This is a genomic window from Corynebacterium nasorum (assembly GCF_030229765.1).
In the GTDB taxonomy this organism is placed as follows: Bacteria; Actinomycetota; Actinomycetes; order Mycobacteriales; family Mycobacteriaceae; genus Corynebacterium; species Corynebacterium kefirresidentii.
The window spans coordinates 173015-288357 of the sequence record NZ_JASPGY010000001.1 but is presented as its reverse complement, the minus strand read 5'-3'; the positions used below and the strand labels follow the sequence as shown (position 1 = coordinate 288357).

Sequence of the window (115343 nt, the reverse complement as noted above, 5' to 3'; positions counted from 1 at the left end):
ACTTCTGATGTTATCGACGCCATGGCGGAGACCCCGTCCGTGTGCCCGCAGTTGCACATGCCGCTGCAGTCTGGCTCCGACAAGGTTCTTAAGGACATGCGCCGTTCCTACCGCACGAAGAAATTCCTGCGGATTTTGGATGAGGTACGGGAGAAGATTCCGCACGCCGCGATTACCACGGATATCATCGTGGGTTTCCCAGGCGAGACCGAGGAAGACTTCCAAGACACGATGGAACTGGTGCGCCGCGCCCGCTTTGCCTCTGCCTTTACCTTCCAGTATTCGCCGCGCCCAGGCACCCCGGCCGCGGATATGGAGGACCAGATTCCTAAGGACGTCGTCCAAGATCGCTTCGAGCGCCTCATTGCTTTGCAAGATAGCATCCAGGCCGAGGAGAACAAGAAGCTCATCGGCACAGACGTTGAACTTTTGGTCCAGGCAGAGGGCGGCCGCAAGAACGATGAGACCCACCGCATGACTGGTCGCGCTCGTGATGGGCGCTTAGTGCACTTCACCCCGGTTGATTCTGACGGTGCGGACATCTCCACCGCGATTCGCCCGGGCGATGTGGTCCATACTCAGGTCACCGGTGCGGGTTCTTTCTTCTTGCTTGCCGACGCCGCCGTTACCTCCCACACCCGCACCAAGGCCGGCGACATGTCGGCCGCCGGTGAGACCCCGACGACGGCGCCCATCGGCGTGGGTCTGGGATTGCCGTCTATTGGAAAGCCAGCGGTCGCTGAATCCGGCGATTCTTGCGGTTGCTAAGAGGGGAGTAGGCTAGGGACCCATGACTGAGGAAAAGCCCACCACCGCCGCCCAGAAAGCAGCTACCGCGGAGCGCCGCGCAGCACAAACAATGGACCTCGGCGGCCACAAAGTCACACTGTGCATCGCGGTGGTGGCTTATATCCACTACCTGGTTTTGCCCTACGCCGGCCCCTCACACGGTTGGGAAGCGTTGACCTTCGGTACCACGTCCAGCGGAGTCAGAATATCCCTCATGGAAACCGTCTCCGCGTGGCTCGCTCTCCTTGGATTGGGCGTTCTCACCCCGGTGACACTGTTTACCCGCCGAGCTACGCCTGGACTTGTCGCTTGGATGCTGGTGACTGTGTCCTTCTTTGCCAACCTGTGGGGTTTCTGGTTCCGCGGGTCTACCGCTGACGGGGCATCGCTGGGAATGTGGGTAGGAATGCTGGCTACCTTCCTAGCATTTTTGGCCTATTGCTTAGTGGCGTTGCGCCGCAGCCCAGAGCAAAAGGCTGCCGAGGCTCAAGTGCGTGCCACCGCCGGACAGCTCGATGAGGTGGGCGAATTCCAACCTGCTATTAACGCGGCGCCGCGGCAGGTGCCAATTGTGGATAATCGCCGCAAGCAAGCTGCTGAGCGTCACCGCGCCCAACGCGGCGAGTAAAAAGCGCGCCGCCGCGCCTTTATCTGTGACGCCTGCGGCTCTAGTCTCGCAATCGCAACTCCCATGCACAAGAGCGGGAAAGCTCTCGGGCACCCAATCTACGGTAGATGGCATTCATCGCTTCGTCTTTGTCCGCCACGGAGCCGTAGCAACGACGTACTTGTGGCCAATGGCGTGCAACGGCGTGAAGCGCCGTGAGCTTGGCTAATTGCGCAAGTCCGCGGCGCCGGTGCGGACGATCGGTGACGGTCAAAGTCCACTCGGCTACCTCAGGATTCGCATCCTCGTGCCTGGCTACTTCTGCCAGCGCGAGGATTTTCCCCTCTTCGCTGGTGAGTGCGATAAGTAACGTATGTCCGCGGCGAGAACGCAGCCGGCTGTGGGCTTCGCGCAACCGCGTGCGAGTCCAGACGATGGGCTCCACCGTCAAATCCCCGGTCTCCGCGTCTTGGGAGGCTAGGGTAAGCAGCCGCATGACCTCGTCGAGGTAGCTTTCTGGGATGTCGTAATCAGCCCACGCTTGCGAGGTGATTCCCGCTGGAAGGAGTGCCGCCACGGGGCTTTCGGGGATGTCCATCACGAGTTGGTGTTCTGCATGCCGGTGCTTAAACCCCAGCTGGCGGTAGACGCTTCCCATGACATCGTAGTCTGGGTCCGTCCCCGGTGGATGCAGAAGACCGACGTGCGCAATGGTGCGGCCGAGCTTCCGGGCAAGCTCCAGCGCCTTTATGCCCATCCACTCGGCTACTTTCTGCCCTTCCTCCTCGAGTTCTTGCCCAGGGAGAGGCAGATCGCACAGCACGCATTCGATCTCGGCGGTTTCGCGCTCTTCTAAAAGCGGCAGGCTGAGGTGGATGAATCCGAGGTAGTCCAGCTCTGGGCTGGGCTCCACCGCAGGTATTAGCGGCAGCCCAAGCTCAGAGACCTCGCCCAGGGTGGAGTCGCCGTCCACTACGGCAAAGAGATGGGTCTGTGATTCGCTAGAACCCTGCAGGCGCTGGACCACGCGGCCCGGTGACGTCGATGCTGCGGCATCGCCGCTTGCTTCTTGGGCCGCCAAGTTGGCCCAAAAGACGAAGCTGCGAATGCAATCCGCTGGTTCGCTGGGCCGTGCGTCAACGGGAGATGCGTGCGGCGGCCGCGGTGGACGCGCAATGTGGACGAGGTGCACTACTTATCGTTGACGGCGTTAGCGGCGGCGTCGGCAAAAGCCTGCCATTGCTCGGCCTGAGCGCGCAGATCAGCGGCTTTCTTTGCATTGCCCTTGGCTTCAGCCGCCTCGGCCTGAGACTTAAACTCATCGACCTTGGCCTGGAATTGTGCCACACGTGCCTGCGCCTCTGGGTCGGTGCGGCGCCATTCGGACTTTTCCGCATCGGTAACGCGCTGCTCCAGCGCCGCGATCTTGGACTCGTATTCGCGCACCTGCTTGCGGGGAACGAAGCCGATCTCTTCCCACTTTTCCTGCAACTCGCGCAGCTTGGCCTTAGCTCCCTCGATTCCCTTAGCAGGATCGATTTGACCGTCGTATTCTGCAATCAAGGCGTCTTTGGCCTTGGCATTTTCTGCGAATTCGCGGTCGCGCTCGTCATTGACGGCATTGCGAGCATTGAAGAACTTGTCCTGGGCGGCGCGGAAGCGGGCCCAGAGTTTATCGTCCACCTCGCGTGGAGCGCGGCCGGCGGCCTTCCATTCGGTCATCAAATCGCGGTAGGCGCGGGCGGTGGGACCCCAATCGGTAGAATCCTGGATGGCCTCGGCTCGCTCGACGAGCTCCTCTTTCTTTTTGCGGGCAACCGCACGGGCGCGGTCCAGCTCAGCAAAGTGGGAGCCGCGGCGGCGGTTGAAGGAATCGCGGGCGCGAGAGTAGCGCTTCCACAGGGCATCATCGGTCTTACGGTCGATACCCTTAATCTGCTTCCACTCCTCCAAGATGGCGCGGATGCGGTCGCCAGCGGCCTTCCACTCGGTGGAGTTTTCAGCAATTTCTTCTGCTTCAGCCGCCAGCTTTTCCTTGGCAGCGATTGCTTCTTCGCGGCGACGCTCCTTATCGGCCTGCGCCTGCTCGCCGGCTTCTACCGAGTGTTCAATCACCGCGCTAAGGCGCCGATCCAAGGCAGCGATGTCTCCGATGACCGCAGCGGTAGCTAGGGTTTCGCGCAACTGCGCTGCGGTCTTTTTAATGCCGACGGCCTCATCAGGATTGGCGCGTAGGCGTGCCTCGAGCAGCTCGATTTCGGTAGATAGATCGTCATAACGCGCGCCGTAGTGCTTAAGGCCCTCCTCGGGGGTACCGGCTTTCCACTCGCCGATCTTGCGTTCGCCCTCTGGAGCAGAAACGAAGACGGAACCATCTGTGTCGATCCGGCCCCACTTGGCCGGGTCATTGTTGCGTGGGGCCTGAACGGGAACAGGCTTTGCGGTGGGGCGAGGGCCCTTTTTGGGCATGGAACCTGGGGTAGGGATGGGAGACATGACAAGCCCTCCTATGCATAGATCGCCGCGCGTCACGGCTGCCGGATAAAATCATTGGATACATTACCGCGAATATCTCGCGCGCGCCCAGATTCTATTTAATTACCTCCACTTGGGTAGATAGTATGGAGAAATAATGTTCAATCTCATGGTAATGCCAGCCTCACCAGCGCTGGCCGTGGAGCTTTCCGCTCATGACGCTGCCTCTCGTGCACTGCTCGCCGCTGCTCGCTCCCTTGCGGTGGAGGCTGCCGCGGCCGGTATCACAGCCGTGGATATCGTTGGCAGCCAAGACCAGCGCTGGTATACCGCCCATACCGGCAGTTTACAGGCCTGGGGAGCAGCCACGGACCTGGGCGGCGGCAATTTTTTGCCCGAGATAATGGCGCGCTACGTACTACGCAGCGTGCCGCAGCTTAGCGTCCGCGGTAGTCGGGAGGCTATCGGCCAGCCGGATCCAGCGGCGCTGACCATCGTCGTGGCAGATGGCAGTGCAGGCCTAACCGAGCGCGCCCCTTTGGCGCTTGTTCCAGACGCCCAGGCGGCGCACGAGTGGTGCGAGGAGGTGCTGATGGGGGCGTCGGCAAGCAGGGCAGGTGAGTGGCTTTCCCAGCGCGGCGTCATAGAACCCGCACTGTGGGAGGAATTGGCGGGCTTGCGGCCAAAGAAAGCGCAGCTTTTGGCCACCGATGCCACCTTGGGCGTTGGCCGCTATGTCGCAGGATGGGAGGTCTAATGCACCCGATTGCAGTCTTTGGTCCCACCGCCTCCGGAAAATCTGCCTTAGGTCTGGCGCTTGCGCATGAACTAGACGGAGAGGTGGTCAACGTCGATTCCATGCAGTTATATCGCGGCATGGATATTGGCACCGCCAAGCTCACCCCGGCCGAGCGCGAGGGGATCCCGCACCATCAGCTCGATGTGTGGGAGGTGACCGAAACCGCTTCCGTGGCGCGCTACCAGCGCGATGCTATCGCGGACGTGGAAGGCATCATGGACCGCGGCAAAACGCCCATTCTGGTTGGTGGCTCCATGCTCTATGCCCAAGCGCTTGTCGACGACTGGCAGTTCCCACCCACCGACCCCGCCGTTCGTGCCAAGTACGAGGCACGGCGCGTGGAAATCGGTACCGATGCCCTGCATGAGGAGCTGGCGCAGGTGGATCCGGCCGCAGCCGCCATTATCGAGGATAAGGATCCGCGCCGTACCGTCCGCGCGCTCGAGGTCATTGAACTAACCGGCAAGCCCTATAAAGCCAGCCAGCCGCCGAAGGATGCCCCGCCGCGGTGGGGAACCCGCCTCTTGGGGCTGCGCACCACCGCGGACTGGTTGAATCCGCGCATTGAGCTGCGCACGCGCCAGATGTTTGAGCGTGGGCTTATCGAGGAAGTGGAGAATCTCCAAGGACAAGGCTTGGTGGCTGATTCCACCGCTGGCCGCGCCATCGGCTATGCCCAGGTATTTCAAGCCCAGCGCGGCGAACTCACGTGGGATGAGGCGGTAGAGCGCACCGTTACCGGGACGCGGCGGTATGTGCGCCGTCAGCGCTCCTGGTTCAACCGCGATAAGCGCATTACATGGCTGGATGCTGCAGGCGATACGGCCGCCCAGGCGTTGCGCGCGCTAGGGTAGGGAACATGAAATTTGCCAAGGGTCATGGAACTGAAAATGACTTCGTCATCGTGGAAGACCACGCGGCTGCCACGCCGCTTAGTCCCGAGCGCGTAGCGGCGCTGTGCGATCGCCGCGCCGGTATCGGAGGCGATGGTTTGCTGCGCGTCGTGCGCGCCGATGCTTTGCTCGCAGCCGGTGAAATCGCCGAACTGGTCGAGGGCATTGCGCCCGATGATTGGTTCATGGATTACCGCAATGCCGATGGCTCCGTGGCCGAAATGTGCGGCAACGGAACCCGCGTATTCGCCCACTGGCTGCGCTCGCGCGGTCTGGTGGACGAAGATAAGTTCACCATCGGCACTCGGGCGGGTGCCAAGCTCGTTACTGTCCATTCGTGTGATGCACATGCGGCCGAGGTCACGGTGGAGATGGGCTCGGCCGAAGTAATTGGCGTGTCCACCGCATCCATGGCGGGGGAAAAATATGCCGGTTTGGGCGTAGACATGGGAAATCCCCACCTGGCGGCCGTGTTGCCGGGGCTGGAGGCTAAGGAGCTTGCGGCAAAGACTCTGGAAAAGCCCGTCATCGATGATGCTTTCTTCCCGGATGGCGTAAACGTCGAGCTGGTGACTCCACTGTGCGACGGCCACGTGCACATGCGTGTCTTCGAGCGCGGAGTAGGAGAGACTCGCTCCTGCGGCACCGGCACTGTGGCGGCAGCGACCGCCGCGCTTGCCGACGCCGCCGTTGACCACACCAGCACCCCCCACGGCACCGTGCACGTACACGTACCGGGCGGGGAAGTTATCGTCGATATTTACGAGGGCGGCTCGCGCTTGACCGGACCTTCCGCGATCGTCGCTACCGGCGAGACCTCGCTGTAGACCGCCTCGTGTCTGGCTAGTGTTTAGGCGCTGCGCCCTTCGCCTTCCTCGAAGGCTTGCTCTTCGAGTTCTTGGCGGCGCAGCGCGCGATTTTCTACTTCGTTCTTTTCATACTTCGGCCCGAGCGCGAAGGCAGCACGGCGGGCAGACAACCACGTTTCTTTCAGTTCGCGGGCGCGCTCATCGGTGACCCTGAGCAAAGATTCCAACTCGTTGGTGCTAATTTCTTCCGCATTAACGCGCAAGTTCAACCGACGCAGGAACCGCCGGGCGCCGGAAAGCTCGTAATGGAAGGCTTGGATGGTGGGGTCGGAACAATCCAAATCTAAAAGCGCCGGCCGGTAGAGCGTGCGGTCAGCCATTTTCTCTGCGTCCGCGGAGGAGCGGAAGTCCTCGTATTCCGCCACGACGTCTTCGATGTCTTCCGCCGAAAGGCGAATAGAACTGCGCAGGGCTGCCTGCTCTGAGGCATCCGGCCGGGTATGCAGCATAAGCAGCGCCGCCGCGATGAGCAGCGCTGCAATGAAAACCCCGGAGACTTTCAGGGTTGCCACAACCGCCACTGATCCCACCAGGATCAGCACGAGAACCATTACCCGCCGGTTCCTCGCATTTTCAGGGAAGGGCATCCACACAGTTATTTCACCAGGCCTTTATGTCCGTTCTAATGGCCGCCGCAGCCGCAGCCACCGGAGCCACAACCGCAGCCAGCGCCATCGCCGCAACCGCCGCTGGGCAGCTCAATAGACGCCGTAAGCATCGCGGTACCGGCCACGATAGAGTCCTTCGCCGGCAGCTCGCCGGCTCCCACTGGCAGGCAGAGGTCGAAGGGGAATAGTCCATCCATGACGAGGTGAGCGAATTTCTCCCCGGTCAGCTCGTTGGTGCGCCACTCAGATTCCATGACGCGTGCGGCAAAGGAGGCGGCAGGGGTCGGGACCTTGGCACCGGAGCCGGAGGAAATAACCTTGGCCCCCGCGGATTCGAAGAGCGCGGGGAACTCGCCCTCGGCCGCCTCATAGGCAGCGGCGGAATCGTAGGTGCGCACATCCAGCCCCATGGCGGTTAGGGAAATTTGCTGCCACTGCTGCAAGGGTTCGTCGACAAGCAAAGGCCCCTGCGCCAGGTTTGCGGTGGCCTGGGCGATGGTGGTGCCGAAAGGATCGATGATTTCCAGCAGGGCCAGGACATCGTTGACCATCTCCACGTGGGCAAACCCTTGCGTGACGGCATCGAAGCCGATGAAGGTGGCAAAAGGCTCTACCGCGAGGATATTAAGCTGCGCGCCCGACGGATCGGTGAACTGAATGAGCTGGCCACCGCGCACCTCACCGGTAACGGCTAAGCGGTCGCTGGCGATGGCCGCCTCGACCGCATCCTGCCAGCGCTCGAAATTGAGGCCAATGGCCTGCATCTCGGTATTCTGCTTCACCCCAGTGTCCTTAACGTTCATGCCCGCCATTGTATCGCCTTGTCCACCCAGCTAAGAATCCGAAATTCCCGCTTTCGGCCGCAACATGCAAAAATGAAAGGTAGTATGACCGAATTTTCCCAGCATAATAACGACGATCTCCTCGCCCGCGCCTTTCGCGATAACGACGCCCCGGCCACGCCGGAGGCGACGCCCACCACCGGTGACCTCGATCTGGCAGAGCGCAATGCCTTCCGCCGCGTTACCCGTGAGACCACCATCCGCGCCGAGGACACTACCGATGGCTACGAGGTGGAGTACCGAAAGCTGCGCCTCGAGCGAGTCATTTTGGTCGGCGTGTGGACCGAAGGCACCGTGGCCGAAGTGGAAGCCACCATGGACGAGCTGGCCGCGCTAACCGAAACCGCCGGCGCCGAAGTAGTGGGGATGATTTACCAAAAGCGCGATAAGCCGGACTCCGGCACCTACATCGGCTCCGGCAAGGTGAAGGAATTGCGCGATATCGTCGAGGCCACCGGTGCCGATACCGTGGTCTGCGATGGTGAGCTTAACCCCGGCCAGCTCACCGCACTCGAGCGTGCGCTTAACACCAAGGTCATTGACCGCACCATGCTCATCCTTGACATCTTTGCCCAGCATGCGAAATCAAAAGAGGGTAAGGCCCAAGTCTCATTGGCGCAGTTGGAATACTTGTATACGCATACCCGTGGTTGGGGTGGCAACCTCTCGCGCCAGGCAGGCGGCCGCGCCGGTTCCAATGGCGGCGTGGGCCTGCGTGGTCCCGGTGAGACCAAAATTGAGACAGACCGTCGCCGCATCCGCACGGAGATGGCCCGCCTGCGCAAGGAACTGCGCGCCATGAAGACCGCACGTGAGGTCAAGCGTTCCAAGCGCCAACGCTCAACCATTGCACAGATAGCTATTGCGGGCTACACCAATGCCGGAAAGTCCTCCTTCATTAACGCCATGACCGGCGCCGGGGTATTGGTGGAAGACGCGCTCTTTGCCACATTGGACCCCACCACTCGCCGTGCCACGCTTGCCGACGGCCGCCAGGTCGTCTTCACCGATACCGTCGGCTTCGTCCGCCACCTGCCTACGCAGCTAGTGGAGGCCTTTAAATCCACCCTGGAAGAGGTACTAGCCGCCGATATTATGCTGCACGTGGTCGATGGCTCAGACCCGTTCCCACTAAAACAGATTGAGGCGGTCAATCAGGTCATCTATGACATCGTCTCTGAGACAGGGGAGCAGGCCCCGCCCGAAATTATCGTGATCAATAAGATCGACCAGGCCGATCCGCTGGTGCTTGCTGAGCTGCGCCACGTTCTTGACCATGAGGACGTCGTCTACGTATCTGCCCGTACCGGTGAGGGAATCGACGAGCTTACCGCGCGTGTGGAACTCTTCCTCAACTCCCGCGATAGTCACGTTAAGCTGCAGGTTCCCTTCACGCGCGGGGATGTGGTGGCACGCGTGCATGCCGAGGGCACGGTGCGCCACGAGGAGTATACGGCCGATGGCACGCTTGTCGACGTCCGCCTTCCCTCACCCACCGCCCGTGAGCTCGCTGAATTCATCGTGGAGGAAGTTTCCTAAACCAGCTCCGGTGATCCATAATTAAGGCTCGTGAGCTTAAAAGGTTGGACCGTCCACGGAGACGGTAAAAAGATTGCCCCAGGCGCGGTGGTGGCGCCGGAAGAACGACTCAGCTGGGGCCGCACCATCGGCATCGGTATGCAGCACGTGGTGGCCATGTTCGGAGCTACGCTTTTGGTTCCCACCTTGACCGGATTCCCCGTCAATACGACGCTGCTCTTTTCCGGTCTCGGCACAATTTTGTTCCTGCTTATCACGCGCAACCGGTTGCCGTCCTACCTCGGCTCCTCGTTCGCGTTCATCGCACCTCTTTCGGCGTCGCAGCAGTACGGCATCGCCGCGCAGGCCGGCTCCATTTTGGTTACTGGCCTTGTCCTTGCCGCGGTGGGCGTCGCCGTAAAGTTCGCCGGTCGCCGCGTGTTGGACGCCGTCATGCCACCGGCCGTAACCGGTGCGATTGTGGCACTTATCGGCCTGAACTTGGCGCCGAATGCGGCCGAGAACTTCGCCTCTCAGCCGCTCGTGGCGGCAGTGACGCTGCTGGTAATCCTGCTGGCCACCGTCGCCGGCCGCGGCATGGTCTCGCGCCTGTCCATTCTCCTCGGCGTGGTCGTGGGCTGGATTTTCGCCGCTCTCACCGGCAACCTCGGCGATGACGCCGTCGCGGCCATTGATGCCGCCCCGTGGGTGGGCCTGCCGCAATTCCACGCACCTTCCTTCAACGTCTCCGCCATTGCCGTCGCGCTTCCCGTGCTGGTGGTCCTCATCGCGGAAAACGTCGGCCATGTCAAGGCCGTTTCCGAGATGACAAAGCGCGATCTCGATGACTTGGCCGGTGACGCCCTTATCGCCGATGGCCTCGCATCTACCCTCGCTGGCGGCTTCGGCGGCTCTGGCACCACGACCTATGCTGAAAATATTGGAGTGATGGCCGCTACCCGGGTCTATTCCACCGCCGCGTACTGGGTAGCAGCATTTACCGCCATCCTTCTGGCTTTCGTGCCGAAGTTTGGCGCGCTGATTTTCACCATTCCTACCGGCGTTCTTGGTGGGGCCTGCATCGTGCTTTACGGGCTCATCGGCATGTTGGGTGTGCGCATTTGGATGGACAATAAGGTCAATTTCAATAACCCGGTTAACCTGACCGCGGCCGCAGTGGCGCTCATCGCGGGTATCGGCAACCTGACTCTCAGCGTTGGTGGGGTTTCCCTGGAAGGCATCGCGTGGGGTTCAGTGGGCATTATCGTCGCCTATCCGATCATGAAGAAGCTATACGATTCCGTCGGCGAAGGCCACGCCGCCAAGTACTAATTTTTCTGCTGTGGATAGTTGCCCGCCGCGCGCCCGCGGCGGGCTATGTTGTTGACGGGGCAACGCGGGTTATCCACACCGCTCTTGTGCCTGGCTCGCATGGGCTTGCGCAGGCTGTTTAACTCAGCGGCATGACCGCATTGGACGCATACTTAGACGCCATGAGCGCCGGAATGGATATCGTCGCCGCCGCTCAAGGGCTCAGTGATCGCGAGCTCATCGCGCAAGGTGCTTCCGACATTGCCGCGCGTGACCTGCTACGACTGTGCGATACTTACTTTGGCAAGTGCGGCTTTTCTGCCAAACAGCGAGCAGCGCGACAGACTACTCATTCCCTCGACGTGCTGCTGCTCATTGAAAAATACGCCCTGCGCTTGCCGACGCAGCGAGATGCCTGGACCCTACGCTGCGAACTGTGTGCCTTTCGTGGCAGTGCTACAGCACTAGAAAAGCGTGCTCGGGCCTTGGTCCGCGAGCTGCGCCCGCGCCGCACACCGGAAAAAGGCGTGCGCATTACCCGTCGTTCCGGCGGCCCGTGGTCGCTGACCATTACTGGGGATTCAGCCGATGTAGCAGATATGCACGCCGCATTGGATGCCAATAAGCCGCTGGAATCTGCCAAAGACCTCTTTTTCGGGAAAGCGAATGCAGCACGCACGACGGTAACGACACAGGTAGTGCTCACCCTCGATGAGCTCGACCGAATAGTCGACGGTGGGGGCGAAGAAATTACCCTGCAGTTGACCAATGGCGCTCAAATGACGGGAGCGGAGCTCGTGGCGCGGACACTAAGCGATCACGGCTATGTCACACTCGTTCACCCGCACGAGGGGCCGGTAAACCTCTATCGAACCTCGCGGCTAGCCAACGACAAGCAGCGGCTGATGGCGGCTGCGCTAAACCCGGTGTGCCCGTGGGAGAGCTGTAATTTTCCCGCGGATGAATGCCAGGTCCACCACCTGAAGGCGTGGAAGCACGGCGGTGAGACTAACGCTGCGAACCTCGCGACTTGTTGTCCCTACCATAATGGAGTCAATGACGATGCCCCCAATGCCCCACCTCGCAGAGGACGGCTGGCCCGGATAAACGGGCAGGTGAGCTGGGTGCCACCGTGGGGATAGGTGGCGTCGGCAAGCGAAAAGCTCCCCACCACACAGGCGGGGAGCTTTAAAGCGAACCGTTTTAGGGCTTAGGAAGCGTCTAGGTCCTTTTCGATGAGGGCAGCAATCTTTTCTACCGCTTCTTCGTTGTCGGAAGTAACAGTAACCTCATCGCCCTGTTCTGCGCCAAGAGCCATAATCATCAAAGAAGAGGCCGCATCGGTCTCATCTTCATCGTCATCGCCAACGAGGTTGAGGAAGATGTCTTCGTCGAACTCGCCAGCTGCGTCCGCGATAATGGAGGCGGGACGTGCGTGCAGGCCTACAGAGGAACCTACCTTTACAGTCTTGGAAGCCATGGAAAAGATCCTTTCTTATGGGGATTGTTGCAATCCAGTGTACGAGTGTTTGGTTTATGCCGCCACGTTCTGAGCAGCTTCTTCGACGGCTTTACTAGGCCAGAACTGCTTCATTGCCAGCACCGCTGCGGTCGAGACAACCACACCGGCCGCGATAGCGACGAGATAGCCCCAGAACGGGTCGATGGCGAAGAGGACGAACACACCGCCGTGTGGAGCTCGGGAGCCGACCGACAAGGCCATCGAAACCGCGCCTGTCACCGCGCCGCCGGCCATCATCGAAGGGATAACGCGGAAGGGGTCGGCCGCGGCGAACGGGATGGCACCCTCCGAGACGAAGGACAGGCCCAGCAACCAAGCGGACTTGCCGTTTTCCTGCTCGGCCGGAGTAAACAGCGACTTGCGGATGAACGTGGCCAGGGAGAGCGCAATCGGTGCAACCATGCCGGAGGCCATAACCGCGGCCATGATCTGCATGGAGGACTCGTCGCCGGTAGAAAGTCCGGCCGTAGCGAAGAGATAAGCCGCCTTATTGACAGGGCCGCCCAAATCAAAGCACATCATCAAGCCGAGGATGATTCCTAGGAGCACGGCCGAGGAACCGGACATCGACGAAAGCCAATCCTGCAGGCCATCCATGATGGCTGCCAGCGGTGCGCCCAGCAGTAGGTACATCGCAAGGCCGACGACGAGCGAGGTCAGTAGTGGGATGATGACAACTGGCATGAGCGAGCCCAGCCAGCGTGGTACCTTCCAATTGCCAATCCACAAAGCGACGAAGCCCGCCAGAAGACCAGTTACCAGGCCACCGATAAAACCAGCACCTAGGGTAACCGCGATCGCGCCGCCCGCGAAGCCTGGGGCGATGCCTGGACGGCCGGCGAGCGCGTAGGCGATATAACCGGAAAGAGCAGCAACGATAAAGCCCATCGCTGCTTGGCCAATGGCGAAAAGAACAGCGCCGAGATACAGCAAGAACCCGGAGCGCTCGAAATGCATAAGTTCGCCGTCCACGGTTACGTCATGACCAGGAAGATTGCCTAGTGAAAAGTCCGTCGACAGTGCCTGCCAACCGTTTGCCATATCGGCGCCGCCAAAAAGGAAGCCAAGGGCAAGCAGAAGACCACCGGCCGCGACGAATGGAACCATATAGGATACGCCGGTCATGATGGCCTGCTGGATGCGCTTGCCCCAACCGAGAGACTTTCCCTCTTCTTCTGCATCGGCCCGGGTAGCGGTGCCGGATACCCTGTGCGCGTGGGGGTTTCGGGCGGCGGCGATGGCCTCGTCGAGCATGGTGCCAGGCTCGTTGATGGCGCGCTTGACGCCAGACTCAATTACCGGTTTGCCAGCGAATCGCTCCCGGTCGCGTACGCCAACGTCCGTGGCGAAGATGACCGCATCGGCCGCATCGATGGTGGCTTGGGAGACGGACTCATTATTCGACGAACCTTGCGTTTCTACGGTCAGCGCTACGTCATCGCGTTCGGCCGCGGTCTGTGTGAGGGCGTCGGCCGCCATGTAGGTGTGGGCGATGCCGGTAGGGCAGGCGGTGATGGCCACGATGCGGGTGACGTTGTCCGAAGAATCCGCGGTAGTTGGGGTCGCCGAGGACGAGCCGTTGGGGGCGGCGGAGGAGCCTGTACCGGCGGCACCAGCGGCGGGGGCAGCCGACTCGGCGGCCGGTTTCTTCTTTGGCTTTTCTGCGTTGACTACATCCAAGACAAGGCGAACAATTTCTTCCTTGGTGGGGGCGCTGCGCAGTGCCTCGAGGAAGTCTTTTCGGACAAGGGCGCGGGCTAGCTTGGACAAAATCTTTAGGTGAGCCTTGCCGCCACCGGCCGGAGCGGCGATGAGGAAGACCAACTGGGCGTCTCCATCAGGACCGGAGAAATCTACACCGCGGCCTAGGCGGGCGAATGCGAGGGTTGGTTCGGTGACAGCCTCGGAACGGCAGTGCGGGATGGCAACACCGCCGGGTACGCCGGTGCCGGCTTTAGCCTCGCGGTCGATGGCGGGTTGGGCCAATCCGGCGACGTCGGTGGCTCGGCCGGTGTCCTGGACTAGCGCGGCTAGGTTGGTAATGACGGAGTCAACACTGTCGCCAAAGTCGGCGTCAAGGGCGACAAGTTCCGTAGTAATGAGTTCGGAAGCCATTTTGGGGCGCTCCTTAGGCTAGCGAGTTAACGGTGGTATTAGCGATATCTATTTCTTCAGGACGAGGAAATTGCGTGCCTTGCTTGGATGCAGCCGCGGTCCCGTAGGCCACGGATCGGGCAAGGCTTGCGGCCGGAGATTTACCAGCGGTGCGGCCGAGAAGGTATCCGGCGAGCGCTGCGTCTCCAGCACCTACGGTGGATTTCACGGTGGCTGGAGGGGGAGTGGCAGCCCATGCTCCTTCAGCCGTAACCAGTACGGCACCGGCGCCACCGAGGGTGACGAGCACTTCTGCGATGCCTCGCTTGACGACGTCGCGTGCCGCGCTAACCACTCCCGAATAGTCACCGCGGGCGGCTTGTGCTTCCAGCTCGCGGCCGTCGGTGCCGGTGAGTTGGCCGAGCTCTAGACCATTGGGCTTTATGAGATCGGGTGCCGAAGACTCGAGATTTTTCCCGATGGCCAGCATCGGAGCATCGGAGGTATCTACCGCGATGCGGGCCTGTGGTGCGGCCGCACGGATAGCGGAGATGAGCTCGCAATACCAATCGGTGTCCACGCCGCGCGGCAAGGAACCGGCTAGCACCACCCAGTCGGCCGCGAGGGCGCGGGCGGTGAGGGTGGAGGTAATGGCTTGGGCATCGGCGTCGGAAAGCACGGGGCCTGGGCCGTTGACCTTGGTGGTGGTGCCGTCGGGCTCGGTGATGGTGGTGTTGACGCGAATGGAGCCGTCCATAGCAGTAGCCGAAGAAGGCAATCCGGCCGCGTAGATGAGATTCAGGAAGGAATCGGAGTCGTGGGACGGAAAAAGTGCCAGGGTTTGCTCGCCGGCTAGGTGCACGGCATGGGTGACGTTTACGCCCTTGCCGCCTGCAACCTGTGTGACCTCGCTGGCACGGTGGACATCACCGGAAGTTAAAGGCCCGCTGAGTACGAGGGTGGCGTCGATACTGGGATTGGGGGTCAGCGTGAGAATCAAGTTGTCCCTTTCGCAGGTTATATATTGGGGCCGAACGCCGCTGGAGAGAACCTTTGGGAATGGCCCGCCCTTAATGTTGATTCTTGTCCGAATGTGTCCGAAAGTCAACAGAAAACTGTGGTATACATTGCTTTTCTATCCGTTTTGTGGTGTTCTGGAAGTCAATAACCGCTATCTTCGAAGGAAGTACGCTCATGGAAAACGCGTCTGAGTCCACAATCAAAGGCACCGGTGTCGTTGCCGGAGTCGCCTACGCCGAAGCCGTGTGGGTCCGCCCTCGCCCGGCCCTGCCTACCGAGGGAAGCATTGACCCAGAGCAAGCGAGTGAATCCGAGTACAACCGCTTTCTTGCGGCCGTAGATACGGTTGCTAATCGATTGGAGAAGCGCGCGGCAGCCGCAGAGGGCCAAGCGGCCGAGGTTCTCACTGCAACCGCCGGTATGGTCAAAGACCGTGGCTGGCACAAAACAGTGCGCAAGAATATCCGCACCGGTAGGAATGCGGAATTTGCCACTGTTGGCGCGACTGACAAGTTTGTCACCATGTTCGAAGCCGCTGGTGGTGTGATGGCCGAGCGCACGACCGACTTGAAGGACGTACGCGACCGCGTCATCGCTGAGCTACGTGGTGAAGATGAGCCAGGCCTCCCTTTGGTAGATGGCGAGGCCGTCTTGTTTGCAGATGACTTGGCCCCGGCCGATACCGCAACGCTAGATACCAAACACATTAAAGCCCTTGTTACGGAGCTCGGTGGCCCCACTAGCCATACGGCCATCATCGCGCGCCAATTGGACATTCCGTGCATCGTGGCGGTGGGCGCTTCGCTTGGCGACATTGAAAGCGGCACGCTGGTATTTGTCGATGGCGCAGTAGGAACCGTGACTTGTGGTGCTGATGCGGAGACCTCCACCAAGGCCGTCGCTGAATACCGTGAGCGTGCAGCACGCGTTGCTCAGTGGCGCGGACCAGCTAAGACCAAGGACGGTCACAGCGTGCAGCTGCTGGCAAATGTTGCTGATGGCAATGCCGCCCGCATCGCTTCGGAGTCTCAGGCAGAAGGCATCGGCCTGTATCGCACGGAGTTGTCCTTCCTTTCGGCCAGCGAAGAGCCCAGCGTGGAGGAACAAGCAAAGATCTACGGAAAGGTTTTCAAGGCCTTCCCCGAATCCAAGGTTGTTGTGCGCACATTGGACGCAGGCTCCGATAAGCCAATTTCTTATGCCACGCTAAGCTCTGAGGAAAACCCGGCATTGGGCGTTCGCGGTCTGCGTATCGCGCGCGATAATGAAGCTTTGCTGACCCGCCAGCTTGATGCAATTGCGCAGGCTGCCGAAGCCCGTGATGATAAAGCCTCTACGTGGGTGATGGCTCCCATGGTTGCCACTTCTACCGAAGCGCAGTGGTTTGCCAACTTGTGTCGTGAACGCGGCCTGACTGCTGGCGCTATGATTGAGGTTCCCGCCGCAGCGCTTATGGCGGATAAAATCATGCCGCACCTCGACTTCGTATCCATCGGCACCAATGACCTGACTCAGTACACGATGGCTGCAGACCGTCTGTCCCCGCAGTTGGCCTACCTGACCGACCCGTGGCAGCCGGCCGTGCTGCGACTTATCCAGCACACCTGCATTGTGGGCCAGGCCAATAACGTTGCGGTAGGCGTATGCGGAGAAGCAGCGGCCGACCCCATGCTGGCCTGCGTGCTTACGGGCTTGGGCGTGAATTCGCTGTCCGCAGCGTCTACTGCAGTAGCAGGCGTAGGCGCACAGTTGGCAGAAATTACCTTGGAACAGTGCCAACAGCTCGCTGAGGTGGCATTGGATGCGGAAAGCCCTGATGCCGCCCGTACTGCAGTGGTAGAAACCATGGCATCCTTCGCCTAGCTTGAGGCGAAGGAGCGGGATTTATTCGCTGGCGAGTACGACTTCAATTTCGTGCTCGCGCAGCGCCTCCACAAAGGAATCGGGGGCTGCGGCGTCAGTGATGACGACATCGATATCAGCGGCGGGGGCGAAGCTTACCAAGTAGTCATTGCCCAGTTTGCTGGAATCGCACATCACTACGACCTTGTGGGCGTTGGTGACAAAGGCAGACTTGATGGCTGCTTCTTGGGGATCGGCCGTGGAAAGCCCGTGATCCAGGGTCAGGGCATTGGTTCCGATGAAGGCGACGTCGGCGCGCATGAGCGCTAGCGTGCGCAGGGCGGTGTCGCCGACGACAGCTTGGGTGATCGCGCGAACCGTGCCGCCAAGCAGCTGGACGTCCGGTACTCCGCTGCCTGCTAAGGACAAGGCGATGGGCAGACTATTGGAGACGATGTTGAACTGGCCTTGGGGGTATTGCTGTCCTATCAGCTCAGCAAATGCATTAATCGTAGTTCCCGCGTCGAGGAAAATGCTGCCGCCGCCGTGGGGAAGAAAATCCAGCGCAGCTCGGGCGATGGCGGCTTTCGCGCCGGAGGCGGAACGCTGCCGGGTGTCTAGGGTAAGTTCCGCAGTTTGAAAGGACTGGGATGCTACCGCGCCGCCATGCACGCGATGGACGACGCCCTCTCTATCCAGCACCGCTAGATCGCGTCGAATGGTTTCGGCCGTGACTTCGAAGCGCTCGGATAGCTCAGTGACGTTGACGCGACCTTCAACGGCGGTGAGAGACGCTATCTGGCGGCGCCGCTCTTCTGCGTACATTATTCCTCCTTGGACTTAAGCACACCGCGGGGAGTAGCGGGGGTAAAAATTCCCGGATTTTGTGGATAGGAAAGTCCCGCGATGTTGTTTTTCTTAGTCCATTGTCTCAAAAATCGGGAATAACCGGACTAAAGCAAAAATTTGCACAGCTATCACCGCGCTACGAAGTACGAAAATAGCTGGTCAGGGCAAAAAGTGGGAAAGTGGGATTTTCGTCTCCTTTGCTGTCTGGGTCCAAAATGGCGCCAAAATGGGGGTGGCTGGCGGAGAGGCTATATTAATGAGAAATGCGCACAAATAAGCCCCGCACGGCCTGGGGCGGCCGTTGCGGGGCGGAGTGAGGCTGGGTGAGTGTTTAAAGTTTGCGGAACACGGATACAACCTTGCCCATAATTTCTGCATCATCGCCATTAATGGGCGAGTAAGCATCGTTGTGGGGAAGTAGCCATACGCCCGAGGAATCGCGGTGGAATTCCTTAACGGTGGCCTCGGAACCGTCCAGCAGCGCTGCGACAAATTCGCCTTCCTCAGCAACTGACTGGGAGCGAATAATCACCCAGTCACCGTCGAGAATCCCTGCATCCTTCATTGAATCGCCGACTACCTGCAGCATATATAGGTCGCCGCTGCCGACAACCTCGTCAGGCATGGGGAAGTACGTGTCGACGTTTTCCTCAGCGGTAATGGGTGCTCCCGCAGCGATGCGACCGACCACAGGAATATAAGACACAGCGCCTGCGTCCTCGGGAACCTGCTGTTCGGGCTTAGCGGGCTTGCGGCCAGGCTTCTTGGTGCCTTCGTCTGTGTTGAGATGGCGAACATCTACGGCACGCGGCTTATTTGGGTCGCGCCGGAGAAATCCCTTTTCTTCCAATTGCTTCAGCTGATAGGCAACTGAGGATGTGGACTGCAGGCCTGCTGCATCGCCGATTTCGCGAATGCTTGGTGGGTAGCCACGCAGCATGACGGCGTCACTAATGACATTGAGGATTCGTCGTTGGCGGTCGGATAGGGATGCGTAATCGGTCTTCTCGGCGGACTTTTTTGGCTTGCGGCCCATTGCTGGCTCCTACGTAGGGTCGGGTGACTTCGTTGTCGGTCTATTAGTGGGCGGATTTAGAGTGCCACAAGTCATTTGTAGCACGAAAAGTACAGATGTTCGAGATTTGTGTCCACGGGTGGACAAGTATTCGAAGCGGTGCTATAAATCGAACGTACCAACTGAATCGAACATTATGGCGACTGTTTCAAATTAAGTGTCCAGTGGGATGCCTATGGTGAATTCGGTCGTCGAAAGGAGAAACATGTCTCTACTTATTAATTCTCGAAATGACCTGGCAAAGCGTAATTCTGCAGGCGCTCTAGTGGTTTCTCCCGCATCTGTATGGGACGTGGATCGATATGCCCCTCGCGCGGCGCGAGGGAGCGGTGATTCGCGGTATGTTCGAACTCTCCGCGTAGAAGATCGAACGACATATCGTTCGAATCGAGTGAAATCTGGCGGGGGCGACGGTCTTTCACAGAGAGCTCAACGTAGCGCGGTGAAGTCGAACACAGGTAACTACGTTTTAGGTGGCGTGTTTGGAATCGCGGTCTTTTTGGGCACGCTCCTAGGCGGATTGGCAGGGGCGGAAGGAAGTAGTGCACCGCAACCGCCGACCTCAGACATTCAACAGGTCGAGGCTGCTGTAGTGCATTAGTGAGGCGGTGGCCTTATGCTCGGTAGTTGGGCGGACTGCTGGGCGAGTAAACTACTGGGGTAACAACGTCAGTGAAAGGACCTCTGTGTATTGCCCCTTCTGCCATAATGAGCAATCCCGTGTCATTGACTCCCGCGTCGTCGATGCTGGAGCGTCGATTCGGCGCCGGCGTGAGTGTGCTTCGTGTAAGGGGCGTTTTACCACGGTCGAAAAGGCCGTGTTGTTGGTGGTCAAGCGGAACGGACTCGCGGAACCTTTTAGTCGAGATAAACTGATTCGCGGCGTACGGCGCGCCTGTCAGGGGCGAGATGTGGGTGACGATGCCCTGAAAAAACTGGCGCAAGAAGTGGAAGAGACCGTACGCGGGCATGGTTCCTCTCAGGTCAACGCGAATGAGATTGGCCTGGCCATCTTGGAACCGCTTCGCGATCTTGATGAGGTGGCTTATCTGCGCTTTGCCTCGGTCTACAAGTCCTTTGAAAGCGCTGATGATTTCGAATCTGAAATTCGTCTCATGCGTAGGCGCGACCGAGAGGATTTCTAGCGCAGTTTGTCAACGGCCTTCTGGATGCGGCGGAGCGACACGGCGTGAGCTGTGCCGAGGCGTTGGGCGAATAGTGAAACGCGAAGTTCCTCCACCATCCAGCGAATGTCCTTGACTTCGCGCGTCTTTTCGCGGCCAGGTGGTAGGCTGCGCAGCCGGTTGGCTAGGTAGGCCTTGGCGTTATCGACCTCGGCCTGGCGGTCCGCGTCGCGGTCAGGGTCAAGGTTCATGTCCTCTAAGCGAATGCGCATGGCTTGGATATAGCGCGGTAGATGACGCAGGTGGGACATGCCATGGATTGTGATGGCATTACGGGGTAGGAGGAACTCCAATTGCTCTCGCATGTCATCGATGGCCGCACCGTCCCAGTGGGCGAGTTCGGCTTGCAGGTTGGAATACTCGGCGAGTCCTGGGGCGATAGCCACCACCGCTTGACGCACACGGCCCGGAACCTGGGGCTTGATGGTGTCTTTGAGCTTCTGGAAAGCGGAAGGAGTGCGGACGGGTCCGCCGGCCTCTAGCATCAGGTCGCGTATGGCAGCGACGCGGGCGTCGTTGACCAGGCCATCGGCGCCGCCGTGGGGATAGGAGTCGACGGCGACGCGTTGTTGCAGCGGCAGGCCCTTGACCATTTGTGCAGTATTGACCGCAATGTCGCGCATAAGCAGGGTAAGGGTGGTGGTAACCATAGCGGCATCGGCTGCGGCCTTGGTGGGATGTACCTTGAGTTCAACGCCGTCCTTTGTGGCGACGAGGGCGGGGTAAGCCGTGACTTCGTGGCCGTCGACGTTGGTGGTAACCGTGTCATCGATGGCACCTAGAGTATCGTCGGTCCACTCGCTGACAGCGGTGGACTCAGCGGTGCGAGAGACACGGGACACAGAGGATTTGATATGCCCGGACTGGCGGCGGATAAGCGCTGCGAGGTCGCGGTCGGAGTCGACGATCTTGCCGCGCTTGTCGATGGCACCGTAGTTCATCCTCAGGTGCATCGGCAGCTTGCCGGGCTGGAAATCGGTGGCGTTGATGCCTTGGCCGCCGAGTTCATGGAGGACGTCGGCAAGCTGCTGGGTGATGGTGCCTTCATAAGGGACGAGGCGGTCGATGGCGCGCTCAGCGAATTCGGGTGCGGGAACAACAGTGCGGCGCAGGGCCTTGGGCAGGCTGCGGATGAGTTCGGTTACGAGCTCGAGACGCAGGCCAGGGACGAGCCAATCGAAGCCTTCGGTATCTAAGCCGGCGAGCATGGGGATGGGCACCATCACGGTAACGCCATCGAGTGGATCGCCGGGTTCAAATTTATAGGTTAGTTCGTAGTCGATGGAACCCTTTCTCCAGTGGTCGGGGAAGGATTCTTCGGTGACCTCGTGGGAGTCATCGATGAGCTTTGCCGGATCGAAATCCAGCAATTCAGGGTTGCGACGGCGTTCTTTTTTCCACCACGAGTCGAAATGACGGCCGGTTGTTACCTTTGCTGGGATGCGCTGGTCATAAAAGTCGAAGAGGGTGTCTTCGTCTACGATGAGGCCGCGGCGGCGGGCTTTTTCTTCGTATGCGGCGGCGTCGTCAAGCGCTTGGGCATTGGTTTTGAAGAAGGCGTGGTGGGTATTCCAGTCGCCGGCAACGAGCGCGTTGCGGATGAACATATCGCGCGCGGCGGTGGGATCGACGCGGTGGTAGGGCACGGTGCGGTCGGCCACAATGGGTACACCGTAGAGTGTGGACTTCTGGTGAGCGATGGCGGCGGCGCGTTTGCGGGACCAGGTGGGCTCGGAATAGTTGTGCTTGAGCAGGTCTGCGCCAAGCTTTTCTACCCAGGCGGGATCGATGGTGGCGACGTCGCGTGCCCAGAGGCGGGAAGTTTCCACCAGCTCGGCGGCCATGAGGAACTCCGGCGGCTTTTTGGCCAAGGCGGAGCCAGGAAATACCAGGAATCGGGTGTTGCGCGCGCCTTGGAATTCTTTGGAGTTGCCATCGCGGGCGCCGATATTGGATAGCAAGCCTGACAGGAGTGTCATGTGGATATCATCGGCGCGGCGCTCGGTACCTTCCTGGTATGTCCAGCCCAGCTGCTTGGCGACGTCCTTGAGCTGGCGTACCAGGTCAAACCACTCGCGAATGCGCATGTAATGGAGAAACTCCTGCTTCATGCGTTTGCGGAATTTATTGCCGGATTGCTCGTTGCGGGTTTGTTTAATGTAATCCCAGAGCTTAAGCATGGACAAGAAATCCGAGGACTTGTCCTTGAAGCGGGCGTGGGCTTGGTCGGCCTGGGCCTGGAAATCAAGGGGGCGTTCGCGAACGTCCTGGATGGTCATGGCGGCGACGATGACCATGACATCATCCAGGCATCCGTTGGTATTGGCCTCAATGAGCATGCGTGCCATACGCGGATCTAGCGGGATGCGCGCTAGGTCGCGGCCAGTAGCGGTCAGCGTGGGCTTATCCTGCTTGTCGTGGAGAGCGCCGAGCTCGTGCAGGAGGTTAAGGCCATCGCGGATGGCCTTGTGCTCGGGCGGTTGGATGAACGGGAATTGTTCGATGTCGCCTAGCTTGAGCGAGACCATCTGCAAGATGACGCTGGCGAGGTTGGTGCGCAGAATTTCTGGGTCGGTGAATTCGGAGCGGCTTTCAAAGTCCTGTTCGCTATAGAGGCGAATGGCGATGCCATCGGCAACGCGGCCGCAGCGGCCGGAGCGCTGGTTGGCGGAGGCCTGCGAGATAGGCTCGATAGGCAGGCGCTGGACTTTGGTGCGCGTGGAATAGCGCGAGATACGGGCGGTGCCGGTATCAACCACATAGCGGATGCCGGGCACAGTAAGCGAGGTTTCTGCAATATTCGTGGCCAGCACGATGCGGCGGCCACGGTGTTCGCTGAAAACGCGATGCTGTTCTTGATTAGATAAGCGGCCAAAGAGGGGAGTGACCTCGACGTTTTTCCACTTCTTGCCTTCGATGGCCTCCATGGCATCGCGGATATCGCGTTCGCCAGGGAAGAAGCAAAGGATATCGCCGTCGCCTTCGTGCATCAGCTCTTCGATTGCCTCGGTCAAACCGTCGAGCGGGTCTTGGTCCACCACCTTTCCGCCGGCCTCGAACTCGAGGGGCCGGTAACGGATTTCTACCGGGTAGGTGCGGCCGGAGACCTCGATAATGGGGGCAGGGTTTCCGTCGGCGTCGGCAAAATGGGCAGCGAAGCTTTCCGGATCGATGGTTGCGGAGGTAATGATGACCTTGAGATCGGGGCGCTTGGGCAAAAGACGCTTGAGATAGCCCAATAAAAAGTCGATGTTGAGGGAGCGCTCGTGGGCCTCATCGATGATGATGGTGTCGTACTTGTTGAGGAAGCGGTCACGCTGCATCTCGGCGAGTAGGATGCCATCGGTCATGAGTTTCACCGCGGTGGTCTCAGAGACGCGATCATCAAAGCGGATGGCGTAGCCGACGGATTCGCCAATCTTTTGGTCCAGTTCTGAGGCGATGCGTTCGGCCACGGTGCGTGCTGCAATGCGGCGTGGCTGGGTATGTCCGATTAGTCCGCGGCGGCCGCGGCCCAGATCAAGACAGATTTTTGGGATCTGTGTGGTCTTACCGGAGCCGGTCTCGCCGGCAATGATGACTACCTGGTTATCCCGGATGGCCTCGGCAATGTCGTCTCTACGGGCTGTGACGGGGAGGGCGTCGGGGTAGGTGATGGTGGGGACGGCGGCGTCGGTAAGCGCGACGCGCTCAGCCGCAGCGTGGATTTCAGCGCCGATTTCTTGGAGCGCTTTCGGGGCACGGGCCTTTTTCAGGCGGCGGCGGAAGGAGCGGGCTTCGGCCAAGGTGACATTTTCGAGTGCGGCGAAAAGCTCGTCGCGGGAAGGGGTTTCATTCATAGTCATGACTAGGCACAGAGTTTACCTGCCCGCCTGAAATGAGGAAAAGTTGTTAAAGTGAAAATACTTATCCATGCACTGATTCGCATTCCTTAAGGAGGAACCCCGGTTATGACGAACCCGTATTCGGGTGGAAATGATGATTTTCCGCGCTACGAACCGACCGATCACCCCGAGGACCGACCAAACTACGGACAGCTTCCGTCCTATGGCGGAAGCCATGAAGAAAACACCCAGGGCTATGTGGGCTACCAAGCAGGCCAGCGCCCATATACCGGCAAGGTCTCTGCCGTAGACGCCGTTTCTTGGGCGTTTAGGACCGTCTTTAGCAATTGGAAGCTGTGGATTTTGGGATCTCTAGCGCTTTTTGCGCTAGGCATTGTTTTTGTTGTTATTGCAGCTGGCATCAATGCTGCGGGCGACTCCGGCGCGGGTCAGGCAACCGCAGGCTCTTTGGTCTCTCAACTCATTTCGACTGTCCTAAGCCTTGTTTTGTCGCTGGTAGTTATGCGCCTGGCGCTTTTCCAGATTGATGACTCTCGCACCGGTTGGGGCTACCTGTTTAAGAACGTGCGTTGGTGGCAGCCGCTGGTCATCATGCTCGTCATCGGGGCGGTGTCGATGTTCATTGTATTCTCTGTAGTAGGTGGAACCGTCACTGGGCTGCTTGGTGACGCCGAGAATCTCACGGAGGAAGAAGCAGTTGCGGCAGTATTAAGCGTCATGGGCATCATGGGCGTACTTTTGGTGATTAGTTTCTTTATTCAACCACTTTTCTCACTGATGCAGTGGTTTGCGGCTGACGGCGATGGCGTTGGCGAAGCAGTAAAGAATGGCTTTAAGGCAGGCAAGGACAACTATGGCCAGATGTTGCTGCTTGCCATTTTGAACTTTTTCATCATTGTTGCCGGCTTCTTGCTTTTGGGCATCGGCCTTATCGTGGCGTATCCGGTTACGCTCTTGGCACAGGCGCACATGTTCCGCCAGTGCGCGGGGCGCAATACTCTCCCGCAGGCGTAGCGCACCACAGTTAAAGGCCACCGTTCCAGTTAGGGGCGGTGGCCTTTGGTGTGCTTGGCGACGCCCCCGTGGGGCTTGCCGTGAACGATTACTGCCGGGAGCGCTCAATCGCCTTGTTATAGGCGGCGGTGATGAGCGTGCCGAATTCGCGGAATTCCTCGGCGCGGGCAGCGGAGGAGCGGAAGACGAGGCCGACTTCGCGTTCGGCGGTGACATCGGAGGCGAAGTGAGCTATGGCTACATCCTTACCGTGGCATTCGGTGGCTAGGGCCGATTCTGGGACGAGGGTGCAACCCAAGCCGCCCATGACCAGCTGCATGATGGTAGTAAGAGAAGAGGCGCGAGTGACGGAGTTGGTGGCCTCGGCCGGGTTGACGTCGGCATGGCGGCAGAGATCGACGATTTGGTCGCGCAAGCAGTGGCCGTCGTCAAGCAGCAGCAAATCTAGGTCCTTGAGCTCGGAAAGCTGGACGTCCTCGCGGCCGGCGATGGGGTGATCGGGCGGGCAGACAATGGAGAATTTCTCGGTGTAGAGCGGGCTGTCGACCATGCCGGTGGTTTCGGACGGAATGGCCATGATGGCGAGATCCAAGTTGCCGTTGCGCAGGCGGGTGATGAGGTGCTGGGTTTGCTCTTCTACAAAACGCGGCTCGAGATCCGGGTAGACCTCGGCGAGCATGGAGAGTAAGTCAGGCAGGATATATGGCGCAATTGTGGGGATAACGCCGATGGTGAGCGGGCCTGCGAGGGTGCCGTTGGCACCGCGTGCGTGGGCCAGGAAAGTATCGGCTGCTTCAAGCGTTGCCTTGGCGTAGGGGAGGAGGGTCTCACCAGCCGAGGTGACGATGACCTTGCGGGTGGAGCGCTCAATAAGCTGCAGGCCCAAGCCCTGCTCGAGGGCAACGAGGCCCTGGGAGAGGGAGGGCTGGGAAATTTCGAGCTTGGCGGCTGCGGTACCAAAGTGCTTGTTTTCCGCAACGGTGACGAAGGTACGCAGCTGAGCAAGTGTAGGGCGATACTCTTTATTATGCATGCCTATCACTCTAACACTCACCTATAGGATTTGCTATTGACGCGAGCCGAAAAGATGGTATAACTGATCGTGTTGGGCCGGACACGGTCCGGCCCCGCTGCTTGTACGCCAAGCGGCAGGAAACTTAGAGGAAAAGCCTTTGCTAAAGGAGTTGAAGACTATGCCTATTTTGACCGTCGGCGAGAAGTTCCCAGAGTTCAACCTCACTGCCCTGACCGGTGGCGATCTGCACGACGTCAACGCTAACCAGCCGGAGGACTACTTCGAGCAGGTATCCCTGGACAAGTACGAGGGCAAGTGGAAGGTCGTCTTCTTCTACCCGAAGGACTTCACCTTCGTCTGCCCGACCGAGATCGCTGCCTTTGGCAAGCTGGACGAGGAGTTCCAGGACCGCGATACCCAGATCCTCGGCGGCTCCACCGATAACGAGTTCGCTCACTTCAACTGGCGCGCAACCCACCCGGAGCTGAAGGAAGTTCCATTCCCAATGTTCTCTGACGTGCGCCACGACCTCATCCGCGCACTGGGCGTAGAAAACGCTGATGGTGTTGCTGACCGCGCTACCTTCATCATCGACCCGGATGGTGTTATCCAGTTCGTCTCCGTTACCCCGGATGCTGTCGGCCGAAACGTAGACGAGGTTCTGCGCGTGCTCGACGCCCTGCAGTCCGAAGAGGTCTGCGCTTGCAACTGGGAGAAGAACGACCCCACCAAGAACATCAACAAGATGGACGTCGTTCAGTCCGCGCTCTAAATCTCACTGAGATGCAGGTTAACCCCGCTTTCGTGGCGGGGTTTCCTTTTAAATCCAGCGCAGTAAATTCCTATCAAAACCTAAAAGGAGAAAAGCTATGTCTATTGATAATCTGAAGTCTGCACTGCCGGAGTACGCCAAGGACCAGAAGCTCAACCTCGGTGCGCTGACCCGTTCCAAGGACTTGGACGAAGAGCAGCTGTGGGGCTGCCTGCTGGCATCGGCCGCAGCAACCCGCAATGACACCGTGCTGGCAGAAATCGCTGAGGAAGCAAAAGAGCACCTCTCCGAGGAGGCTATCGAGGCAGCCTACGGCGCAGCCACCGTCATGGCGATGAATAACGTTGCTTACCGCGCCAAGGGCTGGTTGGGCGATGACTACGCACAGGTAAAGTTTGGCCTGCGCATGAACATCATCTCCAAGCCAGGCGTGGACAAGGCCAACTTCGAGCTGTGGAATACCGCAGTCTCCGCCATCAATGGCTGCGAGCACTGCCTGGGTGCTCACGCTCACGAGCTCAACGAGGCTGGTCTGAGCAAGGAGCAGGTCTGGGAGGCCGTCAAGGTCGCTGCCGTGGTTCAGGCTGTGGCACAGGCTGTCCAGATTGAGGCCGCACGCTAAAATAGCCGGCCTTTAGCCGCCCTCGCGCTTGCCGACGTCCCCCTCACTCGGGGCGTGGCAGCTAGGGCGGCTTTGTCGTTTTGGCTGGCTAGTACTCCACGCGCAGGTCCGACAGTCGGACTTCGCCAGCCTCATCGGAGGCATCGAGATCTACCGTAGCGACGAACTGGTAGGCGTGGTCGCCGTCTGGGTCCTTGATGATCTGGCGCACGGACCACGCACGCGAGTCAGTATCGCCTAGGCGGAAAAACTCCGGGCCGCGGGCCTCGGGGCCGGAATCGATGTCATCATACTCATCGAAGTAATCATCTAGGATAGCGCCGAAGCCCGGCACCTCGTCCAGGTAATCGAGCAGCTCCGCCAAGCGGTCTTCTTTTTCTAGCGCGAAAAGCTGCACCAAACGGAACATGTAATTGCGCACCATAACGGTAAAGGCGCGGCGATTGGCCGTAAGAGCGGTGGGGTCCTCCACGCCGAAGGCAAGCTCGCGGTCCACGGTGTCTTGGTCGATGGGGGAGTCTTCGCCGGCCATCTGCGCCCATTCGTCGACAAGCGAGGAATCCACCTGGCGGATAAGCTCACCCAGCCAGATGACGATGTCCTCGAGCTCCGGGGTGTTGTACTCATCGGGGATGGATTGCTTGAGGGTACGCCAGGCATCGGTCAAGTAACGCAAAATCACGCCCTCGGAGCGGGCTAAGCCGTAGGTGGCCACCAAGTCCGAGAAGGTCATTGCATTTTCGAGCATGTCCCGGACTACGGACTTGGGTCGCAGCTCAAACTCCTTGACCCACGCATTGGTCTCAGCGAAAGTGTCGTAGGCCTGCTCCAATAGCTCCTCGAGCGGCTTCGGCCAAGTGATATCCTCCACGATATTCATGCGGTCGGTGTAGTCCACCCCGTCCGCCTTCAGCGCGGCAATTTCCTCACCACGGCGCTGTTTCTGCTGGGCGATGAGCACCTGGCGCGGGTCATCCAGGATGGACTCGAATACGGAAATAACGTCCAAGTTATAGTTTTCCGCCTCCGGATCCAGCAGTGAGAGCGCGGCTAGGGCGAATGGTCCCAGCGGTTGGTTAAGCGCGAAATCGCGGGGGAGTTCTCGCACTAAATGATAGGGTCGGCCGTAGATATCCAAGCCCTTGGTGGATTTTTGCACTACGCCAGAATCCACCAGCCCGCGGAAAAGGTCGAGGGCTGTGAGAATGTCCTTATTCTGCTTGCTGCGATTATCGTGATTGTCCCGCAGCAGATGGCGCATGTGTTCATAGCCATTGCCATGCCGCGCCAATACATTAAGCAGCATCGAGTTAGAGACGCGGAATTGAGACGTCAGCTGCTCAGGCTCAGCCTCAGTAAGGCGCGCAAAGGTCTTTTCGGACCACGAAACCTCGCCCTCTCGAGCGGACTTTTTCTTTAGCTTCTTCAAGCGTTTGGGGTCATCACCGATGCGGCGGCGTTCCTTAGCGTTTTCGATTTCATGCTCGGGGGCCTCAACCACCACGGTGCCCTCGGTGTCATAGCCGGCGCGGCCGGCACGCCCAGCAATCTGGTGAAATTCGCGCGATTTCAAAATGCGCTGGCGCTGTCCATCGAACTTAGCCAGCCCCGTCATGAGTACGGTACGGATAGGCACGTTAATGCCCACGCCCAAGGTATCGGTGCCGCAGATAACCTTGAGCAGGCCCTTTTGTGCCAAACGCTCTACTAGGCGGCGGTACTTGGGCAGCATACCCGCGTGGTGGATGCCAATACCCTTGCGCAGCAACTTAGATAGATCCTTGCCAAAGGCAGTGGTGAAACGGAAGCCGCCGATTTCCTGGGCAATGGCCTCTTTTTCTTCTTTGGTGATTATCCCCGAAAGCGAGGTGAGCGCCTGGGCGCGCTCGGCGGCCTCCCGCTGGGAAAAGTGCACCACGTAGATGGGGGCCTTCTTATCGGCCAAGAGCTCCTCGATGGTCTCGTGCACCGCGCTAAAGACATAGGAAAAATCTAGCGGCACGGGGCGCGTAGTACCAGCAACCAGGTCGGTAGCGCGGCCGGTACGACGGCTAAGGTCTTCTTCCAACCATGTGGTATCGCCCAGGGTGGCGGACATAAGCAAGAACTGCGCGTTGGACAATTCCAGCAGCGGCACCTGCCAGGCCCAGCCGCGGTCCGGTTCGGAGTAGTAGTGGAACTCGTCCATCACCACCTGGTCGATATTGGCCTCGGCGCCATCGCGAAGCGCAATATTAGCCACAATCTCAGCCGTAGCGGCGATGATGGGGGCATTGCCGTTGACGGTGGCGTCACCAGTCATCATGCCCACATTTTCCGCGCCAAAGATATCGCAGAGAGCAAAGAACTTCTCACTTACTAGAGCCTTGATGGGCGCCGTATAAAAACTGCGCTGGCCACGGGCCAAGGCGATAAAGTGTGCGGCATTGGCCACCATGGACTTTCCGGAGCCAGTCGGGGTAGCGAGGATGACATTATCGCCGGCCAAGATCCCCAGCGAGGCCTCCTCCTGCGCTGGATACAAATTAATGCCCCGGCCGGTGGTCCACGAGGTAAAGGTATCCCAGATCGCCTCATCTACGAGGGACTCGGGCACTTCCGATAAATCTGGCAGCAGCTGAGATAAGTTCACCCCCACCACCTTAGCGGTGATGAGGGTGGGTTAGTTAGATATCGTCACCTAAGTCGCCATCGCCCTGAGCGGAATCTGAATCATCCGTGCCGTTATCGGCTTGAGGGCCCTCGCCATCGGCGGAATCTTCGCGGTCATCTATGTCAGAGTTAATGATCTGCTGGCTTTCTTCCTTATCCAAAGAAGCCAAGAAGGCTTGGAACTCCTCGCTGATTTCCTCGCCGGTAGGCACAGCTTCCTCGCCGGGCATGATAGCCTGCGGGTGTTCCTTGCGGTAGCGCTCCATATAGGCGTCATACTGCTGCTCGAGTTGCTGAACCACGCTTTCTATCTCATCCGAGCCACCAACTTGTTCTTCCAGTTGGTTTTCTACGCGGGAAATATCAGCCTCGATGCTGCCCAAAGGAATATTGAGGTGCGCGGCCCGAGCTACCGAATCCAATAACTGGAACGTGGCTTGCGGGTAGGGCGAAGCCGCAAGATAATGCGGCACGTGGACGGTATATCCGGCTACGGTGCGCTGCTTATCCGCCAGTGCTTTTTCCAGATACAGTGCAGCAGAGCCTGGGACCATCATGGTGGAATCCATCGACAACATATGCTCAGTCAGACGGGAGGAAGTGCCATGCGCCGTGACCACCGTGGGGCGGGTGTGCGGAACCGGCATAGGTGCTGCATAGAGCATGATGGTGTCATTGATATTGAACTTTTCCACCAGCTTGACCACAGCAGTGGTAAAAGCCTCCCAGCGCATGTCGGGCTCTGGGCCAGACAGTAGTAGGAAGGTTTTGCCGGAATTATCGCGCAGGACCTTGATACCCAGGTCCATCGATTCAATTTCTAGCGCCCGATCCTTATCGATGGTGACGGCTGGCCGGCGCGAGCGGTAATCAATCAGCTCATCAGAGTTAAACGAGGCCAGTTGGCGGCCTTCCAAAGCTGCCTTCAAATGGTCCGCACTAGCCTCGATGGCCTGGCCGGCGTCTGCATAGCCGTGCATGGCAACAATCATGGTGGGGCCTTGTCCGTCACCGGAATCATCCCTAATCACCGGGGCTGGATACTCCAGCTCATACATGCGGCGATCTTCTTCGTGCATGTTGTGTTACCTCCTTGCTTTCTTACCTACCCCAACGCCGCAGGCGGGCTCAGTATTCCCGCGCGCACTGGGAGGTTAAATAACTGATTGTGCCCCAAATCGCCGCACATTGCCAGCGCAATCCCGGGCGGGGTGTGGACAAGCCGCCTGCCGACGCCCCCTCACCCCGCCTATCCCCAGATTCTTACCACTTCTCGATGCTTGTCCTATACATGGTTGCGCGCGTGGCTGAAGCTGGGGCCATGAACATCTCAACACCAACTCAGCCCATTCGTACGCCCGGCGATATCCTCGCCAATATCCCAGGAATTCTCGGATTCTTCCCCTCCGAATCAGTCATCCTCATCTCCATCCAGCCCAGCCCACGCGGATACAGTATGGGGCCGGTAGCCCGCCTCAATCTGAACGATGTCCCTGCCGCCTTGCAAGAAGTGATGGATGCATTTCACTGCGGCAACCCCGAAAGCATCTTTGGTTTCGTTCTCTCTCAACGCCAAGAAGAAGATTTATGGGATATCTTGCACTCCCTCTACCGCTTTCAGGATCGCTCTGGTGTGGGCATTGACGCTTGCTGGCTGGCCGAAGAGCTATCTACTGATACCGCCTACGACCTCATTTTTGGCCACGCGTCCGAGGACGGCGAGGGCCCGCTGCAGAATTGGATGGAAGGAACCATTCCCGCCATATCGACGAGCCACTCCATGCGTGCGTGCGTGAATAATGGCATGCTTCCTGAACTCAGCCGCAATGATTTGGTTCAGCGTTTTAAGGACCACAACCCATACTTTGGGAAAGAAGAAATTAGCGCAATGGAGCGATGCTGCAGAGAAATCGCCCGCCAACTGCGCGCCGGGCGCGGTTACCAAACTTCAGATCCAGTGCAGGTGGTCAAGCGCCTTATCGCTGATGTCCGCTTCGTGCTCAGTGAGGTGGAATCGCTGGAGGAGACTTTGGAAAATGAGGAATTGCTGTGTGCAGCAGCCATGTGGATGTCTACCACGTGGACCCGTGACCTAGTCATCACAGAGCTGGTGTCTGCGCCGTGGGAAGCAGGGGACCTCCTCCTAGCGGTGGCACGTACATTCCAGGGGTCCATCCGCTATAACGCCCTAGCCTTATACGCAGCTAGCCAGGTATCCCATGAATTCGGAATTTATGCGGGTCCGGCGCTTTCTGTACTAGTAGAAGAGGCGCCCCATCATAATTTGGGGCGCCTCATAGCGCAGGGGTATCGCAGCGGCATGGGAAGGCGGTTGGTCACGAGCCTCTGCCATGGCTGTGAGTTAGCCCGCGAAGCGGCGGGGCTTGGCGCTGATGCCCCGCAAAGTAGCTTCGGAGGCTAGGCCCGCTTCGCTGAATGTGCCTTATCACCTAGTTGGCGGGTGAAATTCCATGCATCGGTAACGATCGTTTCCAGATCCGTGCGGGTGGGGTTCCATCCGAGCTCCCGCTTGATCTTCTCTGAGGAAGCGATGAGGGTGGCGGGGTCGCCTGCGCGGCGCGGAGCCACCTCAGCAGGAATGTCGTGGCCGGTGACCTTGCGGCACATCTCAATGACCTGCTTGACGGAGTAGCCATCACCAGAACCCAGGTTGTAAATGCGGTGACTACCAGATTCATTGGATTCGAGAGCAAGCACATGGGCATCGGCCAGATCACGGATATGGATATAGTCACGCACTGGGGTGCCGTCTGCGGTATCCCAGTCATCACCGAACATGAAGATCTTATCGCGGTGGCCCAAGGCCACCTGCAACACGATGGGGATGAGGTGGGTTTCTACCTCGCGGTTCTCACCGATGTTTCCGTAGGCTCCAGCCACATTGAAGTAGCGCAGGGAGGTCGCCCCCAATCCATAGGCGTGGGCGAAAGAGGTGATCATGTAGTCGATGGCAAGCTTGGTTGCACCATAGGGATTGGTGGGCTGGGTTGGCATATCCTCTGTAATCGGCACTTGGTCCGGCTCACCGTAGGTTGCAGCGGTGGAGGAGAAGACGAGATTTTTGACCTCGTTATCCCGCATGGCATTGAGCAGCGTCAGGGTAGTAACGACATTGTGCTGCCAATACTCATCGGGCTTTTCCACGGATTCGCCCACCAACGAGCGCGCCGCGAAGTGGATGACACCCTCGAAACCACCTTCTCCCAGGACCTCGGCGGCCTTATCCGCCACGTCGCCCTCGACGACGCGGGCTGTTTCTGGAACGGCTTCGCGGTTTCCGGTGGAGAAATTGTCAATGATGGTTACATCATGGCCTTGTTCGACCAATACAGCGGCGCACACGCTGCCGACATAGCCGGCGCCACCGGTGACAAGAAGTTTCATGGTTATACCTCCACGCGCACTGCGTGCGCCAAGTCGTCGGAAAGCACGACGCTGCCGCCATCCGGTGTCGACAACGTAATCGTGCCGCTGTTATTGACTACCGATACCTTTGCTCCCACGCGGATTCCGGCAGCGGTGAGTTCCTGGAAGGTGCCATCATCAACCTGCAAAATCTCATTGACCTGGATGACGGTGGCGGAGACCTCATCACCATTGGGGAGATCGACTGCGCGGGTGCCCTGGTCCGGCTGCGGAGCATCGAAGCCCAGTGCAGACAGCGCCGGGATAGGGTTGCCGAATGGTGACCGGGTTGGATCATCGAGAACCGCGACCATGCGTTTTTCTACTTCTTCGCTCATCACATGCTCCCAACGGCAGGCCTCGTCGTGAACTTTTGCGATGTCGAGCCCGAGGACGTCGGTAAGCAAACGCTCTGCCAAACGGTGCTTGCGCATGACTGCGGTAGCCAGGTCGCGGCCCTTGTCCGTGAGATCCAAACTGCGGTCGGTACGCACGTGCAAAAGGCCGTCGCGTTCCATGCGAGCTACAGTTTGAGAAACCGTAGGCCCAGACTGCTCCAAACGCTCCGCGATGCGGGCGCGAAGGGGAGTAATACCTTCTTCCTCTAGCTCGTAGATGGTGCGTAGATACATCTCCGTTGTATCAACTAGGTCCCTCACGTGGGCATACCTTTCTGTGTGAATACAGTTTCGCGGCTAATCTCCCGACCAAGGACGGGAAAGCGCTTTCTAGACTCTGCAGTCCAGATTAGCCTACCTAAGCCCTTGCTCGCCGCGTCGAACTAAGCCGCTGCCTTTCTAACGCCAAACCCCGAGCCCGTGGCAGTATTGTGCCGAATGGACTCGGGGAGGGGGACTGGGCGCGGAGCGCTGCCAGCCCAGATTAAAGAGCGTACTCGCGCAGGCGATCGGCGCGGTTGCCATCGCGCAGCTTTGCCATAACTTCGCGCTCAATTTGGCGTACACGTTCGCGCGAAAGACCGAAGCGGCGGCCAATCTGATCCAAGGTGCGCGGAACACCATCATCGAGGCCGTAGCGCAGGCGAATTACGTCCTGCTCGCGCTTTTCCAAGGTGTCAATCACTCCGCGAATATCGGAATGACGCATGGAGGCTACGACCGCGGTTTCTGCATCGGTAGCTTCGGCGTCTTCAATGAAGTCACCCAAAGGAGCTTCTTCATCGGTACCTACCGGCATATCGAGAGAGACTGGGTCGCGTGACTGACGCAGCAGCATCTCAATCTTGTTTTCGTCAATGCCTGATTCTTCCGAAAGCTCTTCATTGGTAGCTTCACGGCCCAGGGATTGATACATCTCGCGCTTAATGCGGGACAGCTTGTTGACCTGTTCTACCAAGTGGACTGGGAGGCGAATGGTGCGAGACTGGTCAGCCATGCCGCGGGTAATTGCCTGGCGGATCCACCACGTGGCATAGGTGGAGAATTTAAAGCCCTTGGCGTAATCGAACTTTTCCATCGCGCGGATGAGGCCGAGGTTTCCCTCTTGGATGAGATCCAGCAATGGCATACCGCGGCCGGTGTAGCGCTTTGCAAGCGAAACCACGAGGCGCAGATTGGCTTCAAGCAGGTGGGAGCGTGCCTTTTTGCCTTCGCGGGCGAGGATTTTAAGATCACGCTTTTCTGCACGGGTGAGCTTTTCAGCGTTATTGAGCTTGTACTCCGCGTACAGTCCAACTTCGATGGCCTGAGCGAGTTCTACCTCATCTTCCGCGCTGAGCAGTGCGGTCTTGCCAATGCCGTTGAGATAAACACGAACGAGGTCGGCAGAGGGGTTGTCGTTGGTTTGGTTGCGGCGAGATCCGCGATCTACTTCCTGTTCTTCATTAGTAGTGGCAGCTGAAGCGCCCTTGGCGGTGGTGGCAGATGTCTTCGTCATAGTGAAGCCTCCTGAATTTGTCGCCGGTTTCACAAAGTACAACGGAGTCTTTAGAGATTTAGTTCCCAATGTGGAAAGAATTGATAAAACGCGGCGTTCCCCGTGGTACGACTCCACCTTTTCGGGGGAGATGTGCCACGGAGAACGCCGCGCTCTGCGATGGGGCAGGTACGTAGAAGTACTATCCGCGTACCTGTACGAGATAGCGGTAGATGGTGGGTTCGGAAACACCTAGCCGCTCTGCTGCTGCGGCAATTCCTCCCTTAAGAAGGAAGAATCCTGCATCCTCCAAATCTGAGACCACCTCGAGGCGCTCCTCGCGCTGCATGCGAGGGGCAGGGGTGTTTTGGTTAGAAATGGCGGAATCCAACATCGAGTCCAGAAGGTGTTCCACGTTGGAACGCAAAGACTCGCTGACTCCTTCCTTGTCCGCTTCTTCCTCTACCGGTTCCTTATCTGGAACTGGGTCTGGTACTGCAACGGGGCGGTTGGGTAGCTCAGTTTCACCTGGGTAGCCGCCGAAAGCCTTTGACTTATCGAATGCGGGATCATCGGCCTTGCCGATGAGTGCTGCGGCCGCATCGCGAATGTGTACCAATTCGGATACATCAACATTGATGCACAGCATGCCGCGCATATGCCCGGAGTCGTCTCGGATGAAGTAGCTAGAGGAGCGGCAAATCTTGCCTTCCGCATTGACGGCGCGGTAGCCGGTCATCATGGGGATTGCTGCGGCATCGCCCTGTTTCATAAACCATAGAGCGAAGTCGGTCACCGGGCCGCCAAGTTGCCGGCCGGAGATGTGCCCATTGGCGATGGCCATGATGGATTTATCGGGAACGTCGAGATCGTGGAGGACGATTTCGGTGTTGGGGCCCATTGCCTTACCGAGGAATTCGACGAGGGGAATATACTGCTCGAGGAAGTTTTCTTCGGAGGCACTGCCGCTAGGAAAATTCATTAGCTGAAGCATGTCCTTTAATTCCTGTCAGGTTATAGCGAAGGTACCACATGGAAGCGACTCGGTGGAAGAAAGGGAATAGTCCGAAGAAAGCCGGGTGAACACTAGCGGCTTAGCGCTGTGCTCACCCGGCTCATCGCTTCATTACAGGGTGTTCTTTATCCACACACCGGGACTGGTGGGTGAACTGCTAGGGCCAGACCACCTTGTGAGGTCTCCCTGTACTTGGCATTCATATCCTTACCAGTCTTGTACATGGTCCAGATGACTTCGTCCAAAGAAACACACGGCTTGCTCTCACGCTCTAGCGCCATGCGAGCACTGGTGATGGAGTCGACCGCAGCAACGGCGTTACGCTCAATGCAGGGTACCTGAACCTGTCCGAGGACTGGGTCACAGGTCAAGCCAAGCTTGTGTTCCATGCCAATCTCAGCTGCGATGCATACCTGCTCTGGGGTAGCGCCCATGAGCTGGGCGAGTCCGCCGGCAGCCATGGAGCACGCCACACCAACTTCACCTTGGCAGCCGACCTCAGCGCCAGAGATGGAAGCGTTCATCTTGTACAGGGAAGCAATCTGGTTGCAGGCGAAGATGTAGTCAGCAAACATCTCCGTGGTAACTGGCTCGACAAACTTGTCGTAGTAAGCCAGGACTGCGGGGACGACACCACAGGCGCCGTTCGTAGGAGCGGTAACAACGCGGCCGCAGGCTGCATTCTCTTCGGAGATAGCCAGTGCAAACATGTTTACCCAGCTGAGGATGTTCAAACCATCGTGCGGTTCGGACTGCTCAAGACGACGCTTAAGGGCAGCCGCGCGACGCGGAACGAGCAGGGAACCAGGCAGCGGACCATCGGTGGAGGAACCGCGCTTGATGCCGGTGTACATGACATCGCGAACCTTGCGCAGGTGCTCATTGACCTCATTTTCAGAGCGCAGTGCCAATTCGTTGGCCAAGCCCAGCTCGGGGAGGGTCATATCGTTCTTTTCGCACAGTTCGAGCATTTCTGCAGCGCTGGCATATGGGAAGGGGATATCAACCTTGACGTCCTGCCGCTTTGCAAAGTCTTCCTGCTTGACGATGAAACCGCCGCCGACCGAGTAGTAGGTCTTGTGCAGGATGTTTTCTTCGCCGGCGAAGGCGATAAGACACATACCATTTTCGTGCATCGGGAGGTATTCGTCGTGGAAGAAGAAGCCGCCGTCCTTGGGGAATTCTACCTCGTGGGTGCCGCCCAGCATGAGCTTCTCGCTGCTGCGGACGTTCTTCATGAATTCGGAGATGCCGTCGATATCAACGGTCTCTGGCTCTTCACCGGCCAAGCCGAGGAGGATGGCCTTGTCGGTGGAGTGGCCGATACCCGTGAGGGAGAGGGAACCGTAGACATTTGCCTGCACTCGAGTGACCTTGTCAAAGAGGTCTTTTTCCTTGAGCTCGTCTACGAAAGCCTTGCCGGCCTTCATTGGCCCTAGGGTGTGTGAGCTTGAGGGGCCGATACCAATCTTGAACATATCGAAGATGCTGATGAACATTGTTCTTTCCTTGAATCCTCTGCGAATTTCTCGTCTACGGCGGTGCTTAGAAGGCGTGGACGATGGAGTAGATGATGGTTGCTAGGGCGACGAGGCCCATGAAGAAGACGAAGTAGTTGGAAGCCTTGCCCTTGTAGCGCTGGAGAGCAGGAACCTTGTGGATAGCGACCATCGGGATGATGAAGAGCATGATGGCAATCGTTGGACCACACAGGGTTTCAATCATGCCCAGGATGGACGGGTCAGCCCAAGCGACGAGCCAAGCGGTAACCAGCATGAAGATGAGGGTGATGGTGTCGAGCTTGTGAGCCGACTGTGCGTCATCCTTGCTTGCGTTCTTGCTGCCCTTGACGATGAGACCCTCGAAGCCTTCGGCTGCGCCGAGGTAGTGGCCAAGGAAGGACTTAGCAACTGCAATCATGGCGATGATAGGAGCAATCCACTGGATAAGTGGGGTATCGAAGTGGTTGGCCAGGTAGGACAAGATGGTGATGTTTTGTGCCTTAGCTTCTGCCATATCAGCCGGGGAGAGGCTCAGGGCGCAGGAGAAGACGAAGAACATAACCACGACGACCATGAGGATCTCAGCGCGGAGCAGGGTCTTGCGGGACTTGGCTTCTGCGAACTTGCCATAGGTCTGGCGGCGGTCAACGGCGAAGGAAGAAATCATCGGGGAGTGGTTGAAGGAGAAGACCATAACCGGAACCAAGAGCATCAGGGTAACGCCCATGCCGTGACCAGAGGCTTCGCGAGCAACGTTTAGGTCAAAGGAATCGAAGAGTGCGGTGTTCCACTTCGGGATGAGGTAAAGGGAAAGGAGAACCAGGATGCCGATGAACGGGTATACCAGGTAAGACATGACGTGAACCACGACGTCCTTGCCCATGCGGACAATCAAGATGAGTCCACCAACGAGCAAGAGAGAGGTTAGCCAGCGGTGCGGCGGGGTAACGCCGAGCTGGTGCTCCAGGAAAGAGTTGACCGTGTTGGTGATGGTGACTGAGTAAACCAGCAGGATGGGGTAGACCGACAGGAAGTACAGGATGTTCATGAGAACACCGGCCTTCTTGCCAAAGTGCTCTTCGACGACGTCCGTGAGGTCACCGTCTGGCTTGGAGCTGGACAGTACCAAGCGGGTCATTCCGCGGTGAGCCCAGTAGGTCATAGGCAGTGCTACGACCGTCATGATGAGCAGCGGGATGATACCGCCGATACCGGCGTTGATGGGGAGGAAGAGGACGCCGGCGCCGATGGCGGTGCCGAACAGGGAGAGCATCCATACGGTGTCTTCCTTATTCCACTTCGGTGCGCCCTTCTGGCCATCGAAGGGGGTGTCGATGCCAGGAGCCGGTGCGGCTGTCTTGGGGGGTTCGGGCATTTCTGCCCTGTTTTCTGGGTGCTGGGCTGAATTGCGCCGCTTGAGTGAGTGGGACATTTTCTTTCCTACATCTAGTTGGTCGGCCGAAGCGTTTGGGCTTCTGCAACCGTGACTGAGAAAACGATTCTCATTCAACTTTGCGTTAGTAGGACCTTGAGAAAATTTCTCTCATCCTGCTTGTCCAGCCCTTTTGCTTCGCTGTGCCTTCAGTATAGAACAGAAACTTGCAGGATGATAATAAATTATTGCACTACAGGTAGGGCATTTATCACTCTCGAAAAATTTGCAATCTGCCGTTCTTTATGGCTTGTTCCATATAATTTCACCGAGAGTGGCACCAGTCACAAGTGCTCTAATGAAAGTACTGCTTAATACGTTTTGAGGATCGTTGGGGCGGGAGAGGGGCGCGCAAATTACGTCTCAACTAAAACGGTGAAAGGGCCTTCATTTACAGAGGAGACGCGCATTTTAGCCCCGAATTGGCCTGTTTCTACTGACACGCCGCGTTCCTTGAGGTGGTTGATAATCGTTGAAACAACCGGCTCAGCTTCCGGACCTGGCGCGGCATCCGCCCATGCAGGGCGTCGCCCCTTGGCAGTGCGACCATACAAAGTAAATTGGCTCACTACTAGTACCGGAGCTGCGGCATCGATCACCGAGACCTCGCCGTCAAGAATGCGCAGTTCTGCAATTTTGCGCGCCATTTTCTCTGCTCGAGGCTGCCAATCATCCATATCCTCGCGCGAGACGCCGACGAGCGCGAGAAGACCGCCGGTATCGGGACAATCAATGGCCCCGACGGTCTCTCCATCGACGGTTACTGTGGCCTCTGAAACTCGAGTCAAAACTGCGCGCACCGCTTACTTCTCCTTATCTATCCAGTGGGTTGAAAATGCGGTATCAGCTAAGGTTCGTTGAACCGGTGTCCAAGAGGAGATCTGCTGGGATAAGCAGACCGTGGCGGACCATATCGATGACTGCGGGGAGGGCAGCGGCGGTGAGTTCTTCCTCATCGAATCCGTGCGCCGCCGCATACAGCCCAATTGTCTCTTCTAGGTTCAGACCCTGTGGGTTGAGACCAGCGACAATTGCGGCAATGTGTTCATCTACCTCGTGGCTCCAACGCGGGCCGTCTGTGCGGGTTAGGCGCAAGGCGGCGCGGGTGAATCCCTGTCCCAAATCTTCATCTGGGGTGCCGATATCTTCGCGTGCCAAGCCGGGCCTTACTTGGAAGTGCTTTCCCTGCAGTTCTCCCGGCACAAGATCGCGCAGCCACGCCACACGGGCAAAGTATTCTTCTACTTCGGGGCCAAGCGGATCGCTGAAGGCCTGCGGCATTTCTTCGGCCAAGATATCTGCAGGCTCATCGTCACCGATGCGTTGAATAGCTACGAAACCAAAACCAATGCCGTTTACTTCGTGTTCCTGGAAATGTTCGAGCCAGGCGCGAGAGCGCTCTTGCCCCTCAGGGCAGCGAATATCGAGGGATTCATCTTCGAGCCAGGTGGACACATAAAGTGCGGGATCGGCAACGTCGCGCTGAATGACCCAGGCGGCGATCCCTTTATCCGGCAACCAGGAAGCAACGCGTTGCTGCCATGTTTCGCCACTGGTGTGTACCCATGCAGCCAGAAGGTGAGCGGTTCCGCCGGGCGTCAGGTGATCGGTGGCTTGAGAGACAACCAATTCACTGGCTCCGTCGAGGTTTAATCCGGAATCGCGGTAGACGTGGCCCACTTCGGGAAGGCCTACAACAAAAGGCGGGTTAGCTACTAGACGGTCAAAGCGGCGACCAGCTACGGGCTCAAACCATGACCCAGGGAGCAATTCCACTTTGTCGCCCTCACCAGCGGCCGCGATGGTGGCCGTGGCCAAATCCAAGGCACGCTCATGCACATCGGTCGCGGTGATTTTTTCTGCGCATTCGATTTGCCCCAGCAATTGAACACCCGAGCCGGTGCCCAGATCGAGAACGCTGCTGACTGGACTTACTGGCGTGGACTGCAGCAAAGAGAGACTCGCCGCGCCTACTCCCAGCACATGGTCAGGGCCGGGTACGTGATCCACGAGGGAGGCATCGACGTCGGAGAAGATGAGCCGGTTAGCGCCCACGATGGTGTGGGGGCGGATGTCGAGGGCAATGTAGGCCATGCCGTGGGCGTCGGCAAGCGCAACCTTGGCATCCAGCAACTGGGTAGCCAGGCGCGCTCCTACGGCCTCACCCAAAAGCGTGGCAGGCAGGTGCTCGTGCAGGAGGAAAAAGCGGATCAACAAGTCCATCTGAGATTCGCTTTGCGCGGCTAGCGAAACAGGTGCCGGCTCGCCGCGGAATAGGGCTTCAGTAACCTCCGGCCCTAGGTACCCGGCCACGCCATCGGTGGTAAAGCCTGCGGCGGTAAAGACGTCCGCAAGTTCAGGGGCCAACGTGGCCAGTGCCGCGGCATCGAAATCGGGTCCAAAAGTAGTCGTCATGTGGGCAGGATTCCTTTACTCTTCTTCGTGGTCGATGATGTCGTGTTTAGCCTCAATCGGCCGCGCCGTGCCGCTGGAGACCTGTGGTGCGCGTGTCTGGCCATAAAGCTGCCGATTTACGGCTGGCTTGTACACATTCTTTTCGCGCTTATCCTTCTTTTCTCCTCGGCCGTTCCCAATTACCACGGCGATCCACGGGAGGGGAAAAGTCACGCCCACAACGATTGCGGCTAGCAGCCACCAATGCATATAGAGGAAAAAGCCGGCGATGAGCAAGGAAGGAACGCGCAAGAACTGGAAGATTCCGTACTGAATTTCGCGGCGCTTACGGTCCTGGCCAGGCGTGAGCTTGGCATCTGTGATGAGGTAGCGCTCTTTTTTGCCAAACAACCTAAACTCGGCTCCCCTCGCGCGCGGTAGTCATCCCTCGATATGGGGAAAGGGGCGCAGTGGCTGGCGTGCATGAGGTGTCCATGTTCTCCAAGGGTAGACGCATGACTCGCAAAGTTCGATGCCGATGCGGCAAAATAGAGGGCGTGACTACGACTACGAAGACAATTGAACGGCCAGATATTCGTGAAGACACTTCGACGACGGATAATGACACGCCGAAGTTCTTCCATTACGTCAAAAAGGATCACATCCTCGATTCCGCGGTCAACGGCAAGTATGTCGTTGCCCTATGCGGCGAGACCTTCCCGGTGACCAAGCAGGCAAAGCCGGGTTCTCCGGTATGCCCCGATTGTGAGCGTGTGTATAAGGGTCTGCGCCGCAAGTGAGGACTTTTAAAAAGACTAACCTTCGCGCTTGGCAGCAATCCGCCCTTGATAAATTCCTCGCCACTAAGCCGCAGGATTTTATGGCGGTGGCGACTCCGGGCGCCGGCAAAACTACCTTCGCGCTGCGCATCGCAACCGAGCTTATGGAAGACCGCACGGTCGAACGCGTTATCGTGGTGGTGCCTACCGAACACCTCAAGACCCAGTGGTCTAGCGCTGCCGCGCGAGTAGGTTTAGCGTTGGATCCTGCGTTTAGCAATTCTTCTGCTGTCAATCCCTCGATGGATGGCATTGTGGTGACCTATGCGCAGGTAGGAATGCACCCCTTCAAGCACCGCGCGGTGGCCTCTGCCCGGCGCACTTTGGTGATCCTGGATGAGATTCACCACGCCGGTGATGCCAAGAGCTGGGGTGATGGTGTCAAGGAGGCCTACGATGACGTTAACCATCGCTTGGCGCTGACGGGTACGCCGTTTCGTTCCGATGACTCGCCCATTCCCTTTGTTCAGTATGTAGACGACGGGGAGGGACACAAGGTCTCTCGCTCGGACCATACCTATGGCTATGGCGATGCGCTTGCCGACGGCGTCGTGCGCCCCGTTGTTTTCCTCTCTTACTCCGGCGAGGCCCGCTGGCGGGATTCGGCTGGCGAGGAACATGCCGCGCGCTTGGGTGACATTATGAATGCGGAGCAAACCGCCCGTGCGTGGCGCACCGCGTTGGACCCCAAGGGCGAATGGATCCCTGCAGTGCTGCAGGCAGCGCATACCCGGCTCATGCAAATGCGGCGCAATATGCCGGATGCCGGTGGCCTCGTGTTGGCATCGGATACGACGACCGCACGCGCGTACGCCAAGATCCTCAAACAGCTGTCCAATACTCCGGTGTCGGTGATTTTGTCTGATGATCCCGGCTCCTCTGATCGCATTCAGGAGTTTTCTGAGTCCACCGATGAGTGGATGGTGGCTGTGCGCATGGTGTCCGAGGGAGTGGACGTCCCGCGCCTAGCAGTGGGCGTGTATGCGACGTCCGCATCGACCCCACTATTTTTCGCCCAAGCCATTGGCCGTTTCGTGCGCTCGCGCATGCCGGGTGAGACGGCGTCCGTTTTCCTTCCCTCGGTGCCTGTCTTGCTGGGCTTGGCCGAAAATATGGAAAAGTCCCGCGATCACGTTTTGGGTGAGGAAAAGCCGGACAAGGAGGGCTGGGACGATGAGCTGCTAGAGCAAGCGAATCAGAAGAAGACCGAACCGGACATGCTGGAGAAGTCTTATGAGTCGCTTGGTGCCGAGGCAGAGTTCTCAGGCCTGCTTTATAACGGTTCTCAGTTCAACACTGGGGACATGACCACGGATGAAGAAGCCGACTTCCTTGGTATTCCCGGATTGCTCGATGCGGAACAAGTCAAGGACCTGCTGCGCAAGAAGCAATCTGAGGAAATGGACCGCCGCGAGGCGGAGGAAAAGGCGCGGCGCGCGGCTGAGGCCGAGGAGGCTCACCGTCGCAAGCTCTATGGCATGGACTATGCCCCGGCCTCGCGGAAAAAGGCTGTGGAAGCTGAGTCAAGCGATACCGGAGTCGTCGATGAGCTAGGCCAGCTGCGCAAGGAGCTCAACACGGTGGTTTCTATCGCCGCCCAACGCTCTGGCCGCCCCCACGGTGCTATTCACACCGAGGTCCGCAAGGCCTGCGGTGGACCGCCCACCGCGCTGTGCAACGCTGAGCAGCTACGCGAGCGCATCGAATACCTGCGCAAGTGGTAGTTTGGCCACAACCGCCTGAGGGCAGCTACGCAAAAGCCCGCACCAGAAAGGTGCGGGCTTTGTTCTTGTCCACGTAAAACGATTAGTCGAGATAATCGCGCAATACCTGGGAGCGAGAGGGGTGGCGCAGCTTCGACATGGTCTTGGATTCGATCTGGCGAATGCGCTCGCGGGTAACGCCGTAGACTTGGCCGATTTCGTCTAAAGTGCGCGGCATGCCATCGGTCAAGCCGAAGCGCAGGCGCACCACACCGGCTTCGCGCTCGGAGAGGGTGGTCAGCACGTCTTGGAGCTGATCCTGCAGCAAAGTGAAGGAGACAGCGTCGACCGCAATAACGGCTTCGGAGTCCTCGATGAAGTCACCCAACTGGGAGTCGCCTTCGTCGCCAATGGTCTGATCCAAGGAAATGGGCTCGCGGGCGTACTGCTGGATTTCGAGCACCTTTTCCTCGGTGATATCCATCTCCTTTGCCAGCTCCTGCGGGGTAGGCTCGCGGCCCAGGTCCTGCAGCAACTCGCGCTGGATACGGCCCAGCTTGTTGATGACTTCCACCATGTGGACCGGGATGCGGATGGTACGAGCCTGATCAGCCATGGCGCGGGTAATAGCCTGGCGGATCCACCACGTGGCGTAAGTAGAGAACTTATAGCCCTTGGTGTAGTCGAACTTCTCCACAGCGCGGATAAGTCCCAAGTTGCCTTCTTGGATGAGGTCCAAGAAAGCCATGCCGCGGCCGGTGTAGCGCTTTGCCAAGGAAACCACCAGACGCAGGTTCGCCTCCAACAGGTGGTTTTTGGCCTTGCGGCCATCGCGGGCGATGCTACGCAGGTCGCGCTTTTCCATGGGGGAGAGCTTAGCGGCCTTATCGCCTTCGGCGCGGGCTTTTTCCATCTCATCCATGCGGTGCTGTGCGTAAAGACCAGCCTCGATGCGCTTGGCCAAGGAAACCTCTTGCTCGGCGTTGAGCAGGGCCACCTTACCAATCTGCTTGAGGTAGGCACGAACGGAGTCAGCAGAGGCAGTCAGCTGCGCATCCTTGCGTGCCTGACGCAGTGCAGCGGATTCTTCCTCGTCCCAGACGGAGGAGGAGTCCTCTTCTTCGTCATCGTCCTCATCGTCTTCGTCCAAGTCCTCTTCGAGGTCCTCGTCCTCGAGGTCTTCACCGCCTGCGAAGTCATCATCTTCCTCGATGTCCGCATTGGTGGGATCGAAGTCGACGTCTTCGTCGTGCTCGTCCTCGTCGAGCTCTTCATCTACCTCCGGCTGTGCTTGCTTTTCGGACTCAGCGGGGGATTCCTGCTTTTTCGCCGCGGACTTGCGGACCGTCTTCTTCGTGGCCTTCTTAGCAGACTTTTTAGTGGTCTTCTTGGCCGACTTCTTAGCGGTCTTTTTCGCAGTCTTTTTGGCTGTTTTCTTAGCGGTCTTCTTGGCCGTCTTTTTAGCCGTCTTCTTCGCGGTTTTCTTTGCCGTCTTCTTGGCGGTCTTCTTTGCAGGAGTAGATGCCCCGGCGGCGTTTTCGCCCTCGCCGAGTGCCTGGTCTGAAGATTCAGTGGCTGCCACGTACGCCCTTTCGACTTACTTCTTGATTAAAACAGCTCAGTGCGCCCTAGCTGGGCGCTCGTCCATCACTGTGATGTTAACGCGCTGTGGCCTTATGCAGGCCAGACACGCCTTAGAGCTATTTAACTTAGGATCGACCGCCCAGTATAGAGGATCTTTCTACTCTGCCGGTGGATAGGGTCACCAGCAGTGCATAAATTTTATGGTTTCAAGCCCTCTACCGCCGCCATTGCGGCACCAACAATCCCTGCACGATTGCGCAATTGTGCAGGCATGACGGGGGTGGCAATGTCAAGGTGCGGGCCCCACTTTTCAAACTTGCGCGAGATACCACCCCCAATAAGGAAAGCCTGCGGGTTAAAAAGCTTTTCATACTCCGCAAGGACCTTATTTAACCGCTTAGCCCAGTGCTTGTACTTGAGCCCTTCGCGGTCCTTGACGGCCGAAGATGCAATCCTTTCGGCTTCATCATCGCCCACCAGCATGTGCCCTAGCTCGGTATTGGGAAAGAGCTGACCATTCAAGAAGAAGGCCGAACCAATGCCGGTCCCCAGAGTCAAAAAGATTACGGAGCCCTGCTTGGCGATGTCCTCTCCGTAGGCAACCTCGGCTAGTCCCGCCGCGTCGGCGTCGTTAAGCACGGCAAAATCCGCATCCAAGTAATCAGCGAATAGCTCTGTAGCATTAATGCCAATCCATTCCTTGGAAATATTCGCTGCCGTTTCTACCTCTTGGTTGCGGACAACGGAAGGCAGGGTAATGCCTACTGGGCCTTCCCACTGCTTTTCCTGGATGATCTGGGCTACCACCTTGGCAACATCGTGCGGAGTCGATGGCTGCGGCGTGGCGATTTTCATACGCTCGCCCACGAATTCGCCGGTGGCAAGGTCCACCTCTGCGCCCTTAATGCCCGAACCGCCGACATCGACGCCAAAAGAATGTCCAGAAAGAGTAGTCATGCCCGACAGTGTAGGAGAAGGCACAATAGTTGGCATGACTGAGCACATCGATTTTCTCCAATTGCGGGATTTTGCCGTCTCTACCGCCACGCGAGCGGCCGAACTAATTGCCGCCCGGCGCGCAGAGCTTGTCGCCGGTGATGGCATCGCGGCGCATACCAGCACCAAGTCCAGTGATGTGGATCCGGTAACTGAGGTCGACACCGCCACAGAGGAATTCATTGCCACCACCATTCGTACCCAACGCCCAGGGGATGGAATCTTTGGGGAAGAAGGCGCCAATGTGGAATCCACCAGCGGTGTTACCTGGATAGTGGATCCGATTGATGGCACCGTAAATTTCCTCTACGGGGTGCCGGATTTTGCAGTTTCTATCGGTGCGGAATATCAGGGGCGCCTGGTAGCTGGCGCGGTGGTCAACGTGGCCTGCGGGCGCACTTATGCAGCCGCGGCCGGTCAGGGCGCCACGGTCACCGGCCCGGACGGGAAGGCGCACCCATTGCAGTGCGCCCACACCAAAAATCCCGCGTTGGCATTGGTAGCCACTGGCTTCGGATACGATGCCCAACGGAGAGCAGCGCAAGCCGAGCTGCTCACCAAGCTCTTGCCCCAGGTACGAGATATTCGCCGCATCGGTGCTGCCGCGCTGGATTTATGTCGCGTAGCTGAGGGCACGGTTGATGCCTACTTTGAGCACGGCATCAATGCTTGGGATTTTGCCGCCGGGGCAATTATTGCCCGCGAAGCAGGCGCGGTGGTGCACCATCCAGGCTTTGAGAAGGGGTCTGCTCAGGGCGAACTTACCTGGGCCGCGGGGGCAGATTTGGCCCCCGCCTTTGAGGAACTTTTGGCAGCACACAACGCCACAGGCGCGTTGCGGGGGTAATAGTTTTCCACGCTAACGGCCGGTGAGATGACATCTAGCCATTTGTGCTTTACTATGCGCGATCGATAATTACCCATTCCTTAAAGCAATTTGACCATTAGGGGCGTGCATTATGGCCACCGATTATGACGCACCGCGCCGGCGCGCGGAAGATGAACTCGAAACTGACTCCCTAGAGGGGCTCAAAGCCGCTGAAAGCGACAACAACGGCATGGACGATGACGGAGAAATCGTCGAATCGTTCCAGCCGCCAACAGTTGACCTTACCGGTGAGGAGCTCAATGTTGAGGTAGTTCCCCGCCAAGAAGACGAGTTTACTTGCGGCTCTTGTTTCCTAGTGCAGTCCAATAAGCGCTATTCCCACGATGAGGATGGCCAGCCTATCTGTAAGGACTGTGCTTAAAGGAAGTCGCAGCAGTAAAGAAACCCCGCACACGGCAACTTGCTTAAAGCCGAGTGCGGGGTTTGGTGTTGTGGCCGTCTCGAATCTGCCGGTTCGAGGATGCCTACAAAATCTTTAAAATTTAGTGCTGTTCCGGCAGGAAGGCATGGAGTAAAGCTTCTGGGTCCTTCGAAGCGATGAGCCAATAAGGGGTATCGTCCTCAGGATCATTGAGCACCATCATGGCGTGCTCATCCACCCAAGCGTGGGAGACCAAGAACGCCGCGGGATCGAATTGCGGGCCTAGCGCATTACGCCGTGCAGATTTGGGAACCGTGATAGACCGCGAGACCACGTCGTTGGGTAGTTGGGCGTCTTTGACTGAGAGCCAACGCGTTCCGTCTGGGTCACGCTCTACCACGATGACCGTATTGGACCACGTAATAAGTACCCACACGGCGATGGCGCCAAGGAGTATTGCAGGAATAATGGTCCACCACATGGAGCGGTTTAGCCCGGCGGTAGCAGAAGTAAGTGCCACGATGCCGGCGGCAAAAAGCCAAAAGTACCAAGGCACCCATTGGCGTTCGCGGTAGAGCACCTGAGGGGCCATCGTGCCCTGTGCAGAAGCGGAGCTCGACGGTGCCGGAGTTGCGGAAGAAGCAGATGTATCAGACACGTCTAGCTAGTCTAGTCCACACGCACCACAGAATGAACCTGCTAAGGCAGGTAGGATTGGCCAGGTGACTGACTCGTTTCCATATTCTCAGCCAGAAAGCCCTTTCGGCGATATTAAAGTCAAGCGTCTAGACAAGGAGCTTCCGCTGCCGAAACGCGCCCATCGCGGCGACGCCGGTGCGGACCTCTACGCAGCAGAAGCACTTACGTTGCAACCCGGCGAGCGCGCCCTTGTAGGCACCGGGATTGCAATTGCGCTGCCACTAGGAACAGTCGGTTTGATTCATCCACGGTCCGGGTTGGCTGCTAAACAAGGGCTTTCGGTAGTTAATACTCCGGGGACAGTGGATGCTGACTACCGCGGGGAAATCAAAGTCTGCCTTATCAACCATGACCGGCATACCCCTATCGAAATCGAACGCGGAATGCGTATCGCTCAGCTCGTGGTCCAGCGCGTTGAGCTAGTGGGATTTGCTGAGGTCGAAGAATTGGAGGACACGGACCGGGGAGCCGGTGGCTATGGCTCTACCGGCGTGTAGCTAAAGCAATAGAGACTTAACGAAACTTCTAGAAAGGATGTAGCAACCATGGGAATCTGGCCCTTTGGCAAGAAGAACGAGGATGCGAAGAAGGAGCAGGCACAGCCTGCAGCAAAGGGCGAAAAGCCGGCGGGCCCCGAGTCCGTGGATAAAGATGCCCAGGAATCATATGCTCCGGTAGAAGATACCGCAGCCGATGCTGCGGTAGCTTCTGGCAATGAACCACGCGAATTTGCCCATGACGCTATCAACGGTCAGACCGGCCCCTTTGATGGTGACTCCGTAGATATCGAAACTTTCGATTTCAGCGACTTTTCCATCGGCATTTTAGATTTGGGCTCTCTGCGCATCCCACTGCCAAAGGAGTCCCAGGTACAAGTAGAAATGGGCGAGCAAGGCCCGCGAATGCTGCACATCGTAACCAAGGTGGGCCGAATTACCCCCGTAGCCTTTGCCGCCCCACGCAAGCCGGGCCAGTGGGCAGAATCCGTCGAGGAGATCAGGGAAGGCATGAGCCGCGACGGTCTCACCGTTACTACCGAGCCAGGCCCGTGGGGTGCTGAGGTCGTGGGTAAAAACGACAATGGCCAGGTTCGCGTCATCGGTGCAGATGGCCCACGGTGGATGCTGCGCATGACGCTGGCGGCACCGGCAGGAATGGAAGCTGACCTGGCAGAAATGGCCCGCGAGGTAGCCGCGCGCACCTTTGTCTACCGTGGAGAAGACCCCATCTTGGCCGGAAACGCTTTGCCGGTCATCATGCCCGAGCAGCTCGTAGAGCAAGTCAAGCAGGCCATGGACCAGCGCCAGCAGGAGCAGCAGGCAGCCGCTAATGCCCAGAACCACCCAGAAAACGGCGTTGGCGGTCCAGACCCTGCAGCAGAAGCAGAGGCGGAACAGCACTTGCGCGATTTGGGCGGCACCCCACAGGAGGGGGAGAATGGATCGTCCCCGCAGGACCCCGATGAGGGTTCTGCACCTACTTCCAAAGACTAGGCAAAGCAGTAAACCACGTGACACATTCTTCCTCGCAGCAGTCCTCCCAGGACGCAAAGAACCTTGACGCTAATGAGTCTCAAGCCGAACCCACCCTATTGGAACAAATGGGTGGGCTATCCGGGCTCGTTTCCGCTACCTTGCCGGTCCTTGTGCTGATTCCAGTCAATAACTTTTTTGGGCTGGGCCCAGCCCTCGGAGCGGCGCTTGGTGTAGCCGTTGCTATCGCTATCTGGAGGGTGCTTCGCAAAGAGACCCTTCAGCCAGCCATATCGGGGCTTTTGGGCGTCGCTCTGTGTGCGGCAATCGCCTGGTTTACCGGTGATGCCAAAGGGTATTTCTTGTACGGTATCTGGATGTCGTTGGCGCTATGCATTGCCGCCGTACTCTCGATCCTATTCCGGTGGCCCGCGGTGGGCGTTATCTGGAAGGGGATTAACGGCGAGGAAATGCAGTGGCAGAAGATTACCCCAGCGCGCCGGGCCTATGCCATAGCTACCGGTGGGTGGGCGGTAATCTTTCTCGCCCGTTTTATTGTCCAGCGCGCCATCTATGATGCCGATGCAACTACAGCATTGGGAGTGACCAGAATCCTAATGGGATGGCCCCTGACCCTTCTGGTAACGGCGCTTACCGTGTGGATGGTGCGGCGCGCGGACACAGCTGTGGAGGAAGCTACAGGCGCGGGTGAGCGTACGCAGGCACAACCAGAACCACTACAAGAGGCCGAGGTAGAAAATGACTGAACCTACGATTAGCCGGGGCGATATTCTTGAGGTGAGAATTGACCGCATGGCACACGGCGGGGAAGGAATCGGCCAGGCGCCTGATGGGCGAGTTGTATTTGTTCCACGCGCATTTCCAGGAGACGTCGTTAAGGCTAAGGCCGGCCGAGTCAAGAAGTCGTTCATTAAGGCGGACCTGGACAGTGTAGTGACCCCGGGTGCGCTGCGCGTGCCATCGTCGTGCCCAGCTGCGGAACAAGGGGCAGGCTGCTGCGATTTTGCAGAGCTAGATCCTGCGGCCGAAACTGGGATTAAGGCAGAAATCTTAGCGGAGCAGCTGCGCCGCACTGGCGTTAAAACCAGTGCGGGCCTAGACATTGAACAACACACCCTAGAGCCGGTGAGGGGCTGGCGCACTCGGGTTCGGTGGGGCGTCGACAAGCAAGGGCGTGCTGGAACCCGTGAGCGTCGGTCCAATGAGCTCGTTACGGCAGCCGCCTGTACGCAGCTGGCTCCGGGATTGGCAGACGGCCTCGTCGGAGAAGGCGCACGTCGTTTTACCCCAGGTGCAGAGGTCATTGCTGTTGTCGATGGCGCGGGAGACCGCCATGTAGTAGAAACCCGCAAAGCCCCGCGCGGACGCCGCGTAGAGACCATCCGTGAGGTGGTAGAAGGCAGCGGCCAAGTGCAAGAACATGTGGGTAGTAGGACGTTTAGCTTCCCCGCCACTGCCTTTTGGCAAGCCCATAGTCAGGCGCCGGCAGCGTATACCCAGCTGGTAACTGAGTGGCTCGGTCAACGTGAGTACCAGGAACGTACCGCCTGGGATCTTTATGGCGGCGTTGGGCTTTTCGTTCCAGCACTGGCAGCAGCCGTGCAGGGCAAGGTCATCTCCGTGGATTATTCGCCAGCGGCAACGGCAGCGGAGCAGCCCTGCCTGGCGGACTGCGATGTGGAACTAAAATCCGCGAAGGTGGAGCAGGTTGCTGCGCAGTTACCTAAACCAGGCGCTGTAGTCCTCGATCCCCCACGCACCGGCGCAGGCAAAGACGTGATTCGTTCCGTGGCGGCCGCTGCACCCCAAGCGGTCGTGCACGTGGGATGTGACCCAGCCACCTTTGCTCACGATCTGCATTACTGGGACGAACACGGGTACGGGATTGAAAAAATGGCGCTCATTAACGCGTTTCCCGGAACGCATCACTTCGAAACGATTGCGCTCATTACCCCTGCCTAATGCGCCGCATAGGTGCCCAGGCGCGGCCGGGTACGGTGCCGCGCCCTAGCCGGAATATAATATTCACCGCCCGCCGCGGGTACGGTAGAAAAGAAGAACTAAGCACAGAAGGAGTTGAAGGCCGCTCCATGACTATCTTGGATACCATTAACTCGCCGCAGGATCTCAAGGCACTGTCCGCAGACAAGCTTGAAGAGCTTGCGGCAGAGATTCGGCAGCGTCTCATTGATAAGGTTTCCGTCACAGGCGGACATTTGGGTCCCAACTTGGGCGTGGTGGAACTGACCATAGCGTTGCACCGCGTATTTGATTCCCCGCGCGAGCCCATTATTTTTGATACCTCGCACCAGTCTTATGTGCATAAAATGCTTACCGGTCGCACCGATCAATTCGATACCTTGCGGCAAAAAGATGGTCTTTCGGGGTACACGGACCGCGGCGAGTCCGAGCATGACTGGACCGAGTCCTCGCACGCTTCGGCCTCGCTGTCTACGGTGGATGGCTTGTCAAAGGCCTTTAAAATCCGCGGCGATGGTCACCGCAACGTTATCGGCGTCGTTGGTGATGGCGCCCTGACCGGCGGTATGTGCTGGGAGGCACTCAACAATATCTCCGAGGACAAGGACCGCAATGCGGTGATTGTGGTCAATGACAATGGCCGCAGCTATTCGCCCACCATCGGTGGCCTCTCGGAAAATCTTGGTCGTATCCGCTCTCAGCACGGCTATGACGAACTTATGGAGCAGGGCAAGCGCCGCCTGAAACAAATGGGTTGGGTAGGCGAGCGGGCCTTCGATGCCCTGCATGCCATGAAAGAAGGCGTCAAGTCTACGGTCTTGCCAACCGAGATGTTCCCGGAACTAGGCATGAAGTACATCGGTCCCATTAACGGGCACGATATCGATAGCTTGGTGCATGCCCTGACCTATGCCCGCGATTATGACGGACCCATCATTGTGCATGTGGTTACTGAAAAGGGCCATGGGTTTGCCCCAGCCGTCAATGAGCCAAAGGATCAGATGCACTCAACCGGTGCTATTGATCCGGTCACCGGTGTGGCAAAAGGAACTAAGCAGCCTGGCTGGACCGCAGCTTTTTCAGAAGAGCTTGTAGCCGCTGCTGAAAAACGCGAAGACATTGTGGCCATTACCGCTGCCATGGCAGGGCCGACTGGGCTCACGCCGTTCCAAGAGCGCTTTCCTGAACGCTTCTTTGACGTGGGAATCGCAGAGCAGCACGCGATGACCTCCGCCTCTGGTCTTGCGCTCGGGGGTATGCACCCGGTCGTGGCGGTATATTCCACCTTTTTAAATCGAGCCGTGGATCAGGTCATTATGGATATTGCGCTGCTGAAGCTGCCAGTAACCATCGTGCTCGACCGGTCCGGGGTTACCGGTTCCGATGGAGCATCGCACAATGGTGTGTGGGATATGGCGCTGATGAGCATCGTACCGGGCATACACATTGCCGCCCCGCGCGATGGCGCGCGCCTGCGGGAGCTCTTACGGGAGTCGCTAGAAATCGAATCCGGCCCCTCCGTAGTTCGTTTCCCTAAAGGCAACCTGCTGCCGGATATGGATGCGGTAGAAACCTTGGGGGATGGCGTCGACATCCTCCACTACGGCGAAGCCGACGCTGGCGAGGACACCCCAGAGGTGCTTATCGTCTCTATCGGTGCCATGTCCGCGCGCAGCATCGAGGCAGCGAAGCTGCTCGGAGAGCAAGGCGTTAACGTAACCGTCGTTGACCCGCGTTGGGTTGTGCCGGTTCCAAGTTCTATTGTGGCACTCGCCGCTGACCACGATCTGGTGGTTACGGCAGAAGACGGCCTTGTACGCGGCGGTATTGGCTCCATGATTTCTGAAGCCCTCAGCGCAGCCGAGGTAAATACCCCTGTGCGCCGACTTGGCGTTCCGGGATACTTTCCTAAGCACGGCTCGCGCGGCGAGGTCCTAGAGGAATTCGGGCTTACCCCTGAACTTATGGCGGCCTCGATTAGCGAGTGGGTAGAAAACTTCACTGCTGATGCCAATGAGCTGGGAAATGAAGGCTAGGCCTGTCCTGATAAATATCTTCTAGAAAAGACCGTCCACGATAAGCGGGGCGGTCAATTCTATTTGCCATTCGCGCGCGCCTTCCCCGCGGAGAAACGCAGCGACGTCGTCTGGCTGGCGGATGGAACCGGCAACAGAATCAGGTCCGCGGTGGCGTTTATCAGCACGTACCCCTACCTTCGCCCATACTGCGGCGCGCACGGTGGCGGGGCGGATAATAAGCTCGGAGGACATTCCAAGATCATCGCCTAGTTCCGCGATGTCGGCGCGAATAGTTTGATATATCTCCCAGAGATCAGGGTAGTCCTTGGTCCAGATGGTCTTGGAAGGGACCGGATGCGGGGTACGGTGCACGCGAGGCCGCTGGTGCGGGGGAATGGCGCGCGCCTGGTTTAGCACCGCCATCCAGCGGGCGGTGGCCCCCTTGCGCCGGCGGGGAAAACCCTTGATGCGGGCCAAATCGCTACCAGAGGTGGGGAGAGCGCGCGCAATTTCTACCAGCGTCTTATTCGCTAAAACCCGGCCGGGTGCAGTATCGGTGCGCCGAGCTATTGCGTCCCGTTTGAGCCATAGCGCTCGAGCGGCGGCAAGCTGGCTGCCGTTGCGCAGGTTGGAGACTCCCTTTAGGTCGCGCCAAGTAGGTGGCTGCGGGTGAGTATCACCGGCATGCTCGCGGACAATGGAGGAAAATTCCTCTAGCGCCCAATCCATTTTGTCTTGTTCGGCCAAGATATCGCGTAGTGAATCGGCTAGCTCGAGGAGCAGCTCCACATCTAGTGCGGCATAGGCCTTGAGTTCCTCGCTGAGCTGCGGGGTTGACCAGTCAGCGTCGCCGTAGCCTTTTTCTAATTCGATATCAAAAAGCTCTGCAACCATTGTGCCCAGATTCGGGCGGTCGAAACCAGCGAGCCGCGCCGCTAGCTCGGTATCAAAGATGGAGCCGGGGAATAGCCCAAGCCACCCTAGGCAGGGCAAATCCGAATGCGCGGCATGAATTATCCATTCCGCCCCGTTGAGTACTGGGGCGAGGGCAGCGGTGAGCTCCGCGCGATGGCCTTCAGGGGCAAAAAGCATGGTGCCTGCGCCGCGGCGGCGAATTTGAACTACGAAGGCGCGGTCATCGTAGCGATAACCAGAGGCGCGTTCAGTATCGATGGCAAACGGGCCCGTACCTGCAGCTAGGCGTGCGGCGGCAGCGGTGAATCCATCCCGGGTAGCAAGGACCGCCGGGATGCCCTCTACCGGCCGGCTGCGCAATTCTGGCATTCTAGTGGCCGAGCTTGGTAACGCCCTCAGGAGGGAGGCCGGCAACGTTAGCCAATACCTTTGCAAAAGCCTGCACGTGAGGCGCCAGATCGAGGCCTTCAGCGGTCCACGAAGCACGCATTTCGATTTGATAGGCGCGCGGTGGGCCACCAATCTCCCCAAATCGAACGGACGCGGTAGAGGTGACGGTGCCACCCAAGTTGGTGTGGTCGGCGCCTTCCTCTTCTAAGCCTTCATTGAGCCACTGCCAAGCCACATCGGGCAAGAGCGGATCTCCTGCTACGGCATCATCCATATCGGCCTGAATATACGCCACAAGGCGCATAGCGCCCTCCCAGGCTTCCTCAGCACCCGGATCGTGGAGCAAGATAAGGCGGCCAAATGCATCGCCTTCCGCATCAGTGGGCACGATGTCTGGGTTGTCTTCGCCTCCCACCTCGAGGCCGATAGCGTGGCTAAACGGCGCAAGGCGCTGCGGTGGGCGAATGGAGCCCAGGGTTATCTCGGGGCGCAGGTCGGCCGCGTGCATTGACTCCACTGCTTGGGTGAATGCGGCGGGGGTAGCTGGTTCGTGGCTTTCCGCCTGCCTGTGCAAAGGAGTGGGGGCGGAAGCCTCGGCGCTGCGTGGGGTGGTCGATTCGGAATTGCTCACGACGTTCAAGCTATAGTTTCCCAGCCTCTAGCTGGGGGAGGCGCGCCGATGCGAGAGCGTGTCGGCATCCCCGCGGCGGGGGAAGTGACAAGGTTTCATATCCAACTTATGATGGATATGTCCGATTACCCAGAGGCTTTGGCAAAGGAGAACGCAATGGCGAAGCTAGACTACAAGGAACTCAATGCGGTTCAGCAATATTCCCAGCACGCAGTTTTTAAGGTGATCCCGGGGGCGCTCGGCACCGAGCGAGCGGAAATCATCGCCCAAGCGCAGAAGTTCTTCGCCGACGTTGAAGAGGCTGGCAAAGTGACGGTGCGCGGTATCTATGACCTCACGGCTATGCGCGATTCTGCTGATTTTATGATCTGGTGGCACGCCGAGGAATTCTCTGACCTGCAGAAGGTCTTTGGGGACTTTCGCCGCGAGACCACCTTGGGCCAGGTTAGCGAAGTGACCTGGGTAGGCAACGCTTTGCACCGTCCAGCGGAGTTTAATAAGTCGCACCTGCCGTCTTTCATCATGGGCGAGGAGCCAAAGGAGTGGATCTCGGTCTATCCCTTCGTGCGCTCCTATGACTGGTACACCATGGACGAGGAAAAGCGCCGCCGCATCCTTATGGAGCACGGCATGCAAGCGCGTGATTATCCTGATGTGCGAGCTAATACCGTACCGGCTTTTGCGTTGGGTGACTACGAGTGGATTCTGGCCTTTGAGGCGGATGAGCTCCACCGTATCGTCGACCTGATGTACCTGATGCGCTATACCGAAGCCCGTCACCACGTGCGCGAGGAAATTCCTTTCCACACCGGCCGTCGCGTCAAGGACGTAGCAGAACTCATTGCAGTACTGCCCTAAAAGAAGCGTCGCCCAGCAAAAGCCCTGCTTGGCGACGTCCCGGGCTGCGCCCCTTCACTAGCCTGGCAGCCAGGCTGCTGACGGGGCGTAAGTTGTGTCGAGGCCCTTTAAGCGGTGCCACCTTCTACCGGTTTTTCCTCCAGGTCAAGGCAAATGGAGTTAATGCAATAGCGAAGGTCAGTAGGGGTGTCGTAGCCCTCGCCCTCAAAGACGTGGCCTAGGTGCGATTCGCAGTTGGCACACAAGACCTCTACTCGGCGCATGCCTAGCGAGTTATCTTCTCGCTCGATGATCTTGTCTCCGGCAAGCGGGGAGAAGAAAGACGGCCAGCCACAATGGGACTCAAACTTTTCCGTGGAACGGAAAAGCTCCGCTCCACACGCGCGGCAAGAATAGACACCCTCGGTAGTAGTATTGGTGTACTCGCCTACATGGGGCGGCTCCGTACCTGCCTCACGCAGAACATAGTATTCCTCGGGGCTTAAGCGCTGGCGCCATTCGGTATCAGCAATGAGCTTGAAATCGGTCATGGGCCGAGTCTAAACCGCTCTGCGCGCGGCACGCCACCAGCCAGCGACCGTAGCGAAAATTGCGACGATAAGCAGCGCCCATCCTGCCGTGGCCGTGAAAAAATTCATCCACCGCCCAGCATCCGGGTGCGCTGTAGACGCCCACGAGACCGGAGCCAAAAAGAGAAATGCCGCCAACCACGCTCCTGCGGAATGAAATACCGAGCGCGGGAGCACAACGGTAAACATCAGCGGGAAAAGCCACATGGAATAGTACTGCTGGCCTAGGGAAGACAGGAAGAAAATTCCCACCATTATCGCCCCGCTAGTGGTCAGTGCCCACAAGGTTGGGTCGGAGTTGCGCCAGCGTAAAAGCCCGAGAATCGCTGCGGCCGTAAGACCGGCAAAAATCAGCCACACGGTCCAATACAACCCGGCGCCAAAATTAACGTAGGCGTGGAAACCCGCCCAGGAAGAATTGGCATAGTCACGAGTTTCCGAAAGATAGGGCAGCAGCTTTTCGAAAAAGCCGCTGGCGCCCGGCACCACCGGCCACGCCAGTAGATTGAGAATCACCGGAACTCCGATGCCCTCGGCGAGACTGCGCCACTGGAGCTTTACCAAGGGCAGGAAGAGCAGCGGCGCAAACTGCGGCTTAATGACGATGGCAAGGCCAATGACCACGCCTGCCACCCAGCCCAACCACGGGGTGCGCTCGGCCCGCAAAAAGGCCCACAAAAACACGGCCAGACACAGCAAGAGAACGCCGTTGATATTGGTAAAGGCAAGCGTATTGGTCACTGACTCCGTGACAAACGCCAGCGCAATAGATACCGGCCACACGGGCGAGGTGAGCTTGCGGTCCACTATAAGGGTAAGCACCGCCAGTGCCGCGATGATCGCGGCCGCATTCGCCACGATGAATAGTCCTCGCGCAAGTGAGAAGTCTAGGTGCCCTAATGGCGCAAGCAGCAGCGTGGCTCCCGGGGTATACAGATACAGCGGGTCAACGTGATTATAGGCCTGCTCGTAGACCGGCTGGCTGCTGGACATGCGCGCCACCGCGTTATACACGGTGGTGAAATCATCCGTTGGCGTGCCGTTGCGCGCAATGATGAATACGCGGTGCACAACGAGCAATACGGCCACGGGCCAAGCGGCAACACTGATTCGGGAATTCACGGCGCCTTAGTCTACGTCCTCGCGGGTGCGGGAATACCGCAGAAACACCGTGCCATCCGTATCGGCCGCGACATTTTCCAACTGCATGCGCCGGTGGGAATGCTCGCCCTTAAAAGTAGCCATCGGAGTCTCTACGCCGGTAGACAGATGCGGATCCAGGGTCAAATACATCTGGTCAATCGCATCGGCGTCCACTAATTGCCCAATCATTCCTGGTCCGCCTTCACATAGCACGCGCTTAAACCCGCGATCCTTCAGGACGGATATGTAGTCGCGCACGCTTCCTTCACCGGCATCGCAGACCTCCGCCCCCGTGCTTTCAATAGCCTCGATTCGGGTAACGATGTCTTCATCCTCCCAGCTGCTGTGTGGGGCCAAGATGACAGGTGGGGTAGTAAAGTCTGTAAAAAAGTCCGAGTCGATATCGAAATCAAGGCTGCGAGAAGGCACTGCAATAGGAGCTGGACGCGAGCCATCGGTGCTAGGAACAACGCCGGAGTAATCTTCTGCGCGCACCGTTTGCGCGCCCACCAACACCACGTCTGCCCAGTCCCGTAGAGCTGCAAAAAGTTGTCCATCGGTGTCATTTCCCATGTCTTCTGAGACATGGTTCATCGTCGCCGATCCGGTCAACGTGCTGACCATATTCGTACGGATGGTGAATGTGCCGCGGGAATCAGGACCCAAAAGCGAAGAGATATCCATGTCATCCCAGTGTAGCCAGAGCGGCGAGTGCCCAGCATGGCAATAACAGCGCCATAACCTCAGCAAGACGGGCTACACCAGACGGATGAGAATCACGCCGACCAGTATCACTGCAATGCCGGCTACCTGGCGCAGCGTTACGCGGGCGCCACGCAAGCGATCAATGAGTAGGGACCCCAGCATGGAGCCGAGCAGAGTCGCGACCACGGTAAGCCCCGTGCCCAGTTGTGGTACCAAAGCCGCGTTGCCAAAAACAAACAACGCACCCAGGACGCCACCAACCCACATCCACCAGGGATTGTTCTTCCCCTCGGGGCGCTCAATGCGAGGTCGCCAGCGTAGAACAATATTCACAATGGCAAGGGCAGATACCCCGACGCTGAAAGAAACTAAAGCCGCGCTAACAGGTGAGCCAGTAATCTGGCCCAGGTGACCATTGATCGCGGATTGGCTTGCAGTAAAACAGCCAAAAACAAACCCCGCTAAGCGCCACATCCACAGCGCTGTGGCACTGTCCTCACGCTTCGTGGGCGCGCCGGGGCCGGCGACGATGGCGATTACTCCGCCTAGGACGATGAGAGCCCCTAGCATGCGAACCACGGTCAGCGGGGATATAGGGGAGTCAAAGAGCCCAAGGTGATCGATGACGAGCCCCATGATGATCTGGCCGGCGATGGGAAGAACTACGGTCTGGACGGCACCCAAGTGGGGAAATAGGAGAATATTCCCAGTAAGCGCAACTACGCCGAGCAAACCGCCGAACCATATCCACAGTGGTTGGCCAGCTGTGCGGGAAAGGCCGAATTCACCGCCGGTGACAGCGGTGGCGATAACGAGCAAGGTCACCGTGCCCACGGCGAAAGAGATAAGCGAAGAAGAAAAGGGGGTGCCCGTCGATAAGCGCAAGCGTGTATTAACCAGGGTCTGTACGGGCAAAACGAGCCCAGCGATAACGCCTAAAAGGATCCACAACACGACGGAACACCTTACCGGCACACAAAGTAACCCGCCCAAGCTACCTGTGAAGTGGAGTGCAGGGCGGGGAAGTGGTGGTCCTAACTGGGATTGAACCAGTGACCTTTCCGGTGTGAACGGAACGCTCTCCCACTGAGCTATAGGACCGTGCGGTGGCTAAATGTACACCGCTTGAAATTCAAATACCTAATTGGCTGCGTAGGGCTACTCATGAGCGGGAGGCGGCTGGGCGCCTGCGGTCCACAAGAATCACACCGGTGTGATTTGGGAACGTACAAACGTGGAATATCGGCGGTTAAAAGCAAGGCGCTGGGCTGGGGATTTGGAAACTGGCGCGGAGCACGATAATGTTTCTTCTCGCACCGCAACGGAATAAAAGTTTGCGGCGCAATGCGGATGTAGCGCAGTTGGTAGCGCATCACCTTGCCAAGGTGAGGGTCGCGAGTTCGAGTCTCGTCATCCGCTCCACGCTTTTCAAAGGGCTACCTGTGAAGAGTGATTCTAAGTGAATAGCGCGCGATTAGCTCAGTGGGAGAGCGCTTCCCTGACACGGAAGAGGTCACTGGTTCAATCCCAGTATCGCGCACAAGGACTTTGTCCTAGAAACCGGGCCTGGTTTCGCATGCGGATGTAGCGCAGTTGGTAGCGCATCACCTTGCCAAGGTGAGGGTCGCGAGTTCGAGTCTCGTCATCCGCTCCAACACTGTATTGTGTGAGGCGGTATCGCCACGGTGGAATGGCCGAGTGGTGAGGCAACGGTCTGCAAAACCGTGCACACGGGTTCGATTCCCGTTTCCACCTCAACTTCTTAATGCCTTCGGGCATTAAGCGCGATTAGCTCAGTGGGAGAGCGCTTCCCTGACACGGAAGAGGTCACTGGTTCAATCCCAGTATCGCGCACGAGAGTCTCTTTTTAGGCTCTGTAGCAAACTCCGGTTTGTTGTGCGGATGTAGCGCAGTTGGTAGCGCATCACCTTGCCAAGGTGAGGGTCGCGAGTTCGAGTCTCGTCATCCGCTCCATGTAGCGGCCCCAGAGACGGGGCGGCTTTTTTCTTGTCTCCTTCCGTGTGCTGTGCGATACGCTTGCCTTTGAAGAGTCATAACCCAAAGCGGAGGAGGAAAGATGTCACGCGCACTAGTGGTACCGCTATTGGTTGGAGCCTGCGGCTTCGCGTCTTTTGTTTCGGGGACTGTGCTTTTCTTTATGGGCCTTACTGCGGCAGATGCGGCTGGAGGCAGTGGCAGCGGGGCGTGGCCTTTGACGCTCATCGGTGTTGGCGTCGCCCTGGTTATTTTTGCTCTGATGGTTTCTGGTCCGTTTTTTAATGCCCGGCAGGGGGAGAGGTCCTAAGGCTAGGTCCGCTGGAATTGAGTCAACTTGGCTTAAATAGTGATAAATACCTCTTTTTATTAAGGAAGCGGAACTCGAGCCCAGTTCAAGCCGACATATGACTCGACGCGCTGCTTTTTGTGATTGCCGCTATGGCAAGTCGCGGGGCTAGTATGTCTGACAATTCAACTTGTGCTTTTCCAACATCACAAAGGAGCTATCTATGGGCTACCGCGTACCTTGGCTGCGCCGCACAGCCGCAGCAGTGGGCACAGCCGCACTGGTCTTGGGCGGGTCGATGCCTGCCGCATTCGCGCACGACTCCGTTATTGGCGGTTCGGTCAAAGACGGCGATCAACTCGATGAGTTCCCTAAGGAAATCACCCTTGAGTTTTCTGGCATCCCCAAAGAGGACTTCAACACCTTTGCCGTAACCAACGCCGATACCGGTGAGAAGCTCTTTAGCCAGGAACCGCAGCTCCATGAACGAGACCTCACAATTGAGACTCCTGAGGGGGTTAACCCTGGGCCGGGCAACTACCAGGTGGGTTTCCAAATCACGTCTTCGGATGGACACGCTACTCGCGGTGGTGTGGAATTTTCCGTTAAAGGTGACGGGGCCGAAAACCCCGAGGCTGGCGAGTCTGACGCGACAGACCAGGAAGCAACCGAGGGGCTGCCGATGTCGCTGAAAATCATTTTGGGCGTGGGCGGGGTTTTGGCAATTGCCGCAGTAGTTGCCCTATTTATTGGCAAGTCTCGTCGCATTGATTCGGAAGGTGAAAAATAATGTCCAAGATTTCTAGCATTGCCCTTGTGGGGTTGACTGTGGCCGGCCTTGCCCTGGCGGGTTGCTCCCCGCAGAACCAAAATGACTCCACCGAGTCGAAGGTTGATGCCACCTCCAGCGCTGCGGAGAAGTCCTCCCCCGCCGCAGCCGAGGCCCTGACCTTCGAAGACGCGGTCGTGCGTGCCAACGAAGATAAAGACATGACTGCTATTTTTGGCACCTTGGTGAACCACACCGATAAGGACATCGCTATCACCGGTTTTTCCACCAGTCTTAATGCCAAGGTGAACCAGATCCATGAGACCGTCGATGGCAAGATGCAGGAAATGTCGAGCCCGTTGGTGGTCAAGGCCGGCGAGTCCCACGAACTTGCACCAGGCGGTGACCACTTCATGCTCATGGAAATGGGAAACCACATCGCTCCCGGCGAATCCCTTGACCTTAAGGTGAAGCTAGAAGGCGGCGAAGAGCTCGATCTGGGCGAGATCCAAACGCGTAGCATGCCTTCCGGGGATGAGGACTACGGCGATATGGAAGGCCACGATATGTCCCACATGGAGCACGGAGATATGTCCCACAATAAGGAAGGCCACGACCACTAACCATGTCTGGGTTCAGCAGAAGGGGATTTCTCACTGGCGCTGCGGTATCGACCAGCGCCTTCGCGTTGGCAGGCTGCAATAACCAGGGCTCTTCCCCGGATGCTGGGGCACAGGAACAGCCTGCGCTTGCCGACGCCCTCGTGGCTTTTGACGGCGAGCATCAGGCGGGCATTGCTACCGCAGAGCAGGCTCACCTGAATCTGGTGGGGTTTGACTTTAAAAGGGGCGTCGACAAGCGAGAGTTTGCCAACCTCATGAAGCTGTGGACCGAGGACGCCCGCGCGCTGTGTACGGGGGAGCCGCCGCTGGGCACCCTGGAACCGGAAATGGTGCAACAGCCCGCCAACTTGACCATCACCTGCGGTCTAGGTCAGAAGGTATTCTCCCTGCTCGGCGTGGAGAAACCACACTGGTTGGGAGATGTGCGTTCCTTTAAGCGTGATGAGCTGCAACGACAATGGGGACAAAGCGATATTGTCCTTCAGATTTGTTGCGATGACCCGTTGATGAATACTTATGCACTGCGCCACATGGTGCGAGCCGGTGAGCACTATGCCAGTGTGAAGTGGCTGCAGCAGGGATTTATTAATGCCTATGGCAGCCACGAAAAGGGCGCTACTGCGCGCAATATGTTCGGGCAAAAGGACGGCACCGTTAACCCGCGCAGCGAGGAAGATTTTGCAGCCCAAGTGTGGATCGATGAAGGGCCGAAGTGGGCGCAAGGGGGAACGGCCATGGTGGTGCGTCGCATTCGCATGAACGTGGATACGTGGGAGAAGCTGGATCGCTCCTCCCGCGAAAATGCGGTGGGCCGTAAGCTTGACACCGGCGCCCCGCTTACCGGTGAAGAAGAATTTGATGCTGCAGATTTCGATGCGGTAGATGACTACGGCTTGCCGGTGATTGATAAAAACTCGCACATGGCCGTGGCCGCGCCACCTGCTGATCATCCGGAGCAACGCATCCTACGCCGGCCGTATAACTATGAGCTGGCCCCCGATGGCAAGGATGGGCAGCTTTCCAATATCGGCCAGGTTTTCATCTGCTATCAGCAGGATCCCACCAAGCAATTCGAGCCTATCCAGGCCCGTTTGGATAAATCTGACCTGATGAATGAGTGGCTGACCCATATCGGCTCCGCTATGTATTTCTGCCCGCCGGGCACCCTCGACGCGGATGGGCGTGAATCTTGGTGGGCGAAATCGCTTTGCGAGTATGCAGGGTTGTAGAATAGCTATCCGTAAATTTAAATAGCGGACGCGGCCAGGTATGCCGCCGACGCACGAGCGCATAAAGGAGCGCGATTATGGCGGAACTCATTCCCGCAGTACCGGTCAATTACGATTCCTTCACCGTGCCCGCCGGCCAGGCCGTGGGCGCAGCAATGCGAGAGCTCAATCTTCCCAATAAGGGCCCTGAGGCTGTCGTAGTCGTTCGCGGTGAAGACGGCACTCTCTTTGATTTGTCGCACACCCCCGACACGGAATCCACCTTCACCCCGGTAGCCGCCTGCGAGGAAGACGGTCGCGCGGTAATCCGCCACTCCTGCGGCCACGTCATGGCACAGGCCGTGCAGGCCGAATTCCCCGGCACCAAGCTGGGCATCGGCCCGGCCATTGAAAATGGCTTCTACTTCGATTTTCAAACCGCGGAGCCTTTCACCCCGGAAGATCTCAAGGCGATTGAAAAGCGCATGAAGAAGATCATTAAGGGAGGCCAGCGTTTTGAGCGCCACGTTTACGAATCCGCTGCAGAAGCGGAGCAGGCGCTTGCCGGAGAACCCTTCAAGCTCGAGCTGGTCCAGGACAAGGGCAACGTTGACCCTGACTCCGATGAGGCCGCCGAGGTTGGTTCTGGCGATCTGACCCACTATGACAACATCAACCCGCGCACCGGGGAAGTAGAGTGGTTCGACCTCTGCCGCGGACCGCACGTTCCAACCACCAAGTACATCCCGGCCTTCACGCTAACCCGCTCTTCTGCTGCATACTGGCGCGGAGATCAGTCTAAGGCTGGCCTGCAGCGCATTTACGGCACCGCTTTTGAGTCCAAGGAGGCCCTGGAGGCCTACCAGACCATGGTGGAAGAGGCTGAAAAGCGCGACCATCGCCGCTTGGGCCAAGAGCTAGACCTCTTCTCCTTCCCAGATGAGATTGGCTCCGGTTTCCCGGTATTCCACCCGAATGGTGCCACCGTGCGCATGGAGATGGAAAACCACTCTCGCAACCGCCACGTCCAGGCCGGCTATTCCTTTGTCAACACTCCGCATATCACCAAGGGTGCTCTCTTCAAGAAGTCGGGCCACCTGGACTTCTACGCCGATGGAATGTTCCCACCAATGCAGCTCGATGGCGAGTATGACGAAGAAGGCAATACCGTCAAGGAGCCGCAGGACTACTACGCCAAGCCCATGAACTGCCCGATGCACAACCTGATTTTTGCATCCCGTGGCCGTTCCTACCGCGAGTTGCCGCTGCGCCTATTTGAGTTCGGCACCGTCTACCGCTACGAAAAGTCCGGCGTGGTCCACGGTCTGACCCGTGCCCGCGGCTTTACCCAGGACGACGCGCACATTTACTGCACCGAAGAACAGCTGGAAGAAGAACTCACCAAGGTCCTGGACTTCATCATCTCCTTGCTGAAGGACTATGGCCTGTCTGATTTCTACCTGGAGCTTTCCACCAAGGATCCGAATAAGTTCGTCGGTTCCGACGAGATTTGGGAGCGCTCGACTTCCATCTTGCAGTCGGTCGCGGAAAAGTCTGGCTTGGAGCTGGTACCGGACCCAGCAGGCGCAGCTTTCTACGGTCCAAAGATTTCGGTCCAGGCCCGCGATGCCATCGGCCGTACCTGGCAGATGTCTACCGTGCAATTGGACTTCAACTTGCCCGAGCGCTTCGAGCTGGAATACACCGCTTCGGACGGAACAAAGAAGCGCCCGATCATGATTCACCGTGCGCTCTTTGGCTCCATTGAACGTTTCTTTGGTGTGCTGCTGGAGCACTACGCTGGCGCATTCCCAGCTTGGCTGGCTCCGCACCAGGTGGTGGGCATCCCGGTGGCCGATGAATTCTCCCCGCACCTTGAAGAAGTTGCCGCACAGCTGCGCCAGAAGGGAATCCGCGCCGATGTGGATACCTCCGATGACCGCATGCAGAAAAAGATTCGCAATCACACCACCGCTAAGGTCCCATTCATGCTGGTCGCCGGTGCTCGCGATGTGGAAGCCGGCGCCGTGTCCTTCCGCTTCCTAGATGGCACCCAGGTCAATGGTGTGCCGGTGAATGAGGCTGTGGGGCTCATCACTGCGTGGGTCGCAGAACGCAATAACGAGCAGCCGACTGAAGAGCTCATCAGTGCCCGACGCTAAAAAGACGCGCGAGACCAAAAGCTCCGCCGCTTTCGACAATGGAGCGGCGGAGGGGACCTTCGTTGACTCAGGCGCGGGCGAACCGGACCGTCTAGAGCGGCTGTGGGCACCTTATCGCATGGCTTATATAGCCAAGCGCTCTGAGGACCCCTTCGTTGCCGCCCCGCAGGGTAGCGACGAAGACGGGCTCATCATCGCCCGTGGCAAGAGTGTTTATGCATTGCTAAACCTCTTTCCGTACAACGCTGGACACCTCATGGTGGTGCCGTACCGTAAAGAATCTCAGCTTGAGAACCTAACGCAAGAGGAATCTCAAGAGCTGATGGAGTTTGCGCAAAAGGCTATCCGGGTACTCAAACGCGTCTCTCACCCCGAGGCCATTAACGTAGGTTTGAACTTGGGGCGCTCTTCAGGAGGCTCCGTGGGAGATCACCTGCACCTGCATGTGGTGCCAAGGTGGCCTGGGGATAGTAACTTTATGACTGTCCTTGATGGGACTAAGGTATTACCGCAGCTTCTGCAGGATACACGCCGCGTGCTGGCAGAAGGTTGGCGCGAGATGGAAGAGGAGGATTCGCGTGCTTAGCGTGCATGGGCGAAAGCCCGCCGCCGTGGTGGTGGAACCTATAGCGAAGGCCTTTTTAAAGCTGGGCCTGACCCCGAATGTGGTCACTATTGTGGGAACCATTGTCACCATTGCTATTTCGGTGATCCTCATTCCTACCGGTCACCTGTTTTCCGCTGCCGTATTATCCGGCCTCTTTGCCGCCTTTGACATGCTCGACGGCACCATGGCGCGTTTGACTGGCAAAGCCACCGCCTTTGGCGCGACCTTGGATGCTTCCTGCGATCGAATCACCGATGGTGCCTTGTTTAGCGCTATTGCGTGGTGGCTGATTTATTCCGCGGATTCTTCCCGCATTACGGTCATCGCTTGCTTTGTCACCTTGGTATGTTCTCAGGTGATTTCCTATATCAAGGCTAGGGGAGAGGCGTCTGGATTCAAGATGGTCGGCGGCCTCATCGAGCGCCCTGAGCGGCTTATCTTGGGCTTGGGCGGCATTGGCCTTGAGGGCCTTGGCGTTCCGCATGCTATCGAGGTAGCGCTGTGGATCCTTGCCGTTGGCTCCATCTTTACCGTGTGCCAGCGCATGGTCATCGCTGCCCGCCAGGAGCAGCACTAGCTCGCTGAGCACCACCGAAAAACCAGGAGGTTTTAACACCATGTGGGATAAAGAAGACCTCTCCGCGGCGGGCTACCTCGCGGGGTGGAAGGTGGTGCGTCGGCTGCCTGAGCCCATTGCGCGCACGCTGTTTCGGTGGGGCGCAGATTTTGCCAGCAGCAATGGCCGCGGAATGGAAGGCTTGCGCCGCAACCTTGCCCGCGTGGTGGGGCCAGAAAACGTTACCCGCGCGCTGGTACGCGATTCCGTTCGCTCCTATATGCGCTATTGGATGGAGGCCTTCCGCCTGCCGGCTATCCACGGCGATGCCAGCCTGCACGAGCGCTTACTCAGCGGCTTGGAAGGTCTCGAGCATTTTGATGCTTCCGCTCAATCCGGACGCGGCACTATTTTGGCCCTCCCACATTCGGGTAATTGGGACATGGCGGGTGTCTTCCTCGTGGGCCACTATGGCCAGTTCACCACTGTCGCAGAGCGCTTGAAGCCCGCAGTGCTTTTCGACGCCTTTGTGGACTACCGCGAAACCCTCGGTTTTGAGGTCCTTCCCCTCACCGGGGGCGAAGCCTCGCCTTTTGCTCGCCTCAAAGAAGTATTAGAAGCTGGCGGCGTGGTGTGCCTGCTGGCCGAGCGTGACCTGACTCGAAGTGGTGTGAGCGTAGATTTCATGGGGGAGGAGGCCAATATGGCCGCCGGACCCGCCCGCCTTGCGCTGGAGACTGGTGCCGCCCTCCATGTGGTGCACTCATGGTTTAAGGGAGAGGGCTGGGGCCTATCGGTGTCTCCGGAACTTGAGGTAACAAACGTACAAGAGACTACGCAACGCATGGCCGATGGCTTCGCTGCCAATATTCGCCGGCATCCGGAGGATTGGCATATGCTGCAGCCGCAGTGGAATGTCGATATTGAGAGGCGTCGGCAAGCGCGCGCCGCGCACAAGGCCCGTGATAGCCGCCACGCTGGTGCACGGCAGGAAGGCGAGAAATAATGCGGATCGGCATCGTGTGCCCCTACTCCTTTGATGAACCGGGCGGAGTTCAAGCCCATATCCTTGATCTAGCCACTGTATATATAGAGCAAGGGCACTATGTTCAAGTCATCGGCCCCGCTTCTGACTCCACGCCGCTGCCTGATTTTGTGGTCAAGGGAGGCCCGGCTTTTCCCATTGCTTATAACGGTTCGGTGGCCCGCCTGTCCGTCGGACCTCAGGTAACGCGCAAGGTCAAACGCTTTATCAAAGATGGCGACTTTGATGTTTTGCACATCCATGAGCCCAATTCCCCGAGCTTTTCCATGACCGCGCTGGCCGTAGCGCAGGGACCGTTGGTGGCCACGTATCACGCCTCCGCGTCGAGCTCGCTGGTCTTGACCCTTGCCAAGCCTTTCCTCGCGCCTTTTTTGGAAAAGATCCGCGGCGGTATCGCGGTTTCAGATATGGCGCGGCGCTGGCAGGTGGAGCAATTGGGCGGAGACCCAGTCCTCATTCCCAACGGCGTGGATACATCGGTATACGCGCAGGCACGGCGCCGCAGCCCAGCCAAGGCCCCCGGAGATCCTTTAGAAGTAGTCTTCTTAGGCCGGCTCGACGAGCCGCGCAAGGGGCTGGATATCCTGCTTCGTGCGCTCCGCCAGATAGACCACCCCCTCCGCGTTACCATCATGGGTGGCGGCCGTGCTCGCGAGGTCGAAGGCGTAGATTTCGTCGGCCGAGTCAGCGATGCCGAAAAGGCCGAGATCCTCGGCCGCGCCGATGTATACGTGGCCCCAAATACCGGGGGCGAAAGTTTCGGCATTGTGTTAGTAGAGGCCATGGCGGCCGGCGCGGCAGTAGTTGCTTCTGACCTTGAAGCCTTCCGCGCGGTGTGCAACGCCGATTCTGATGAGCCTGCCGGCGCACTCTTCCGCAATGAGGATAGTGAAGATCTGGTGCGCGTCTTAAGTGAGGTGCTTGATGATGCCGAGTACCGGGTTCGGCTGACACGCAATGGCGTCGAGCGTGCCAGCACGTATGACTGGGACCATGTGGCAGCAGCTGTTATGCAGGTCTATGAAACCGTCCAGGACGGAACCAAGGTGAGGGTGAAGCGCTAATGGCCATTGAAATTGCGCTAGTCCTCTTTCTGCTCATCATCGTGGGCTCCTGGGCGCTTTTTACCGCTCAGCGGCTCAACTCACTGCACATTCGCACCGATGCCTCGCTGGCACAGCTACAGGCGGCCCTAGACCGCAGGGCAGCGGTCACAGCGGCAGTAGCACCAGGGCTGGCGGCCCTGGCCCAAAGAGCCGAATCCACCGAACTCTACCAAGGCCACTTCGAACCGCGCACGCTGGCCGAGCGGGAGCTTTCGGCCGCCATTGTGCGGGAGTTTCCCGCAGAGCGCCGCCCCGCCGCGCTTGCCGACGCCGAAGGGCGTATCCAGCTCGCCCACCGCTTTTATAACGAAGCGGTCAGCGATACTCGCGCTTTGCGTCTGCGCCCTGCGGTGCGGCTTTTCCATCTGGGCGGCACCGCAAAGCTGCCGGAATACTTTGACTACATGCTGGCTGAGTAGCCTGCTGAGCGGCTTTATGACCGAAGCGAGTGCCGGCCGCCTCGGCGGCGTAAAACTGGCTGTGCCAGGGCGCTTGGCGCGTGTGGCTGGTGAATTCCTGCACGTTCCAGTTTCCCAGCCAGCGCCACCTCGAGCGCAAACCATATAAGCCCAATGATGGCCATAACCACGATGAGAATATTGCGGGCCACCAAGAGATACACGGGGAACATATTCTCGCCCACGTAATGCCAGATGTAGTCGTAGTTAAACGGATAGATCAAAGTACCCAGCGCGGCGGCGATAATGGCGCAGACCGCCAGCAGGCCTTGGACTACCCGCAAGGTAGTAAACCCTTGTGGAAGTCGCTGGCGGATCACCACTGCAAGCAGCGGGCCGAGCCAGACGATGTATTGCGGGGAGAAAACCTTATTGGTCGCGATAAGGAGCAAGACCATAACGCTAAAGAACGCCATGGTGGTGCGCGTGGTCCATCCGCCGGCACACAGCCGGTAGAGCGCCCATCCCACCGCAAACACCAGCATGATAATGATCGCTATGGTGCTCCACCTGATGGCGGTATCCACGCCGGGCCCGGAGATCTCAAAGCTCTTGGAAGCGGCGTAGCCCAAATCCCAGCGGCCGGGGTGGCGATGGGCTTGCAGCAACAGGAAGGTCGCCGGGATGGACTCCAACTGGAGACCGCGCACGCCCTGGTAGTTTAAAGGTGAAAGTAAGCGTTCGGTGCCACAGGTTGCGACCGTAGCGGCGCACACAGCAATGATGGTGCAAAAGAATGTGAGCAGACGTTGCCAGGTCGCAGACCTATTGAAGCGGCCCACTAAGCCTGCGGCGAGCGCTCCGGGCCAAAGCTTCATGGTGGTGGCAAAGCCCAGTAACGCCGAGGCAATAAGGGGATGGGTAGCCAGAAGGGCGGCTGCTCCGGCGACGGCTAGGGCGGGGAAAATATCGAGGCGCCACACAAAGGCATGGCCGGCCGCGGTGCCGAAGAAAACCCAGAACCAAGCGGCCCAAAAAGCGCGCGGTTGGGTGGGATGGTGGCGCAGCAGCAGGGCTAAAAACGCGGCGTCGACAAGCAGCGTCATGATGGTAAAGCCGATATAGAAAGCGGTGATATTTTCACCGGTGAGCCACCCCAAAAGCACCGTAGGCCACGTGCCTGCATGAGGGTACTCGGTCATTTGAGTTGGGTCGTCGCCGTAGATACCCGCAAAATAATATGCGACATCGCCCCTGGGACTGTGGTCAATCTTGAGTAGATATACAAGGCACAGGCGGGCGATAACCCACCCAATCCAAACTGCAGGAACAGAAGCGAGGCGTTTCACCCAAAAGACTTTATTCAAAGAGCGCTCACTTCGGTGGCGGACATAGTTTCTTCTAGAAAATTCTTCCACTTATGCCAAAAAATGGGGGAGAGATAATGAGAAAAGGAATCGGCGGCTCGACCTTTTAGTAGTGTGGACGACAATTGCTAGCGGTAGTGATTTAGGACATTGGGAGTGTGGAGATGGCGGCCATCCGCGAGATTTTGGACATAGAGGAAACGGGAGCGGACGATGTCTTTAGTGGCCCGGCGGTGGAGTCGCGGATTGAGCGTACTTTCGGCGGACATATTGCTGGCCAAGCAGTGGCTGCGGCCCAACGCACCGTTTCCGGGAAAGAGGTCCACTCCCTGCACGGCTATTTTGTGGGGCCTGGTGACGCGAGCCGGCCGATTGAGTTGCGGGTCGAGCGCATTCGGGACGGTAGATCCTTTGCCAACCGGCAGGTACGCGCCTACCAAGGGGGCACGCTACTTTTCTCTGCCATGGCGAGCTTCCACCGCAATGGGGACTGCGGCCCGCAGCACCAAGATCCCATGCCGGAGGTACCTGGGCCCGAAGAAACAGCTCGTTCCGGTGGCGGTGCGCCTTACTCCACCCGCATCATCCTCAAAGAGTGGGAGGAATGGGATATCCGCTTGGTACCAGAGGAAGGCCGAGACCCTGTGGCAGCGGAACGCACCGGTGCAGGATTTCGTCATATCTGGTTTCGCAATACCGTTGAGCTTCCGCAGGATCCGGCTTTCCACCGCGCCGCGCTGACCTACATGTCGGATATGACTCTCATCCGCTCCGCGCTCCTTCCGCATCAAGGAGAGAAAGTGCAGTTGGCCAGCCTCGACCATGCCATTTGGTTCCTGCGTCCTATTCGCGTGGATGAATGGCTCTTATATGAGCAAGTATCACCCTCAGCATTTCAAGGAACGGCAATTGCGCGCGGCAAGCTCTTTACGGAGGAGGGCGAATTGGTGGCGTTGGTCAATCAAGAGGGCCTTACACGCTTCTTGGATGAAAAGCTGGGCAGCGGTTCCGCCCATGGCAATTGGCACAACGTGTAAATATGCCCCGCTTATAAGGGGGTCGCTTTCACGCATTCATGCAGCACACGTATAATTGCCACCAGTTTCAGCACCCGATTAGAAAGGGACTACATGTCAGGCCACTCGAAATGGGCAACTACCAAGCATAAAAAGGCTGCCAACGATGCAAAGCGTGGCAAGGAATTTGCCAAGCTGATCAAGAATATCGAAGTGGCGGCCCGCACCGGCGGTGGTGACCCAGCGGCTAACCCAACCCTTGATGACATGATCAAGAAGGCCAAGAAGGCCTCCGTCCCCAATGACAATATTGAGCGTGCTCGCAAGCGTGGATCCGGTGAGGAAGCCGGCGGCGCCGACTGGGAAACCATCATGTACGAAGGCTATGGCCCCAACGGCGTGGCCATGCTCATTGAGTGCCTTACGGATAACCGCAACCGTGCGGCGACCGACGTGCGTACCGCTATGTCTAAAAACGGCGGCAACTTGGGCGAATCCGGCTCCGTGGCCTATATGTTCACCCGTACCGGCTACGTCCTAATAGAAAAGGGTGAGCTGACGGAAGACGATGTTTTGATGGCCGTGCTAGAAGCTGGCGCGGAAGAGGTAAAGGACCAGGGCGAGAAGTTTGAGATCGTCTGCGCCCCGACGGATGTGCAGGCCGTTAAGGACGCGCTCAAGGAAGCCGATATTGAGGTCGATGACTCTGATAATGACTTCCGCGCTTCTGTTGAGGTGCCGCTTGATGCCAATGATGCCAAGAAGATTTTCCGCCTCATTGATGCTTTGGAAGACTCCGATGACGTGCAAAACGTCTACACCAACATGGACCTGTCCGATGAGGTACTAGCCGAGTTGAACGAGGGTTAATCACCTCTTCGCCGCAATAGCGGCGGCTATGTAGCGCCGGGAGCGCTCCGCGAGAATTGCTCGCCGGAGGCGCTGCCGGCGCTTCGCTATGGTGGGGTGGACTGCTACGTTTGTAGAACACCTGTGTGTAGTCCATAATGGGGGGGCAGTAGGCGGTGCGATAAGGCGCTGACATGACAATGGGGGAGAGATGAACCTAGAAGGAATGCGCGTGATGGGGATTGACCCGGGCTTGACGCGCTGTGGACTTTCCGTGGTTCAAGCTGGTCGCGGCCGAGCAATCCTCCCGGTTTCTGTAGGCGTGGTTCGTACCCCTAGCGATAAAGACTTAACGGAGCGCCTCCTGCGTCTTTCAGTGGCAGCGAAAGAATGGATGGATGACTATACGCCGGATGTAGTAGCGATCGAGCGCGTCTTCGAACGTGGCCAGGTCTCCACGGTCATGCAAACTGCCCACGTGGTAGGGGTGTTGGTGCTGGCTGCAGCTGAGCGCGACATTCCGGTGTATATGTACACCCCATCCGAGGTGAAAAAGGCAATCTCTGGAAATGGGCGCGCCGATAAAAAGCAGATGACCACTATGATCACCCGTATTCTGGGGTTGACGGAGCCGCCCAAGCCTGCCGACGCCGCCGATGCACTTGCCCTGGCCGTATGTCATTGCTGGCGTGCCCCTGCCATTGCGCGGATGGACCGGAATGGTCTTGGGCTTGGGGCCAAGACAAGTGGCGTGCGCGGACAAGCTAAGAAGCGGTAGAGAAATTTACTGAGAGAAAAGGATAGGAAGCCAATGATTGCTGCACTGCGTGGAGAGGTAATCCATATTGGACTCGACCATGGGGTCATCGATTGTGCAGGCGTGGGATACAAGTTCTTGGCCACCCCAAAAACGCTGGGCACTTTGCGCCGCGGGGAACCAGCTACGGTTCTCACCAACTTGGTGGTCAAGGAAGACTCCCTGACTCTTTATGGCTTTAGCGCTGATGAGGACCGCGAGATGTTCCAAGTTCTGCAATCCGTGTCGGGGCTCGGACCAAAGCTTGCCTTGGCGGCGCTTTCGGTCATGGGCGCTGGGGAGCTCGCTGCAGCGATTGGTGCGGAAGACGTGAAGGCGCTGCAATCTATCCCGGGCGTCGGTAAGCGTATGGCTCAGCGCTTGGCATTGGAGCTGAAAGATAAGGTGGCGGCCTTTGCGCCAAGCGAGCCCTCTACTACAGGTGCCAGCGATACCGCCGTCGCGCCAGCCGGCGGGGCCGTGGTAGAAAGCGTGACGGAAGCGCTCATTGGTCTTGGGTTTACTGATAAGGGAGCGCGGCCTGTGGTGGAAGCGGCATACGCGGAGAACCCTGATGCCGATACGTCTTCCCTCTTGCGTGCGGCTCTAGCGCAGCTGGGCAAGAAAAAGTAACGGTAGGTAGGAAGGCTGAACAATCATGTCCGATATTGAGCGCACCGAATTTAACCTCCCCGACGGCGTCGACGCGGCGCATTCCTCGCAGCGCAATAGCGACGTCGAAGCGACCGCACACTCCGAGGAACATGATATTGAGCGGTCATTGCGCCCGAAGTCGCTAGATGAGTTTATAGGCCAGCCCAAGGTGCGCGAGCAGCTTTCCCTGGTGCTCAAAGGCGCTAAGAATCGCGGAGTTACGCCGGACCACGTTCTGCTCTCTGGCCCGCCTGGTCTGGGTAAGACCACCATGGCGATGATTATCTCCCAGGAGTTGGGGACCTCGCTGCGTATGACTTCGGGGCCTGCCTTAGAGCGCGCCGGCGATTTGGCCGCCATGCTTTCAAATCTGATGGAGGGTGACGTGCTTTTCATCGACGAGATCCACCGCATTGCCCGGCCAGCAGAAGAAATGCTGTATATGGCGATGGAAGATTTCCGTATTGACGTCATCGTGGGCAAGGGGCCTGGTGCCACCTCCATTCCGCTGGAAATCCCGCCTTTTACCCTGGTAGGAGCTACAACACGCGCCGGCATGCTTACTGGCCCCCTGCGTGATCGATTCGGCTTTACTGCGCAAATGGAGTACTACGACACGGCTGACTTAACTCAGGTGATTAAGCGTGCGGCGCACATCTTAGACGTAGACATTGACCATGATGCAGCGGTAGAAATTGGTTCTCGTTCGCGTGGCACCCCGCGTATTGCTAACCGTCTGCTGCGCCGCGTTCGCGACTATGCCGAGGTCAACGGCTCGGGTCTGATTGATCTTAGTGCGGCCCAGGGGGCGCTCGAGGTCTTCGACGTGGATGAAATGGGCCTCGATCGCTTGGACCGGGCGGTACTCGATGCCTTGATTAAGGGGCACGGCGGCGGACCAGTCGGCGTGAGCACCCTTGCCATTGCGGTGGGCGAGGAACCTTCGACGGTGGAGGAGGTGTGTGAGCCCTACCTGGTGCGTGCCGGGATGATTGCGCGAACAGGACGCGGCCGCGTAGCTACCGCCGCCGCGTGGAGGCACTTGGGGCTTACTCCTCCTGAGGGGGCAGCCGGCCTGTTTTAATTCCAGGCGCCAGCCTGCTTGGTCAAGCACTCTGGGTTTTTGTGTCCACTTCCGTCTGGCACACTAGGGAGCTATGGAAATCATCATTCTCATCATTATTGGCGTCCTGTTCGTCATTCCCTCCTTCATGGCCATGCGAAAGCAGCGCCAGCGCCAAAATGATATGCAGGCCCTACAAAACTCCCTCAAGCCGGGCGATTCCATCGTCACCGCGGGCGGTGTACATGGCGTGGTGCGTAGCACCAGTGACAAGAATGTGGATCTAGAAATTGCCCCAGGAGTGGTGGTTACTTTTGACAAGATGGCCGTGATCCGCACCGAGCAGGAAGCCAATGAGCTCGAGCGCCCAGCAGCTGCTGAGGAAGCAAACGGCGATGCGGAAGATAACCTGCCTGATGGCAATACCCCTCCGTTCGACGGCGAGGGGAAGAACTAGACCCGCCTTTCCTGAGAACTATCTTAACGTTTGCTAGGTGGGTGGGAACTTTATGGAGCGTAGACCCCATCACACTTTGGGCCTTTTCTGGCCCTCGTTAAGGAAAATTCCGTCTCATGACGTACGATTGTGCGTTGTTGACGTGCCTGCGCCATCCGGTCGGGCCGTATTTATTGTCTAAGCACCCTGTTATAAGCAGCACAGGAGATTATCGTTGTCCGCATCACCCCGTCGCGCTATGAAAAATAGCCAACGCCAATGGCCGAAGCGCGCTATCGCGTTATTCGTTCTCATTGTGGTTGTTATCTATGCGCTTATCTTTCTTACTGGTAGCCGTCAAAGCACGCCGAAACTCGGCATTGATCTGCAGGGCGGTACTCGCGTAACGCTTGCTCCGCAAGGCGAGGAACCCACTCAGGACCAGCTCAAACAAGCACGCACCATCTTGGAACAGCGTGTCAATGGTATGGGCGTTTCTGGCTCTGAGGTTGTCATTAACGGCAATACCCTGGTTATTACCGTGCCAGGAGAGGACGCTTCCCAAGCACAGGCCGTAGGTAAGACCTCGCAACTCTTCTTCCGCCCAGTGGCTAAGCCATCCATGCCGGATATGGGCAAGCTCAATAAGGAGCTAGAAGACATGGCCAACCGCTGGGTAAAGTATGGCGTGCTGAGCGCAGACGAAGCGAACAAGCAGATGGATCAAGGCGTCAAGGCCATCTCTGCGCAGGAAGCGCAGATGACCGGACAGAAGCCAAAGGAGAAGAAGGCTCCAAAGGTCAGCGCTAAGCCCCTGGATGAGCCAAGCAACTCCATTGAGCAGTCGAAGCGCCGTGATGAAATCACGGAGATGTTGCTCAAGGACCGCCAGTCCGAGGATCCGACGACCCAAGCCGCAGCTTCGATGCTGATGACCTGTCAGGGCGATACCGATCCGCTGGCTGGCGCGGACGATCCGGCTAAGCCATTTGTTACCTGTGATTATTCCAAGGGCAACCCGTACGTCCTCGAGCCCGCGCCACTTCTTAACGGCATCAAGGATGAAAATGGCACCCGCCTAACCGGCAATGAGATCAATACCAATGGTCCTATCGAAGGCGGTATGAACAACAAAACCGGTCAAATGGAGATCAACTTCTCTTTCAAGACCGGAGATGGCCCAAACGGTTCCCAGACGTGGGCGGACCTCACCAAGGAACACCTCAACGACCAAGTCGCCATTACCCTTGACTCCGCAGTTATCTCTGCACCGGTGATCCAGGGCGCAACTCCAGTAGGGTCCGCAACCTCTATTACTGGTGATTTCAGCCAGGAGGAAGCACAGAACCTGGCCAATAACTTGAAGTATGGCGCACTGCCGCTGTCCTTCGCCGGTGAAAATGGCGAGCCGGGCGGTACCATTGAGTCCATTCCGCCGACACTGGGTAAGGCCGCCCTGCAAGCCGGCCTTATCGCGGGCCTGGTCGGCTTGGTTCTCGTGATGGCTTATTCGCTGTACTACTTCCGCGCACTGGCCGGCGTCTCCCTCGTCTTCCTCATTGCTTCTGGCCTGTTGACCTATGGTGCCTTGGTGCTGCTGGGTCGTTGGATTGGTTACTCACTGGATCTCTCCGGTATTGCCGGTCTAGTCATCGGTGTGGGTGCAACGGCTGACTCCTTCGTGGTCTACTACGAGCGCATCAAGGATGAGCTGCTAGAGGGACGCACTTTCCGCTCCGCTACGCAAAAGGCGTGGGAGCGTGCTCGTGCGACCATCGTGACCGGTAACGCGGTGACCCTCATCGGCTCCGTAGTGGTCTACTTCCTGGCCATCGGTGAGGTTAAGGGCTTCGCCTTTACCATGGGCTTGACCACGGTCTTCGACCTTGTCGTATCCTTCTTGGTTATGGCACCACTGATGCAGTTGGTGGGCCGCCGTCCAGCTGCAGCCAAGCCTTCGATGAACGGCCTTGGCGGTATCTACGCCTTGGTGGAAGAGCGTCGTGAACGCGGCTATTTCGGCTCGGGGCATCGCAAAGCAGGCTCCACTAAAACCTCCGCAACCAAGGAGGCAGCCACCACAGAAACGGCAGCACATACTGCCGCAGGAACCGCACGTCCCGTTGATGCTGCGGAAGATGAGGAGAAATAAGCATGGCTGTTTCGACTAAGCACAAGATTTCCCGAATGGACCGCCTCTACGAGGATGAGCGCGGTTATGACTTCATTGGCCGCACCAAGCTGTGGTACGGCATCACCGCCGCGCTGATCGTGGCGGCCGTGGCCGCAATCCTAATTCGCGGCTTCAGCCTCTCGATTGACTTCGAAGGCGGCACTACGCTGTCCATGCCGGCAGGGGACCTTAAGGAAGAAGAAGTAGGACGCGTCTTTGAAGATTCCACCGGCGTAGAACCCGAGCAGGTACATATCGTAGGCTCCGGCAACTCCGAGACCTTGGAGATTGTCTCCGAACGCCTCAGCCAAGAAGAGGTGAATGCGGCTCGTACCGCTATCTACGAGGACTTTAAGCCGAAGGATGAAGAAGGTAAGGCCACCCCGGATGCCATCGGTTCGTCCACGGTATCTGAGTCTTGGGGTTCTGCCATTACCCAGCGCATGCTTATCGCCATGCTGGTCTTCTTGGTAGCTGCCACCGTTTATGTGGCCATTCGCTTGCAGAAGAACATGGCTTTTGCCGCTATCATCGCCCTGATTGCAGACGGCGTGATTATTGCCGGCATTTATGCGCTCTTCGGATTCCAGGTTTCCCCTGCTGTCATTATCGGTCTGCTTACCGTCCTGACCTTCTCCATGTATGACTCGGTCATCGTCTTTGACAAGATCAACGAGAACACGGAAGGCCTGGAGGGACAGCGCAAGAAGACCTTTGCTGAGCTGACGAACCTGGCGATTAACCAGACGGTCATGCGCTCGATTTCTACCTCGGTGATTTCTGCGCTGCCGATTATCGCGCTCTTCGTGGTGGCCGTGTGGCTCATGGGCATTGGTACCCTGCGCGATTTGGCACTCATCCAGCTCATCGGTGTGGTTGAGGGTATTTTCTCCTCCATCTTCTTCGCTACGCCATTGGTTGTCACCTTCGCCAATATGTCCAAGAAGACTAAGCGCCACAATAAGCGAGTAGCGGACTACCGTGCTGGTAAGGATGAGAAGGGTGCTGCAGAAGATGACGCACCCGCAGCGGGGCGCACCGTGGTTTCGCCAGTAAGTGCTCAGTCCACCCCGGCTGGCAATGAGGCCGAATCGGCGGAGTCCACCGGACACCCTGGCGCAACGTGGCGGCCAGGCAGGTAACTTCCGGTAGTAAATTTCAGGCGGATCGCTAGCTGAAGTGAGGGCACATAACCATGCTTAAGGAAAAGAGCAGTTCTGGAGGACGTCATAGGGGGAGGCGGGCCCTTGCTTCATGCGTATCCGCACTCGCCCTGGCTGCATCTGCCTGCAGCGGGCAGGGTGGCGAGGATGAGTCTTCGGCTGCGCCCCAGGAACCAGAATCCTATGGATACTTTGGGTACCAGGTAAATTCCCGTCTGGCCACTACCAACGCAGGCACCTCCTTTGGTTCTGCCAGCTCCGCCGGACTGTTGTCCACGCGCCTATATCCTGGCCTTTTCGTACCTGGTCCCGCGGGCGAATTGATCCCCAATGCAGACCTAGTAGAAACGGAAGAGCTCCCGCCCGCTGAGGGCAGCGACCAGCGCAGCGTCCAGCTGACCTTGGCCGAGGATGCCGTCTTTTCCGATGGCACTCCCGTGACCTGTGATGATTACTATTTGACTTACGTTGCCGGCACCCATCCGGCTGAATTCGCCTCCCATATGCCGCTGATGAATGACATTGCGAATTTCAGCTGCGAACCCCACAGCAAATCGTTTACGTTGACCTTTAATAAGGATCAGGGGCAGCGCTGGCGCCATATGTTTGGCGCCGGAACGGTCATGCCCGCCCATGCGCTGGCAGAAAAGGCTGGGTTGAGCCTTGAGGAGCTTAATGCGGCGCTGGCAGCCGAAGATATGCAGGCGCTAGATCCAGTTGCTCAGGCATGGCGGTATGGCTTTTCCGTGGCAAAGGATCAACTCGATCCAAAACTGCAAGTGTCTTTTGGCCCCTATGTCATCGACAAGATAGGCGATGAGGGCGAGGTTATCCTCAAAGCGAACGAAAAATACTTTGGGGATGCGCCAGCCGAGGACCACGTTGTGGTGTGGCCAGCGGATGCTGACGCGCACAAGCTGGTAGATAAGGGGGCACTGCGCGTGGTCGACGCCGCCAATGCAACCCCTGACTGGCTTGACCGGAATCAAAGTGAGTCAGGGGAGGACTCCTATGAAGCTACCCCAATGGTAGGCGAGCTAACGGATACGCTGACGCTGTCTGAGGCTGGGGTATTCGCCGAGCCGTGGGCGCGCGAGAGCTTCGCTGCGTGCGTCGATCAGCAGGCGGTGGCTCAGGCAAGCTCCGCGGCCTCTGGCGTAGAGGTGCCACCGGCTTATGTGCGCACCGTTTCCGTCACCAACCCGGTTGCCGGCGGCCTCGACAAAGTGGGTAAGGAGCACCAGGGTACCGATCTGGCGCAGGCGGGGAATCTGAATGGAACGACCATCAAGGTCGGCTACTTAGGACCGGATAAGCGTTACGCAGCTATGGTGGAACAGCTCCGTGCATCCTGTGAGCCGGCCGGAATCACCATCGAGGATGCGTCTGCGGAGTTTATGTCTCAGCACTACCTGGAAATGGATCCAGAAACCTGGGCACCTACCGTCGACGCTTTCCTTGGACCGGTAGATCCCCAGACGGAGTACTCCGCGGTCGAAGCTAGTATGAAAAACTCTGCGGAGCTTAAGAAGACAGAAGAAGCTTTGTGGAAGGATATTCCGTCCATTCCGCTCTCCGCGCAGCCGCGTGTCTTCCTCGTCCGCCGCGACGTGGAAGGTGTCCTGCCGTACACTGGCGTCTCGGGCATCGGTTGGAATATGGATCGCTGGCGTAGCACCGCTCCAACCGAAAAGAAGTAGGACCCGCAACAGCGGCCGTTAACGACCTCTCGCAATTATTTCTCAAGGAAGATTATGAGTTCCCACTACGAATCAGCAGCACAGGCTCTCAAGGATAAGGTTCGCCTCGTTCAAGACTTCCCAGAGGAGGGTATCCTCTTCGAAGATCTCACCCCAGTTTTGGCAGACCCAGAGGCTTTTCGCACCGTCGTAGACGGCTTAGCGGCCGCCTGCGAGGAACTGGGCGCGGAAATGATCGGTGGCCTAGATGCCCGTGGCTTCCTCCTCGGCTCGGCCGTGGCCTACAAGATGGGCCTGGGTATCCTAGCCATCCGCAAGAAGGGCAAGCTTCCTCCTCCGGTATACACCGAGGAATACGAGCTGGAATACGGCTCGGCGGCGCTGGAGATTCCGGCCAGCGGCGTCGACATCAAGGGCAAGCGCGTAGTGCTTGTCGACGACGTCCTAGCCACCGGTGGCACCCTCCATGGTGCGAAACTTCTGCTCGAGTCTGCGGGTGCCGAGGTTGCCGGCAACGTCGTTGTGCTGGAAGTCAAAGGCCTCAATGGGCGTGAGCGTTTATCCGGCCCGCCGCTCATTGTGCTAAATGCCACAGACTAAGATGAAGTGTCTAAGCTAGATCCCACGATCTAGACGAATATGAGGCCAATATGGCCCGTGGCACTGTGAAGGGCGGTAGAAATGGCCATGGATAAACCCGTAAAGCGCCAGACCGGCGGCGGTATGCGTAGCATGTCGGCTCGCCTTGCCCGTTCGCTCACAGGCGGCCGAGTCAGGGTGAATCCGGTGCTGGACCCGCTGATGTCCATCCACCGCAAGTTTCACCCTAAGGCCGACTCAGACCTGCTCAATCGTGCTTATAACACCGCCGAGCGTCTGCATGAAGGGGTTTTCCGCAAATCTGGAGAACCTTATATCACCCACCCACTTGCCGTTGCTACGATCGCTGCGGAAATTGGTATGGACACCACCACCATCGTGGCAGCGCTCTTGCACGATACGGTGGAGGATACGGACTACTCCTTAGACGACCTCACCAGGGATTTCGGCCCCGAGGTGGCCCGGCTGGTTGACGGTGTGACGAAGTTGGATAAGGTGGCGCTGGGCTCGGCCGCGGAGGCGGAAACCATCCGCAAGATGATCGTAGCCATGGCCACTGACCCGCGCGTCTTGGTCATTAAGGTAAGCGACCGCCTGCACAATATGCGTACGATGCGGTTCCTCCCGCCCGAAAAGCAGGCCAAAAAGGCGCGCCAAACCCTCGAGGTTATCGCTCCATTAGCTCACCGCTTAGGCATGGCCAGTGTGAAGTGGGAGCTGGAGGACCTATCCTTTGCCATCCTGTACCCCAAAAAGTACGACGAGATTGTGCGCATGGTGGCAGACCGCGCCCCCTCGCGTGACCGCGCGCTCAAAGAGATCATTAGCCAAGTTAGTGCGGCATTGAAGGAAAACGGCATTGAAGCTGAGGTTATGGGCCGGCCAAAGCACTACTGGTCCATCTACCAAAAGATGATCGTACGTGGCCGCGACTTTGCAGAGATTTTTGACCTAGTGGGTATCCGCATCCTAGTAGAGGATGTCAATAGCTGTTATGCCGCAATTGGCGTGGTTCACTCGATCTACCAAGCTCTGCCCGGGCGCTTTAAGGACTATATTTCTTCGCCGCGATTTGGTGTCTATCAATCGCTGCACACCACAGTGCTAGGCGATGGTGGTGCCACGCTGGAGGTCCAGGTACGCACCCACGAGATGCACTACAACGCCGAATTTGGCGTGGCCGCTCACTGGCGTTACAAGGAAACCAAGGGCAAGAACTCGGGCCACCAAGAAGAAGTGGACCAGATGGCGTGGATGCGCCAACTTCTGGACTGGCAGAAGGAAGCAGCTGACCCTAATGAGTTCCTAGATTCCCTGCGCTATGACCTTACCGCTAAGCAAATCTTTGCCTTTACCCCTAAGGGTGACGTAGTAAATCTGCCAGCAGGTTCTACTCCGGTGGACTTTGCCTATGCAGTACATACCGAAGTGGGGCATAGGTGTATCGGTGCCAAGGTCAATGGCAAGCTGGTAGCACTGGAATCGAAGCTAAAATCCGGTGACAAGGTTGAGATCTTTACTTCTAAAGACCCTAACGCAGGCCCGTCCCGTGATTGGCAGGACTTTCTGGTATCTGCACGCGCTAAGACTAAGGTACGGCAGTGGTTTGCCAAAGAGCGCCGCGAAGAACATTTGGAGGCTGGGCGAGATGCCCTAGCCACTGAGGTCCAGCGAGGCGGCCTGCCGATGCACCGCCTGTTTACCGCCAGATCCATGAAGCAGGTGGCGGAGCAGCTGCACCACGCTGATGTCGATTCGCTGTATACCGCCATCGGCGCGGGCCAAGTATCTGCGCAACATGTTGCCAATCAATTGGTTGCCATGTTTGGGGACCAGGACGATGCAATTGACACTTTGGCCTCGCGCACGCCGCTGTCTGAGATTGAAAATTCCCGTGCCCAGCACATCGAGGACTCCGCATCGGGCACCGGCATCTTGGTGGAGGGCAGCCCTGATGTAATGGCCAAGCTCGCCAAATGCTGCCAGCCTGTACCAGGCGATACCATCTTTGGTTTCGTAACCCGCGGCGGCGGAGTATCAGTGCACCGAGCCGACTGCACCAACGCGGAAAAGCTCAAAGCAGAACCCGAGCGCATGCTAGAGGTGGCCTGGGCTTCTGGGACCTCCGCTACCGGTGCTTTCTCTGCGACGCTGCAATTGGAAGCCCTAGACAGGCAAGGCCTTCTTTCAGAGCTCACCCGCGTTATGAGTGATGAGAACATCAACGTTTTGACTATGAACTCCAACCGGGGTGATGACCACATTGCGACGGTTAGGTTTACGTTCTCGGTGTCAGACACCAAGCAGCTGGGCACGTTGATGACGACCTTGCGCAATACGGAAGGCGTCTTCGACGTCTACCGAGTAACTGCTTAGCGCGCTTTCTCCTTACCCTCAAGGAGGGGCGGGGCAAGCAACGCGAAGGCTTCGGGCGGGTTACCAGTCTATGAATTTTCGGCTTCTGCCAGGTAAATCCCCAGCAAACGAGCTTAGTTTCTCCTGCCAAGTTGTTAGTAAAGCGATATAAATTATCCTGTTGCTTTCTACAATCTAGGAGTATTTCCATGCAGTTTCGCCGCATCGGCCAACTTGTGGCCACCACTACCATATCCGCTGTAGCTCTCTCCGGCGTGCAGGCGGTCGCACAAGAAAACAAGACCACCATCTCTGTCACCAATATCACCGATATTCACGGTCACTTGGAGGACAAGATCGGCGACCCAGCAAAGGCCGGCGATGAAATTGGCGTGGCTCGTTTGCAGTCCCTAATCAAGCAGGTCAATGAAGGTCAGGAATTCAACCTGACTTCTTCGGGCGATAACGTAGGCGGCTCTGCCTTTGTATCTGCAATTTCTGATGACAAGTACACCCTTGAGGCTCTCAATCAGATGGGCATGAAGGTATCCGCAGTGGGCAACCACGAGTTTGATAAGGGCACCGAGGATCTAACCGAGCGCATTCAGCCGAATTCCACGTATCCCATCTTGGGTGCCAACGTGCTGAAAGACGGCAAGCCCTTGCTTAAGCCTTCTCACGTTGAAGACGTAGACGGCGTCAAGGTGGGCTATGTCGGAACCGTGACGGAAAATACCAAGTACAAGGTATCTGCGGCCAAGATCCCGGGCGTTACCTTCACGGACCCGGTAAAGGCAACCAATGAAGAGGCCGCCCGGCTAAAGGAGTCCGGCGAAGCGGACGTTGTTGTCGCCCTTTTCCACGAGGATGCCCAAGAATATGCCGAGGGCTTCAACAAAGACGTAGACGTGCTTTTCGGCGGCGATACTCACCAGCGCACCAAGGGCGAAGTCCCGCGCGATGGTGCACTCCCGTTGCAATGGGCGCAGGGGCATGAGTATGGCAAGTTGCTTAACGACGTCGACATTACCTTTGACAAGTCCGCCAAGAAGGTAACCGACATCAAACTCAGCCAGTACGATGCTACCGACGCTGCCGCTGTCGAGCCGGACGCTGGCATTGCAGCCGTGGTGGAAAAGGCACAAAAGGAAGCCGAGGTAGAAGGCTCCAAGACTGCAGGAACTGTCAAGCAGGACCTGTTCCGCGGCTCTGACGAAGGCGCAGAGGCAGGCTCCAACCGTGGCGTAGAATCCACCCTCAATAACTTCATCGCAGATGGCCAACGCTATGCCATGAGCAAGCAGGTAGGCAAGGATATCGAGATCGGTGTCATGAACGCCGGTGGTGTGCGTGCTGACCTGAAGGGTGGCGACGTTACCTACAAGGACATCTTTGAGGTGCAGCCGTTTGGCAACTCCGTGATTACCGCAAAGATTTCCGGCGAGGAGTTCATCAATGCTTTGGAAAACCAGTGGCAGGAAGGCAGCCGTCCGCGCTTGGCCATGGGGCTTTCCAATAATGTGCAGGTGGTCTACGACCAGAAGGCCAACAAGGGTGAGCGGGTAAAGTCCGTGACCATCAACGGCGAACAGATTGACCCGAAGAAGGATTATTCCATCGCGCTGTCGTCCTTCCTTGCTTCTAGTGACGAAGAAGCCGGCGGCGATGGCTATTTCAACGCTGGTTCCATCAAGGACAAAAACGATGTGGGCTACATGGACACTCAGGCCATGATTGACTACATCAAGTCGGGTGAATCTGAGGTCCGCACCGGACAAGGTCAAATCGGTGCCCACGTTGAAGGTGAGGTGAAGCCGGGTAAGGAAATTACCGTCAATCTGTCTAGCCTTAATTACTCCACCGAGGGTGAGCCGATGGCCAAGAAGGCAACCGTGAAGTTGGGTGACGCTGAGCAGACCGTCGACATCGACAACGCTGCCCAGGAAGGCGATGCGCAATTTGGCGAGCGCGGACGTGCAACGGTAAAGCTCACCGTTCCAGAAAACCTCAGCGGCAAGCAAAACCTCGAAATCACCACTGACGCCGGCACAAAGGCAACTCTGCCTATCGAGGTAAGCGGCGAGGGCTCCCAGGAGCCGGGTGCTAAGCCCGAGCCGAAGGGTTCCTCCTTGTCCTCTAACGGTTCTTCCATGGGCAGCGCAGTATTTGCCATTGTTGCGGCGCTGGTAGCTGGTGTTGCGGTTGTGGGTATGAACCCGCAGATTCTTCCTGCCCCAGCGCGCAAGATGATTGAGGACCTGCGCAAGCAATTCCACCTCTAAGCCATCACGGCGCTAGGTGGAGCGGTTCTTCCTGAACGGGGGAGTATCGCTCCGCCTTTTCTGTATGCCGTGCAGCAGCCAGGTAACCTAATCAACCGTGGATACTCTAGACCTCTTCCTGCGCGAAATTACCTATCAACTAGGCATTGAATGGCACCGTATCCCCGTTGTCGTATTGGCCACTTTGGGTATTTATCTATCCTTCATGATCCTAGTGAAGATATTTGGCTCCCGGGTCCTTACTTCCATGACGGCCTCAGATGCCATCATCATCATTATGTTCGGCGCGGTTGCAGGCCGTGTCATTGTGGGTAATCCACCGACCCTGGCCGCCGGCGTAATCGGCTTGACTACTCTGATGGCTCTAGAGGCCGCGTTCGGTACTATCCGCAAAGTGGTGAAGTGGACTCGCTTTCTTGACCGGCGCCCAGTTCTCCTAGTATTTCGCGGGAAAATGGTTGAGGATAACTTGACCCTGGCGCATATTACTAAGTCAGATATCTATTCTGCTGCCCGCAAGGCAGGCATTAGCCGCATGCAGGACGTACAGATTATGATCCTGGAGCCCACGGGTCATATCTCTGTCATCAGGGTCGGTCAAACGATCGATCCAGAGCTTTTCAAAGACCTCGTAGGGTCCGAGTACATTGAAGACGCCAAAGAGTCCTAGATGCATCCCTAAGCCTGGAAAGCTCAAGCGTCGGTCAGTTCTTCCGATTGCTCAAAAGCCTATGAAAAAGCCGCTGCATTCCCTTTTGGAATGCAGCGGCTTAAGAATCGCTATGAAGCGGTGACCTTACTTGTTGCCGAAAGGCAGGTCGAGGTACTTGTTTGCGAAGGCGAACAGGGTGCCCAGAGCGCCGATGACGGAGGTAACAACGCCGATCCAAGCCTTGATTTCCTTAGGATCCATATCCTTGATGGAGGAACCCTCCTCGGTCGGCTCAGCGCCATTGGTGGTGGTCGCAGCGGCGGACTCCTTGTTCTCGGTGGAGGACGCTGGAGTGGTCTCGGCAGCGGTAGCAACGGTGGTGCCAGCGAAGGTCATGGACAGAGCGGTTGCGCCGGCAACGAGTGCCTTGCGGGAGAAAAGCTTCATTTTTGATTCCTAACAAGCTTGGTGCGTTCAAAGACGTTTCAAATACTAGACAGGCTGACAGGCTTCCGCAACAGTATTGGCAGGTTTTGTTTACTCGCTGAAATATCTGAAAGTCTGCTGTGTGCTGCAAGTTTACTCTTGTGGCTAGTGTGAACTAGGGGAATTTTAGAAGGTTAGTGTTTCTGCAGCTAAGGGCTCATATTCAGGCTCAGGTTAAATTAAGGAAAGTAAAAGCCCCGGCGCGTCCGTACGTTGTGAAAGTGACGAATGCGCGGGGCTTAACCCTTGCCCCCGTTAGGGGGTGTGCGGTGGTGGCAGGGGGAGGCGTCGCCAAGCAGGGCTTTTAAAGCGCCTAGGCCTTGACGGTTGCCTTCTTGATCTTGACTTCCTTTGCTGGCTTGCCGTCTGGCTGGCCGCCTTCGACACCGTTCTTGGCAATCTTGTCCATCGTCTTCATACCTTCATCGGTAATGGTGGCGAAGTAGGTGTAGTTCGGGGTCAACTCAGAATCGTCATAGTTGAGGAAGAACTGAGAACCATTGGTGTCTGGACCGCTATTTGCCATGGCGACGGAGCCGCGCGGGTAGATAACGGGGTTCTGGGCATCCTTCTCATCCACCTCGTCGGTGGGGTACTCATCAGCGAAGCTGAAGCCAGGGCCGCCGGAACCGGAACCGGTCGGATCGCCACACTGCAAGACGTTGAGACCACCCGAGGTCATACGGTGGCAAACGGTGTTGTCGTAGTAGCCAGACTTTGCCAACTCAGAAATAGCGTTGGTGGCACACGGCGCCTTGGCACGATCCATCTCCATCTCAATGGTGCCCTGAGAAGTCTCAAAGGAAACGGTAACGGTGCCCTTGGTGGAAATATCCTTTCCATTCGGCTTAGTCGCACCATTGGAATCTTGACCGGTGTCCTCGTACTTACAGGTCACGGTATCCGGCAGAGCCTTTGCACGCTTATCTGCAATGGGCTGTGCCTGTGGGGTTTGCTGCGAGGTCTCAGCTGCGGAGGACTCCTCAGCCTGGACCTTCTCATCGTCGCCTTCGCGGGTCGACAAGTAGTAAATACCGCCTACCAAGGCGAGGATTACTACGAGGGACGCGAAGACAACGCCCAGCGGGCGTGTCTTTTGCTTGCGTTCGCGGGATTTTAGCTCGCGCTCGAGCTTGCTCAGCGCCTCTTCGCCGCGCTTTTTATTATTTGGCACCGGGAGTCAACCTTTCTAGCGATTTTCGGTGGCATGATTCAACCTGACCGAGTTTAGCGGTTCCATACTTCGAAGAAAGCGTGGGCACGTAAATCGGGCTAGTCAATGGCTATTGAGCCAAGTCATAAGTACTCTGGTTTCTATGGTTGAACCAGATTTTATCGACCCGCCAACACCCACCGTTGGTGAACTTCCCGCAGTGGGAGACCCGCTGCCCGAATTCGAACTCATCGGTACGGACCTGAGTCAGATTAACAATGAGACTTTCGCGGGCACGCGCCTTATTATCTCCATCTTTCCCTCTATCGAAACCCCTTCCTGCCAGGAGCAACTGCGCCGTTTCCATGAGCAGGTTGCGCAGTTAGATAACACTAAGCTTCTTTGCGTTTCTCGTGACTTGCCTTTTACCCTCAAGCGTTTTTGCGCTGCGGAAGGCATTGCTGATGTCATCGCCGCCTCCGCATTTCGATCGGATTTTGGAGAGAAGTTCGGCGTGACCGTACGCGATTCCGTATTGGAAGGCCTCCTTGCCCGCTCCGTGGTCGTGGCCGATGAAAATCACCGGGTGATGCACACACAAATGGTTCCAGGTGTTGTCACCCAGCTTGACTACGAGAAGGTGTGGGATGTTTTGAGCTAGGCCTCACGGCGTTGCTGGTCGAGGTTCATCTACGAAGGCGGGGCCGGGCGGCTCTTTATTCTCTGGGCAGCTAGGGTGGTGGGTATGGAAATCTTCGGTTTTACTGCCGGTCCCTTTCAGACCAATACCTATGTGATTGCGGAGGGCCGTCGCGCCTTTATCGTCGATCCCGGCATGGATGCGATGGAAAAAGTCCTAGAGCATGACTTGGACTATGTGGCTATCGTGCTTACCCACGGCCACATTGACCACACCCGCGACGCCGGATCCCTTGCAGAAAAGCTCGATATCCCTGTTTATATCCACCCCGCTGATAAGTTTATGCTCGCCAGCGGCGAAGGTGTTTCGCCCCAGGCGCAGGAGCTTTTCGACGCCGCCCATATGACCCCCATCAACGACGTCCGCGAGCTACAAGACGGAGGAACCCTAGAACTCCTCGGTCACACCTTCAGCTTGAAGCACGCACCCGGGCATTCTCCGGGATGCACCATGATCATTGCTGAGGACTTTGCCTTAACCGGTGATGTGCTTTTTGCCGGTGCCATTGGGCGCACCGACCTGCCTCACTCGGATCCTAAAGCCATGCAGAAGTCCCTCGCGGGCCCAGTGTGGAGTTTGGCGGATAACCTCGACATTTTGCCCGGCCATGGTCCCACCACCACCATGCGTAAGGAGAGGGCGACCAATCCCTTCTTCGCTACATTGAGGGAGGTACTGTAATACCCGTGAGTAATAAAAAGCAGTTTCAGGCCCTGTCCGCTCCTAAAGGTGTCCCAGATTATTTCCCACCGCAGTCGGCCGCATTCTATAAGGTGCGCCAGACCATGGTGGAGCAGGCACATCTCTCCGGCTTCCAGCACATTGAGCTGCCCATTTTTGAAGACACCGCACTCTTTGCTCGTGGCGTAGGCGAGTCCACCGACGTGGTATCTAAAGAGATGTACACCTTCGCCGATCGCGGTGACCGCTCCGTTACTTTGCGCCCAGAGGGTACCGCCGGCGTGATGCGTTCTGTCATCGAGCACAACTTGGACCGTGGCCAACTGCCCGTGAAGCTTAACTATTTTGGTCCGTTCTTCCGCTACGAACGCCCGCAAGCCGGCCGCTACCGCCAGCTCCAGCAGGTGGGCGTGGAGGCAATTGGTGTCGACGATCCCGCGCTAGACGCCGAGGTCATTGCTTTGGCAGACCGTTCCTTCCGCGCGCTGGGGCTTAGCGGCTTCCGCCTCGAGCTCACCAGTTTAGGCGATCGCAATTGCCGCCCGGCTTACCGGGAGAAGCTGCAGGAGTTCCTCTTTAAGCTCGATTTGGATGAAGAGACCCGCCACCGTGCTGAGATCAATCCTCTGCGTGTGCTGGATGATAAGCGTCCGGAGGTCCAAGAGCAGCTTGTCGATGCCCCCTTGATGCTCGACCACCTTAATGCGGAATGCCGCGAGCATTTCGAGACCGTTACCGGCATGTTGGATGATATGGGCGTAGCTTATGAGATTAATCCGCGCATGGTGCGCGGACTGGATTACTACACTAAGACTTGCTTCGAGTTCGTCCACGACGGCCTTGGTGCGCAGTCAGGTATCGGTGGCGGTGGACGCTACGACGGCCTGATGGCCCAGCTAGGAGGCCAAGACCTATCCGGCATCGGCTATGGCTTGGGCGTCGACCGCGCCCTGCTGGCTCTTGAAGCCGAGGGCATCACCCTAGAAGGCGTAGATTCTCGCGTGGACGTCTTTGGCGTGGCGCTGGGTGCCTCCGCAAAGCGCACCATGACCACTCTTATCAATGATCTCCGCAAGGCCGGCATTTCCGCGGATATGTCTTTTGGAGACCGTGGCCTCAAGGGCGCGATGAAGGGTGCGGACCGCGCAGGTGCGCGCTTCGCTCTGGTACTGGGCGAGCAGGAGCTAGAAAACGGCACCGTTGCGCTAAAGGACCTAGCCGCACACGAGCAGCACGACGTCAATGTCTCTGACCTAGTTTCCGTCCTTACACGCGAAATGCACGGCGAGGCTTAAGTTTCTGTAGCTGGTGGGCATCGCGCTTAGGCGCGGTGCCCTCTTTTAATGCCCGCCAGGTAAAGATCAATAATCTTTTCTTGCAGGTCGGGTTGGTAGGCCTCAACATCGACCTCGCGGGGCCGCGCCAGACTCAGGAGTCCCACAATGAATTCGAGGTGGGTGACTCCGGGTCCGATCTCGCCGTGCTGTTGCCCAAGCTCAATAAACCTGCGCCCATTGCTCTCCAAGAGATCACGCTGAGCGGTTAGCTCGGGGCTCAGAGAATCCAAATCCTGAGGGATGAAGGCAGGGATAAGGGTATTAAGCTCCATGGTAAGGATATGGGTGGCATAGGCGCGGACATAATCATTGCCGGAATGCTTAGGATCCTCAAAGTCAGCGATGAGACGCTGTTGGAACCTCGCAAAGGCATCGCCCATATATTCTGCGCAAGCGCGGATAAGGCTCGCGCGGTTAGGGAAGTTGCGATAGACGGTGGCTACACTCACCCCGGCCTGTGCGGCTACCTTATCCAAAGCGACATTATCGCCGTGGGATCGGAATAACTGACACGCCGCGGCAATAATAGCTGTGCGGCGGTGAAGGGCATCTGCGCGCATGGAGTCTGTTTTTAGCACTCCACCTGGGACACACTAAAGCCCATGGTCTTAGCCAATCCGCCCAGGGAGGTTTCCTTGTATTTGGAGAGCATATCGCGGCCGGTTTCTGCCATAGTTTGCACTGCATTATCCAAGGTCACATGATGAGTGCCTTCGCCCATCTTGGCCATGCGTGCGGCATTGATGGATTTAACCGCACCGATGGCATTGCGTTCGATGCACGGAATCTGCACCAATCCGCCAACTGGGTCGCAGGTCAGGCCCAAGTTATGCTCCAAAGCGATCTCCGCGGCGTTTTCTACCTGCGCCGGAGTAGCGCCGAGCAGCTCTGCCATGCCCGCAGCGGCCATAGCGGAGGCGGAACCTACCTCGCCTTGGCAGCCCACCTCAGCTCCCGAGATGGACGCATTTTCCTTGATGATCATGCCGATAGCACCGGCAGTCAATAGGTAGCGCCGGGCGGTAGAACGGGTGAAGTCTGCGCGGAAATCGCGCGCATAATGCAGTACCGCTGGAATGATGCCGCACGCACCATTGGTAGGTGCGGTAATGACGCGGCCACCGGCCGCGTTTTGCTCATTGACTGCGAGGGCATAGAGGTTAACCCACTCCATGGCGGAGAAACCGCAGCTGGTGTCATCCTGATTTTCCAGCAACTGGGCGTACATCTTTGGGGCGCGACGCGGCACGCGCAACCCTCCCGGTAGTAGGCCCTTGGTGGAAATACCTTCGGTCACACACTCCCGCATGATGTCCCAGACCAGATCAAGGTGCCGCAAAACGAATTCGGCGCCGCCCTCGTCACGGTGCAAGGCTTCTTCGTTGGCTAGCACAATCTCCCAGATTGCCTTGTCATGAGCCTCGCACAGATTGAGCAATTCTTCGCCCGTGGTGAAATGATAAGGAACGGTGTCATCAACCTGCGCTGCGGCTACGCCAGCGGGCACCTCATTGCTTTCGGCGACTTCTGCATCAAGCTCGGAGCGAGAGAGAATAAAGCCGCCGCCGACAGAAAAGTACTCTTCTTTTTCTGCGATGAGGTTGCCACTTTCGTCCCAAGCACTAAAAATCATGCCATTGGGGTGTTGAGGAAGTGGCTCGTTATCAAAGACGATCTCATAGTCCACCGTGCCGCGGGGGCCAGAAATGGATCCTTCACTGGGGATAAATCCACCTGCGTGCGGCTCGGCGTCGATAGGCACGCTCAGTGGATCCCAGCCAGCGAGACCGAGGATGACCGCGCGGTCAGAGGCATGCCCGCGGCCAGTGGCGGAAAGAGAACCACGCAACTCGGTATACACCTTCGCCGGGTGCTTCTCGAGGGAATCGAGGAATTGCTTAGCCGCGCGCATAGGCCCAACGGTGTGCGAAGAGGACGGGCCGATGCCGATGGAGAAGATGTCCGTGACGCTAATTGTCATAGTTAAGCTGTGCCGAACCTTTCTGGGTGGATATGTGTTTGGCTCCTAGGGGCTTTTCTCGTATCAAGGGGCAAAGCCGGAAGCGAGGGGAGAGGCAAATTTTCTGTGCCCAGCGTAGCGAAAGTCACACCTTCTATCAATCGCCGCCTATGCGAAGTACAGACCGCGGCCTGTGGCCTAGTCGCCGTATCCATTCAGGAGCTTTGCCAAGGGGATGAAGTTCTCCTTGGCTAGCCGCACAGTAGAACGGCCACCCAACCCCTCCAGCTCGCCAGCGATTCCAGACACCCTGTCCCTGGGGGCAACCATTTGGTCAGCTAGCTGAATAGCAGAGCGCTCAATGCGGGTGACAATGCGTTCTCCTTCTGGAGTGCCCAAGTCTTCCGCAGCCTGAAAAACTCCCGTTGGCACGATATTTGCGTGGAGTTGATTAAACAGTGGGCGAAGTGCGTAATCCAAAATTAGGGAGTGGCGCGAAGAACCAGCTGTAGCTGCGATAATGGTGGGAAGATCGTCTAGTGCATGGGGCTTCAAGGTATCAAAGAACATCTTGAAGAGGCCTGAGTAGCTTCCCTGAAATACAGGGGTGACGGCAATAAGCCCATCGGCCTGAGCAATGCACTCCTGGGCCCGGGCCAACTCCGGCGTCGACGCAGTCCGATCTGTCATGGCAGTAGCTAGTTCGAAAGCCAGATCGCGAATCTCAATGACGTCGATCTGGGTCCCTTCACCGCGCGCGGAGATTTTGGCGCGGGTAGCCTCTGCAAGCATGTCTGCCAGCCGGCGAGAGGAAGACGGTTGCGATAAGCCAGCTGAAATAACGAGTAGGGAGCGCATAACTAGTGTTCCTTTCCAGGGCTGACCTGCAGGTGAGAAGAATTGGGCTCAGCGAGCAAGCTAGCGTGCGTCGGTGGGTTAGAAGGAACGTGGCTGGGACGGCGTTGTTCAAAGCGTCGTCGCAGCTCGGGGACTACTTGGGTGCCAAGGATTTCTATCTGCTCGAGGACTACTTCTTGCGGTAGCCCGGCATGATCGATGAGGAAAAGCTGACGCTGGTAGTCCCCGGCCCAGTCAGCAAAACTGAGGGTCTTTTCAATTACTTGCTCCACGGTGCCAACGGTCAATGGGGTCTGGGCCGTGAATTCTTCGAGGCTGGGGCCGTGTCCATAGACCGGGGCATTGTCGAAGTAGGGGCGGAAGAAATCTTTAGCCTCTTGCTCGGTATCGCCGATAAGGACCTGGCCACCAAGGCCTACAATCGCTTGGGCCGCTTGGCCGTGGCCGTAGCTTGCAAAACGACGGCGGTAGAGATCTACCATCTGAGCAGTGTGTTCCTTATTCCAAAAGATATTGTTATGGAAGAAACCATCGCCGTAATAAGCAGCTTGCTCGGCAATTTGCGGCGAACGAATTGAGCCGTGCCAGACAAAGGGTGGAATTCCATCCAGCGGCGCAGGGGTCGCGGTAAACCCTTCCAAGCCTGTGCGGAACTTTCCTCGCCAATTAACAACTGGCTCGCGCCAGAGCCTGCGCAGCAGGTGATAATTTTCAATAGCCAAGGGAATGCCTTGCTGGATATCCTTGCCAAACCACGGATAGACTGGGCCCGTATTTCCGCGGCCCAGCATGAGGTCTACTCGTCCTTGTGCAAGGTGCTGCAGGAAGGCATAGTCCTCTGCGATCTTGACCGGGTCATTTGTAGTAATAAGAGTCGTTGCAGTCGAGAGTTGCAAGCGCTTAGTCTGCGCGGCGATATAGGCCAAGTGCGTGGTAGGTGAGGACGGCACGAAGGGCGGGTTGTGGTGCTCGCCGGTGGCAAAGACATCAAGGCCTACCTCCTCGGCCTTGAGTGCAATCTCCGTTAAGTTGCGGATGCGCTCGGCCTCAGAGGGAGTTTTTCCTGAGTTGGGGTCAGTGGTTAAATCCCCGATACTGAAGATGCCGAATTGCATGGTTACCTTTCTCTGCGGTGCCCAGGGGTAAAAGACGCAGTGTGAACGGCTGGCGAATCATTCCCATTCTAGGGCATCCATTAGTACCGGTAGGTCCGCCGGTGCAACCAACCACAGCGGAGTCTCATTTACTTTGACGTGTTCTGTGATGACGGCTGCGCACGGGCGGTGCCCCAGGCTATCGGTTTCTGATGGGCATCCATCGGTTCCTGCACGCTTACCGTGCGGGCCAGAAAGATGGCGCGATCGCTGGGCTCTTGATACTTCGCTCTATCCGCACTGTCGGCGGCATCGAGTTTGTGCTTATCGCAGAAATCCGCGGCGACCCATCGATGCGGCTGCAAGACGCGAAGGGTCTCGGGAGGGGACACCACTATGTCCCGGAGGGTGGAAATCTGCTGTACCACTGCTGCGTGCGGCTGAGCGATGAGCTCTGATTTGTAATAGCGGGCGTGGGAAAGGAGTTCTTTGCGTTCACAATGGAGCGCAGGTGTTCTTAAGGTCATGAAAGCGGCCAAGAATGCACTCGCTCGGTGCTTGGTGATAGGTGCCAGTGTGGAGAAGGGTGGAAAGGGAGGGCGTCGCCAAGCGCGGAGTGCTTGCAGCGCCCTGGGATAGGGATAAGAAAATCCGCTAGCCCCGGCACAGTCGGTATGGCTAGCGGAGGTGGCGAGTCCGTCTAGGCTCTTAGAGGATAGGCGGCGGCCAAAAGTAGTTTTAGCCGCGGTAAGCGCCGCGCCCCAAGGTGTCGCACTGGGACATCTTGCCGGAGTTATAGCCAGCGAGGAATGCCTTCTCGCGTTGTTCAGACGAGCCATGGGTCCAGGAGTCAGGCTGGACCTGGCCGCCGGAACGGCGTTGAATATTGTCATCGCCCACCGCCTGGGCAGCGGCGACAGCTTCTGAGACCTGTTCTTTGGTAATGGGCTCTAGCAAGGGGTTGTCACCCTTGTCGGCGTAGGAGGCCCACAGCCCGGCGTAGCAGTCAGCCTGCAGCTCGATCTTTACGGCGTTGGAATCGGCACCAGGGTTGTTATAGTCCGACAAACCGAGGGTGCCCTCCAGGTTTTGAATGTGGTGGCCAAACTCGTGGGCCACGATGTACATGCGGGCCAAAGGGGCATTTTCCGCGCCGAAATTGCGCAGGGAATCAAAGAACTCGGTATCGAAGTAGGCGGACTCATCGCGTGGGCAATAGAAGGGGCCGGTAGAAGAGGATGCCGCGCCGCATCCGGTATTAACGCCGCCGTGGAAGACCACGCGCTCCGGTTCGGTGTATTGGATATTTGCCTGTTCTGGCAGCACCTTGGACCAAACGTTGTCCACGCTGCGGCCGGTGAACTCTACCAGGCATTCATCTTTGGTATTGCCATCTTCTGCAGTTTTGCATTCTGGGCTATCGCCCTGCGCGGCGCCATCGGACTGAGACTGTTCATTGCCTAAAATCGCGCCCAAGTCTGAGGGGTTACCGCCAAGTAGGAGGAAAAGGCCAACCAAAACAATCGAGCCGACGCCACCGCCGATGGCGATGCCACCGCCGCCGCCACCGGAACGAGCTTCCTTGCCGCCGAAATCGGCACCAGATCTAAAAGTCATGTCTAAATGGTGCCACATGGCCCCTTAAAACACAGGATGAAGATGGGTGCACAAGGGGGCAAGGAAACAGGGGGAGTGTCGCGCCTTGTAGGCCTCCGGGGCGTCGCTGCGTCTACCTTACTACGCTGCATGTACCGGTAGGGATGTAGGATTGTGCACGTTCCTAGTCTTGTGCTTGGTTTGGCGCGCGCTGTTTACGCGTGGCGGGACCCGCAAGTGACACAATTTTCAGAAGGGATTGAACAACAGTGCTGCGTACCCACTTAGCTGGTGAGCTCCGCAAAGAACTCGCAGGAGAGACCGTCACCCTAACCGGTTGGGTTTCCCGCCGCCGCGATCACGGTGGTGTGATATTCATTGACCTGCGCGATCGCTCTGGCATCGCCCAGGTTGTCTTCCGTGAATCTGACGTGGCAGAACGCGCCCACGACCTGCGCTCCGAATACTGCGTGAAGGTTACCGGTACCGTAGAGCCCCGCCCGGAAGGCTCTGAGAACCCCAACCTGCCGTCCGGCGAGATTGAGGTCAATGTCGCGGATCTTGAGGTGCTCAATAAATCCGCAGCGCTGCCGTTCCAGGTTGATGATCCTTCGACCTCGGGTGAGGTAGGCGAGGAGACTCGCTTGAAGTACCGCTACTTGGACCTGCGCCGTGAGCGCCAGGCGAAGGCCCTGCGCCTGCGTTCTGCCGCTAACCGTGCAGCCCGCAAGGTGCTGGATTCTCATGACTTTGCAGAAATTGAGACTCCAACCTTGACTCGTTCCACCCCGGAGGGTGCGCGTGACTTCCTGGTGCCGGCGCGCTTGAAGCCAGGCACGTGGTACGCACTGCCACAGTCCCCGCAGCTGTTCAAGCAGCTGCTCATGGTCGCTGGCATGGAGCGCTACTACCAGATTGCTCGTTGCTACCGCGATGAGGATTTCCGCGCCGACCGCCAGCCGGAGTTTACGCAGCTGGACGTGGAGATGTCCTTTGTAGACCAGGACGATGTCATCGCCTTGGCAGAAGAGATCGTTACCGAGCTGTGGAAGCTCATTGGCTACGAGATTAAGACTCCTATCCCGCGCATGACCTACGCTGATGCGATGAAGTACTACGGCTCTGATAAGCCAGACCTGCGCTTCGACATCAAGATTGTAGAGTGCACCGAGTTCTTTAAGGACACCACCTTCCGCGTCTTCCAGAATGAATACGTGGGCGCTGTGGTTATGGAGGGCGGCGCCTCCCAGCCACGCCGTCAGTTTGATGCTTGGCAGGACTGGGCTAAGCAGCGCGGTGCGAAGGGCTTGGCTTATATCACCGTGGGTGAGGACGGCACATTGGGTGGCCCGGTAGCTAAGAACATTACCGACGCCGAGCGCGAGGGCATCGCAGAGCACGTTGACGCTAAGCCAGGCGATGCCATTTTCTTTGCCGCTGGCGACACCAAGTCTTCACGTGCCCTGCTGGGTGCTGCGCGCGGCGAGATTGCAAAGAAGCTGGACCTTATCAAGGAAGGCGACTGGGCCTTTACGTGGGTTGTTGATGCCCCGCTCTTCGAGCCTTCTGCCGATGCAACCGCTTCCGGCGACGTCGCTTTGGGTCACTCCAAGTGGACCGCGGTCCACCACGCCTTCACCTCCCCGAAGCCGGAGTGGATTGATTCCTTTGACCAGAACCCGGGCGAGGCTACCGCTTACGCTTACGACATTGTCTGCAACGGCAATGAGATTGGCGGCGGTTCCATCCGTATCCACCAGGAAGACGTGCAAAAGCGCGTCTTTGATGTCATGGGAATTGGGGACGAGGAAGCTCAGGAGAAGTTTGGCTTCCTGCTCGATGCCTTCTCTTATGGCGCCCCACCGCACGGCGGCATCGCCTTTGGCTGGGACCGCATTGTCTCCCTGCTGGGCGGCTTCGACTCCATCCGCGACGTCATTGCGTTCCCGAAGTCCGGCGGCGGCGTAGACCCGCTTACCGACGCCCCTGCGCCAATCCCTGCCGCACAGCGCAAGGAAACCGGCGTAGACTACAAGCCGGAAAAGAAGAAGGAACAGGACAAGGCCGGTTCCACTGCGGGAGAGACTGCTGAGGAGAAATAAGCAGATAGCTTGAACCTCAGCCGCTGAGGCACACCGTGCGGGGCACATCGTAGGCCGTGGCCATTTTCGCTGCGGGCGAACTTGTGGCCCCGCTTTGGTGTGAGGGGGCATACTGGATAGAACTATGGATGAAAACGATACTGTGCTATCGCCCGAGGACGTCATCAAGGCCGCCTCGGAGATGTTGTCGCGCCGTTTTGGTGGCACCCCGGAGATGTCGAGCGTAGAGCGCTTGGATGGCTCCGGCAATGCAATGGTCTTGCGCGCAAGGATTGCCCCCGGCGCCTTCCTGCCTCACCGCTCGGTAGTCATTAAATACAACCCGGTTACAGGCTATGGCGTTGATGATGCCGCAATGCTGCGTGAGGTTGTGGCTTATCAATTTACTACCGCGTTATCTGAAGATGTGCGCCCCGGCCCGGTGCTCCTCGCTCATGATTTAGATAAGCGCATTATCGTTTTGACGGACTTGGGTGAGGGCGAAACGCTTGCCGATGTCCTGGTTCAATCCACCGATGCCGACCGCGTCCGAGTGCTGCGCTCGCTGGGCAGCGCACTGGGCCACATGCATGCGGGGACCGCCGGCCATGAGCAGGATTATGAAACCTTGCTTAGCCGCATGTTGCGCAAGAACCCGGAATTGGCTCCGCACCAATCCGTGCGTGATGAGGCATTGGAAGGCTCCATCGGAATCGGCCTCGATTTGCTGGATACGGCGGGGCTCGAAGCCCCCGAAAGCTTCCGTGAGCTAGCAAGTCAAGCAGCCAGGTCTTTGGCCTCCGGAAAAGACCGGGCCTTTACCCCCTTTGACCTTTCTCCAGATAATATTATCGTCTCGCAGCACCTGCACTTCCTGGATTATGAATGGGCGGGATTCCGCAATGTGGGCTTCGATGTAGCCTGCGTTATTGGCGGTTTCCCACAGTTCCTGTTTTCTAAGCCGATTACGGACGAGGAGGCAGATATTTTTATCTCCGCCTGGTCTCGTGCGGTAGCAGACGTGTGGCCGCTGTTTTCTGATCCGGAAGAGATCCATGGACTCATCGTGGCTTCACTAATCGGCTGGGCGCTGTCGAGCGTGACCACCATGCAAGCAGGCGGCATTGAAGGGCTGGTGGCCTTGGTCAGGGGAGAAGCCGAGGTCTTCCACGATCCGCAGCATTCGATCTTGCGCCCGGCCGATCACGGGCCGTTTACGGAAGATGAATTGCTGGTACGCCGCGATCTGTACGAAACCTTTGAGGCGCTGTCGCGCTATGCCGCGCGCTGCGAAAGCCCCGCCTGCGCACCCATCGCAGAGTTTGGCAGCGCAATTGCGCGCCGCTTGGATGATGAATAGATAACTTTGATGTGCCCGCACACTGCTAGGAGGTAGGTTTTTAGTGTCTCAAGACTCACTCTTTGGCGGGCCCACTCCCGGGGACAATGCCGCGTCTTTGCCTGGGAAGAACCTCTTTGCCACCCACGCAGGATCGCCGCTGGCGGCGCGCATGCGCCCGCAGAGCTTGGATGAAGTGGTCGGACAAGACCACCTCTTGGCTCCTGGCAAGCCATTGCGCCGCCTAGTGGAAGGCTCAGGGGAGGCCTCTGTCATTTTGTATGGCCCGCCAGGTACTGGCAAGACCACGATTGCCTCTCTTATTGCGAGCCAGATGGGGCAGAATTTTGTGGGTCTATCCGCGCTCGATTCGGGCGTGAAGCAGGTCCGCGAGGTCATCACCCACGCCCGGCAAGAGCTCATTCACGGGCGCCGGACGGTGCTTTTTATCGATGAGGTACATCGATTTTCTAAAACCCAACAGGATGCGCTGCTCGCGGCCGTGGAAAACCGCACGGTACTGCTCGTGGCGGCGACGACGGAAAATCCCTCATTTTCCGTTGTGGCGCCGCTCCTGTCGCGCTCGCTGCTTTTGCAGCTGCATTCGCTAAGCGACGACGACCTAAGGGGCGTCGCCAAGCGCGCGCTAGAAAGCGATCGAGGCTTGGGCGAGCGCAAGATTCGGATCACCGATGAGGCCTTGGAGCAGCTAGTTCTTTTGGCCGGCGGTGATGCGCGGCGCACATTGACCTACCTGGAGGCGGCGGCCGAGGCGGTCGCCGACGGCGGGGAAATTACCGCACAGACGGTCACAGACAACGTCAATAAGGCGGTGGTGCGCTATGACCGTGACGGCGACCAACACTACGATGTGGTCTCTGCGTTTATTAAATCCATTCGTGGTTCCGATGTTGATGCTGCGCTGCACTATCTAGCCCGCATGGTGGAAGCAGGAGAGGATCCGCGCTTTATAGCGCGCAGGCTCATAGTGCATGCCTCCGAAGACATCGGTATGGCCGATCCCACTGCGCTCCAGGTAGCAGTGGCGGCGGCCGAGGCCGCACAGCTCATCGGAATGCCGGAGGCGAGAATCCCCTTGGCGCAGGCCACCATCCATCTGGCCACCGCGCCGAAGTCTCCATCGGTTATCTCCGCCATCACGCAGGCCCAGGCAGATGTGGCCGCCGGCAAGGTGGGCCACGTGCCGGCGCATCTGCGCGATGGACACTACGAGGGCGCAAAGCGGATGGGAAATGCCGTGGGCTATGTTTACCCCCACGATGATCCCCGCGGCGTAGTAGAACAACAGTACCTGCCCGATGAGTTGGAAGGCTCCGTATATTATGAACCTACCGATCATGGAGCTGAAAAGCGCGTTTATGACTATATAGGCCGCTTGCGCAGCATAATTCGCGGCAAGCGTTCTCCCGGTAAAAACGCTCGCCGGCCGCGCTGATACCTACCCAAGGGAAATTGCGGTGCGGCGAAGGGTAAAGTTGGGCGGGTTAGAAACTTCTCGATAGAAGATGAAAGCTCATACAGTTAGGATTGTTGCTCGTGAAGACTCATGAGATCCGGGAACGGTTTACCCAGCACTTCGTCAATTCTGGTCACGAGGCGGTACCAAGTGCCTCGCTGATCCTGGATGACCCTAACCTGCTTTTCGTAAACGCGGGCATGGTTCCATTCAAGCCCTACTTCCTGGGCCAGCAGAACCCGCCCTTTGCCAAGGGGCTAGCCACCTCTATCCAGAAGTGCGTGCGCACCCTTGATATTGAAGAGGTGGGCATTACCACCCGCCACAACACCTTCTTCCAGATGGCCGGAAACTTCTCCTTTGGCCAGTACTTCAAGGAAGGCGCCATCACCAATGCCTGGAGCTTGCTTACCGGTTCCGTTGAGGAGGGCGGTTTTGGTCTAGACCCAGAGCGCTTGTGGGTGACGGTGTACCTGGATGATGATGAGGCCGCCGAAATCTGGCGCGATAAGATTGGCGTTCCTGAAGAGCGCATTCAGCGCCTCGGCATGGAGGATAACTACTGGTCCATGGGTATCCCTGGACCATGTGGCCCGTGCTCCGAGATTTATTTCGATCGCGGTCCTGAGTACGGCAAGGACGGCGGACCCATTGCCGATGATAACCGCTACATGGAGATCTGGAACTTGGTCTTCATGCAAAACGAACGCGGCGAGGGCATTGGTAAGGGCAATTTTGAAATCGTTGGCGAGCTGCCCAAGAAGAACATCGATACTGGCCTTGGCATCGAGCGCGTGGCCTGCATTTTGCAGGGCGTAGACAACGTCTACGAAACAGACCTGCTGCGTCCAGTCATTGACGTAGCTGAGGAACTTACCGGTGCCACCTACGGCGATAAAGCCTCTCAGGAAGACAATATCCGCTTCCGAGTGGTAGCGGACCACTCCCGCACCGGCATGATGCTCATCTTGGATGGCGTAACCCCGGGCAATGAGGGCCGCGGATATATCCTGCGTCGCCTGCTGCGCCGCATTATCCGTTCCGCCAAGCTGCTGGGCGCTACCGGTGCCACCATGGAGCGCTTCATGAACACGGTCATGGATACCATGACTCCGTCTTATCCGGAGATTGCGGACAACCGTGAGCGCATTCTGCGCGTGGCCGTCAACGAAGAAAAGGCCTTCCTCAAGACTCTGGAGTCCGGAACCCGCCTCTTCGACGATGCCGTGCAGGAGCTCAAGTCCACCTCTCGCGCGAAGACCGCAAAGGTCCTGCCTGGTGAGAAGGCCTTTGAGCTGCACGATACCTATGGTTTCCCCATCGACTTGACGCTGGAAATGGCCCAGGAAGCGGGCCTTGAGGTGGACATGGATGGCTTCAACGATGCCATGGGTGAGCAGCGCCGCCGCGCCAAGGCCGATAACCAGGCCAAGAAGCACGGGCACACTGACCTTTCCCTCTACCGCGACTGGGTAGACAATAACCCCACCGTCTTCACCGGCTACGAGGAGCTTACTTCCGACGCCCGCGTGATCGGCCTTGTCCGCGGCGGAGAAAAGGTCGATGAAGTCCACGAGGGTGAAGAGGTCGAGGTCATTTTGGACCACACCCCACTTTATGCCGAGGCGGGCGGCCAGATGGCTGATCGCGGGCGCATTGTGGCCGGCGAGTCCTTGCTGGAGGTCAATGACGTCCAAAAGATTGGCAAGAAGCTGTGGGTCCACAAAGCCACGGTTACGGCTGGCGGCCTAGACCTGGGCATGTCGGTTGAGGCGGGCGTCGACGAGCAGTGGCGCCACGGCGCTACCCAGGCTCACTCTGCTACGCACCTCATTCACGCCGCACTGCGCCAGGTGCTTGGCCCCACCGCGGTCCAGGCTGGTTCTATGAACCGCCCGGGTTACCTACGGTTTGACTTCAACTACACCGAACAGCTCAGCCAGGCCCAGCTGGAAGAAATTGCCTTGATTACCAACCAGGCAATTGACTCCAATTTTGCCGTCAACACCATCGAGACCTCCTTGGAAGAGGCTAAGGCCATGGGCGCCATGGCGCTCTTTGGTGAGAACTACGGCAAGGAAGTCCGCGTGGTAGAAATCGGCGGACCGTTCTCCATCGAGCTATGCGGCGGTACCCACGTGGGATCCTCCGCTGAAATCGGCCCGGTTTCCGTGCTGGGTGAATCTTCCGTAGGCTCTGGCGCTCGCCGCATTGAGGCTTACTCCGGTATGGATGCCTTCCGTTACTACTCCAAGGAAACCGCCTTGGTGGAAGGAGTCTCCCGCGAGCTTAAGGTGCAGACCGAGGACCTGCCTGAGCGCATTGCTCAGCTATCTGAGAAGCTCAAGGCAGCAGAAAAGGAAATCGAAACCCTGCGCAAGCAGCAGCTGGCTGCGCGTGCCTCCGAGTTTGTCGGCGCCGCCAAGGACATCAATGGTTTCAAGGTTATTGCGCTGACGTTGCCGGATGGAACCACCGGTGGGGACCTGCGCACCGTGGCTACGGACCTGCGTAACCGCCTGCGCGAGGAAGAAGCCGTCATCGTCTTGGGCGCCCAGGACAAGGGCAAGTTCCCGTTCATCGTGGCAGCCACCGACAAGGCCGTCGAACGCGGTGTGAAGTCCGGGGACGTCGTCAAGCAATTTGGCCAGTACGTTGATGGCCGCGGCGGCGGTAAGCCGGACATGGCCCAGGGCTCCGGTTCTTCAGCTGCAGGTGCAGAGCGCGGCTTTGCCGCCGTCGAGGATATGCTCGAGTCCCTGTAGGAGTTCGAACGTGGCACAAGTGGAACCAGATATCCCCGGGGTTGATGATCCGGGGCAGGGCCGCCGGCTCGCGCTTGACGTCGGTACTGTGCGCATCGGCGTAGCAGTGTCCAATAGGGAAGCAACGCTTGCCACCCCAGTGGAGACCGTTCACCGCGAAACCGGGTTTAAGGACCGCGATAAGGGTGATATCGACCGGATCCTAGAATTGATTGATTTTTATGAGGCGGTCGAGGTCATCGTGGGGCTGCCACGAGATTTGCAGGGAAATGGCTCAAAAAGCGTAAAACATGCTAAAGAAATTGCGTTTCGGATCCGCCGTCGGTTGAATCGAAATGCAAATATGGATAAAGTTCCACCACCAGTACGTTTGGCTGATGAGCGTTTGACTACCGTGGCAGCGACCACCGCCCTGCGCGCGTCAGGCGTGTCCGAAAAGAAGGGCCGTAAAGTCATCGACCAAGCAGCAGCGGTGGAGATATTGCAGACATGGTTGGACGGGCGTGCAAACGCTCTCCGTCCAAGGGATGCAATAGATCAGCCTTCAAACTCAGGAGACTAAAACAAGTGAGCCGTAATCAAGAACGTCTCGGTCGATCGATGGAGCCGAAACACGTCAAGCGCCGCCAGCGCGGCATTGCCGTTATCATTGCGTCGATCATCGTTATCCTTGGTGCCCTTATCTACATCGGATTCCGTCTCGGCAATACCTCTGCCGATTATGAGGGAACCGGCAACGGTACCACCCAGCTGGTGGAGGTGCCGGAAGGCTCGTCGATGTCCGAGCTCGGTCCTGCACTGGTGGAAAAGAATGTGGTCAAGACCCAAGACGCCTTTGACTCTGCTGCGTCTATGAACCATAGCGCAAGCCAAATCCAACCTGGCTTCTACCGTCTGCAGGAAGAGATGAGTGCCAACGCCGCGGTAGAGGCGCTATTGGATAAGAATAACCGCGTCGACATGCTCGAAGTCCAAGGCGGCGCAACCTTGGAGGACGTCAAGGTTGTTGGTGGAGACGTTCGTTATGGCATCTACTCCTTGATTTCTGAGGTCAGCTGCAACGATGGCAACTGCCTGAAGAAGGAAGACCTAGAAAAGGTCGCTGCGGAAACTGATCCTGCTGAGCTGGGTGCGCCACAGTGGGCACTCGAGGCCATCAACAAGCGCGGCAACGATCCTAAGCGCATTGAGGGCCTTATCGCTCCAGGCCAGTACGTCCTGGACCCCAATATGGAGGCCAAGGATATTTTGAAGGACCTCATTACCCGCTCTACCAAGCGCTACAACGAGACCAAGATCGAAGAACGCGCCCAGGCTATCGGTCTGAGCCCTTATGAGCTGCTTACTTCCGCATCCCTAGTGGAGCGCGAGGCGCCAGCAGGTGAGTTCGACAAGGTCGCCCGCGTCATCCTCAACCGTCTGGACGAGCCGATGCGCTTGGAGTTTGACTCCACCGTGAACTATGGCTTGGAAGACGTTGAGCTGGCCACCACCGATAAGGCCCGTGAGGAAAAGACTCCGTGGAATACCTACGCAAAGGAGGGCCTGCCGGATACCCCGATTGCTTCTCCTTCGGATGATGCAATCAAGGCCATGGAGCAGCCTGCTGAGGGCAATTGGAAGTTCTTTGTCACCGTGGACGAAGAAGGCACCACCGTCTTCTCCGATACCTACGATGAGCACTTGGGCCGCGTTGATGACGCCATCCGCTCCGGCGTGCTTGACTCCAAGCGCGAAGGGGAGGGCGCTGGTTCCGGCAACGGCGACGCCGCTGCCGAGCAGCCCGCCAAATAAAGTCGCAAAACCACGAAGAGGTAGAACCGATGCCACGTGCGGCAGTCCTTGGTAGCCCCATCGAGCACTCACTGTCTCCGGTGCTCCACAATGCTGGCTACGAGGCTGCTGGGCTCGAAGGTTGGGACTACACCCGCTTTGAAACGGCTGCGGAGGGCTTGCCGGATCTGGTGAGGGGGAGTACCCCTGAGTTCGTAGGGTTCTCCGTCACCATGCCGGGTAAGTTCGCCGCCCTCCGCTTTGCGGATACCGTAAGCGAGCGCGCACAGCTGATAGGTTCCGCAAACACCCTGGTGCGTAAAGAAGAAGGGTGGTTTGCAGACAATACCGACACCGAAGGCGTGCGTGGCGCGCTCATAGAACTTTTGGGGGATTCCCCCGCACGGCACGCGATGCTCATTGGAGCTGGGGGCACAGCGCGTCCAGCTTTGTGGGCGCTGGCTGAGCGCGGAGTGTCTACCGTCACCGTGCTCAATCGCTCGGACCGTAGCGCCGAGCTACGGCCACTTGCCCAAGAGCTGGGACTGGAGCTTTCTTTCACCGGTTTCGATGGTGACCTATCTGCACTGTCTCGCGCAGCCGATGTCATTGTATCCACCGTTCCCGCCGCTGCGGTGGAGGACTGCGTCTTCGACATCGCCCACGCACCGGTGCTCGACGTCATTTATGATCCCTGGCCCACGCCGCTGACCACGTGCGCGGCGGCCAACGGGTACAAGTCCGTCGGCGGCCATGTCATGCTCGCATATCAAGCATTTAGCCAGTTCGAGCAATTTACCGGCGTGGCCGCACCGCGGGAAGAGATGCTAAATGCATTGAATGAGGAATTGCAGCGGCGGTCGCAAACTGTCAAATAAAACGAGGCCTGGACAAGTGCGGGCTATCCTTCGCGTCTGGCTCACGCTGCACAATTCGCCCTCTGAGTGAAAGCCTCGAGCGCTAGGCGGTACCTCGCTTTACTCTAAGTCCCGTGTTGATCTTTGGGGGAATTGTTTATTGCCTTTGGGCCGCGGCGCTGTCTTGGTGGGACTTGCGGCATCGCCGCTTGCCCGACTGGTTGACGCTGCCAGCCGCTGCGTTGTCACTTGTACTTGCCAACTGGGGCGGGCTGTGGTGGCCGGGGATATACCTCGTGCTTGGGCTGGCCCATGCAGGGGTGGGTGGCGGCGATATTAAGCTGGCCGTGCCCTTGGGGATGCTGGTAGGGCATTTTGCTGGGTTTATAGGGGTGGTGGCGGCGAGCGGCTGCGCGTCCCTGTTAACGCTCGGCTGGTCTGTGTGTGCTGGGCAGAAAGAAAGCGCGCATGGCCCCGCGATGTTATTGGCGGCGGCAATCGTCGTGGCTTGTGTTTACCCTTTTTGAGGGGGTGGAAGAATATATTGCGGGGCCAAGTTCATACCGGATTGGCCTCATCGTGCGATAATACCCGCATGCTTCGTTGGACTACTGCAGGTGAATCCCACGGCCAAGCTCTTATTTCTCTGCTGGAGCACATGCCCGCCGGGGTCCCAATTACCCGCGCCGATATTTCGCATCAGCTTTCCCGGCGCCGCCTTGGCTACGGCCGTGGCGCCCGCATGAAGTTTGAGGCTGATGAGGTTTCCGTGCTCGGCGGAGTCCGCCACGGGCTGACTCTGGGTAGCCCTATTGCCATCATGATTGGCAATACGGAGTGGCCGAAGTGGACCACCATCATGTCGGCCGATCCACTGGATATGGACGATGAAGAAAATATAAAGGCCATGAATTCTGGACGGGGTGCAGCCCTGACTAGGCCGCGTCCAGGCCACGCGGATTTTGCCGGAATGGTGAAATACCGCCATAGTGAAGCGCGCCCCATTCTGGAGCGTTCCTCCGCGCGTGAGACTGCAGCGCGTGTGGCTGCCGCTACCGTCGCGCGCAACTTCCTGCGCGAGACCCTCGGCATCGAGGTACTCTCCCACGTCATTTCTATTGGGGCTTCTGAGCCTTATGAGGGCCCTGCGCCGGCGTTCGCGGACATCGAGGCTATCGATGATTCACCCGTGCGCGCCTGTGATAAGGAGGCAGAGGCCTCCATGATTGCAGAAATCGAAACCGCCAAGAAACAAGGCGATACCTTGGGCGGCATCGTCGAAGTCGTGGTAGATGGCCTGCCTATTGGACTGGGCTCGCACATTTCCGGCGATGACCGTTTGGATGCGCAATTAGCCAGCGCTTTGATGGGCATTCAAGCTATCAAGGGCGTGGAAATCGGTGATGGCTTCGCAGAGGCTCGGCGGCGCGGCTCCGCTGCTCACGATGAAATGGTGCGTACCGCTGAGGGCATTTCCCGCCTCACCAATCGCGCAGGTGGCCTCGAAGGCGGCATGACTAATGGGCAGCAGCTTCGTGTCCGGGCGGCGATGAAACCAATCTCTACCGTCCCGCGCGCATTGCGCACCGTTGATATGGAATCCGGCGCCGAGGCAACTGCCATTCACCAGCGCTCCGATGTCTGCGCGGTTCCGGCGGCCGGCGTCGTAGCAGAAGCCATGGTTGCCCTTGTTCTTGCGCGCGCTGTGCTTGAGAAATTCGGCGGAGATAGCCTCGAAGAAACCTCTCAGGCTATTGCCGCGTATGATAGATACGTTTCGGACCGCCTTGCTTTTGACCAGGAGTAAGTTATGACCACCCCAACCGCCGTTACGGGCCAACCCCGCCCACGCGTTGTTTTGGTTGGCCCGCCAGGCGCGGGTAAATCCACACTTGGCCGCCGCCTATCCCATGCCCTGAGCTGTGAATTTACTGACTCTGACCACCTTATTGAACAGGCACAAGCAAAGCCTTGCGGGGAAGTCTTTAGCGAGCTCGGTGAGCAGGACTTCCGTGCGCTTGAAGCGCAACACGTTGCGGCCGCGTTGCGTACCGATGGGGTCGTAAGTCTCGGCGGCGGGGCAGTGCTCACGGAGTCCACTCGTGACCTCCTGGAGCGGCACACGGTAATTTTTTTGGATATTTCCCCTGAAGAAGGAGCAAGGCGCACCTCCGGTGATAGCAATCGGCCGGTTCTTGCAGCCGCTGACCCCCTCGAACATTACCGAAACCTAGTGGACGTGCGGCGCCCGTATTACCAGGAGGTTGCCGATTATCGAGTGCGCACAGATACCCGAACCCCGCAGCAGGTAGTAGGCGATATTCTCGGTTTCCTCGATACCCTTTAGCTGCCCGCTGCGCTCGTACTTGTTCCTCGCCACACTGCCTCGGCGGCGAACGGAAAGGACCACCATGCCCACCATTGCCGTTAATGGACCGCAGCCTTATAAAGTTCGCATTGGCGCCGGTCTCAATGAAGACATCGCGCAGCGCTGCGCGGAGATTGGCGCTAGCCGGGCAGGCATTGTCTTCCAACCGCCGCTGCGCGCCGCCGCCGAGCACCTAGCGGAACTCGTTGGGACCCAGGGGGTCGTGCCCGTGCTCATTGAGGTTCCCGATGCTGAGGCGGCCAAGCAGCTCAGCGTCGTTGGCGGTGTATGGGACAAGCTGGGGGAGAACGGCTTTAACCGGCGTGACGTCATCATCGGCCTAGGCGGTGGTGCCACCACCGATATGGCGGGGTTTGTGGCGGCTGGGTGGATGCGTGGCATCAAGATTATCCAGGTGCCTACCACGCTATTGGCCATGGTTGATGCCGCCGTGGGCGGCAAAACCGGCATCAATACGGCGGCCGGGAAGAATCTTGTCGGCGCCTTTCACGAGCCGGATTCCGTCTTTGTGGACCTAGAGCGCCTTGACACCCTGCCCGAGGCGGAAATCGTTGCCGGTTCGGCGGAGATCATCAAAACTGGTTTCATTCATGACCCGGTAATTCTGGAACGCTATGAGGACAACCCTGGGGCCTGCGGGGACCCGCAGGGCTTCTTGCCAGAATTAATAGAACGCTCCATCGCAGTAAAAGCCGCCGTGGTAAGCCAAGACTTGAAAGAGTCAGGTATGCGCGAAACGCTGAACTACGGCCACACTTTTGGCCATGCTGTAGAGCGCCATGAGAACTACGAATGGCGCCATGGCAACGCGGTGGCAGTGGGCATCATGTTTATCGCCCACCTGTCGCATTCCCGCGGCCTCATTGATGCTCAACTGGTGGAAAAGCACCGCCGGATCCTGCACAGCATTGGGCTTCCCACGCGGTATAAGGCAGGCCATTTCGCCGACCTGTATGAGGCCATGACCCATGATAAGAAGAACAGGGACGGCCAAATTCGGTTTGTGGCCTTGACTGGGGTGGGTGAGACCACCCGCCTGGAAGGCCCTGACTTGGACGAGCTCGAGGCGGCCTACGCCGCGATTTCGGAGTAGAAGATGAAGATTATTGTTCTCAACGGCCCGAACTTAAACCGCTTGGGAAAGCGACAACCGGATGTCTACGGCTCAACCACCTTGGCCGATGTGGAGCGCATGATTGCCTCGCGTGCCGCCGAACACGGGGTAGAGGTGGAATGTTTTCAATCCAACCATGAGGGCGAGCTCATTGAAGAGGTACATGCCGCCGCGGATGCGGGCTATCCCGTGATTATCAACCCTGGCGGGTTTACCCATACCTCGGTGGCTTTGCGCGATGCCCTGGCTGAAGTGGCGGAGGGAGCCGGATTCGTCGAAGTGCATATCTCCAATGTGCATGCACGCGAGCCCTTCCGCCATCACTCCTATCTCAGTCCGATTGCCCGCGGTGTGATTGCTGGCTTGGGGGTCTTTGGTTATGTTGCGGCAGTGGACTACCTCTGCCAATAGAAGCGTCCCACTGGGCTTCGTGGCGTCCGGGCGGAAAGAAAACGGCCCGACCGCGGTGGCAAGGTCGATATACTGGGTGAATACTTTCAACACCGCAGTCAACCCAGGAGGATTAAATCATGGCTTTGGCAGATACCCGCTTTAGTGACCGGCGCCGCAAGCTTGCCGCGACACTGGCCAGCCAGCGCATCGATGCCGTTTTAGTAACCCACCTCACGCATGTGCGTTATCTTTCGGGGTTTTCCGGATCCAATGGTGGTCTGCTTTTGCGCAAGGATCTTTCCGCACAGGTTGCTACCGATGGCCGCTACACCACGCAGATTTCCCGCGAGGTCCCTGATCTGGAAGCTATTCAGGGGCGCGCTGTAGGCAAGGTGCTCCTGCAGCAATTCGCCGATGTGCAAGGACCGGTCCGCGTGGGCTTTGAGGCAGACTACCTGACGGTATCTGAATTGAAGGAACTCGAAGATTCGGCCCCAGAGTCAGTCACCTTGGTCCCCGTTACTGGCGTGATTGAAGATATTCGGCTGTTTAAAGACCCACTCGAGCTGGAAAAGCTGGAGGAAATTGCCGCGCTGGCTAATCAGGCGCTGGAGGATCTCCTGGCCGCAGGCGAGCTGCGTGCCGGCCGCACGGAGCGCCAGGTGGCTGCCGATTTGGAGTACCGGATGCGCATGCTCGGCTCGGAGCGGGTGAGCTTCGATACCATCGTCGCTTCCGGTCCCAATTCGGCCATGCCACACCATGGTGCGGACGATCGGGTCATCGAGGACGGAGATTTGGTGACCATCGACTTCGGTGCGCATCTGCGGGGGTTCAACTCCGACTGCACGCGCACTTACGTCGTGGGCGCGGCGAATGACTTTGCTAAAGAAATTTATGATGTGGTGCTACGCGCCCAGAAAGCGGGCGTGGCAGCGTCGGTGCCGGGCGCTAAGCTTGCCGACGTCGACGCAGCTTGCCGCGACATTATTTCCGCCGCCGGCTATGGCGATTACTTTGTGCACTCGACTGGCCACGGAGTAGGCCTCGACGTACACGAGGCGCCCTTCGCCGCCCAGACCGGGAAGGGCGAACTGGCCGCGGGCATGACCTTGACCATCGAGCCGGGCATTTACGTGCCTGGCAAGGGCGGCGTGCGCATCGAAGATACCCTCATCATTACCGATGGCGCACCGAAGATCATCACCGCCGCGACGAAGGAGCTCACCGAGCTACCTGCCTAGTGGCTGAGCACCTTGGAGTTGAGCAGCTGGGCGACGTTGCGGTTGCCCAGGTGCGTGAGGTGGTTGAAAAGGTTGTGCGGTACGGAGTACTCCCACTTGCCGGAAATCCAGCGCGTGCTGTCCGGTGCGCACATGCCATGATCAATGGAATCGGCGCGTAGGTCGTAGTACTGGACACCGCTGGCACGTGCTGCCTTGTACATCGCGCTATTGACTTGGTCCTCGCCGGTGTGTACCAGGCCCGCGTAGTCCAGATTGAAACCGGCGTCGGTGGAGCCCGGCGCGGACGTGCGTACCGGGCATACGGCGCCGTTACGGGCGGAGATGGCGGGATACCCTACGACGGTGATGTGCGCATGAGGCGCGGCCTGACGGACACGCTGGATGGAACGCTTCATGCCGTCAAAATAAGGATTGGCGGAAGATAGCGATGGCCGCAAAATTTCCTGGAGGTCGTTGGCGCCAAACTGAATCAAAACATTCTTGGTTGCACCATTGAGATCGTTATTGGCAATGGCCCCGTTTATCTGCTCCTCGAAGTCCTTGCGGTGCGACTGGCCGGCGGCTTTCGCGGCAGAACAGGCGTAGTTGGCTACGTGCTGGCCAGAAACCCGCTCCAGTTCGCGGCCTACATTGCTGTGACCCTGCGGGCAGCCCTGCGGGGAAGGTGCACCCGGGGTGTCTTCAATGCCATGGGTAGCAGACGAGAGAGCAGTGTCTGCTGCGGGGGACAGGCTGGAGGTGGTCCCGATCTGGCCATAGGTAGGGTTAGCGAAGATAGAATCGCCGAACATCACGGTTTGGGCATCCGCCGCCAGTGCTTGGGGAGCGCTAAGTGCTGCTAAAGCTGCGCCAGTCACGGTAGCCACAGCAGAAAGCTTATTGAAAGGCATCGCAAAAATCCTTGGTAGAAATGTGAAAAATTAATACGGCAAGACTGTACCGTACAGCCAGTTATCGTTGGATAAAAACCATTACGTGTCTGTTCTCCACCTGCTGCGTATGGTCACAAGCTGCGGAAGTTTCTCTTTTAGCCAAGATAGGGCAGAAGTGCGGGGCGGAAATGGGGGACCAGTAATACCCCGAAAGGCAGTTGTCCGGTAGGCTTGATCATTGTTTTCAACCTTTAGTCCACAATTTCGGGAGTTTAACCGCAATGGCTGATACTACTGATTTCAAGAACGGCCTCGTTCTGAAGATCGACAACAAACTGATGCAGATCGTTGAGTTCCAGCACGTAAAGCCGGGCAAGGGCCCAGCCTTCGTGCGTACCAAGCTTAAGGATGTTGTCTCCGGCAAGACCGTGGACAAGACCTGGAACGCAGGCGTGAAGGTAGAGACCGCTACCGTGGACCGGCGCGATATGACCTACCTCTACAACGATGGCACCAGCTACGTCGTCATGGATGAGAAGACCTTTGAGCAGTTCGAGCTCCCGCCGGAGAAGTTTGGCGATGCCGCTCGCTTCCTGCTGGAGAACATGCGCGTACAGGTTTCCTTCTACGAGGATGAGGCGCTGTTCGCAGAGCTGCCTATTTCCGTAGACCTCAAGGTCGAGCACACCGAGCCTGGCCTGCAGGGTGACCGTTCCTCCGGCGGCACTAAGCCTGCCACCTTGGAGACCGGCGCGGAGATCCAGGTTCCGCTGTTTATCGAGATCGGCAATGTTCTCAAGATCGATACCCGCACCGGTGAGTACCTCTCCCGCGTCAACAACTAGGGCATCTGGCTGTGTCTGATAACACCCCTAAGCGCGACATTAACTACAAGCGGCACACCGCGCGCTATCGCGCACGTCGCCGCGCCGCGGACATCCTATACGAAGCTGAGAATCGAGACATCGATCCCGTAGCCATCGTGGAGGACCGCATCGCTTTGGCGCGCGAGGATCGCAATGCGGTAGCGCCGATTGCCGAGTACACCAAGGTCATTATCAAGGGGGCAGCGGAAGAGCTTGATGTCATCGATGAGACTATCTCTCGCTACCTTTCCGAGGACTGGGAGCTACACCGCATTCCTGCAGTAGATCGTGCTATACTGCGCGTTTCGGTCTGGGAACTGCTCTTCAATCCCGATATTCCTACTGCTACCGCTGTAGTAGAAGGCGTCGAAATCGCCTCTCAGTACTCCAATGAGCAGGCGGCACCGTATATCCACGCGGTATTGGACGATGTGGCGCAGTCCCGCTCCGCCGAAAGCCCAATGTCTGCAGAACACCAGGGCCTAGAAGAAGACGGGCACGATACTGCTGCGGATGAAGACACGACGGATACCGTGTCCCCGGTCGAATCAGCAGAGACTGCGGGCAACGCAGCCGCAACTGATGAGGCCTCCGCACCAGCGGAAGACTCGGCCCAGTAATACCGGCGAGTAGTAGCCGCGCCCTTTAGCGTGAGCCATTTTCCGTCCGCGGCTGGCTTGGTTGAAATACCAGGCTGGCTGCGGGCGGTATTTTTGTACCATGATAGGCATGGGCAAATTTAAGATTCATGATGCACTGGGGCTGAGGGCAGGGAGGAATTTCCGCCTCGCTGATGTGGACCCCACC

Annotated in this window: 107 protein-coding genes and 7 tRNA genes (2 of these 114 running past the window's edge); 73 read left to right on the top strand and 41 right to left on the bottom strand. The window is 58.1% G+C overall.

Going from position 1 to position 115343, the window contains the following annotated elements; all coding sequences use genetic code 11:
* Positions 1-768, top strand: partial view of a tRNA (N6-isopentenyl adenosine(37)-C2)-methylthiotransferase MiaB gene (miaB, locus tag QP904_RS01380; protein ID WP_284835399.1) — the 3' end only. It extends 795 nt beyond the left edge of the window; 768 of the gene's 1563 nt are visible here — the last part of the coding sequence; its start codon lies off the left edge, out of view; its stop codon occupies positions 766-768.
* Between the two features lie 22 nt (positions 769-790).
* Positions 791-1417 (top strand): Rv2732c family membrane protein, encoded by a 627-nt coding sequence (locus QP904_RS01375; RefSeq protein ID WP_284835398.1) that lies wholly within the window; start codon positions 791-793, stop codon positions 1415-1417.
* Positions 1418-1457: 40 nt separating this feature from the next.
* On the opposite strand, the gene QP904_RS01370 is transcribed toward QP904_RS01375, so the two are convergent.
* Both QP904_RS01370 and QP904_RS01365 read right to left on the bottom strand, forming a co-directional pair.
* Entirely contained in the window at positions 1458-2588 is a 1131-nt protein-coding gene (locus QP904_RS01370) for a GNAT family N-acetyltransferase (RefSeq protein WP_284835397.1), read from the bottom strand.
* Complete coding sequence (locus QP904_RS01365) at positions 2588-3892, bottom strand: DUF349 domain-containing protein (RefSeq protein ID WP_284835396.1); 1305 nt, start codon at positions 3890-3892, stop codon at positions 2588-2590. The genes QP904_RS01370 and QP904_RS01365 overlap by 1 nt, the downstream gene beginning before the upstream one ends.
* Before the next feature lie 136 nt (positions 3893-4028).
* Between QP904_RS01365 and QP904_RS01360 the strand changes: the two genes are divergently transcribed.
* From QP904_RS01360 to dapF, 3 genes are read left to right on the top strand one after another with little or no spacing between them, the layout of a single operon-like run.
* Positions 4029-4628 carry a hypothetical protein gene (locus QP904_RS01360; protein WP_284835395.1) on the top strand — a complete coding sequence of 200 codons (600 nt, stop codon included), beginning with the start codon at positions 4029-4031 and terminating at the stop codon, positions 4626-4628.
* Positions 4628-5524 carry a tRNA (adenosine(37)-N6)-dimethylallyltransferase MiaA gene (miaA, locus tag QP904_RS01355; RefSeq protein WP_284835394.1) on the top strand — a complete coding sequence of 299 codons (897 nt, stop codon included), beginning with the start codon at positions 4628-4630 and terminating at the stop codon, positions 5522-5524. Before QP904_RS01360 ends, miaA begins: the two co-directional genes overlap by 1 nt.
* 5 nt (positions 5525-5529) lie before the next feature.
* Complete coding sequence (dapF, locus tag QP904_RS01350; protein ID WP_023021369.1) at positions 5530-6390, top strand: diaminopimelate epimerase; 861 nt, start codon at positions 5530-5532, stop codon at positions 6388-6390.
* Positions 6391-6413: 23 nt separating this feature from the next.
* Here dapF and QP904_RS01345 read toward each other — a convergent pair whose 3' ends face one another.
* Both QP904_RS01345 and QP904_RS01340 read right to left on the bottom strand, forming a co-directional pair.
* Positions 6414-7019 carry a hypothetical protein gene (locus QP904_RS01345; RefSeq protein WP_034655392.1) on the bottom strand — a complete coding sequence of 202 codons (606 nt, stop codon included), beginning with the start codon at positions 7017-7019 and terminating at the stop codon, positions 6414-6416.
* A gap of 35 nt (positions 7020-7054) precedes the next feature.
* Positions 7055-7852: a hypothetical protein gene (locus QP904_RS01340; RefSeq protein ID WP_023021371.1), complete on the bottom strand. Its 798-nt coding sequence runs from the start codon at positions 7850-7852 to the stop codon at positions 7055-7057.
* A 75-nt stretch (positions 7853-7927) separates the two neighbouring features.
* On the opposite strand from QP904_RS01340, the gene hflX reads away from it, so the two are divergent.
* From hflX to QP904_RS01325, 3 genes are all read left to right on the top strand, one after another.
* Positions 7928-9421: a GTPase HflX gene (gene hflX / locus QP904_RS01335; RefSeq protein ID WP_284835393.1), complete on the top strand. Its 1494-nt coding sequence runs from the start codon at positions 7928-7930 to the stop codon at positions 9419-9421.
* A gap of 30 nt (positions 9422-9451) precedes the next feature.
* Complete coding sequence (locus QP904_RS01330) at positions 9452-10732, top strand: uracil-xanthine permease family protein (RefSeq protein WP_023021373.1); 1281 nt, start codon at positions 9452-9454, stop codon at positions 10730-10732.
* 131 nt (positions 10733-10863) lie between these two features.
* Positions 10864-11853, top strand: coding sequence for an HNH endonuclease signature motif containing protein (locus QP904_RS01325; protein ID WP_023021374.1), 990 nt, complete (start codon positions 10864-10866; stop codon positions 11851-11853).
* Between the two features lie 68 nt (positions 11854-11921).
* Here QP904_RS01325 and QP904_RS01320 read toward each other — a convergent pair whose 3' ends face one another.
* Genes QP904_RS01320 through QP904_RS01310 form a run of 3 tightly spaced genes read right to left on the bottom strand, consistent with a single transcriptional unit; the run spans position 11922 to position 15327 of the window.
* Positions 11922-12191 (bottom strand): HPr family phosphocarrier protein, encoded by a 270-nt coding sequence (locus QP904_RS01320; RefSeq protein ID WP_023021375.1) that lies wholly within the window; start codon positions 12189-12191, stop codon positions 11922-11924.
* 54 nt (positions 12192-12245) lie between these two features.
* Complete coding sequence (locus QP904_RS01315) at positions 12246-14348, bottom strand: PTS fructose transporter subunit IIABC (protein ID WP_284835392.1); 2103 nt, start codon at positions 14346-14348, stop codon at positions 12246-12248.
* Between the two features lie 13 nt (positions 14349-14361).
* Positions 14362-15327 (bottom strand): 1-phosphofructokinase family hexose kinase, encoded by a 966-nt coding sequence (locus tag QP904_RS01310; protein WP_284835391.1) that lies wholly within the window; start codon positions 15325-15327, stop codon positions 14362-14364.
* A gap of 194 nt (positions 15328-15521) precedes the next feature.
* Between QP904_RS01310 and ptsP the strand changes: the two genes are divergently transcribed.
* Entirely contained in the window at positions 15522-17210 is a 1689-nt protein-coding gene (gene ptsP / locus QP904_RS01305) for a phosphoenolpyruvate--protein phosphotransferase (protein ID WP_200288962.1), read from the top strand.
* A 21-nt stretch (positions 17211-17231) separates the two neighbouring features.
* On the opposite strand, the gene sugR is transcribed toward ptsP, so the two are convergent.
* On the bottom strand, positions 17232-18014 hold the full coding sequence (gene sugR, locus QP904_RS01300; RefSeq protein WP_023021379.1) for a transcriptional regulator SugR: 783 nt from the start codon (positions 18012-18014) through the stop codon (positions 17232-17234).
* A 355-nt stretch (positions 18015-18369) separates the two neighbouring features.
* Positions 18370-19074 carry a transcriptional repressor LexA gene (lexA, locus tag QP904_RS01295; RefSeq protein WP_023021380.1) on the bottom strand — a complete coding sequence of 235 codons (705 nt, stop codon included), beginning with the start codon at positions 19072-19074 and terminating at the stop codon, positions 18370-18372.
* Between the two features lie 725 nt (positions 19075-19799).
* On the opposite strand from lexA, the gene nrdR reads away from it, so the two are divergent.
* Positions 19800-20258, top strand: a complete 459-nt coding sequence (nrdR, locus tag QP904_RS01290; RefSeq protein ID WP_049361220.1) for a transcriptional regulator NrdR — start codon at positions 19800-19802, stop codon at positions 20256-20258.
* On the opposite strand, the gene hrpA is transcribed toward nrdR, so the two are convergent.
* A complete protein-coding gene (gene hrpA, locus QP904_RS01285) occupies positions 20255-24142 on the bottom strand; it encodes an ATP-dependent RNA helicase HrpA (RefSeq protein WP_259824647.1) in 3888 nt (1295 codons plus the stop codon). The genes nrdR and hrpA overlap by 4 nt on opposite strands.
* A gap of 105 nt (positions 24143-24247) precedes the next feature.
* Between hrpA and QP904_RS01280 the strand changes: the two genes are divergently transcribed.
* Positions 24248-25156, top strand: a complete 909-nt coding sequence (locus QP904_RS01280) for a hypothetical protein (protein ID WP_023021383.1) — start codon at positions 24248-24250, stop codon at positions 25154-25156.
* Positions 25157-25244: 88 nt separating this feature from the next.
* On the opposite strand, the gene QP904_RS01275 is transcribed toward QP904_RS01280, so the two are convergent.
* On the bottom strand, positions 25245-26189 hold the full coding sequence (locus QP904_RS01275; protein WP_284835390.1) for a hydrogen peroxide-inducible genes activator: 945 nt from the start codon (positions 26187-26189) through the stop codon (positions 25245-25247).
* 160 nt (positions 26190-26349) lie between these two features.
* Between QP904_RS01275 and QP904_RS01270 the strand changes: the two genes are divergently transcribed.
* Positions 26350-26943: a peroxiredoxin gene (locus QP904_RS01270; RefSeq protein WP_023021385.1), complete on the top strand. Its 594-nt coding sequence runs from the start codon at positions 26350-26352 to the stop codon at positions 26941-26943.
* A gap of 97 nt (positions 26944-27040) precedes the next feature.
* The gene (ahpD, locus tag QP904_RS01265; protein WP_049361224.1) at positions 27041-27565 is read left to right on the top strand and encodes an alkylhydroperoxidase, AhpD family; all 525 of its coding nucleotides are present in this window, start codon (positions 27041-27043) and stop codon (positions 27563-27565) included.
* An 88-nt stretch (positions 27566-27653) separates the two neighbouring features.
* Here ahpD and QP904_RS01260 read toward each other — a convergent pair whose 3' ends face one another.
* Together QP904_RS01260 and QP904_RS01255 are read right to left on the bottom strand one after the other, a co-directional pair.
* Complete coding sequence (locus tag QP904_RS01260; protein WP_284835389.1) at positions 27654-30197, bottom strand: DEAD/DEAH box helicase; 2544 nt, start codon at positions 30195-30197, stop codon at positions 27654-27656.
* Between the two features lie 34 nt (positions 30198-30231).
* A complete protein-coding gene (locus QP904_RS01255) occupies positions 30232-31296 on the bottom strand; it encodes a proteasome assembly chaperone family protein (protein WP_284835388.1) in 1065 nt (354 codons plus the stop codon).
* Positions 31297-31538: 242 nt separating this feature from the next.
* Here QP904_RS01255 and QP904_RS01250 point away from each other — a divergent pair, with 242 nt between their 5' ends.
* Positions 31539-32639 (top strand): DUF4192 domain-containing protein, encoded by a 1101-nt coding sequence (locus tag QP904_RS01250; protein WP_284798482.1) that lies wholly within the window; start codon positions 31539-31541, stop codon positions 32637-32639.
* On the opposite strand, the gene galE is transcribed toward QP904_RS01250, so the two are convergent.
* The 9 genes from galE to QP904_RS01205 form a co-directional block, all read right to left on the bottom strand.
* Complete coding sequence (gene galE, locus QP904_RS01245; RefSeq protein WP_023021390.1) at positions 32636-33622, bottom strand: UDP-glucose 4-epimerase GalE; 987 nt, start codon at positions 33620-33622, stop codon at positions 32636-32638. The two genes, QP904_RS01250 and galE, sit on opposite strands and share 4 nt — an antisense overlap.
* A 2-nt stretch (positions 33623-33624) precedes the next feature.
* The gene (locus tag QP904_RS01240) at positions 33625-34302 is read right to left on the bottom strand and encodes a metal-dependent transcriptional regulator (RefSeq protein ID WP_239207617.1); all 678 of its coding nucleotides are present in this window, start codon (positions 34300-34302) and stop codon (positions 33625-33627) included.
* Between the two features lie 223 nt (positions 34303-34525).
* A complete protein-coding gene (locus QP904_RS01235) occupies positions 34526-35539 on the bottom strand; it encodes a sigma-70 family RNA polymerase sigma factor (RefSeq protein WP_023021392.1) in 1014 nt (337 codons plus the stop codon).
* Between the two features lie 181 nt (positions 35540-35720).
* Entirely contained in the window at positions 35721-36512 is a 792-nt protein-coding gene (locus QP904_RS01230; RefSeq protein WP_023021393.1) for a helix-turn-helix transcriptional regulator, read from the bottom strand.
* Positions 36513-36658: 146 nt separating this feature from the next.
* Positions 36659-38032 (bottom strand): L-serine ammonia-lyase, encoded by a 1374-nt coding sequence (locus QP904_RS01225; protein WP_023021394.1) that lies wholly within the window; start codon positions 38030-38032, stop codon positions 36659-36661.
* A 46-nt stretch (positions 38033-38078) separates the two neighbouring features.
* Positions 38079-39467, bottom strand: coding sequence for an SLC5/6 family protein (locus tag QP904_RS01220; RefSeq protein WP_023021395.1), 1389 nt, complete (start codon positions 39465-39467; stop codon positions 38079-38081).
* A 356-nt stretch (positions 39468-39823) separates the two neighbouring features.
* On the bottom strand, positions 39824-40267 hold the full coding sequence (dtd, locus tag QP904_RS01215) for a D-aminoacyl-tRNA deacylase (protein ID WP_023021396.1): 444 nt from the start codon (positions 40265-40267) through the stop codon (positions 39824-39826).
* A gap of 43 nt (positions 40268-40310) precedes the next feature.
* Complete coding sequence (locus tag QP904_RS01210) at positions 40311-41882, bottom strand: DUF7782 domain-containing protein (protein WP_023021397.1); 1572 nt, start codon at positions 41880-41882, stop codon at positions 40311-40313.
* A gap of 15 nt (positions 41883-41897) precedes the next feature.
* A complete protein-coding gene (locus tag QP904_RS01205) occupies positions 41898-42272 on the bottom strand; it encodes a DUF3099 domain-containing protein (RefSeq protein ID WP_284835387.1) in 375 nt (124 codons plus the stop codon).
* A gap of 104 nt (positions 42273-42376) precedes the next feature.
* On the opposite strand from QP904_RS01205, the gene QP904_RS01200 reads away from it, so the two are divergent.
* Positions 42377-42661 carry a DUF3039 domain-containing protein gene (locus tag QP904_RS01200; RefSeq protein ID WP_049361236.1) on the top strand — a complete coding sequence of 95 codons (285 nt, stop codon included), beginning with the start codon at positions 42377-42379 and terminating at the stop codon, positions 42659-42661.
* Positions 42658-44424 (top strand): DEAD/DEAH box helicase, encoded by a 1767-nt coding sequence (locus QP904_RS01195; RefSeq protein WP_023027865.1) that lies wholly within the window; start codon positions 42658-42660, stop codon positions 44422-44424. The genes QP904_RS01200 and QP904_RS01195 overlap by 4 nt, the downstream gene beginning before the upstream one ends.
* A gap of 82 nt (positions 44425-44506) precedes the next feature.
* Here QP904_RS01195 and QP904_RS01190 read toward each other — a convergent pair whose 3' ends face one another.
* Complete coding sequence (locus QP904_RS01190) at positions 44507-45985, bottom strand: RNA polymerase sigma factor (protein ID WP_023021401.1); 1479 nt, start codon at positions 45983-45985, stop codon at positions 44507-44509.
* A gap of 200 nt (positions 45986-46185) precedes the next feature.
* A complete protein-coding gene (gene ppgK / locus QP904_RS01185) occupies positions 46186-46944 on the bottom strand; it encodes a polyphosphate--glucose phosphotransferase (protein WP_023021402.1) in 759 nt (252 codons plus the stop codon).
* Between ppgK and QP904_RS01180 the strand changes: the two genes are divergently transcribed.
* Together QP904_RS01180 and QP904_RS01175 are read left to right on the top strand one after the other, a co-directional pair.
* Positions 46943-47830, top strand: a complete 888-nt coding sequence (locus QP904_RS01180) for an inositol monophosphatase family protein (protein WP_284835386.1) — start codon at positions 46943-46945, stop codon at positions 47828-47830. The genes ppgK and QP904_RS01180 overlap by 2 nt on opposite strands.
* 112 nt (positions 47831-47942) lie before the next feature.
* On the top strand, positions 47943-48233 hold the full coding sequence (locus tag QP904_RS01175; RefSeq protein WP_023021404.1) for a DUF4193 domain-containing protein: 291 nt from the start codon (positions 47943-47945) through the stop codon (positions 48231-48233).
* Positions 48234-48354: 121 nt separating this feature from the next.
* On the opposite strand, the gene QP904_RS01170 is transcribed toward QP904_RS01175, so the two are convergent.
* Positions 48355-48891 carry a DUF3093 domain-containing protein gene (locus tag QP904_RS01170; protein ID WP_034655386.1) on the bottom strand — a complete coding sequence of 179 codons (537 nt, stop codon included), beginning with the start codon at positions 48889-48891 and terminating at the stop codon, positions 48355-48357.
* Positions 48892-48955: 64 nt separating this feature from the next.
* Between QP904_RS01170 and dut the strand changes: the two genes are divergently transcribed.
* The 5 genes from dut to dxs all read left to right on the top strand — a co-directional run bounded on the left by dut (position 48956) and on the right by dxs (position 54441).
* Entirely contained in the window at positions 48956-49429 is a 474-nt protein-coding gene (gene dut, locus QP904_RS01165; RefSeq protein ID WP_023021406.1) for a dUTP diphosphatase, read from the top strand.
* Between the two features lie 48 nt (positions 49430-49477).
* Complete coding sequence (locus QP904_RS01160; protein WP_023021407.1) at positions 49478-50425, top strand: DUF3710 domain-containing protein; 948 nt, start codon at positions 49478-49480, stop codon at positions 50423-50425.
* A 17-nt stretch (positions 50426-50442) separates the two neighbouring features.
* Positions 50443-51171 carry a DUF3159 domain-containing protein gene (locus QP904_RS01155; RefSeq protein ID WP_284835385.1) on the top strand — a complete coding sequence of 243 codons (729 nt, stop codon included), beginning with the start codon at positions 50443-50445 and terminating at the stop codon, positions 51169-51171.
* The gene (locus QP904_RS01150; RefSeq protein WP_284835384.1) at positions 51164-52387 is read left to right on the top strand and encodes a class I SAM-dependent RNA methyltransferase; all 1224 of its coding nucleotides are present in this window, start codon (positions 51164-51166) and stop codon (positions 52385-52387) included. The genes QP904_RS01155 and QP904_RS01150 overlap by 8 nt, the downstream gene beginning before the upstream one ends.
* 128 nt (positions 52388-52515) lie before the next feature.
* On the top strand, positions 52516-54441 hold the full coding sequence (gene dxs, locus QP904_RS01145; protein ID WP_023021410.1) for a 1-deoxy-D-xylulose-5-phosphate synthase: 1926 nt from the start codon (positions 52516-52518) through the stop codon (positions 54439-54441).
* Between the two features lie 21 nt (positions 54442-54462).
* Here the strand turns inward: dxs and QP904_RS01140 are convergent, their stop codons facing one another.
* A complete protein-coding gene (locus tag QP904_RS01140) occupies positions 54463-55707 on the bottom strand; it encodes an HRDC domain-containing protein (RefSeq protein WP_200288993.1) in 1245 nt (414 codons plus the stop codon).
* A 1-nt stretch (position 55708) separates the two neighbouring features.
* Positions 55709-56302, bottom strand: coding sequence for a DUF3000 domain-containing protein (locus tag QP904_RS01135; RefSeq protein ID WP_232212620.1), 594 nt, complete (start codon positions 56300-56302; stop codon positions 55709-55711).
* Positions 56303-56515: 213 nt separating this feature from the next.
* On the opposite strand from QP904_RS01135, the gene hemQ reads away from it, so the two are divergent.
* Positions 56516-57217, top strand: a complete 702-nt coding sequence (gene hemQ, locus QP904_RS01130; protein WP_034655844.1) for a hydrogen peroxide-dependent heme synthase — start codon at positions 56516-56518, stop codon at positions 57215-57217.
* Between the two features lie 107 nt (positions 57218-57324).
* Here the strand turns inward: hemQ and msrB are convergent, their stop codons facing one another.
* The 5 genes from msrB to QP904_RS01105 form a co-directional block, all read right to left on the bottom strand.
* On the bottom strand, positions 57325-57747 hold the full coding sequence (gene msrB / locus QP904_RS01125; protein ID WP_023021414.1) for a peptide-methionine (R)-S-oxide reductase MsrB: 423 nt from the start codon (positions 57745-57747) through the stop codon (positions 57325-57327).
* Positions 57748-57756: 9 nt separating this feature from the next.
* The gene (locus QP904_RS01120) at positions 57757-58908 is read right to left on the bottom strand and encodes a glycosyltransferase family 87 protein (RefSeq protein ID WP_200287389.1); all 1152 of its coding nucleotides are present in this window, start codon (positions 58906-58908) and stop codon (positions 57757-57759) included.
* A gap of 6 nt (positions 58909-58914) precedes the next feature.
* A complete protein-coding gene (locus tag QP904_RS01115) occupies positions 58915-59613 on the bottom strand; it encodes a pyrimidine reductase family protein (RefSeq protein WP_023021416.1) in 699 nt (232 codons plus the stop codon).
* A gap of 72 nt (positions 59614-59685) precedes the next feature.
* Entirely contained in the window at positions 59686-60588 is a 903-nt protein-coding gene (locus QP904_RS01110) for a DMT family transporter (RefSeq protein ID WP_200287391.1), read from the bottom strand.
* A 72-nt stretch (positions 60589-60660) separates the two neighbouring features.
* Positions 60661-60735 (bottom strand) — tRNA-Val (locus tag QP904_RS01105).
* 245 nt (positions 60736-60980) lie between these two features.
* Here QP904_RS01105 and QP904_RS01100 point away from each other — a divergent pair.
* The 16 genes from QP904_RS01100 (at position 60981) to QP904_RS01025 (ending at position 70413) form a co-directional block, all read left to right on the top strand.
* Positions 60981-61056, top strand: a tRNA-Gly gene (locus QP904_RS01100).
* Between the two features lie 46 nt (positions 61057-61102).
* Positions 61103-61174, top strand: a tRNA-Val gene (locus QP904_RS01095).
* A gap of 38 nt (positions 61175-61212) precedes the next feature.
* Positions 61213-61288: transfer RNA gene (locus QP904_RS01090), tRNA-Gly, on the top strand.
* A 30-nt stretch (positions 61289-61318) separates the two neighbouring features.
* A tRNA-Cys gene (locus tag QP904_RS01085) sits at positions 61319-61389 on the top strand.
* Between the two features lie 27 nt (positions 61390-61416).
* Positions 61417-61488, top strand: a tRNA-Val gene (locus tag QP904_RS01080).
* A gap of 44 nt (positions 61489-61532) precedes the next feature.
* A tRNA-Gly gene (locus QP904_RS01075) sits at positions 61533-61608 on the top strand.
* Between the two features lie 103 nt (positions 61609-61711).
* Positions 61712-61939, top strand: coding sequence for a hypothetical protein (locus tag QP904_RS01070; protein ID WP_023021418.1), 228 nt, complete (start codon positions 61712-61714; stop codon positions 61937-61939).
* A gap of 202 nt (positions 61940-62141) precedes the next feature.
* Entirely contained in the window at positions 62142-62708 is a 567-nt protein-coding gene (locus tag QP904_RS01065; protein ID WP_023021419.1) for a copper resistance CopC family protein, read from the top strand.
* Complete coding sequence (locus QP904_RS01060; protein ID WP_284798553.1) at positions 62708-63310, top strand: copper chaperone PCu(A)C; 603 nt, start codon at positions 62708-62710, stop codon at positions 63308-63310. Before QP904_RS01065 ends, QP904_RS01060 begins: the two co-directional genes overlap by 1 nt.
* Positions 63311-63312: 2 nt before the next feature.
* Positions 63313-64539 (top strand): Dyp-type peroxidase, encoded by a 1227-nt coding sequence (locus QP904_RS01055; RefSeq protein ID WP_023021421.1) that lies wholly within the window; start codon positions 63313-63315, stop codon positions 64537-64539.
* A gap of 77 nt (positions 64540-64616) precedes the next feature.
* Complete coding sequence (thrS, locus tag QP904_RS01050; RefSeq protein ID WP_284835383.1) at positions 64617-66680, top strand: threonine--tRNA ligase; 2064 nt, start codon at positions 64617-64619, stop codon at positions 66678-66680.
* Entirely contained in the window at positions 66667-67266 is a 600-nt protein-coding gene (locus tag QP904_RS01045; RefSeq protein WP_023021423.1) for an HIT family protein, read from the top strand. Before thrS ends, QP904_RS01045 begins: the two co-directional genes overlap by 14 nt.
* Positions 67259-67864 (top strand): phosphatidylinositol phosphate synthase, encoded by a 606-nt coding sequence (gene pgsA, locus QP904_RS01040; protein WP_049360666.1) that lies wholly within the window; start codon positions 67259-67261, stop codon positions 67862-67864. Before QP904_RS01045 ends, pgsA begins: the two co-directional genes overlap by 8 nt.
* A 40-nt stretch (positions 67865-67904) precedes the next feature.
* Positions 67905-68849, top strand: coding sequence for a phosphatidylinositol mannoside acyltransferase (locus tag QP904_RS01035; protein WP_200287397.1), 945 nt, complete (start codon positions 67905-67907; stop codon positions 68847-68849).
* Positions 68849-69952 (top strand): glycosyltransferase family 4 protein, encoded by a 1104-nt coding sequence (locus QP904_RS01030; RefSeq protein WP_023021426.1) that lies wholly within the window; start codon positions 68849-68851, stop codon positions 69950-69952. Before QP904_RS01035 ends, QP904_RS01030 begins: the two co-directional genes overlap by 1 nt.
* Positions 69952-70413: a hypothetical protein gene (locus QP904_RS01025; protein WP_086587568.1), complete on the top strand. Its 462-nt coding sequence runs from the start codon at positions 69952-69954 to the stop codon at positions 70411-70413. Before QP904_RS01030 ends, QP904_RS01025 begins: the two co-directional genes overlap by 1 nt.
* 14 nt (positions 70414-70427) lie before the next feature.
* Here QP904_RS01025 and QP904_RS01020 read toward each other — a convergent pair whose 3' ends face one another.
* Positions 70428-71741 carry a glycosyltransferase family protein gene (locus tag QP904_RS01020; RefSeq protein WP_524811222.1) on the bottom strand — a complete coding sequence of 438 codons (1314 nt, stop codon included), beginning with the start codon at positions 71739-71741 and terminating at the stop codon, positions 70428-70430.
* A 182-nt stretch (positions 71742-71923) separates the two neighbouring features.
* On the opposite strand from QP904_RS01020, the gene QP904_RS01015 reads away from it, so the two are divergent.
* The 13 genes from QP904_RS01015 (at position 71924) to QP904_RS00955 (ending at position 87516) form a co-directional block, all read left to right on the top strand.
* Positions 71924-72796 carry an acyl-CoA thioesterase gene (locus tag QP904_RS01015; RefSeq protein ID WP_259824628.1) on the top strand — a complete coding sequence of 291 codons (873 nt, stop codon included), beginning with the start codon at positions 71924-71926 and terminating at the stop codon, positions 72794-72796.
* A 93-nt stretch (positions 72797-72889) separates the two neighbouring features.
* Positions 72890-73645, top strand: coding sequence for a YebC/PmpR family DNA-binding transcriptional regulator (locus tag QP904_RS01010; RefSeq protein ID WP_023021430.1), 756 nt, complete (start codon positions 72890-72892; stop codon positions 73643-73645).
* Between the two features lie 190 nt (positions 73646-73835).
* The gene (gene ruvC / locus QP904_RS01005; protein WP_086587570.1) at positions 73836-74402 is read left to right on the top strand and encodes a crossover junction endodeoxyribonuclease RuvC; all 567 of its coding nucleotides are present in this window, start codon (positions 73836-73838) and stop codon (positions 74400-74402) included.
* Between the two features lie 33 nt (positions 74403-74435).
* On the top strand, positions 74436-75053 hold the full coding sequence (gene ruvA / locus QP904_RS01000; protein WP_259824626.1) for a Holliday junction branch migration protein RuvA: 618 nt from the start codon (positions 74436-74438) through the stop codon (positions 75051-75053).
* Positions 75054-75078: 25 nt separating this feature from the next.
* The gene (gene ruvB, locus QP904_RS00995; RefSeq protein WP_259824625.1) at positions 75079-76158 is read left to right on the top strand and encodes a Holliday junction branch migration DNA helicase RuvB; all 1080 of its coding nucleotides are present in this window, start codon (positions 75079-75081) and stop codon (positions 76156-76158) included.
* A 73-nt stretch (positions 76159-76231) separates the two neighbouring features.
* Positions 76232-76594 (top strand): preprotein translocase subunit YajC, encoded by a 363-nt coding sequence (gene yajC / locus QP904_RS00990; protein ID WP_284835381.1) that lies wholly within the window; start codon positions 76232-76234, stop codon positions 76592-76594.
* 238 nt (positions 76595-76832) lie between these two features.
* On the top strand, positions 76833-78725 hold the full coding sequence (gene secD / locus QP904_RS00985; protein ID WP_284835380.1) for a protein translocase subunit SecD: 1893 nt from the start codon (positions 76833-76835) through the stop codon (positions 78723-78725).
* 2 nt (positions 78726-78727) lie between these two features.
* Positions 78728-79888 carry a protein translocase subunit SecF gene (gene secF, locus QP904_RS00980; RefSeq protein ID WP_200287413.1) on the top strand — a complete coding sequence of 387 codons (1161 nt, stop codon included), beginning with the start codon at positions 78728-78730 and terminating at the stop codon, positions 79886-79888.
* A 53-nt stretch (positions 79889-79941) separates the two neighbouring features.
* A complete protein-coding gene (locus tag QP904_RS00975) occupies positions 79942-81609 on the top strand; it encodes an ABC transporter substrate-binding protein (protein WP_200287415.1) in 1668 nt (555 codons plus the stop codon).
* Between the two features lie 54 nt (positions 81610-81663).
* Positions 81664-82209, top strand: a complete 546-nt coding sequence (locus QP904_RS00970) for an adenine phosphoribosyltransferase (RefSeq protein ID WP_023021438.1) — start codon at positions 81664-81666, stop codon at positions 82207-82209.
* Between the two features lie 87 nt (positions 82210-82296).
* The gene (locus QP904_RS00965; RefSeq protein WP_284835379.1) at positions 82297-84585 is read left to right on the top strand and encodes a RelA/SpoT family protein; all 2289 of its coding nucleotides are present in this window, start codon (positions 82297-82299) and stop codon (positions 84583-84585) included.
* 188 nt (positions 84586-84773) lie between these two features.
* Positions 84774-86846 (top strand): bifunctional metallophosphatase/5'-nucleotidase, encoded by a 2073-nt coding sequence (locus QP904_RS00960; RefSeq protein ID WP_284835378.1) that lies wholly within the window; start codon positions 84774-84776, stop codon positions 86844-86846.
* A gap of 97 nt (positions 86847-86943) precedes the next feature.
* Positions 86944-87516 (top strand): DUF421 domain-containing protein, encoded by a 573-nt coding sequence (locus QP904_RS00955; protein WP_284835377.1) that lies wholly within the window; start codon positions 86944-86946, stop codon positions 87514-87516.
* Between the two features lie 126 nt (positions 87517-87642).
* On the opposite strand, the gene QP904_RS00950 is transcribed toward QP904_RS00955, so the two are convergent.
* Both QP904_RS00950 and QP904_RS00945 read right to left on the bottom strand, forming a co-directional pair.
* A complete protein-coding gene (locus QP904_RS00950; protein ID WP_200287419.1) occupies positions 87643-87945 on the bottom strand; it encodes a hypothetical protein in 303 nt (100 codons plus the stop codon).
* A gap of 352 nt (positions 87946-88297) precedes the next feature.
* Positions 88298-89158: a peptidylprolyl isomerase gene (locus QP904_RS00945; RefSeq protein ID WP_023021443.1), complete on the bottom strand. Its 861-nt coding sequence runs from the start codon at positions 89156-89158 to the stop codon at positions 88298-88300.
* Between the two features lie 142 nt (positions 89159-89300).
* Here QP904_RS00945 and tpx point away from each other — a divergent pair, with 142 nt between their 5' ends.
* The 3 genes from tpx (at position 89301) to hisS (ending at position 91813) form a co-directional block, all read left to right on the top strand.
* Positions 89301-89798 (top strand): thiol peroxidase, encoded by a 498-nt coding sequence (tpx, locus tag QP904_RS00940; protein ID WP_200287423.1) that lies wholly within the window; start codon positions 89301-89303, stop codon positions 89796-89798.
* A gap of 84 nt (positions 89799-89882) precedes the next feature.
* On the top strand, positions 89883-90518 hold the full coding sequence (locus tag QP904_RS00935) for an MBL fold metallo-hydrolase (RefSeq protein WP_284835376.1): 636 nt from the start codon (positions 89883-89885) through the stop codon (positions 90516-90518).
* A gap of 5 nt (positions 90519-90523) precedes the next feature.
* The gene (hisS, locus tag QP904_RS00930) at positions 90524-91813 is read left to right on the top strand and encodes a histidine--tRNA ligase (protein ID WP_049360699.1); all 1290 of its coding nucleotides are present in this window, start codon (positions 90524-90526) and stop codon (positions 91811-91813) included.
* Between the two features lie 26 nt (positions 91814-91839).
* On the opposite strand, the gene QP904_RS00925 is transcribed toward hisS, so the two are convergent.
* The 4 genes from QP904_RS00925 to QP904_RS00910 all read right to left on the bottom strand — a co-directional run bounded on the left by QP904_RS00925 (position 91840) and on the right by QP904_RS00910 (position 95788).
* Positions 91840-92415 (bottom strand): TetR/AcrR family transcriptional regulator, encoded by a 576-nt coding sequence (locus QP904_RS00925; protein WP_023021447.1) that lies wholly within the window; start codon positions 92413-92415, stop codon positions 91840-91842.
* 11 nt (positions 92416-92426) lie between these two features.
* On the bottom strand, positions 92427-93836 hold the full coding sequence (locus QP904_RS00920) for an L-serine ammonia-lyase (protein ID WP_023027859.1): 1410 nt from the start codon (positions 93834-93836) through the stop codon (positions 92427-92429).
* Positions 93837-94013: 177 nt separating this feature from the next.
* A complete protein-coding gene (locus tag QP904_RS00915) occupies positions 94014-94673 on the bottom strand; it encodes an FMN reductase (RefSeq protein ID WP_284835375.1) in 660 nt (219 codons plus the stop codon).
* Positions 94674-94675: 2 nt separating this feature from the next.
* Positions 94676-95788: an LLM class flavin-dependent oxidoreductase gene (locus tag QP904_RS00910; protein ID WP_284835374.1), complete on the bottom strand. Its 1113-nt coding sequence runs from the start codon at positions 95786-95788 to the stop codon at positions 94676-94678.
* 191 nt (positions 95789-95979) lie between these two features.
* Here QP904_RS00910 and QP904_RS00905 point away from each other — a divergent pair, with 191 nt between their 5' ends.
* Positions 95980-96225 carry a hypothetical protein gene (locus QP904_RS00905; RefSeq protein WP_284835373.1) on the top strand — a complete coding sequence of 82 codons (246 nt, stop codon included), beginning with the start codon at positions 95980-95982 and terminating at the stop codon, positions 96223-96225.
* 280 nt (positions 96226-96505) lie between these two features.
* On the opposite strand, the gene ypfJ is transcribed toward QP904_RS00905, so the two are convergent.
* Positions 96506-97384, bottom strand: a complete 879-nt coding sequence (ypfJ, locus tag QP904_RS00900; RefSeq protein WP_284835372.1) for a KPN_02809 family neutral zinc metallopeptidase — start codon at positions 97382-97384, stop codon at positions 96506-96508.
* Positions 97385-97632: 248 nt separating this feature from the next.
* On the opposite strand from ypfJ, the gene aspS reads away from it, so the two are divergent.
* From aspS to QP904_RS00835, 13 genes are all read left to right on the top strand, one after another.
* Entirely contained in the window at positions 97633-99465 is a 1833-nt protein-coding gene (gene aspS, locus QP904_RS00895; RefSeq protein ID WP_284835371.1) for an aspartate--tRNA ligase, read from the top strand.
* Between the two features lie 124 nt (positions 99466-99589).
* Positions 99590-100804, top strand: a complete 1215-nt coding sequence (locus tag QP904_RS00890) for a phosphotransferase (protein ID WP_284835370.1) — start codon at positions 99590-99592, stop codon at positions 100802-100804.
* Between the two features lie 43 nt (positions 100805-100847).
* Positions 100848-102239, top strand: a complete 1392-nt coding sequence (locus tag QP904_RS00885; RefSeq protein ID WP_284835369.1) for a replication-associated recombination protein A — start codon at positions 100848-100850, stop codon at positions 102237-102239.
* A gap of 101 nt (positions 102240-102340) precedes the next feature.
* Complete coding sequence (gene alaS, locus QP904_RS00880; RefSeq protein ID WP_284835368.1) at positions 102341-105025, top strand: alanine--tRNA ligase; 2685 nt, start codon at positions 102341-102343, stop codon at positions 105023-105025.
* Positions 105026-105035: 10 nt separating this feature from the next.
* Positions 105036-105587, top strand: coding sequence for a Holliday junction resolvase RuvX (gene ruvX / locus QP904_RS00875; RefSeq protein ID WP_023021457.1), 552 nt, complete (start codon positions 105036-105038; stop codon positions 105585-105587).
* A gap of 38 nt (positions 105588-105625) precedes the next feature.
* Positions 105626-106819 carry an endolytic transglycosylase MltG gene (mltG, locus tag QP904_RS00870; RefSeq protein ID WP_239204544.1) on the top strand — a complete coding sequence of 398 codons (1194 nt, stop codon included), beginning with the start codon at positions 105626-105628 and terminating at the stop codon, positions 106817-106819.
* A 29-nt stretch (positions 106820-106848) separates the two neighbouring features.
* A complete protein-coding gene (locus tag QP904_RS00865; protein ID WP_259824612.1) occupies positions 106849-107676 on the top strand; it encodes a shikimate dehydrogenase in 828 nt (275 codons plus the stop codon).
* Positions 107677-107789: 113 nt separating this feature from the next.
* The gene (locus tag QP904_RS00860) at positions 107790-108182 is read left to right on the top strand and encodes a prepilin peptidase (RefSeq protein WP_284835367.1); all 393 of its coding nucleotides are present in this window, start codon (positions 107790-107792) and stop codon (positions 108180-108182) included.
* A gap of 68 nt (positions 108183-108250) precedes the next feature.
* Positions 108251-109462 carry a chorismate synthase gene (gene aroC / locus QP904_RS00855; protein ID WP_284835366.1) on the top strand — a complete coding sequence of 404 codons (1212 nt, stop codon included), beginning with the start codon at positions 108251-108253 and terminating at the stop codon, positions 109460-109462.
* Between the two features lie 3 nt (positions 109463-109465).
* Positions 109466-110002 carry a shikimate kinase gene (locus QP904_RS00850; RefSeq protein ID WP_023021461.1) on the top strand — a complete coding sequence of 179 codons (537 nt, stop codon included), beginning with the start codon at positions 109466-109468 and terminating at the stop codon, positions 110000-110002.
* A gap of 64 nt (positions 110003-110066) precedes the next feature.
* Positions 110067-111137 carry a 3-dehydroquinate synthase gene (gene aroB, locus QP904_RS00845; protein WP_284835365.1) on the top strand — a complete coding sequence of 357 codons (1071 nt, stop codon included), beginning with the start codon at positions 110067-110069 and terminating at the stop codon, positions 111135-111137.
* Positions 111138-111140: 3 nt separating this feature from the next.
* Complete coding sequence (aroQ, locus tag QP904_RS00840; RefSeq protein ID WP_200287445.1) at positions 111141-111569, top strand: type II 3-dehydroquinate dehydratase; 429 nt, start codon at positions 111141-111143, stop codon at positions 111567-111569.
* A 119-nt stretch (positions 111570-111688) separates the two neighbouring features.
* Complete coding sequence (locus QP904_RS00835; RefSeq protein WP_200287447.1) at positions 111689-112795, top strand: M24 family metallopeptidase; 1107 nt, start codon at positions 111689-111691, stop codon at positions 112793-112795.
* Here QP904_RS00835 and QP904_RS00830 read toward each other — a convergent pair.
* Complete coding sequence (locus QP904_RS00830) at positions 112792-113688, bottom strand: GDSL-type esterase/lipase family protein (protein WP_200287449.1); 897 nt, start codon at positions 113686-113688, stop codon at positions 112792-112794. The two genes, QP904_RS00835 and QP904_RS00830, sit on opposite strands and share 4 nt — an antisense overlap.
* 263 nt (positions 113689-113951) lie before the next feature.
* Here QP904_RS00830 and efp point away from each other — a divergent pair, with 263 nt between their 5' ends.
* The 3 genes from efp to QP904_RS00815 all read left to right on the top strand — a co-directional run.
* Positions 113952-114515 carry an elongation factor P gene (efp, locus tag QP904_RS00825; protein WP_023021466.1) on the top strand — a complete coding sequence of 188 codons (564 nt, stop codon included), beginning with the start codon at positions 113952-113954 and terminating at the stop codon, positions 114513-114515.
* 11 nt (positions 114516-114526) lie between these two features.
* Positions 114527-115156 carry a transcription antitermination factor NusB gene (gene nusB / locus QP904_RS00820; protein ID WP_200287450.1) on the top strand — a complete coding sequence of 210 codons (630 nt, stop codon included), beginning with the start codon at positions 114527-114529 and terminating at the stop codon, positions 115154-115156.
* 109 nt (positions 115157-115265) lie between these two features.
* Positions 115266-115343: the start of a PPK2 family polyphosphate kinase gene (locus QP904_RS00815; protein WP_200287452.1), read on the top strand. The gene runs 777 nt beyond the window's last position; the window shows 78 of its 855 coding nt (coding positions 1-78); its start codon is at positions 115266-115268; its stop codon lies beyond the right edge, outside the window.

Coding starts and splice junctions, on each gene's coding strand:
- lexA (WP_023021380.1), bottom strand. CDS start 19,074: ATGGGCCGCAAGCCAAAAAAGTCCGCCGAGAAGACCGATTACGCATCC.
- aroB (WP_284835365.1), top strand. CDS start 110,067: ATGCCCACCATTGCCGTTAATGGACCGCAGCCTTATAAAGTTCGCATT.
- QP904_RS00830 (WP_200287449.1), bottom strand. CDS start 113,688: ATGCCTTTCAATAAGCTTTCTGCTGTGGCTACCGTGACTGGCGCAGCT.
- miaA (WP_284835394.1), top strand. CDS start 4,628: ATGCACCCGATTGCAGTCTTTGGTCCCACCGCCTCCGGAAAATCTGCC.
- aroQ (WP_200287445.1), top strand. CDS start 111,141: ATGAAGATTATTGTTCTCAACGGCCCGAACTTAAACCGCTTGGGAAAG.
- QP904_RS01140 (WP_200288993.1), bottom strand. CDS start 55,707: ATGCCAGAATTGCGCAGCCGGCCGGTAGAGGGCATCCCGGCGGTCCTT.
- QP904_RS01250 (WP_284798482.1), top strand. CDS start 31,539: ATGAACATCTCAACACCAACTCAGCCCATTCGTACGCCCGGCGATATC.
- QP904_RS00905 (WP_284835373.1), top strand. CDS start 95,980: ATGGGCATCCATCGGTTCCTGCACGCTTACCGTGCGGGCCAGAAAGAT.
- QP904_RS01065 (WP_023021419.1), top strand. CDS start 62,142: ATGGGCTACCGCGTACCTTGGCTGCGCCGCACAGCCGCAGCAGTGGGC.
- sugR (WP_023021379.1), bottom strand. CDS start 18,014: ATGTACGCAGAAGAGCGGCGCCGCCAGATAGCGTCTCTCACCGCCGTT.
- QP904_RS01315 (WP_284835392.1), bottom strand. CDS start 14,348: ATGGCTTCCGAACTCATTACTACGGAACTTGTCGCCCTTGACGCCGAC.
- QP904_RS01030 (WP_023021426.1), top strand. CDS start 68,849: ATGCGGATCGGCATCGTGTGCCCCTACTCCTTTGATGAACCGGGCGGA.
- QP904_RS00925 (WP_023021447.1), bottom strand. CDS start 92,415: ATGCGCGCAGATGCCCTTCACCGCCGCACAGCTATTATTGCCGCGGCG.
- ypfJ (WP_284835372.1), bottom strand. CDS start 97,384: ATGACTTTTAGATCTGGTGCCGATTTCGGCGGCAAGGAAGCTCGTTCC.
- QP904_RS01150 (WP_284835384.1), top strand. CDS start 51,164: ATGACTGAACCTACGATTAGCCGGGGCGATATTCTTGAGGTGAGAATT.
- QP904_RS01325 (WP_023021374.1), top strand. CDS start 10,864: ATGACCGCATTGGACGCATACTTAGACGCCATGAGCGCCGGAATGGAT.
- QP904_RS00890 (WP_284835370.1), top strand. CDS start 99,590: ATGGATGAAAACGATACTGTGCTATCGCCCGAGGACGTCATCAAGGCC.
- QP904_RS01175 (WP_023021404.1), top strand. CDS start 47,943: ATGGCCACCGATTATGACGCACCGCGCCGGCGCGCGGAAGATGAACTC.
- QP904_RS01015 (WP_259824628.1), top strand. CDS start 71,924: ATGGCGGCCATCCGCGAGATTTTGGACATAGAGGAAACGGGAGCGGAC.
- dapF (WP_023021369.1), top strand. CDS start 5,530: ATGAAATTTGCCAAGGGTCATGGAACTGAAAATGACTTCGTCATCGTG.
- QP904_RS01025 (WP_086587568.1), top strand. CDS start 69,952: ATGGCCATTGAAATTGCGCTAGTCCTCTTTCTGCTCATCATCGTGGGC.
- QP904_RS00920 (WP_023027859.1), bottom strand. CDS start 93,836: ATGACAATTAGCGTCACGGACATCTTCTCCATCGGCATCGGCCCGTCC.
- QP904_RS01340 (WP_023021371.1), bottom strand. CDS start 7,852: ATGGCGGGCATGAACGTTAAGGACACTGGGGTGAAGCAGAATACCGAG.
- galE (WP_023021390.1), bottom strand. CDS start 33,622: ATGAAACTTCTTGTCACCGGTGGCGCCGGCTATGTCGGCAGCGTGTGC.
- hemQ (WP_034655844.1), top strand. CDS start 56,516: ATGGCGAAGCTAGACTACAAGGAACTCAATGCGGTTCAGCAATATTCC.
- QP904_RS01070 (WP_023021418.1), top strand. CDS start 61,712: ATGTCACGCGCACTAGTGGTACCGCTATTGGTTGGAGCCTGCGGCTTC.
- thrS (WP_284835383.1), top strand. CDS start 64,617: ATGGCGGAACTCATTCCCGCAGTACCGGTCAATTACGATTCCTTCACC.
- QP904_RS00975 (WP_200287415.1), top strand. CDS start 79,942: ATGCTTAAGGAAAAGAGCAGTTCTGGAGGACGTCATAGGGGGAGGCGG.
- QP904_RS01320 (WP_023021375.1), bottom strand. CDS start 12,191: ATGGCTTCCAAGACTGTAAAGGTAGGTTCCTCTGTAGGCCTGCACGCA.
- yajC (WP_284835381.1), top strand. CDS start 76,232: ATGGAAATCATCATTCTCATCATTATTGGCGTCCTGTTCGTCATTCCC.
- ahpD (WP_049361224.1), top strand. CDS start 27,041: ATGTCTATTGATAATCTGAAGTCTGCACTGCCGGAGTACGCCAAGGAC.
- msrB (WP_023021414.1), bottom strand. CDS start 57,747: ATGACCGATTTCAAGCTCATTGCTGATACCGAATGGCGCCAGCGCTTA.
- dxs (WP_023021410.1), top strand. CDS start 52,516: ATGACTATCTTGGATACCATTAACTCGCCGCAGGATCTCAAGGCACTG.
- QP904_RS01235 (WP_023021392.1), bottom strand. CDS start 35,539: ATGACGAAGACATCTGCCACCACCGCCAAGGGCGCTTCAGCTGCCACT.
- QP904_RS01055 (WP_023021421.1), top strand. CDS start 63,313: ATGTCTGGGTTCAGCAGAAGGGGATTTCTCACTGGCGCTGCGGTATCG.
- mltG (WP_239204544.1), top strand. CDS start 105,626: ATGGAGCCGAAACACGTCAAGCGCCGCCAGCGCGGCATTGCCGTTATC.
- efp (WP_023021466.1), top strand. CDS start 113,952: ATGGCTGATACTACTGATTTCAAGAACGGCCTCGTTCTGAAGATCGAC.
- QP904_RS00965 (WP_284835379.1), top strand. CDS start 82,297: ATGGATAAACCCGTAAAGCGCCAGACCGGCGGCGGTATGCGTAGCATG.
- QP904_RS01010 (WP_023021430.1), top strand. CDS start 72,890: ATGTCAGGCCACTCGAAATGGGCAACTACCAAGCATAAAAAGGCTGCC.
- secF (WP_200287413.1), top strand. CDS start 78,728: ATGGCTGTTTCGACTAAGCACAAGATTTCCCGAATGGACCGCCTCTAC.
- QP904_RS00915 (WP_284835375.1), bottom strand. CDS start 94,673: ATGCGCTCCCTACTCGTTATTTCAGCTGGCTTATCGCAACCGTCTTCC.
- QP904_RS00935 (WP_284835376.1), top strand. CDS start 89,883: ATGGAAATCTTCGGTTTTACTGCCGGTCCCTTTCAGACCAATACCTAT.
- QP904_RS01365 (WP_284835396.1), bottom strand. CDS start 3,892: ATGTCTCCCATCCCTACCCCAGGTTCCATGCCCAAAAAGGGCCCTCGC.
- QP904_RS00970 (WP_023021438.1), top strand. CDS start 81,664: ATGAGTTCCCACTACGAATCAGCAGCACAGGCTCTCAAGGATAAGGTT.
- QP904_RS01060 (WP_284798553.1), top strand. CDS start 62,708: ATGTCCAAGATTTCTAGCATTGCCCTTGTGGGGTTGACTGTGGCCGGC.
- ptsP (WP_200288962.1), top strand. CDS start 15,522: ATGGAAAACGCGTCTGAGTCCACAATCAAAGGCACCGGTGTCGTTGCC.
- tpx (WP_200287423.1), top strand. CDS start 89,301: ATGGTTGAACCAGATTTTATCGACCCGCCAACACCCACCGTTGGTGAA.
- secD (WP_284835380.1), top strand. CDS start 76,833: ATGAAAAATAGCCAACGCCAATGGCCGAAGCGCGCTATCGCGTTATTC.
- hflX (WP_284835393.1), top strand. CDS start 7,928: ATGACCGAATTTTCCCAGCATAATAACGACGATCTCCTCGCCCGCGCC.
- QP904_RS01220 (WP_023021395.1), bottom strand. CDS start 39,467: ATGTCCCACTCACTCAAGCGGCGCAATTCAGCCCAGCACCCAGAAAAC.
- QP904_RS01275 (WP_284835390.1), bottom strand. CDS start 26,189: ATGCATAATAAAGAGTATCGCCCTACACTTGCTCAGCTGCGTACCTTC.
- QP904_RS01225 (WP_023021394.1), bottom strand. CDS start 38,032: ATGTTCATCAGCATCTTCGATATGTTCAAGATTGGTATCGGCCCCTCA.
- ruvC (WP_086587570.1), top strand. CDS start 73,836: ATGAACCTAGAAGGAATGCGCGTGATGGGGATTGACCCGGGCTTGACG.
- QP904_RS01230 (WP_023021393.1), bottom strand. CDS start 36,512: ATGCTTCAGCTAATGAATTTTCCTAGCGGCAGTGCCTCCGAAGAAAAC.
- QP904_RS00960 (WP_284835378.1), top strand. CDS start 84,774: ATGCAGTTTCGCCGCATCGGCCAACTTGTGGCCACCACTACCATATCC.
- QP904_RS01035 (WP_200287397.1), top strand. CDS start 67,905: ATGTGGGATAAAGAAGACCTCTCCGCGGCGGGCTACCTCGCGGGGTGG.
- QP904_RS01270 (WP_023021385.1), top strand. CDS start 26,350: ATGCCTATTTTGACCGTCGGCGAGAAGTTCCCAGAGTTCAACCTCACT.
- QP904_RS01115 (WP_023021416.1), bottom strand. CDS start 59,613: ATGGATATCTCTTCGCTTTTGGGTCCTGATTCCCGCGGCACATTCACC.
- QP904_RS01255 (WP_284835388.1), bottom strand. CDS start 31,296: ATGCACGAAGAAGATCGCCGCATGTATGAGCTGGAGTATCCAGCCCCG.
- QP904_RS01160 (WP_023021407.1), top strand. CDS start 49,478: ATGGGAATCTGGCCCTTTGGCAAGAAGAACGAGGATGCGAAGAAGGAG.
- QP904_RS00910 (WP_284835374.1), bottom strand. CDS start 95,788: ATGCAATTCGGCATCTTCAGTATCGGGGATTTAACCACTGACCCCAAC.
- QP904_RS00835 (WP_200287447.1), top strand. CDS start 111,689: ATGGCTTTGGCAGATACCCGCTTTAGTGACCGGCGCCGCAAGCTTGCC.
- QP904_RS01200 (WP_049361236.1), top strand. CDS start 42,377: ATGACTCGCAAAGTTCGATGCCGATGCGGCAAAATAGAGGGCGTGACT.
- ppgK (WP_023021402.1), bottom strand. CDS start 46,944: ATGACTACTCTTTCTGGACATTCTTTTGGCGTCGATGTCGGCGGTTCG.
- QP904_RS00950 (WP_200287419.1), bottom strand. CDS start 87,945: ATGAAGCTTTTCTCCCGCAAGGCACTCGTTGCCGGCGCAACCGCTCTG.
- ruvA (WP_259824626.1), top strand. CDS start 74,436: ATGATTGCTGCACTGCGTGGAGAGGTAATCCATATTGGACTCGACCAT.
- QP904_RS01280 (WP_023021383.1), top strand. CDS start 24,248: ATGACGAACCCGTATTCGGGTGGAAATGATGATTTTCCGCGCTACGAA.
- aroC (WP_284835366.1), top strand. CDS start 108,251: ATGCTTCGTTGGACTACTGCAGGTGAATCCCACGGCCAAGCTCTTATT.
- hrpA (WP_259824647.1), bottom strand. CDS start 24,142: ATGACTATGAATGAAACCCCTTCCCGCGACGAGCTTTTCGCCGCACTC.
- QP904_RS01360 (WP_284835395.1), top strand. CDS start 4,029: ATGTTCAATCTCATGGTAATGCCAGCCTCACCAGCGCTGGCCGTGGAG.
- QP904_RS01180 (WP_284835386.1), top strand. CDS start 46,943: ATGCCCGACAGTGTAGGAGAAGGCACAATAGTTGGCATGACTGAGCAC.
- QP904_RS01210 (WP_023021397.1), bottom strand. CDS start 41,882: ATGACGACTACTTTTGGACCCGATTTCGATGCCGCGGCACTGGCCACG.
- ruvB (WP_259824625.1), top strand. CDS start 75,079: ATGTCCGATATTGAGCGCACCGAATTTAACCTCCCCGACGGCGTCGAC.
- QP904_RS00850 (WP_023021461.1), top strand. CDS start 109,466: ATGACCACCCCAACCGCCGTTACGGGCCAACCCCGCCCACGCGTTGTT.
- QP904_RS01375 (WP_284835398.1), top strand. CDS start 791: ATGACTGAGGAAAAGCCCACCACCGCCGCCCAGAAAGCAGCTACCGCG.
- QP904_RS00865 (WP_259824612.1), top strand. CDS start 106,849: ATGCCACGTGCGGCAGTCCTTGGTAGCCCCATCGAGCACTCACTGTCT.
- QP904_RS01345 (WP_034655392.1), bottom strand. CDS start 7,019: ATGCCCTTCCCTGAAAATGCGAGGAACCGGCGGGTAATGGTTCTCGTG.